At 67.1% G+C, this 112,984-nt stretch carries 118 protein-coding genes, 3 tRNA genes and 2 pseudogenes (1 of these 123 only partly in view); 93 read left to right on the forward strand and 30 right to left on the reverse strand.

Annotated features, from left to right (window positions below; translation table 11 throughout):
* The first annotated feature begins 25 nt into the window (after nt 1-25).
* From K3U93_RS03995 to rplA, 13 genes are all read left to right on the forward strand, one after another.
* Complete coding sequence (locus K3U93_RS03995) at nt 26-235, forward strand: type II toxin-antitoxin system VapB family antitoxin (protein WP_071513553.1); 210 nt, start codon at nt 26-28, stop codon at nt 233-235.
* 108 nt (nt 236-343) lie between these two features.
* A tRNA-Thr gene (locus tag K3U93_RS04000) sits at nt 344-416 on the forward strand.
* Between the two features lie 36 nt (nt 417-452).
* Nucleotides 453-526 (forward strand) — tRNA-Met (locus K3U93_RS04005).
* 131 nt (nt 527-657) lie between these two features.
* Nucleotides 658-1,359 (forward strand): NUMOD4 motif-containing HNH endonuclease, encoded by a 702-nt coding sequence (locus K3U93_RS04010; RefSeq protein ID WP_083562784.1) that lies wholly within the window; start codon nt 658-660, stop codon nt 1,357-1,359.
* A 108-nt stretch (nt 1,360-1,467) separates the two neighbouring features.
* Nucleotides 1,468-1,635: a 50S ribosomal protein L33 gene (gene rpmG, locus K3U93_RS04015; protein WP_003898538.1), complete on the forward strand. Its 168-nt coding sequence runs from the start codon at nt 1,468-1,470 to the stop codon at nt 1,633-1,635.
* Between the two features lie 76 nt (nt 1,636-1,711).
* Nucleotides 1,712-2,164 (forward strand): (3R)-hydroxyacyl-ACP dehydratase subunit HadA, encoded by a 453-nt coding sequence (gene hadA, locus K3U93_RS04020; RefSeq protein ID WP_420915399.1) that lies wholly within the window; start codon nt 1,712-1,714, stop codon nt 2,162-2,164.
* Nucleotides 2,151-2,579 (forward strand): (3R)-hydroxyacyl-ACP dehydratase subunit HadB, encoded by a 429-nt coding sequence (gene hadB / locus K3U93_RS04025; protein WP_071513556.1) that lies wholly within the window; start codon nt 2,151-2,153, stop codon nt 2,577-2,579. The genes hadA and hadB overlap by 14 nt, the downstream gene beginning before the upstream one ends.
* A 14-nt stretch (nt 2,580-2,593) precedes the next feature.
* Nucleotides 2,594-3,094 carry a (3R)-hydroxyacyl-ACP dehydratase subunit HadC gene (gene hadC / locus K3U93_RS04030; RefSeq protein WP_071513557.1) on the forward strand — a complete coding sequence of 167 codons (501 nt, stop codon included), beginning with the start codon at nt 2,594-2,596 and terminating at the stop codon, nt 3,092-3,094.
* A 154-nt stretch (nt 3,095-3,248) separates the two neighbouring features.
* A tRNA-Trp gene (locus K3U93_RS04035) sits at nt 3,249-3,321 on the forward strand.
* Between the two features lie 98 nt (nt 3,322-3,419).
* Entirely contained in the window at nt 3,420-3,893 is a 474-nt protein-coding gene (secE, locus tag K3U93_RS04040; RefSeq protein ID WP_083009317.1) for a preprotein translocase subunit SecE, read from the forward strand.
* A gap of 32 nt (nt 3,894-3,925) precedes the next feature.
* Nucleotides 3,926-4,672: a transcription termination/antitermination protein NusG gene (gene nusG, locus K3U93_RS04045; protein WP_083009319.1), complete on the forward strand. Its 747-nt coding sequence runs from the start codon at nt 3,926-3,928 to the stop codon at nt 4,670-4,672.
* 37 nt (nt 4,673-4,709) lie between these two features.
* Nucleotides 4,710-5,138 carry a 50S ribosomal protein L11 gene (gene rplK / locus K3U93_RS04050; RefSeq protein ID WP_071513560.1) on the forward strand — a complete coding sequence of 143 codons (429 nt, stop codon included), beginning with the start codon at nt 4,710-4,712 and terminating at the stop codon, nt 5,136-5,138.
* An 81-nt stretch (nt 5,139-5,219) separates the two neighbouring features.
* The gene (rplA, locus tag K3U93_RS04055) at nt 5,220-5,927 is read left to right on the forward strand and encodes a 50S ribosomal protein L1 (protein WP_071513561.1); all 708 of its coding nucleotides are present in this window, start codon (nt 5,220-5,222) and stop codon (nt 5,925-5,927) included.
* Nucleotides 5,928-6,005: 78 nt separating this feature from the next.
* On the opposite strand, the gene K3U93_RS04060 is transcribed toward rplA, so the two are convergent.
* The 9 genes from K3U93_RS04060 to K3U93_RS04100 form a co-directional block, all read right to left on the reverse strand.
* Nucleotides 6,006-7,223 carry an RNA polymerase sigma factor gene (locus K3U93_RS04060; RefSeq protein WP_083009322.1) on the reverse strand — a complete coding sequence of 406 codons (1,218 nt, stop codon included), beginning with the start codon at nt 7,221-7,223 and terminating at the stop codon, nt 6,006-6,008.
* Nucleotides 7,224-7,226: 3 nt separating this feature from the next.
* On the reverse strand, nt 7,227-7,925 hold the full coding sequence (locus K3U93_RS04065; RefSeq protein WP_083009325.1) for a YciI family protein: 699 nt from the start codon (nt 7,923-7,925) through the stop codon (nt 7,227-7,229).
* Between the two features lie 92 nt (nt 7,926-8,017).
* Nucleotides 8,018-8,914 (reverse strand): hydroxymycolate synthase MmaA4, encoded by an 897-nt coding sequence (gene mmaA4 / locus K3U93_RS04070; protein WP_083009516.1) that lies wholly within the window; start codon nt 8,912-8,914, stop codon nt 8,018-8,020.
* A gap of 88 nt (nt 8,915-9,002) precedes the next feature.
* Nucleotides 9,003-9,884 (reverse strand): methoxy mycolic acid synthase MmaA3, encoded by an 882-nt coding sequence (gene mmaA3, locus K3U93_RS04075; protein WP_083009327.1) that lies wholly within the window; start codon nt 9,882-9,884, stop codon nt 9,003-9,005.
* Between the two features lie 94 nt (nt 9,885-9,978).
* Nucleotides 9,979-10,842 carry a cyclopropane mycolic acid synthase MmaA2 gene (mmaA2, locus tag K3U93_RS04080; protein ID WP_083009330.1) on the reverse strand — a complete coding sequence of 288 codons (864 nt, stop codon included), beginning with the start codon at nt 10,840-10,842 and terminating at the stop codon, nt 9,979-9,981.
* A 13-nt stretch (nt 10,843-10,855) separates the two neighbouring features.
* The gene (mmaA1, locus tag K3U93_RS04085) at nt 10,856-11,716 is read right to left on the reverse strand and encodes a mycolic acid methyltransferase MmaA1 (protein WP_083009333.1); all 861 of its coding nucleotides are present in this window, start codon (nt 11,714-11,716) and stop codon (nt 10,856-10,858) included.
* Nucleotides 11,717-11,803: 87 nt separating this feature from the next.
* Entirely contained in the window at nt 11,804-12,715 is a 912-nt protein-coding gene (locus tag K3U93_RS04090) for an alpha/beta fold hydrolase (RefSeq protein ID WP_083009335.1), read from the reverse strand.
* A complete protein-coding gene (locus K3U93_RS04095) occupies nt 12,715-14,061 on the reverse strand; it encodes an ABC1 kinase family protein (RefSeq protein WP_083009338.1) in 1,347 nt (448 codons plus the stop codon). The genes K3U93_RS04090 and K3U93_RS04095 overlap by 1 nt, the downstream gene beginning before the upstream one ends.
* Before the next feature lie 171 nt (nt 14,062-14,232).
* Nucleotides 14,233-14,805 (reverse strand): DinB family protein, encoded by a 573-nt coding sequence (locus tag K3U93_RS04100; RefSeq protein WP_083009518.1) that lies wholly within the window; start codon nt 14,803-14,805, stop codon nt 14,233-14,235.
* Between the two features lie 141 nt (nt 14,806-14,946).
* Here K3U93_RS04100 and K3U93_RS04105 point away from each other — a divergent pair, with 141 nt between their 5' ends.
* The 4 genes from K3U93_RS04105 (at nt 14,947) to K3U93_RS04120 (ending at nt 22,869) form a co-directional block, all read left to right on the forward strand.
* Nucleotides 14,947-19,110, forward strand: a complete 4,164-nt coding sequence (locus K3U93_RS04105; RefSeq protein WP_083009344.1) for a glycoside hydrolase family 38 N-terminal domain-containing protein — start codon at nt 14,947-14,949, stop codon at nt 19,108-19,110.
* On the forward strand, nt 19,107-19,724 hold the full coding sequence (locus K3U93_RS04110) for a DUF7158 domain-containing protein (protein WP_083009346.1): 618 nt from the start codon (nt 19,107-19,109) through the stop codon (nt 19,722-19,724). Before K3U93_RS04105 ends, K3U93_RS04110 begins: the two co-directional genes overlap by 4 nt.
* Nucleotides 19,725-19,729: 5 nt before the next feature.
* Complete coding sequence (locus K3U93_RS04115; RefSeq protein ID WP_083009349.1) at nt 19,730-20,647, forward strand: ROK family protein; 918 nt, start codon at nt 19,730-19,732, stop codon at nt 20,645-20,647.
* A 1,037-nt stretch (nt 20,648-21,684) separates the two neighbouring features.
* A complete protein-coding gene (locus tag K3U93_RS04120) occupies nt 21,685-22,869 on the forward strand; it encodes a hypothetical protein (protein ID WP_220688581.1) in 1,185 nt (394 codons plus the stop codon).
* Nucleotides 22,870-23,344: 475 nt separating this feature from the next.
* Here the strand turns inward: K3U93_RS04120 and K3U93_RS04125 are convergent, their stop codons facing one another.
* Complete coding sequence (locus tag K3U93_RS04125; RefSeq protein ID WP_083009355.1) at nt 23,345-23,704, reverse strand: winged helix-turn-helix transcriptional regulator; 360 nt, start codon at nt 23,702-23,704, stop codon at nt 23,345-23,347.
* An 82-nt stretch (nt 23,705-23,786) separates the two neighbouring features.
* On the opposite strand from K3U93_RS04125, the gene K3U93_RS04130 reads away from it, so the two are divergent.
* The 3 genes from K3U93_RS04130 (at nt 23,787) to rplL (ending at nt 25,468) form a co-directional block, all read left to right on the forward strand.
* Nucleotides 23,787-24,227: an anthrone oxygenase family protein gene (locus K3U93_RS04130; protein ID WP_083009357.1), complete on the forward strand. Its 441-nt coding sequence runs from the start codon at nt 23,787-23,789 to the stop codon at nt 24,225-24,227.
* Nucleotides 24,228-24,479: 252 nt separating this feature from the next.
* Nucleotides 24,480-25,046: a 50S ribosomal protein L10 gene (gene rplJ / locus K3U93_RS04135; RefSeq protein ID WP_083009360.1), complete on the forward strand. Its 567-nt coding sequence runs from the start codon at nt 24,480-24,482 to the stop codon at nt 25,044-25,046.
* 29 nt (nt 25,047-25,075) lie between these two features.
* The gene (gene rplL / locus K3U93_RS04140) at nt 25,076-25,468 is read left to right on the forward strand and encodes a 50S ribosomal protein L7/L12 (RefSeq protein ID WP_071509438.1); all 393 of its coding nucleotides are present in this window, start codon (nt 25,076-25,078) and stop codon (nt 25,466-25,468) included.
* Between the two features lie 57 nt (nt 25,469-25,525).
* Here the strand turns inward: rplL and K3U93_RS04145 are convergent, their stop codons facing one another.
* On the reverse strand, nt 25,526-26,212 hold the full coding sequence (locus tag K3U93_RS04145) for a TetR/AcrR family transcriptional regulator (protein WP_083009521.1): 687 nt from the start codon (nt 26,210-26,212) through the stop codon (nt 25,526-25,528).
* A gap of 71 nt (nt 26,213-26,283) precedes the next feature.
* On the opposite strand from K3U93_RS04145, the gene K3U93_RS04150 reads away from it, so the two are divergent.
* The 9 genes from K3U93_RS04150 (at nt 26,284) to K3U93_RS04190 (ending at nt 42,095) form a co-directional block, all read left to right on the forward strand.
* Nucleotides 26,284-27,765: a carotenoid oxygenase family protein gene (locus K3U93_RS04150; protein WP_083009363.1), complete on the forward strand. Its 1,482-nt coding sequence runs from the start codon at nt 26,284-26,286 to the stop codon at nt 27,763-27,765.
* A gap of 170 nt (nt 27,766-27,935) precedes the next feature.
* On the forward strand, nt 27,936-28,946 hold the full coding sequence (locus tag K3U93_RS04155) for an ABC transporter ATP-binding protein (RefSeq protein ID WP_071509436.1): 1,011 nt from the start codon (nt 27,936-27,938) through the stop codon (nt 28,944-28,946).
* A gap of 433 nt (nt 28,947-29,379) precedes the next feature.
* Nucleotides 29,380-32,928 (forward strand): DNA-directed RNA polymerase subunit beta, encoded by a 3,549-nt coding sequence (rpoB, locus tag K3U93_RS04160; protein WP_139796758.1) that lies wholly within the window; start codon nt 29,380-29,382, stop codon nt 32,926-32,928.
* Nucleotides 32,929-32,987: 59 nt separating this feature from the next.
* Nucleotides 32,988-36,938, forward strand: coding sequence for a DNA-directed RNA polymerase subunit beta' (locus K3U93_RS04165; protein WP_071509434.1), 3,951 nt, complete (start codon nt 32,988-32,990; stop codon nt 36,936-36,938).
* A gap of 257 nt (nt 36,939-37,195) precedes the next feature.
* Complete coding sequence (locus tag K3U93_RS04170; RefSeq protein ID WP_071509433.1) at nt 37,196-37,951, forward strand: deoxyribonuclease IV; 756 nt, start codon at nt 37,196-37,198, stop codon at nt 37,949-37,951.
* Nucleotides 37,952-38,010: 59 nt separating this feature from the next.
* A complete protein-coding gene (locus K3U93_RS04175; RefSeq protein ID WP_083009369.1) occupies nt 38,011-39,648 on the forward strand; it encodes an acyl-CoA dehydrogenase family protein in 1,638 nt (545 codons plus the stop codon).
* 8 nt (nt 39,649-39,656) lie between these two features.
* Entirely contained in the window at nt 39,657-40,604 is a 948-nt protein-coding gene (locus K3U93_RS04180) for a crotonase/enoyl-CoA hydratase family protein (RefSeq protein WP_083009372.1), read from the forward strand.
* A gap of 4 nt (nt 40,605-40,608) precedes the next feature.
* On the forward strand, nt 40,609-41,331 hold the full coding sequence (locus tag K3U93_RS04185; protein WP_071509430.1) for a PaaX family transcriptional regulator C-terminal domain-containing protein: 723 nt from the start codon (nt 40,609-40,611) through the stop codon (nt 41,329-41,331).
* Complete coding sequence (locus tag K3U93_RS04190) at nt 41,328-42,095, forward strand: crotonase/enoyl-CoA hydratase family protein (RefSeq protein ID WP_083009375.1); 768 nt, start codon at nt 41,328-41,330, stop codon at nt 42,093-42,095. Before K3U93_RS04185 ends, K3U93_RS04190 begins: the two co-directional genes overlap by 4 nt.
* 9 nt (nt 42,096-42,104) lie before the next feature.
* Here the strand turns inward: K3U93_RS04190 and K3U93_RS04195 are convergent, their stop codons facing one another.
* Together K3U93_RS04195 and K3U93_RS04200 are read right to left on the reverse strand one after the other, a co-directional pair.
* Entirely contained in the window at nt 42,105-42,584 is a 480-nt protein-coding gene (locus K3U93_RS04195) for a DUF3060 domain-containing protein (protein ID WP_083009523.1), read from the reverse strand.
* Entirely contained in the window at nt 42,584-42,961 is a 378-nt protein-coding gene (locus K3U93_RS04200; protein WP_071509428.1) for a DUF3060 domain-containing protein, read from the reverse strand. The genes K3U93_RS04195 and K3U93_RS04200 overlap by 1 nt, the downstream gene beginning before the upstream one ends.
* A gap of 201 nt (nt 42,962-43,162) precedes the next feature.
* Between K3U93_RS04200 and K3U93_RS04205 the strand changes: the two genes are divergently transcribed.
* The 8 genes from K3U93_RS04205 to K3U93_RS04240 all read left to right on the forward strand — a co-directional run bounded on the left by K3U93_RS04205 (nt 43,163) and on the right by K3U93_RS04240 (nt 51,182).
* Nucleotides 43,163-43,816 carry a TetR/AcrR family transcriptional regulator gene (locus K3U93_RS04205; protein WP_071509427.1) on the forward strand — a complete coding sequence of 218 codons (654 nt, stop codon included), beginning with the start codon at nt 43,163-43,165 and terminating at the stop codon, nt 43,814-43,816.
* A 246-nt stretch (nt 43,817-44,062) separates the two neighbouring features.
* A complete protein-coding gene (gene rpsL, locus K3U93_RS04210; RefSeq protein WP_003879423.1) occupies nt 44,063-44,437 on the forward strand; it encodes a 30S ribosomal protein S12 in 375 nt (124 codons plus the stop codon).
* The gene (gene rpsG / locus K3U93_RS04215) at nt 44,437-44,907 is read left to right on the forward strand and encodes a 30S ribosomal protein S7 (RefSeq protein WP_066934795.1); all 471 of its coding nucleotides are present in this window, start codon (nt 44,437-44,439) and stop codon (nt 44,905-44,907) included. Before rpsL ends, rpsG begins: the two co-directional genes overlap by 1 nt.
* A gap of 80 nt (nt 44,908-44,987) precedes the next feature.
* On the forward strand, nt 44,988-47,093 hold the full coding sequence (gene fusA, locus K3U93_RS04220) for an elongation factor G (RefSeq protein ID WP_071509426.1): 2,106 nt from the start codon (nt 44,988-44,990) through the stop codon (nt 47,091-47,093).
* A 109-nt stretch (nt 47,094-47,202) separates the two neighbouring features.
* Complete coding sequence (gene tuf, locus K3U93_RS04225) at nt 47,203-48,393, forward strand: elongation factor Tu (protein ID WP_071509425.1); 1,191 nt, start codon at nt 47,203-47,205, stop codon at nt 48,391-48,393.
* A 65-nt stretch (nt 48,394-48,458) separates the two neighbouring features.
* Complete coding sequence (locus K3U93_RS04230) at nt 48,459-49,286, forward strand: mycofactocin-coupled SDR family oxidoreductase (RefSeq protein WP_071509424.1); 828 nt, start codon at nt 48,459-48,461, stop codon at nt 49,284-49,286.
* Nucleotides 49,287-49,311: 25 nt separating this feature from the next.
* On the forward strand, nt 49,312-50,493 hold the full coding sequence (locus tag K3U93_RS04235; protein WP_083009378.1) for an NAD(P)/FAD-dependent oxidoreductase: 1,182 nt from the start codon (nt 49,312-49,314) through the stop codon (nt 50,491-50,493).
* A gap of 11 nt (nt 50,494-50,504) precedes the next feature.
* Complete coding sequence (locus tag K3U93_RS04240) at nt 50,505-51,182, forward strand: pyridoxine/pyridoxamine 5'-phosphate oxidase (protein ID WP_083009381.1); 678 nt, start codon at nt 50,505-50,507, stop codon at nt 51,180-51,182.
* A gap of 62 nt (nt 51,183-51,244) precedes the next feature.
* On the opposite strand, the gene K3U93_RS04245 is transcribed toward K3U93_RS04240, so the two are convergent.
* Together K3U93_RS04245 and mftR are read right to left on the reverse strand one after the other, a co-directional pair.
* Nucleotides 51,245-52,267 (reverse strand): DUF2332 domain-containing protein, encoded by a 1,023-nt coding sequence (locus K3U93_RS04245; protein WP_083009526.1) that lies wholly within the window; start codon nt 52,265-52,267, stop codon nt 51,245-51,247.
* Nucleotides 52,268-52,293: 26 nt separating this feature from the next.
* Nucleotides 52,294-52,890, reverse strand: coding sequence for a mycofactocin system transcriptional regulator MftR (gene mftR, locus K3U93_RS04250; protein ID WP_176219885.1), 597 nt, complete (start codon nt 52,888-52,890; stop codon nt 52,294-52,296).
* A gap of 91 nt (nt 52,891-52,981) precedes the next feature.
* On the opposite strand from mftR, the gene mftA reads away from it, so the two are divergent.
* From mftA to K3U93_RS04275, 5 genes are all read left to right on the forward strand, one after another.
* Nucleotides 52,982-53,071, forward strand: a complete 90-nt coding sequence (gene mftA / locus K3U93_RS04255) for a mycofactocin precursor MftA (RefSeq protein WP_083009384.1) — start codon at nt 52,982-52,984, stop codon at nt 53,069-53,071.
* Complete coding sequence (mftB, locus tag K3U93_RS04260) at nt 53,056-53,379, forward strand: mycofactocin biosynthesis chaperone MftB (protein WP_217808398.1); 324 nt, start codon at nt 53,056-53,058, stop codon at nt 53,377-53,379. The genes mftA and mftB overlap by 16 nt, the downstream gene beginning before the upstream one ends.
* Nucleotides 53,376-54,560, forward strand: a complete 1,185-nt coding sequence (gene mftC, locus K3U93_RS04265; RefSeq protein ID WP_083009390.1) for a mycofactocin radical SAM maturase — start codon at nt 53,376-53,378, stop codon at nt 54,558-54,560. Before mftB ends, mftC begins: the two co-directional genes overlap by 4 nt.
* Before the next feature lie 2 nt (nt 54,561-54,562).
* The gene (mftD, locus tag K3U93_RS04270) at nt 54,563-55,729 is read left to right on the forward strand and encodes a pre-mycofactocin synthase MftD (protein ID WP_071509418.1); all 1,167 of its coding nucleotides are present in this window, start codon (nt 54,563-54,565) and stop codon (nt 55,727-55,729) included.
* A 386-nt stretch (nt 55,730-56,115) separates the two neighbouring features.
* Complete coding sequence (locus tag K3U93_RS04275) at nt 56,116-57,771, forward strand: transposase (protein ID WP_139796759.1); 1,656 nt, start codon at nt 56,116-56,118, stop codon at nt 57,769-57,771.
* On the opposite strand, the gene K3U93_RS04280 is transcribed toward K3U93_RS04275, so the two are convergent.
* Nucleotides 57,743-59,074, reverse strand: a complete 1,332-nt coding sequence (locus tag K3U93_RS04280; RefSeq protein WP_176219879.1) for an HNH endonuclease signature motif containing protein — start codon at nt 59,072-59,074, stop codon at nt 57,743-57,745. The genes K3U93_RS04275 and K3U93_RS04280 overlap by 29 nt on opposite strands.
* Nucleotides 59,075-59,314: 240 nt before the next feature.
* Between K3U93_RS04280 and mftE the strand changes: the two genes are divergently transcribed.
* The 3 genes from mftE to mftG are packed head-to-tail and all read left to right on the forward strand — an operon-like array spanning nt 59,315 to nt 62,909.
* Entirely contained in the window at nt 59,315-60,046 is a 732-nt protein-coding gene (gene mftE / locus K3U93_RS04285) for a mycofactocin biosynthesis peptidyl-dipeptidase MftE (protein ID WP_071511632.1), read from the forward strand.
* Entirely contained in the window at nt 60,043-61,455 is a 1,413-nt protein-coding gene (mftF, locus tag K3U93_RS04290; protein ID WP_071511633.1) for a mycofactocin biosynthesis glycosyltransferase MftF, read from the forward strand. Before mftE ends, mftF begins: the two co-directional genes overlap by 4 nt.
* A gap of 8 nt (nt 61,456-61,463) precedes the next feature.
* Nucleotides 61,464-62,909 (forward strand): mycofactocin dehydrogenase MftG, encoded by a 1,446-nt coding sequence (gene mftG, locus K3U93_RS04295; RefSeq protein ID WP_071511634.1) that lies wholly within the window; start codon nt 61,464-61,466, stop codon nt 62,907-62,909.
* Here the strand turns inward: mftG and K3U93_RS25345 are convergent.
* Complete coding sequence (locus tag K3U93_RS25345; RefSeq protein WP_071511635.1) at nt 62,906-63,787, reverse strand: PE family protein; 882 nt, start codon at nt 63,785-63,787, stop codon at nt 62,906-62,908. The genes mftG and K3U93_RS25345 overlap by 4 nt on opposite strands.
* A 277-nt stretch (nt 63,788-64,064) precedes the next feature.
* Between K3U93_RS25345 and K3U93_RS04305 the strand changes: the two genes are divergently transcribed.
* A complete protein-coding gene (locus K3U93_RS04305) occupies nt 64,065-64,304 on the forward strand; it encodes an Hsp20 family protein (protein ID WP_139796760.1) in 240 nt (79 codons plus the stop codon).
* On the opposite strand, the gene K3U93_RS04310 is transcribed toward K3U93_RS04305, so the two are convergent.
* On the reverse strand, nt 64,295-65,890 hold the full coding sequence (locus K3U93_RS04310) for an MFS transporter (RefSeq protein ID WP_071511637.1): 1,596 nt from the start codon (nt 65,888-65,890) through the stop codon (nt 64,295-64,297). The two genes, K3U93_RS04305 and K3U93_RS04310, sit on opposite strands and share 10 nt — an antisense overlap.
* 145 nt (nt 65,891-66,035) lie before the next feature.
* On the opposite strand from K3U93_RS04310, the gene K3U93_RS04315 reads away from it, so the two are divergent.
* The 33 genes and pseudogenes from K3U93_RS04315 to rplO all read left to right on the forward strand — a co-directional run bounded on the left by K3U93_RS04315 (nt 66,036) and on the right by rplO (nt 87,385).
* Entirely contained in the window at nt 66,036-66,632 is a 597-nt protein-coding gene (locus K3U93_RS04315) for a TetR/AcrR family transcriptional regulator (protein ID WP_254893542.1), read from the forward strand.
* A 371-nt stretch (nt 66,633-67,003) separates the two neighbouring features.
* Entirely contained in the window at nt 67,004-67,375 is a 372-nt protein-coding gene (locus K3U93_RS04320) for a hypothetical protein (RefSeq protein ID WP_139796761.1), read from the forward strand.
* On the forward strand, nt 67,354-67,629 hold the full coding sequence (locus K3U93_RS04325; protein WP_071511640.1) for a hypothetical protein: 276 nt from the start codon (nt 67,354-67,356) through the stop codon (nt 67,627-67,629). The genes K3U93_RS04320 and K3U93_RS04325 overlap by 22 nt, the downstream gene beginning before the upstream one ends.
* A gap of 9 nt (nt 67,630-67,638) precedes the next feature.
* On the forward strand, nt 67,639-67,791 hold the full coding sequence (locus tag K3U93_RS04330) for a hypothetical protein (RefSeq protein ID WP_176219880.1): 153 nt from the start codon (nt 67,639-67,641) through the stop codon (nt 67,789-67,791).
* Nucleotides 67,792-68,432: 641 nt separating this feature from the next.
* Entirely contained in the window at nt 68,433-69,605 is a 1,173-nt protein-coding gene (locus tag K3U93_RS04335) for a hypothetical protein (RefSeq protein WP_071511641.1), read from the forward strand.
* A gap of 843 nt (nt 69,606-70,448) precedes the next feature.
* A pseudogene (locus tag K3U93_RS25585) lies at nt 70,449-70,958 on the forward strand (PE family protein); the annotation flags it as partial.
* A 64-nt stretch (nt 70,959-71,022) separates the two neighbouring features.
* Nucleotides 71,023-71,259: a hypothetical protein gene (locus tag K3U93_RS04345; protein WP_083009402.1), complete on the forward strand. Its 237-nt coding sequence runs from the start codon at nt 71,023-71,025 to the stop codon at nt 71,257-71,259.
* 298 nt (nt 71,260-71,557) lie between these two features.
* Complete coding sequence (locus tag K3U93_RS04350; protein WP_220688620.1) at nt 71,558-71,704, forward strand: hypothetical protein; 147 nt, start codon at nt 71,558-71,560, stop codon at nt 71,702-71,704.
* Nucleotides 71,705-72,274: 570 nt separating this feature from the next.
* On the forward strand, nt 72,275-72,580 hold the full coding sequence (gene rpsJ / locus K3U93_RS04355) for a 30S ribosomal protein S10 (RefSeq protein WP_003873519.1): 306 nt from the start codon (nt 72,275-72,277) through the stop codon (nt 72,578-72,580).
* A 14-nt stretch (nt 72,581-72,594) separates the two neighbouring features.
* Complete coding sequence (gene rplC / locus K3U93_RS04360; RefSeq protein WP_071511644.1) at nt 72,595-73,248, forward strand: 50S ribosomal protein L3; 654 nt, start codon at nt 72,595-72,597, stop codon at nt 73,246-73,248.
* Nucleotides 73,248-73,913, forward strand: a complete 666-nt coding sequence (gene rplD, locus K3U93_RS04365) for a 50S ribosomal protein L4 (RefSeq protein ID WP_071511645.1) — start codon at nt 73,248-73,250, stop codon at nt 73,911-73,913. The genes rplC and rplD overlap by 1 nt, the downstream gene beginning before the upstream one ends.
* The gene (rplW, locus tag K3U93_RS04370) at nt 73,913-74,215 is read left to right on the forward strand and encodes a 50S ribosomal protein L23 (protein ID WP_071511646.1); all 303 of its coding nucleotides are present in this window, start codon (nt 73,913-73,915) and stop codon (nt 74,213-74,215) included. Before rplD ends, rplW begins: the two co-directional genes overlap by 1 nt.
* Before the next feature lie 29 nt (nt 74,216-74,244).
* A complete protein-coding gene (rplB, locus tag K3U93_RS04375; protein ID WP_071511647.1) occupies nt 74,245-75,087 on the forward strand; it encodes a 50S ribosomal protein L2 in 843 nt (280 codons plus the stop codon).
* A gap of 66 nt (nt 75,088-75,153) precedes the next feature.
* Entirely contained in the window at nt 75,154-75,435 is a 282-nt protein-coding gene (gene rpsS / locus K3U93_RS04380) for a 30S ribosomal protein S19 (protein ID WP_025738376.1), read from the forward strand.
* A complete protein-coding gene (gene rplV, locus K3U93_RS04385) occupies nt 75,432-75,989 on the forward strand; it encodes a 50S ribosomal protein L22 (RefSeq protein ID WP_071511648.1) in 558 nt (185 codons plus the stop codon). Before rpsS ends, rplV begins: the two co-directional genes overlap by 4 nt.
* Entirely contained in the window at nt 75,989-76,828 is an 840-nt protein-coding gene (gene rpsC / locus K3U93_RS04390; RefSeq protein WP_071511649.1) for a 30S ribosomal protein S3, read from the forward strand. Before rplV ends, rpsC begins: the two co-directional genes overlap by 1 nt.
* Before the next feature lie 3 nt (nt 76,829-76,831).
* Nucleotides 76,832-77,248 (forward strand): 50S ribosomal protein L16, encoded by a 417-nt coding sequence (gene rplP, locus K3U93_RS04395; protein WP_071511650.1) that lies wholly within the window; start codon nt 76,832-76,834, stop codon nt 77,246-77,248.
* A complete protein-coding gene (rpmC, locus tag K3U93_RS04400) occupies nt 77,248-77,484 on the forward strand; it encodes a 50S ribosomal protein L29 (protein WP_071511651.1) in 237 nt (78 codons plus the stop codon). Before rplP ends, rpmC begins: the two co-directional genes overlap by 1 nt.
* Entirely contained in the window at nt 77,481-77,837 is a 357-nt protein-coding gene (gene rpsQ, locus K3U93_RS04405) for a 30S ribosomal protein S17 (protein WP_139796764.1), read from the forward strand. Before rpmC ends, rpsQ begins: the two co-directional genes overlap by 4 nt.
* 156 nt (nt 77,838-77,993) lie before the next feature.
* The gene (locus tag K3U93_RS04410; RefSeq protein WP_071511653.1) at nt 77,994-80,354 is read left to right on the forward strand and encodes an arylsulfatase; all 2,361 of its coding nucleotides are present in this window, start codon (nt 77,994-77,996) and stop codon (nt 80,352-80,354) included.
* Between the two features lie 162 nt (nt 80,355-80,516).
* Nucleotides 80,517-81,440, forward strand: coding sequence for a DUF4436 domain-containing protein (locus tag K3U93_RS04415; protein ID WP_071511654.1), 924 nt, complete (start codon nt 80,517-80,519; stop codon nt 81,438-81,440).
* A gap of 34 nt (nt 81,441-81,474) precedes the next feature.
* Nucleotides 81,475-82,359: a formylglycine-generating enzyme family protein gene (locus K3U93_RS04420; RefSeq protein ID WP_071511758.1), complete on the forward strand. Its 885-nt coding sequence runs from the start codon at nt 81,475-81,477 to the stop codon at nt 82,357-82,359.
* 94 nt (nt 82,360-82,453) lie between these two features.
* The gene (locus tag K3U93_RS04425; RefSeq protein WP_071511655.1) at nt 82,454-83,002 is read left to right on the forward strand and encodes a DinB family protein; all 549 of its coding nucleotides are present in this window, start codon (nt 82,454-82,456) and stop codon (nt 83,000-83,002) included.
* A 224-nt stretch (nt 83,003-83,226) separates the two neighbouring features.
* Entirely contained in the window at nt 83,227-83,595 is a 369-nt protein-coding gene (rplN, locus tag K3U93_RS04430) for a 50S ribosomal protein L14 (RefSeq protein ID WP_003403649.1), read from the forward strand.
* Nucleotides 83,596-83,913, forward strand: a complete 318-nt coding sequence (gene rplX, locus K3U93_RS04435; protein WP_071511656.1) for a 50S ribosomal protein L24 — start codon at nt 83,596-83,598, stop codon at nt 83,911-83,913.
* 1 nt (nt 83,914) lies between these two features.
* Complete coding sequence (gene rplE / locus K3U93_RS04440) at nt 83,915-84,487, forward strand: 50S ribosomal protein L5 (protein ID WP_071511657.1); 573 nt, start codon at nt 83,915-83,917, stop codon at nt 84,485-84,487.
* 4 nt (nt 84,488-84,491) lie between these two features.
* A complete protein-coding gene (locus tag K3U93_RS04445) occupies nt 84,492-84,677 on the forward strand; it encodes a type Z 30S ribosomal protein S14 (RefSeq protein ID WP_071511658.1) in 186 nt (61 codons plus the stop codon).
* 19 nt (nt 84,678-84,696) lie between these two features.
* A complete protein-coding gene (gene rpsH, locus K3U93_RS04450) occupies nt 84,697-85,095 on the forward strand; it encodes a 30S ribosomal protein S8 (RefSeq protein ID WP_069399182.1) in 399 nt (132 codons plus the stop codon).
* A 12-nt stretch (nt 85,096-85,107) separates the two neighbouring features.
* Entirely contained in the window at nt 85,108-85,647 is a 540-nt protein-coding gene (gene rplF / locus K3U93_RS04455; protein WP_071511659.1) for a 50S ribosomal protein L6, read from the forward strand.
* A gap of 41 nt (nt 85,648-85,688) precedes the next feature.
* A complete protein-coding gene (gene rplR, locus K3U93_RS04460) occupies nt 85,689-86,057 on the forward strand; it encodes a 50S ribosomal protein L18 (protein WP_139796774.1) in 369 nt (122 codons plus the stop codon).
* A gap of 22 nt (nt 86,058-86,079) precedes the next feature.
* Complete coding sequence (gene rpsE / locus K3U93_RS04465) at nt 86,080-86,748, forward strand: 30S ribosomal protein S5 (protein WP_071511661.1); 669 nt, start codon at nt 86,080-86,082, stop codon at nt 86,746-86,748.
* Nucleotides 86,745-86,948, forward strand: a complete 204-nt coding sequence (rpmD, locus tag K3U93_RS04470) for a 50S ribosomal protein L30 (RefSeq protein ID WP_071511662.1) — start codon at nt 86,745-86,747, stop codon at nt 86,946-86,948. Before rpsE ends, rpmD begins: the two co-directional genes overlap by 4 nt.
* The gene (gene rplO / locus K3U93_RS04475; protein ID WP_071511663.1) at nt 86,945-87,385 is read left to right on the forward strand and encodes a 50S ribosomal protein L15; all 441 of its coding nucleotides are present in this window, start codon (nt 86,945-86,947) and stop codon (nt 87,383-87,385) included. The genes rpmD and rplO overlap by 4 nt, the downstream gene beginning before the upstream one ends.
* 89 nt (nt 87,386-87,474) lie before the next feature.
* On the opposite strand, the gene K3U93_RS04480 is transcribed toward rplO, so the two are convergent.
* Nucleotides 87,475-88,401 carry an LLM class flavin-dependent oxidoreductase gene (locus tag K3U93_RS04480; protein WP_071511664.1) on the reverse strand — a complete coding sequence of 309 codons (927 nt, stop codon included), beginning with the start codon at nt 88,399-88,401 and terminating at the stop codon, nt 87,475-87,477.
* Between the two features lie 33 nt (nt 88,402-88,434).
* Here K3U93_RS04480 and sppA point away from each other — a divergent pair, with 33 nt between their 5' ends.
* The gene (gene sppA, locus K3U93_RS04485) at nt 88,435-90,225 is read left to right on the forward strand and encodes a signal peptide peptidase SppA (RefSeq protein WP_071511665.1); all 1,791 of its coding nucleotides are present in this window, start codon (nt 88,435-88,437) and stop codon (nt 90,223-90,225) included.
* On the opposite strand, the gene K3U93_RS04490 is transcribed toward sppA, so the two are convergent.
* The 4 genes from K3U93_RS04490 to K3U93_RS04505 all read right to left on the reverse strand — a co-directional run bounded on the left by K3U93_RS04490 (nt 90,222) and on the right by K3U93_RS04505 (nt 93,835).
* Complete coding sequence (locus K3U93_RS04490; protein ID WP_071511666.1) at nt 90,222-91,136, reverse strand: class I SAM-dependent methyltransferase; 915 nt, start codon at nt 91,134-91,136, stop codon at nt 90,222-90,224. The two genes, sppA and K3U93_RS04490, sit on opposite strands and share 4 nt — an antisense overlap.
* Nucleotides 91,137-91,143: 7 nt before the next feature.
* Entirely contained in the window at nt 91,144-92,052 is a 909-nt protein-coding gene (locus K3U93_RS04495; protein ID WP_071511667.1) for a class I SAM-dependent methyltransferase, read from the reverse strand.
* A complete protein-coding gene (locus K3U93_RS04500; RefSeq protein ID WP_071511668.1) occupies nt 92,045-92,989 on the reverse strand; it encodes a class I SAM-dependent methyltransferase in 945 nt (314 codons plus the stop codon). The genes K3U93_RS04495 and K3U93_RS04500 overlap by 8 nt, the downstream gene beginning before the upstream one ends.
* Nucleotides 92,990-93,196: 207 nt before the next feature.
* Nucleotides 93,197-93,835 carry a class I SAM-dependent methyltransferase gene (locus K3U93_RS04505; protein ID WP_420915400.1) on the reverse strand — a complete coding sequence of 213 codons (639 nt, stop codon included), beginning with the start codon at nt 93,833-93,835 and terminating at the stop codon, nt 93,197-93,199.
* A 75-nt stretch (nt 93,836-93,910) separates the two neighbouring features.
* Between K3U93_RS04505 and K3U93_RS04510 the strand changes: the two genes are divergently transcribed.
* The gene (locus K3U93_RS04510) at nt 93,911-94,762 is read left to right on the forward strand and encodes a helix-turn-helix transcriptional regulator (protein ID WP_071511669.1); all 852 of its coding nucleotides are present in this window, start codon (nt 93,911-93,913) and stop codon (nt 94,760-94,762) included.
* On the opposite strand, the gene K3U93_RS04515 is transcribed toward K3U93_RS04510, so the two are convergent.
* Nucleotides 94,701-95,360 (reverse strand): TetR/AcrR family transcriptional regulator, encoded by a 660-nt coding sequence (locus K3U93_RS04515; RefSeq protein ID WP_071511670.1) that lies wholly within the window; start codon nt 95,358-95,360, stop codon nt 94,701-94,703. The genes K3U93_RS04510 and K3U93_RS04515 overlap by 62 nt on opposite strands.
* A gap of 101 nt (nt 95,361-95,461) precedes the next feature.
* On the opposite strand from K3U93_RS04515, the gene K3U93_RS04520 reads away from it, so the two are divergent.
* Entirely contained in the window at nt 95,462-96,304 is an 843-nt protein-coding gene (locus K3U93_RS04520) for an SDR family NAD(P)-dependent oxidoreductase (protein WP_071511671.1), read from the forward strand.
* A 25-nt stretch (nt 96,305-96,329) separates the two neighbouring features.
* On the opposite strand, the gene K3U93_RS04525 is transcribed toward K3U93_RS04520, so the two are convergent.
* Both K3U93_RS04525 and K3U93_RS04530 read right to left on the reverse strand, forming a co-directional pair.
* The gene (locus K3U93_RS04525) at nt 96,330-96,983 is read right to left on the reverse strand and encodes an L-fuculose-phosphate aldolase (RefSeq protein WP_071511672.1); all 654 of its coding nucleotides are present in this window, start codon (nt 96,981-96,983) and stop codon (nt 96,330-96,332) included.
* Nucleotides 96,980-97,969, reverse strand: coding sequence for an NAD(P)-dependent oxidoreductase (locus K3U93_RS04530; protein ID WP_071511673.1), 990 nt, complete (start codon nt 97,967-97,969; stop codon nt 96,980-96,982). The genes K3U93_RS04525 and K3U93_RS04530 overlap by 4 nt, the downstream gene beginning before the upstream one ends.
* 30 nt (nt 97,970-97,999) lie before the next feature.
* Here K3U93_RS04530 and K3U93_RS04535 point away from each other — a divergent pair, with 30 nt between their 5' ends.
* A complete protein-coding gene (locus K3U93_RS04535; RefSeq protein WP_071511674.1) occupies nt 98,000-99,379 on the forward strand; it encodes a xylulokinase in 1,380 nt (459 codons plus the stop codon).
* Nucleotides 99,380-99,388: 9 nt separating this feature from the next.
* Entirely contained in the window at nt 99,389-100,054 is a 666-nt protein-coding gene (locus tag K3U93_RS04540) for a GNAT family N-acetyltransferase (RefSeq protein WP_071511675.1), read from the forward strand.
* Nucleotides 100,055-100,057: 3 nt separating this feature from the next.
* Here K3U93_RS04540 and K3U93_RS04545 read toward each other — a convergent pair whose 3' ends face one another.
* The gene (locus K3U93_RS04545; protein WP_071511676.1) at nt 100,058-100,978 is read right to left on the reverse strand and encodes a class I SAM-dependent methyltransferase; all 921 of its coding nucleotides are present in this window, start codon (nt 100,976-100,978) and stop codon (nt 100,058-100,060) included.
* Nucleotides 100,979-100,986: 8 nt separating this feature from the next.
* Nucleotides 100,987-101,916: a class I SAM-dependent methyltransferase gene (locus tag K3U93_RS04550; RefSeq protein WP_071511677.1), complete on the reverse strand. Its 930-nt coding sequence runs from the start codon at nt 101,914-101,916 to the stop codon at nt 100,987-100,989.
* Between the two features lie 233 nt (nt 101,917-102,149).
* Between K3U93_RS04550 and secY the strand changes: the two genes are divergently transcribed.
* The 5 genes and pseudogenes from secY to K3U93_RS04575 all read left to right on the forward strand — a co-directional run bounded on the left by secY (nt 102,150) and on the right by K3U93_RS04575 (nt 106,250).
* A complete protein-coding gene (gene secY / locus K3U93_RS04555) occupies nt 102,150-103,475 on the forward strand; it encodes a preprotein translocase subunit SecY (protein WP_071511678.1) in 1,326 nt (441 codons plus the stop codon).
* Nucleotides 103,472-104,023, forward strand: a pseudogene (locus K3U93_RS04560) (adenylate kinase); the annotation flags it as partial. The gene secY and the pseudogene K3U93_RS04560, both read left to right, overlap by 4 nt.
* A gap of 65 nt (nt 104,024-104,088) precedes the next feature.
* Nucleotides 104,089-104,889 (forward strand): type I methionyl aminopeptidase, encoded by an 801-nt coding sequence (gene map / locus K3U93_RS04565; RefSeq protein ID WP_071511680.1) that lies wholly within the window; start codon nt 104,089-104,091, stop codon nt 104,887-104,889.
* Between the two features lie 55 nt (nt 104,890-104,944).
* Complete coding sequence (locus K3U93_RS04570) at nt 104,945-105,490, forward strand: sigma-70 family RNA polymerase sigma factor (RefSeq protein WP_083009405.1); 546 nt, start codon at nt 104,945-104,947, stop codon at nt 105,488-105,490.
* A 40-nt stretch (nt 105,491-105,530) separates the two neighbouring features.
* Nucleotides 105,531-106,250: an anti-sigma factor family protein gene (locus K3U93_RS04575; protein ID WP_139796775.1), complete on the forward strand. Its 720-nt coding sequence runs from the start codon at nt 105,531-105,533 to the stop codon at nt 106,248-106,250.
* 21 nt (nt 106,251-106,271) lie between these two features.
* Here the strand turns inward: K3U93_RS04575 and K3U93_RS04580 are convergent, their stop codons facing one another.
* Nucleotides 106,272-107,612 carry an FAD-binding oxidoreductase gene (locus K3U93_RS04580; protein ID WP_071511683.1) on the reverse strand — a complete coding sequence of 447 codons (1,341 nt, stop codon included), beginning with the start codon at nt 107,610-107,612 and terminating at the stop codon, nt 106,272-106,274.
* A 38-nt stretch (nt 107,613-107,650) separates the two neighbouring features.
* Entirely contained in the window at nt 107,651-108,817 is a 1,167-nt protein-coding gene (locus tag K3U93_RS04585; RefSeq protein ID WP_230981578.1) for a flavin-containing monooxygenase, read from the reverse strand.
* 279 nt (nt 108,818-109,096) lie between these two features.
* Here K3U93_RS04585 and K3U93_RS04590 point away from each other — a divergent pair, with 279 nt between their 5' ends.
* The 4 genes in view from K3U93_RS04590 to K3U93_RS04605 are tightly spaced (at most 7 nt apart) and all read left to right on the forward strand, a layout consistent with a single transcriptional unit that may run on beyond the window.
* Nucleotides 109,097-110,845 (forward strand): thiamine pyrophosphate-binding protein, encoded by a 1,749-nt coding sequence (locus tag K3U93_RS04590; protein WP_071511685.1) that lies wholly within the window; start codon nt 109,097-109,099, stop codon nt 110,843-110,845.
* Nucleotides 110,826-111,461: an SRPBCC family protein gene (locus K3U93_RS04595; protein WP_071511686.1), complete on the forward strand. Its 636-nt coding sequence runs from the start codon at nt 110,826-110,828 to the stop codon at nt 111,459-111,461. The genes K3U93_RS04590 and K3U93_RS04595 overlap by 20 nt, the downstream gene beginning before the upstream one ends.
* 7 nt (nt 111,462-111,468) lie before the next feature.
* A complete protein-coding gene (locus K3U93_RS04600; RefSeq protein WP_071511687.1) occupies nt 111,469-112,482 on the forward strand; it encodes a 3-oxoacyl-ACP synthase III family protein in 1,014 nt (337 codons plus the stop codon).
* On the forward strand, nt 112,482-112,984 hold the 5' end (the start) of the coding sequence (locus K3U93_RS04605; protein WP_071511760.1) for a pyridoxal phosphate-dependent aminotransferase. The gene runs 559 nt beyond the window's last position; the window shows 503 of its 1,062 coding nt (coding positions 1-503); its start codon is at nt 112,482-112,484; its stop codon lies off the right edge, out of view. Before K3U93_RS04600 ends, K3U93_RS04605 begins: the two co-directional genes overlap by 1 nt.

Below are 112,984 nucleotides of genomic sequence, written 5' to 3' on the forward strand. Positions count from 1 at the left end.
TATGCGCAGTGGGTATTGTTGGCACATGAAGAAGAGGGTCGAGATCGAAATCGACGACGACCTGGTCCAAGAGGCGATACGTCGATTCCATCTGGCTGACACGCGCGAAGCCGTCCATCTCGCGTTGCGGACCTTGCTCGGCGCGGCGGGCGCGGGCGATGAGCAGGGCGACGAATACGACGAGTTCAGCGACCTCAACGCGTGGCAACCTCGCCGCAGCGGCGACAAGGGCTGATCCTTCCCGCCACCGCGCGCGGACCTCGTCGGTGGTTTGGTGACGTTACGCGCCAGGCTGTACCCTCTGTTAGGCCCGCGGCGGCACTGGCCGCCGCTTGGGTGAATGGCCCCCTTAGCTCAGTCGGTAGAGCGTTTCCATGGTAAGGAAAAGGTCAACGGTTCGATTCCGTTAGGGGGCTCGGCGGACGCCGAGCAAGCTAGCGGCGCATACCAGAGGCGATGTAGCTCAGTCGGTTAGAGCGAACGACTCATAATCGTTAGGTCGCCGGTTCGAGTCCGGCCATCGCTACTTCAGAGGCGTTTTTTTGAGCCGGTACGGCGTCCGGCCAGCGTTTATTCAGCGAAAATGACACGTACAACACGGGCCCGTACGGGCCGGCCTAGCGAACCCCGGGTGCTTGCATGTTGAAATAGTTGGCAGTGGAAAATGGCTGGCATGGTGAACACTCGCAAGTCGCGGCGGGGCTCGGTCGGACTATCGACTCGGCGGCGGCGATGACGGAAGAGCCAGTGATAACTGAAGAGACAGCGACGACCGAAGAATCGGTGACAACCGAGGAATGGCGTACCATCGCCGGATTCCCGAGCTACGAGGTTTCGAACCTTGGGCGGGTGCGTACCAAGCCTCACATCAAGGTGCGTAAGAACAACAGCCCGTTTCCGGTCGCCGGGCGAATAAGGAAGCTCCAGCTCAACGAGAACGGCTACCTCATCGTTCATGTTCAAGACGAGGCGGCTCGAAAGCGGGCGCTGCGGGTCAACGTCATCGTCGCGGAGGCGTTCATCGGTCCGCGACCGGCCGGCATGCACGTCTGTCACAACAACGGCATCGCCACCGACAACCGCGCCGAGAACCTTCGCTATGACACGTTGTCCAACAACCAGCTCGACACCGTGCGGCACGGGACGCACTTCAACGCCAGCAAGACGCATTGCAAACGCAACCACCCGCTGACACCGGAAAACGTCTACGTCAACCCCACGACCGGCGGCAGACGCTGCCTTCAGTGCGTGAAAGAGCGGAACCAACCATGGTTGAAAGCGGACGCCGAACCCGGTAGCGGAATCGTGACACACGAGCCCCCTGCCCCCAGACGCGGCCGCAATAGGCGGAAGCGATGAGGTTTGCTGGGCCGCGTTAGTTCATAATCGTTAGGTCGCCGGCTCGAGCCCGGCCATCGCTACGACACAACAACGCGACGTTTGAGAGAGATTTGAGAGAGAACCGTCATGGCTTCCAGTACCGACGTGCGGCCGAAGATCACCCTCGCATGCGAGGTGTGCAAGCACCGCAACTACATCACCAAGAAGAACCGCCGGAACGACCCGGACCGCTTGGAGCTGAAGAAGTTCTGCCCGAATTGCGGCAAGCACCAGGCGCACCGCGAGACACGCTAGCGTCGACCTGCAAGCGTTGATTCGGATCGACTAGGTAGGTTCTACAGCCGTGCCGTTGACCACAAGCATCATCGGGATGCACTACCGATATCCCGACCACTATGAGGTTGAGCGGGAGAAGATCCGCGAGTACGCGATAGCCGTGCAAAACGACGACACCCCCTTCTTCGAGGAGGACGCGGCGGCCGAGCTCGGCTACAAGGGGTTGCTGGCCCCGTTGACGTTCATCTGTGTGTTCGGCTACAAGGCGCAATCGGCGTTCTTCAAGCACGCCAACATCGCGGTCACGGACCAGCAGATCGTCCAGGTCGACCAAGTGCTGAAATTCCAGAAGCCGATCGTGGCGGGCGACAGGCTCTACTGCGACGTGTACGTGGACTCGGTGCGTGAGGCGCACGCCACCCAGATCATCGTGACCAAGAACATCATCACCAACGAAGCCGGTGAGATTGTCCAGGAGACCTACACGACCCTGGCGGGCCGTGCCGCCGAGGATGGAGAAGAGGGATTTACTGATGGCACTGCGTGAGTTCAGTTCGGTGAAGGTGGGTGACCGGCTTCCGGAGAAGACCTACCCGCTGACCCGCCAGGATCTGGTGAACTATGCGGGAGTCTCCGGCGACCTGAACCCGATCCATTGGGACGATGAGATCGCCAAAGTCGTCGGGCTGGACACCGCGATCGCCCACGGCATGCTGACCATGGGGCTGGGTGGCGGCTACGTCACGTCGTGGGTCGGCGACCCGGGCGCGGTCACCGAGTACAACGTGCGGTTCACCGCCGTGGTGCCGGTGCCCAACGACGGCAAGGGCGCCGAGCTCGTCTTCAGCGGCCGGGTGAAGTCGCTCGATCCGGAGAGCAAGTCGGTGACCATCGCGCTTACGGCCACCGCCGGGGGCAAGAAGATCTTCGGGCGGGCCATCGCGTCGGCGAAGCTGGCGTAGACGGGCGTAGGTTTATGGCGCTCAAGACCGACATCCGCGGGATGGTCTGGCGGTATCCCGACTACTTCGTCGTGGGCCGCGAGCAGCTTCGTCAGTTTGCGCAAGCTATCAAGTGCGAGGATCCGGCCTGCTACGACGAGGACGCGGCCGCCGAACTCGGTTATGACAACATCGTTGCGCCGATGACGTTCGTGTCGATACTTGCGAAACTTGTCCAGACGGACTTCTTCCGGAATGTCGACATTGGCATGGAGACCATGCAGATCGTCCAGGTCGACCAGCGGTTCGTCTTCTACAAGCCGATACTGGCCGGCGACAAGCTGTGGGCCAGGATGCACATCCACTCGGTGGACGAGCGTTTCGGCGCCGACATCGTCGTCACCAAGAACATCTGCACCAACGACGACGGCGAGGTGGTGATCGAGGCCTACACCACCCTGATGGGCCATCAGGGTGATGACTCCATCCAACTCAGATGGGACAAGGAATCCGGACAGGTCGTCAGAACGTCGTAATTGGTATCGGATTTCCTGCGCTTGAGTGGAATCGAGTACACTCGAATCTCGGGGTTTTCCCAGCATCAGCGCGCTTTCCGCGAGTCGAACGAGCGGGGGCGCGCGTGTCATGTGAGCCCCGGCAGGTAAGCACAGGCTGGCCTGCCAACCGCGAAGGGGCGTAGCTCAACTGGCAGAGCAGCGGTCTCCAAAACCGCAGGTTGCAGGTTCAAGTCCTGTCGCCCCTGCTGAAGACGACCATGGGTATGTGCCATGGTGGACACTGGAAGATGTGGCCACCACAGTGGGACGGCTCGCGGGACACTAGCAAACAAAGGAGCATGCGGTGAGCGACGAAGGCGACGTTGCCAACGACGCCGCAAGCGACGGCGGCGACACCGAGGACGGCCGCGGGAGCGGCGGTCGGACGGCCGTGGTGACAGTGACGCGGCCGCAACGCCCGACCGGCAAGCGGTCGCGGCAGCGAGTGGCCGATGCCGACGAAGACGTCGACGTAGAGTCGCCGGACGAGGTCGAGGCCGCCGAGAAAGACGTCAAGAAAGACAAGGCCAAGAAGCGCCGGACCGGCAAGAAGGCCAAGAAATCGAGGAAATCCGGGGACCGTTCGGTCAATCCCGTCGTCTTCGTCTACACGTACCTCAAGCAGGTCGTTACGGAGATGCGGAAGGTGATCTGGCCGAACCGCAAACAGATGCTCACCTACACCTCGGTGGTGCTGGCGTTCCTGGCCTTTATGGTGGCGCTGGTCGGCCTCGCGGATTTCGGCCTGGCCAAGCTGGTGCTGTTGGTGTTCGGCTGAGCATTGCAGAGCGATAGAGAGGACTGAAAACCGTGACTACCTTCGACGGTGAAACGTCCGCGGGTGAGGCGGTCGACGTGCACGAGGTCGCCGAGTCCCCTGAGATCTCAGAGACCATCTCAGAGACCGCAGCGCACGCGGAGCCGGTTGAGGAGGTCGACCCGGCCGCCGCGCTCAAGGCGGAGCTGCGCAGCAAGCCCGGCGACTGGTACGTCGTCCACTCCTACGCGGGATACGAGAACAAGGTGAAAGCCAACCTGGAAACCCGCGTGCAAAACTTGGACGTCGGCGACTACATCTTCCAGGTGGAAGTGCCCACCGAAGAGGTCACCGAGATCAAGAACGGCCAGCGCAAGCAGGTCAACCGTAAGGTGTTGCCCGGCTACATCCTGGTGCGCATGGATTTGACCGACGACTCGTGGGCCGCGGTGCGCAACACGCCGGGGGTTACCGGGTTCGTCGGCGCGACGTCGCGCCCGTCGGCCCTGACGCTCGACGACGTGGTGAAGTTCCTGCTGCCGCGTGCGGCCACGAAGAAGGCCGCCAAGGGTGCGGCCAGCACGGCCGCCGTCACCGAGGCGGGCGGGCTGGAACGTCCGGCCGTCGAGATCGACTACGAGGTCGGCGAATCGGTGACCGTCATGGACGGACCGTTCGCCACGTTGCCGGCCACCATCAACGAGGTCAACGCCGAACAGCAGAAGCTCAAGGTGCTGGTGTCGATCTTCGGCCGCGAAACCCCGGTGGAACTGACCTTTAGCCAAGTTTCCAAGATCTAAACCCCTCTAAACCCCTGGGAAGGAACGTCAACATCTCATGGCCCCGAAGAAGAAGGTCGTCGGGCTGATCAAGCTGCAGATCGTGGCGGGACAGGCCAACCCTGCTCCGCCGGTGGGACCCGCGCTTGGCCAGCACGGCGTCAACATCATGGAGTTCTGCAAGGCGTACAACGCCGCCACGGAGAACCAGCGCGGCCAGGTCATCCCGGTGGAGATCACGGTCTACGAGGACCGCAGCTTCACCTTCGCGCTCAAGACGCCGCCCGCCGCCAAGCTGTTGCTCAAGGCGGCCGGCGTGGGCAAGGGCTCGGCGGAGCCGCACAAGACCAAGGTCGCCAAGGTCAGCTGGGATCAGGTGCGCGAGATCGCCGAGACCAAGAAGTCCGACCTTAACGCCAACGACATCGACGCCGCCGCGAAGATCATCGCCGGCACCGCCCGATCGATGGGCATCACCGTCGAATAGGTCTGCATAGCCCGCTATCCGTGGGAGGGCCAGCTTCGGCCCGCTTCCTAACCACGACCCAACACCGGATTGGATGAACCAATGAGCAAGAACAGCAAGGCATACCGCGCCGCCGCCGAGAAGGTGGACCGCGTCAACCTGTACACCCCGCTGCAGGCGGCCAAGCTCGCCAAGGAGACGTCGTCGACCAAGCAGGACGCAACCGTCGAGGTGGCGATCCGGCTCGGCGTCGACCCGCGCAAGGCGGACCAGATGGTCCGCGGCACGGTCAACCTGCCGCACGGCACCGGCAAGACGGCCCGGGTCGCGGTGTTCGCCGTCGGCGACAAAGCCGATGCTGCCGTCGCCGCGGGAGCTGACGTGGTCGGCAGCGACGACCTGATCGAGAAGATCCAGGGCGGCTGGCTGGAATTCGACGCCGCGATCGCGACCCCCGACCAGATGGCCAAGGTCGGTCGCATCGCCCGCGTGCTGGGTCCGCGCGGCCTGATGCCCAACCCCAAGACCGGCACCGTCACCCCCGACGTCGCCAAGGCCGTCGCCGACATCAAGGGCGGCAAGATCAACTTCCGCGTCGACAAGCAGGCCAACCTGCACTTCGTCATCGGCAAGGCGTCCTTCGACGAGAAGAACCTGGCCGAGAACTACGGCGCCGCGCTTGACGAGGTGCTGCGGCTCAAGCCGTCGTCGTCGAAGGGCCGCTACCTGAAGAAGATCACCGTGTCGACCACCACCGGCCCGGGCATTCCGGTCGACCCGTCGGTCACCCGCAACTTCGCCGAGGCCTGATTTTCCCTGCGCGAGCAGACATAGAGTCGCACAGATATCGCTTCGGCGATGCGATTCTGTGTCTGGTGGCGGGAATGGCTACCCGCCGCATTCGGCGATGCGCCGCCGCAAGAAGTCACGGCCCGGCTCGGAACCGTTGGACTCCAACGCCATTCGGTACCACGCGACGGCCTCGGTGGGCCGTCCCGCGCGCCGCAGCAGATCGGCGCGCACCGTCGCGACGAGGTTCGAGCGGGCCAGCCGGGGATCGTGCGCCACCTCCTCCAGCGCGGCCAGGCCGGCGTCCGGGCCGTCGCGGAAACCGAGCGCCAGCGCGCGGTTGGCCCGCACCACCGGCGAGTCGGTCAGCTGCAGCAGTCGGTCGTAGGCCGCGCAGATGGTGAGCCAGTCGGTCTGGTCCCAGGCGGGTGCCGTGGCGTGCAGCGCGGCAATCACCGCCTGCGGCAGGTACGGGCCCGTCGAACCCTCGGCCCGGCGTAGCCGGTCCAGCCCGCGGGCGATGCGGCCGCGGTCCCACCGGCGGCGATCCTGCTCCTCGAGCGGCACCAGCGCCCCGGCGTCGTCCACCCGCGTCGCCCGCCGCGAATCGTGCAGCAGCACAAGGGCGGCCAGGGCCTGCGCCTCCGGCTCGTGCGGCATCAGCGCGCACAGCTCCTGCGCCAGCCGGACGCCCTCGTCGCACAGCTCGTCACGAATCGCCGACGGGCCCGCCGTCGACCAATATCCCTCGGTGAACACCGAGTAGATGCAGCCGAGCACGTGTGGCGTGCGCTCGGGCAATAGCCCCGCGGGCGGCACCCGCAGCGGGATGTTGGCATGGCGAACCTTGTTCTTGGCGCGCGTGATTCGCTGGCCGACCGCGGTCTCGGTCTGCAGCAGCGCACGGGCGATCTCGGCGACGGTCAACCCGGACACCAACCGCAACGTGAGCGCCAGCTGCGACTGCCGGTCCAGCGCCGGATGCGCGCAGGTGAACATCATCCGCAGCTCGTCGTCGCGCACCTGATGCGGGTCGGTGCGATCGGTACGTGCCCGGATGTCGTCCATTACGGCCGCCAATTCCTTTGCGGGACGCGCAGATTCGCGGCGTAGACGGTCACGGGCGCGGTTGCGGGCGACGGTCACCAACCATCCGCCGGGACGGTCCGGCACACCGTCGTCGGGCCAGGTGCGCAGCGCCTCGGCGCAGGCTTCCTGGACGGCGTCCTCGGCGACCGTGAGGTCACCCGACCACCGCGCCAGCGCGGCCACGGCCGGGCCCCATTCCCGCCGAAAGACGCCGTCCAGGTCGGCCATGTTCTACAGGCCGGAGGCTCCCGCCAGCTGGCGCAGCTGCACGGCCGAGGCGGGGATCATCGCGGCCAGTTTGACCGCTTCGTCGCGGTCGGCGGCGGCCAGCACGTAGAAGCCGGTCGCGATCTCGGCTCCCTCCACGTAGGGCCCGTCGGTCAACAGCGCCTGGCCGTCGCGGACCCGCACCGTGGTCGCCGTCGTCGACTCGTGCAAGGCGGCGCCGCCGACAATGTGATCGCCTGCGCCAGCAGCGAATTCGCCGTGCCGCGCCGCTTCCGCCAGCCACTCCGGCGTGCCGGGCGCGGACGCGGATGCCGGTGGCTCCAGCAACAGCGCCAACCACTGGCCGCCGGCGCGCGACCACTCGGGATCGAACACGTGGTAGGTCGGCCGAACTTCGATCGCGCCGTGGCGGGCGGCGGGAATGTCACGGGCCAGCGCCAGCGCCTCGTCGAGGTTGTCGGCCTCGAACACGTAGTAGCCGCAAGCCACCTCGGCCGCCTCGGCGAACGGGCCGTCGGTGATTACCGGCGCGTCGGGACCCTCGGTGATGCGCACGCCCGTCGCCGTCGGCAACAGCGCGTCACCGGCGCGGATGGCCGGCGCGGCCTTGGCGTGGAAACTTTGATAGGCCGCCATTTCCGCGGCCCTCTCTTCGGGGGTCCAGTCGCGCTCCTGGCTGATCAACAGAGCGAAATACTGCATGTTCGTCACCTCCGGTAGTGAGCGAAGCCCTGCGCTCCACTCTCTACCCATTCGACGAAGGCCGCAGCCCCAATCCGACACCCGCCGAGAAATTAGGCGGCAGCGCCCGGCTTGAGGTAGGTCACCAGGCTGCAGTCGAGCATCTCGTCGGCGAAGTAGTGCTCGCAGCCACGCAGATACTTCATGTACCGGTTGTAGACCTCTTCGGAGGTGACCTCGATGGCCTTGTCCTTGTTGGACTCCAGCGTGTCGCCCCAGATCCGCAGCGTCTTGATGTAGTGGGGCCGCAGCGAAAGGGGTTCGGGCACAACGAAACCGGCCTTCTCACCGTGTTCGACCATCATTTCCGTGGACGGCAGGCGGCCGCCGGGAAATATTTCGGTGATGATGAACTTGATGAAGCGCGCCGTCTCGAAGCTCAGCTTCTTGCCGCGGGCGGCCATGTCGAACGGGTGATAGCCGACGCTGCTTTGGACGGTCATCCGGCCGTCGTCGGGCATGATGTCGAAACACCGCTTGAAGAAGTCGTCGTAGTTCTCGTGCCCGAAGTGCTCGAAGGCCTCGATCGACACGATCCGGTCGACGGGCTCGTCGAAATCCTCCCAGCCGTGCAGCCGCACCTCACGCGAGCGGTCGGTGTCCAGCGCCCCCAGCACCTGCTCGCAGCGGGCGTGCTGGTTCTTGGACAGCGTCAGGCCGACGACGTTGACGTCGTACTTTTCGACGGCGCGCTTCATGGTGGTGCCCCAGCCGCAGCCGATGTCGAGCAGCGTCATGCCCGGCCTGAGGTCCAGCTTGTCCAGGTTGAGATCGATCTTGGCGTACTGGGCCTCTTCCAGCGTGAGATCCGGCGGCTCGAAGTACGCGCAGCTATAGGTCCGGGTCGGGTCCTGGAACAGGGCGAAGAAGTCGTCGGAGACGTCGTAGTGCGCCTGAATGTCTTCGAAACGCGTCCGCGTCTTCGTCGGGCCAGTCGGTTGCTCAGCCATTGTCGTCTTGTTCTCCTGGATGAAGTTCACTGCCGGAAACGCACGCGCGCCGTCGTGGGGGTTACCTGACGTGCAACGATACCCAAGTTCACTTTTTCAACGTGAACTGGTTGCAGTCGATGTAGCCCATGCGGAATGCCTTGGCGCAGCCGGTCAGATACCTCATGTATCGCTCGTAGACCTCTTCGGACTGGATCGCGATGGCCTCGCCCCGGTGTGCCTGAAGGGCCTCGGCCCAGAAGTCGAGGGTCTTGGCGAAGTCCGGTTGCAGCGACTGGATGCGGGCCACCGTGAATCCCACCTTCGTCGAGTGATCCTCGACTTTCTCGATCATCGGCAGCCGGCCGCCGGGGAAGATGTCGGTCACGATGAACCTGATGAACTTGGCCATCTCCATCGTCAACGGTATGCCCCGCTCCACGACCTGCTTCACATGCAGCCCCGTGATCGCGTGTAGCAGCATCACACCGTCCGCGGGCATGACCTCGTAGGCGAACTTGAAGAAGTCGTCGTAGCGGTGAAAGCCGAAGTGCTCCAAGGCTTCAATGATGACGATCCGATCGACCGGTTCGCCGAAGTCTGCCCAGTCGCGCAGCAGCACTCGTCGCAACCGGTTGCTGTCGATATCGCCGAGCAGTTGCCGGCAGTAAGCATGCTGGTTCTTCGACAGGGTCAGCCCGACGACGTTCACGTCGTACTTCTCGACGGCGCGTTTCATCACCGAGCCCCACCCGCAGCCGATGTCGAGCAGGGTCATGCCCGGCCTTAGCCCCAGCTTGCCCAGCGTCAGGTCGAGCTTGGCGAGCTGCGCTTCGTGCAGGGTCATGCCCTCGCGCGGGAAGTACGCGCAGCTGTACGTGCGAGTCGGATCCTGAAACAGCGCGAAAAACTCGTTCGACAGATCGTAGTGCGCCTGGACATTGTCTAAATCAGACCGCCTGCGCGTGGCCCCCACACGATTTTCAAACATGTGCCCTCCCGATTGGACACCTTCAAAAGGTGGCCATCTCCGGCACCCTACACCGGACGGGGCACATCCCTGGCGGCTGTGACGGGCGCTTCCGCTATTTCTCCAGGGTGAACTGGTTGACGTCGATATAGCCGATCCGAAATGCGTTGGCGCAGCCGGTCAAATACTTGACGTAGCGCTCGTAGACCTCTTCGGACTGGATGGCGACGGCCTCGTCCCTGTGCGCCTGCAGGGCCTCCGCCCACAGGTCGAGGGTCCTGGCGTAATGCGGCTGCAGCGACTGCCGGCGGGTCAATCGGAAGCCCGCCTTCGACGAGCGCTCCTGGACCATCTCGATCGACGGCAGCCGGCCGCCCGGAAAGATTTCGGTGACGATGAACTTGATGAAGCGGGCCATCTCGAACGTCAAAGGTATGCCGCGCTCGACGCACTGCGGTCCCGTCAACCCGGTGATCGTGTGCAGCAGCAGCACGCCCGCGTCGGGCAGCGCGTTGTGGGCCATCGTGAAGAAGTCGTCGTAGCGGTCGTGGCCGAAGTGCTCGAACGCGCCGATCGACACGATCCGGTCGACGGGCTCGTCGAACTGTTCCCAGCCGGCCAGCAGCACTCGCCTGCCGCAGGGGCTATCCATGTCGTTGAACGACTTCCGCACGTGGACGGCCTGGTTCTTCGACAACGTCAGGCCGACGACGTTCACGCCGTACTTTTCGATCGCCCGGCGCATGGTGGCGCCCCAGCCGCAGCCCACGTCGAGCAGCGTCATGCCGGGCTGCAGGCCCAATTTGCCCAGCGCCAGGTCGATCTTGGCGAGCTGCGCCTCTTCCAGCGTCATGTCGTCGCGCTCGAAGTAGGCGCAGCTGTAGGTCTGGGTGGGGTCCAGGAACAGGCGGAAGAAGTCGTCGGACAGGTCGTAGTGCGCCTGCACGTCGTCGAAGTGCGGCGTCAGATCCTTGGCCATGACGCTATGTGCCTTACTTCGCGAGAGTGAATTGGCCCACGTTGATGAGCCCCCTACGGAAGCGCTCCGCGCATCCGGTCAGGTAGCGCATGAAGTTGTCGTACACCTGCTCGGACTGCAGCTCGATGGCGCGTTCCCGGTTAGCCTCCAGGTTGGCCGCCCACGCGTCCAGGGTTTTTGCGTAATGCGGCTGCAGCAGTTGCGTTTGCTCCAGGGAGAGTCCCGCGTTTTTTGCGTTGTCGACGATGTCGGGCTCGGAAGGAAGTTCGCCGCCCGGGAAAATCGACTCGCGCAGGAATTTGAGGAACCGCAGGTCGCTCATCGTCAGCGCGATGCCCTGCTCGTGCAACCACCGACGGTCATAGGTGAACAGGCTGTGCAACAGCATCCGGCCATCGTCGGGGAGGATGTCGTAGGAGCGTTCGAAGAACGCGCCATACCGCTCCTTGTGGAACGCGTCGAACGCCTCGAAGGAAACGATCCGGTCGACGGGCTCGTCAAACTCTTCCCAGCCCTGCAGCCGTGCCTCGGCGTGCCGCGTCGTCGGGATGGCCGCCAGCCGAGACTTGCTGCGCTCGTAGTGGTTTCGGCTCAACGTGATGCCGATGACATTGACGTCGTACTTCTCGACGGCGCGGACCAGCGCCCCGCCCCAGCCGCACCCGACGTCGAGCAACGTCATCCCGGGCTCGAGTTTCAGCTTGTCCAGCGCCAGGTCCAACTTGGCCAGCTGCGCCTCTTCCAGCGTCATGTCGTCGCGCTCGAAGTAGGCGCAGGTATAGACCCAGGTGCGGTCGAGGAAGAGCCCAAAAAAATCGTCCGAAATGTCGTACGTGGCTTGCGAGTCTTCGTAATACGGTCTCAGCTTGGCCATCACCAGACAACCTCCCTGTGCCAAAGGTACAACCCTGTGAGTCCTTCCGTAAATTGACGGGAGCTTAAAAACCGCCCGATCCCGGCTTCAGCGGGCCTCGGCGAAGTTGCTGGTTAGCACGCTGATCAGCCGGTCCCAAAGTTGCTGGGGCAGGTCGTGGCCCATGCCGTCGAACAAGACTAACCTAGCGCCGCCGATGGCGCGCGCGACCGCGCGACCGCCGAAAGGCCGGGCCAGCTTGTCGGCTCGGCCGTGGATCACCACGGTCGGTGCGACGGTCCGCCGGTTGTAGGCAAGCAGGCTACCGCTGGCCAGGACCGCGCCGAAGTGCCGGGCGACGCCCCAGGGGTAGTAGCTGCGGTCGTAGTTCTCGGCGGCGTCGGCGCGGATTTGCTCCTCGGTCATGCGGTAACGCGGGCTGCCGGTGACCTTGGTGACGCGCACCACGTTGTCGACGATCACTTCGCGGGGCGAGCCCGGCGGCGGGCCTTTGAGGATTGCTAGCAGGGCGCGCGGCGCCGGCGGCGGCAGGAAGCGACGATTGTTGCTGGAGAAGATGACCGCCAGCGACGTCGTCCGCTCGGCGAACCGGGCCGCGAAGATCTGGGCGATCATGCCTCCCATCGACGCCCCGACGATGTGGGCGCGCTGGATGCCCAGGTGGTCCAGCAGGGCGGCGGCGTCGTCGGCCATGTCTTCCAGCGTGTAGGGGGCCTCGCCGCGTAGGCCGAACCAGAACCGGAGCAGCCGCGGGACCAGCGGCCGGCCGGACGGGGGCGGCTCGGTCTTGCCGGAGAGGCCGACGTCGCGATTGTCGTATCGGATGACCCTGAGGCCCCGACCGACCAGCCTCTCGCAGAAGGCGGTCCGCCACAGCAGCAGCTGCGCGCCCAGCCCCATGATCAGCAGCACGGGCGGGTCGTCGGCGGCACCCATGTCCTCGTAGTAGAGCTTTAGGTCGCCGGAGCCTATTTCCGCAAAGCCGGCGCGGATCTCCATCACACTTCTATGTCGGTCTGGTGCTCGCGGCTGACCTCGACCATGAAATTGGCAAAGTACCCGGTCAGCTGCGGGTCGGACATCATCTGCCACTTCGGTGCCAGCAGCTTCATGTACCGCTCGACGTAGAGGAACTGCTTGCCGATCAGCACCAGCTCGCGGGGCAGCTTGACGTCGTAGGCGTCGGCCAGCGCCGAGAGCTGCCGCCCGATGTCGGCATACGACATGTCACCCAGCGTCTGCATGGTCAGCGGGGTGGCGAAGCGCTCCAGGTCCTTGGCGGCCTGGGCCTCCGGCTTCATGGTGCCGACGGCGCCCATCAGCACGACGATTTTGCCGGCCGCGGCGTGGTCCTTTTTCACCAGCAGCGCGTACACCAGCTCGCGCAGCAGCCAGCGGGTGCGCGGGTCGATGCGGCCCATGATCCCGAAGTCGAAGAACACGATGCGACCTTGTTCGTCGACGTAGAGGTTGCCGGCGTGCAGGTCGCCGTGGAACAGCCCGTGCCGCAGGCCGCCCTCGAACACGCTGAACAGCAGCGCCTTCACCAGCTCGGTGCCGTCGAACCCGGCCTTGCGGATGGCGGCGACGTCGTCGATCCGGATGCCCTGCACCCGCTCCATCGTCAGCACCCGCTCGGTGGTGAAGTCCCAGTGCACCTGCGGCACCCGGATGTTGCGGCCCAGCGGGGAGGCGTGCAGGTGGGAAATCCAGGCGTCCATCGACTGCGCCTCGAGCCGGAAGTCCAGTTCCTCGGCGAGGTTGTCGGAAAAGTCGGCGACGACGTCCTGTGCTGACAGCCGGCGGCCCAGCTTGGCCAGCTCGACGGCCTGGGCGAAGCGCTTGAGGATCTGCAGGTCGGCGGCGACGCGGCGCCGGATGCCCGGGCGCTGGATCTTGACGACGACCTCCTCGCCGCTGTGCAGGGTCGCGTAGTGCACCTGCGCGATGGACGCCGACGCGAACGGTTCTTCCTCGAAGGTGGCGAACAGCTCCGAGGGCTGGCCGCCGAGCTCCTCGGCGAAGAGGTTGTGGACTTCCTTGGTGTCGGCGGGCGGGACCCGGTCGAGCAGGCCGCGGAATTCGCGGGACAGCGACTCGCCGAACGCGCCGGGGCTGGACGCGATGATCTGTCCGAACTTGACGTACGTCGGTCCCAGGTCGGCGAAGGTCTGGGGGAGCTGCTTGATCACTTTCTGCTGCAAGGGCCCCTTGGCCGGGAGCTTGGTGACGACGCGGGCGGCGGTGCGCGTGACTTGCCAGCCGGTGGACGCTATCCGGATCGCTTCGACGGGCAGCGGCACCCGGTCAAGCTTGGCCACCTCGCGGTGTTTGGTGGAGCTCATCTGTGCAGTCTGCCAAATCGGCGCTGTCGAGTCCCAATTCCTGCGGGGCCGCCGGGGCGCGACCAACTGGCGCCGAGCGTGTTCTCAGGGCGAGATTTCGGCCGATTTCTCGCCCTGAGAACACGCTCGGCGAGGCGCAACGGCGAAGTTCTCGCTCGCTCTACCAGCCCGCTACCCGGGAGACCAGGGCTTGACCCACCCGTCGATCGCCCAGCCCTCCAGCGCGGCGATCAGCTCGTACATGGTGGCGCCGTCGAGGGATTCCCGGATGATGTCGGCGTGCCCGGCGTGGCGGGCCAGCTCGTTGATCACGTGCAGGACCACCCAGCGCACCGACCACGCCCCCTGGTTTTTGGGGAACCAGGGGATGTCCCGCGGAACCGGCACCTCGGCGTTGAGGTCCGCCGTTTCCACCAGCCACAGCGACTCCGCGTTCTGGGCTTCCAATCCCCGCAGCAGCCCGGCCAGCGTCTCGTCGGGCCGCATCACGTGCTGGTCGGCGAAGTCCTTGGCAATCTCCTCGAACGGCCGGGGGTCTTTCGGGGGCGCGTCCGGCGCGGCGGCCACTCGTGCCATCCAGCTGCGTTGCACCCCGGTGGCGTGCTTGACCAACCCGCCGATCGACAGCGCGCTGACCGTGGGTGTCGAGCGGGCCTGTTCGTCGGTGAGGCCGTAGGAGACGGCGAAATACGCGCTTTGGTGAAATGCCAGGAACTCGCGCAGGGCGCTGCGTTCGTCGGCCACGGGCGGGGCGAGGGCGGGCATGGCTCATGGTACTTCTCACGAGTCACACTGGCCGCATCAGCATCGTCAAGCGGGGGTGGGGTGAACCGGGACAACCTCGACCCGATGCCGGGTTGGCTTTGCCCGCCGTAAGGTGCAGGGATGCAGGTGGTTTCGGTGGAGTCGACGGAGCTTTTCGTCGGGCCGCCGGACGCGCCGCTGCAGCTGGCGCGCGTCACCGTTTCCCGTTGCACCGAGCCGGCGCCGGTCCGCATCGACGGCGACGGCCTGAGTGGCCAGGCGGCCGTGAGCGTCGGCCAAGAGGTCGTCGAGGTTCCAGTCGCCGTGCACCGTCCCGTCGTCGGCGAGCGGCGAAACGCGTGGGTGCACGCTGCCGGAGCCATCGTGCGCTTCGAGTTCACCGTGGCCGAGCCCGGGTGGACCATGTTCATGGTCAGCCACTTTCACTACGACCCGGTGTGGTGGAACACGCAGGGCGCCTACACCAGCCAGTGGCGGGAGAACCCGCCGGGGCGGGCCCGGCAGGCCAACGGCTTCGAACTGGTGCGCGCGCATCTGGAAATGGCTCGCCGCGAGCCCGAGTACAAGTTCGTGCTGGCCGAAGTGGACTACCTCAAGCCGTACTGGGACACCCACCCCGAGGACCGTGCCGACCTGCGCCGGTTCATCGCGCAGGGTCGCGTCGAGATCATGGGCGGTACCTATAACGAACCCAACACCAACCTCACCAGCCCGGAGACAACGATCCGAAACCTGGTGCACGGCATCGGCTTTCAGCGTCACGTGCTGGGTGCCGACCCGGCCACCGCGTGGCAGCTGGACGTGTTCGGGCACGATCCGCAATTTCCCGGGCTGGCCGCCGACGCCGGCCTGACGTCGAGTTCGTGGGCCCGCGGCCCGCACCACCAGTGGGGCCCCGCCCAGGGCGGGGTGGACCGCATGCAGTTTTGCAGCGAGTTCGAGTGGATCGCGCCGTCGGGCCGCGGGCTGCTGACCCACTACATGCCCGCGCACTATTCGGCCGGCTGGTGGATGGACTCCTCGACCTCGCTGGCCGAGGCCGAGGACGCCACCTACGCGCTGTTCGACCAGCTCAAGACGGTCGCGCTGACCCGCAACGTGCTGCTGCCCGTGGGCACCGACTACACCCCGCCGAACAAGTGGGTCACCGCCATCCACCGCGACTGGGCCGCCCGCTACACCTGGCCGCGGTTCGTGTGCGCGCTGCCGCGGGAGTTCTTCGCGGCGGTGCGCGCCGAACTGGCGCGGGGCGGGCGGGTGCCGTCACCGCAGACCCGCGACATGAACCCGATCTACACCGGCAAGGACGTCTCCTACATCGACACCAAGCAGGCCAACCGGGCCGCCGAGAACGCCGTGCTGGAGGCCGAGCGCTTCGCCGTGTTCGCCGCGCTGCTGGCCGGCGCCGACTACCCGCAGGCCGCCCTGGCCAAGGCGTGGGTGCAGCTGGCCTACGGCGCGCACCACGACGCCATCACCGGCTCGGAGTCCGACCAGGTCTACCTCGACCTGCTGACCGGTTGGCGCGACGCGTGGGAGCTGGGCCGCGCGGCCCGGGACAACTCGCTGGCGCTGCTGTCCGGCGCGATCGACTCGCCAGCCCAGGCCGTCGTGGTGTGGAACCCGCTGGCGCACCCCCGCACCGACGTCGTCACCGTTCGGCTCGACCCGCCGCTCGGCGCGGGGGTGCGCGTGCTTGACGCCGACGGCGTCGAGCTGCCCGCGCACGTCGAGCACGACGGGCGGTCGGTCACCTGGCTGGCGCGCGACGTGCCGTCGCTGGGCTGGCGCGCCTACCGGCTGGCCCCGGCCGACACGCCGACGGGCTGGGAACCGGTGCCCGGGTCGCAGATCGCCAACGAGCACTACCGGCTGGAGGTCGACCCGGCCCGCGGTGGGGGAGTCGCGTCGTTGGTCCAAGACGGTCGTCAGCTGATCGCCGACGGCCGGGTCGGCAACGAGCTCGCCGTCTACGAGGAATACCCGTCGCACCCGACGCAGGGGGAGGGCCCGTGGCACCTGCTGCCCAAGGGCCCGGTGGTGTGCTCGTCCGAATCCCGCGCCCGGGTGCGGGCCTACCACGGCCCGCTCGGTCAGCGGCTGGTCGTGACCGGCCGGATCGGCACCCTGCTGCGCTACACCCAAACCCTGACACTGTGGAACGGCGTGGCGCGGGTGGACTGCCGCACCACCATCGACGAATTCACCGGGCAGGACCGCCTGGTGCGGCTGCGCTGGCCGTGCCCCGTCCCGGGCGCCATGCCCGTCAGCGAGGTGGGCGACGCCGTCATCGGGCGGGGCTTCGCGTTGCTGCATGACGGCGCCGAATCCGTGGACACCGCGCAGCACCCGTGGACGCTGGACAACCCGGCCTTCGGCTGGTTTGGCCTGTCCTCGGCGGTGCGGGTCCGCGTCGGCAACGACGTCCGGGCGGTATCGGTGGCCGAGGTGGTGCCGCCGGCCGAGGCGGCGTCCGGACCGCTGGCCCGCGAGCTGATGGTCGCGCTGGTCCGCGCCGGCGTCACGGCCACTTGCAGCGGCGCCGACAAGCCGCGCTACGGCCACCTCGACGTCGACTCCAACCTGCCCGACATGCGGATCGCGCTGGGCGGGCCCGCCCGCAACGCCTTCACCAAAGTCGTTCTCGCCGAGACGGATTCGGTGTATGCCGCCGAACTCGACCGCCAGCTGTCGGAGACGGGCCGGGCCAGGGTCTGGGTGCCCGCCGCGACACCGTTGGCGGCCGCCTGGGTGCCCGGCGCCGACCTGCGTCCGCCACGGGCGCTGCCGGTGCTGGTGATCGACGGCCGCGACGAGGAAACCCTGGCCGCCGCGATCGCATCGGTGGTCGACGACCTGGGGGACGCCGAGATCGTGGTCGCTCAGGAGGCGCCGCCGGGTGCGGAGCGCTTCGAGGCCCGCACCGTCGCGCTGCTCAACCGCGGCGTGCCGAGCTTCGCCGTCGACACCGACGGCACCCTGCACACCGCGCTGATGCGGTCCTGCACCGGCTGGCCGTCCGGCACCTGGATCGACGACCTGCGCCGCACCGTGCCCGACGGCTCCAACTTCCAACTCCAGCACTGGACACACGCCTTCGATTACGCGCTGGCAAGCGGGGACGGCGACTGGCGGCACGCCGAAATCCCCACCCGCAGCGCGCAGTTCTCCCACCCGCTGCTCGCCGTCCGCCCAAAACAACGACGCGGCAAGCTGCCGCCAGCCGGGTCGCTGCTGCGCGTGGAGCCCGCCGGCGTCGTACAGGTGGCGGCCCTCAAGGCCGCCGGCAACCCGCTGGCGGCGGGCAGCGCCGCGCCGGTCGACCCGGGCGCGGTGGCCCTGCGGTTGGTGGAGACGGCCGGGACGGGCGCCCGCGTTGCCATCGGCTCGGAGCTGGGCAAGGTGGGCGGGCTCGAACTTGCCGACCTGCTGGAAAGGCCGCACGGGCCCACGAGATCGGTCGATCTGCACGGCTATCAGGTGACCACCGTGCTGGCTCGGCTCGAAATGCCCAGTGTGCTAAGCGGTTTCGCCGAGCTGGCCCCCAACGCCGAGGCCGCGCAACCGCTCTACGCGCGCTATTGGCTGCACAACCGCGGACCCGCGCCGCTCGGGGGGCTGCCGGCCGTCGCGCACCTGCACCCGCAGCGGGTGACCGCCGCGGCGGGCGGCGAGGTGGTGTTGCGCCTCACCGCGGCCAGCGACTGCAGCGACGCCGCGCTGGACGGCGCGGTGCAACTGGTGTGCCCCGACGCCTGGTCGGCCACGCCCGCCGAGCTGCCGTTCACGCTGTGCAGCGGCGATCATCGAGAGGCCGACGTGGTCGTGTCGATCCCGCCCCGCACGCGACCCGGGCTCTACCCGGTCCGCGCCCAGCTCCGCATCACCGGGGATGACGTCCCGGCGGCCTGGCGCCAGGTGGTCGAGGACGTGTGCGTCGTCCAGGTCGGCGCGCGCCGCCGGGCCGAGCTGGTCCACCTCGTCGACGGTCCGGCCGACGTCGAGCTGGCCGCGGGCGAGACGGCCCGGCTGACCGTCACGGTCGGCAGCCACGCCCGGGCCGACCTGGCGCTGGAGGCGCACCTGATCAGCCCCTGGGGCACGTGGGAGTGGATCGGCCCCGCCGCGGTGGGCGCGGTCCTGCCCGCCCGCGGCACGGTCGAGCTCGGCTTCGACGTGAGGCCACCGGCGTGGCAGGACCCCGGCCAGTGGTGGGCCCTGGTCCGGGTGGGCTGCGCCGGCCGGCTCCTCTACTCACCGGCGGCGAAAGTGACCGTGACATGAGCGCCCGGCCGGTGGCGACCGTTGCCGGCTCCCCGGTCGCCGTCGATGAGGTCGACGCGGCCGAGGCGCGGCTGCGCGACGGTCCGGGCTCGGCCGCGCTGCCGGCATCCGGCACCGGCGAGGGACGGCAGCTGCGGCGCTGGCTCACCCAACTGGTCGTGACCGAGCGAGTCGTCGCCGCCGAGGCGGCCGCACGCGGACTGACCGGGCGGGACGCGCCGACCGAGGCCGAGCTGCTGCCCGACGTGACGGCGCGGCTGGAGATCGGCAGCGTCGCCGCGGCCGTGCTGGCGAATCCGCTGGCGCGGGCGCTGTTCGCCGACGTCACCGCGGCCGTTCGGGTCAGCGACGGCGAGGTGGCCGATTACCACGCCCGCAACCCGCTGCGGTTCGCCGCGCCCCGCCCGGGCCCGCACGGCTGGCGGGTGCCTCCGCTCGCCGGCCCGTCGTTGGCAGACGTGCGGGCGGCGGTCGCCGAGCATCTGCGGGGCGCCGCTCGCCGGCGCGCCTTCCGGGTGTGGCTGGACTCGCGCCGGGCCGAGCTGGTCCGGCTCGCCCCCGGCTACGAGCATCCGGGCGACCCGCGCCAACCCGACAACACCCATCGGCACTGATCGCCATGCTCACCCTGTGCCTGGACATCGGCGGCACCAAAATCGCCGCCGGCCTCGCCGACGCCGGCGGCGCGCTGGTGCACACCGTGATCCAGCCGACGCCGACCGGCGTCGGGGCCGAGGAGGTCTGGGCCGCGGTCGCCGCGGCGATCGCCGACGCACTGCGCGCGGCCGACGGCGCGGTCGCCGCGGTGGGCATAGCTTCGGCCGGTCCCATCGACCTGCACACCGGAACCGTCAGCCCGATCAATATCCCTTCCTGGCAGGGTTTCCCGCTGCGCGACAGGGTCGCGGCCACGATTCCCGGGGTGCCGGGCGTGCCCGTACGGCTCGGCGGCGACGGCGTGTGCATGGCGCTGGGCGAACACTGGCGCGGCGCCGGCCGCGGCGCGCGCTTTCTGCTCGGCATGGTCGTGTCCACCGGCGTGGGCGGCGGATTGGTGCTCGACGGCCACCCCTACACCGGGCGCACCGGCAACGCCGGTCACGTCGGTCACGTGGTGGTCGAGCAGGGCGGCCTGCCCTGTTCGTGCGGCGGCCGCGGCTGCGTCGAGACCGTCGCGGCCGGCCCGTCGCTGGTGCGCTGGGCGCGGGCCAACGGCTGGTCCGCCCCGCCCGGCGCCGGCGCCAGGGACCTGGCGGCCGCGGCGACGGCCGGGGACCCGGTGGCGCTGCGCGCGTTCCGCAGGGGCGCCACCGCGCTCGCGGCGATGATCGCCTCGGTGGCCGCGGTGTGCGACCTGGACCTCGTCGTCCTCGGCGGCGGCGTCGCCAATTCCGGACCCCTGCTCTTCGATCCCTTGCGCGCGGCGCTGGCCGATTACGCCGGCCTGGCCTTCCTGGCCGGCCTGCGTGTGGTGCCCGCCGAGCTCGGCGGCCAGGCCGGGTTGGTGGGCGCGGCCAGGCTGGCTGCGGGTAGTTAGCTAACTACTCCAGCGAACGTCGATATCTCCATATAAGCCTAGGTAGATGCCTGCATCCAGCGGCCACTGGCTAATGAAAAAGATGAGGTGAACCTGTTTCAGGCGTTACCGGCAGGTGGTTTCAGACCGAACCAGGAGGGCGCTAGCGAGGGCTAGTCGCGGTACTTACGAAGAACTTTGGCCCGCGGGACTTTCGAGAGGGTTGGGGTGATCGCTTCTGGAACGTGTGGCTCCGCAATCGTCCTGGAGTCCAAAAACTCCTCGTAGCTGTGCTGTATAGGGGTTCGGAGCGAACTCTATCCGCCGCTGTGATAGTTCAATATGAAAGTACCTGTCGGTAGCGCACCGACCTGCATTCATCCCGGCACTTAAGGTAACTGTCGCCGCAACAATGCAATTGTTAGCCAGGGCGTACAGAACGCTCGTGTTTTTGCTGAGAGATAGTATTTCACCGCCGACACCGACGTGGCCAGGCCGTGCTCGTCACCGAGGCGCTGTGGCCTGTAGCGGCACGCAGCGCACGATGACATCGCGATACACCTCGTTCTCCGACCATGTGATCTGCGGCAGCCAGGTGTCGACTAGTGGTGAAAACCCATCCCGTGCCCACTGCGGCTCCACCTACCGTTATCTCCTCGTGCCGTAGCGATAACGGACAAGCCGCACGACTGTTTTCGCCGTCAGCTTGCATCATCCTGCTGTGGTGCTGCTCGGTGAAACCCATCGGCATGTTGAGGGAAAGTGAATTGTCTGGTTGTGGGCGGATCGAGACGCTCACAACATGACTTTGTCGACGCCCGGTAGCGACGCTGTATTGCACTCTTGCTGACTAATTCGGATGCTGCCCATAAATGATTTTGGCCGGCCGTCAATGTGCTCTGAGCCGACCATAGTTTTCCGTGCACTTAGCACGGGTTTTGCTGCACGTATATATCGCCACAGTTAATTTCCTATTTTATTGCCATAATCCGCTCAATATATTTCGTAAGTACATTCAATTCGTCCAATTCGTCGTTATCCAGAGTCGTACAAAGGAGATGGTCGTGGATCTCGCAGCCCGCCCCCACATCACTGCTGGAGTCGCCCTGGCCAGCGCGGCAGTCATCGCAGCCGGTCCGATGGCCCAGCACCTGCCCGACCTTCACGTGGGTCAACAACTACGCCAGGTGAGCATGTCAAACATTCAGCTCACCGACGCCGCTGACAGCATGTTGGACCTGTTTTCCGGTGTGGAAAACGAACTCGCCTCACTCGCGAGCGGCGCAAGCGCGGGCGCCGTTCCTGCGGCCGCGCTCACCGACTTCATCAACCCCGCCGCACTGCCCCTGCCCCTCGCGACGTGGGTTAACACTTTTCAGACAGCGGGCACCAACCTGCAGGCAGCTTTCAATACCTTCCAGGAACTTCCGTTCCCGACCCTGCAGCAGATCGCCGCCAACTGGGCCTCCTACGGCGACCTGTACGTCAAAACATGGCAAACTGCAGCGCAGGCCGCCGTTACCTTCTACACCGGGACTAAGTCGACCAACTTCTGGCCGCTCCTAAACACGGCATTTACCGACTTCGGGTCAGGCAACATCAGTGGCGCGATAAGCCAGTTGTTCGATGCCTTCTATCAGGATCCGATCCTCCAGATCGCGACGCCTTTGGAAAACATTGTGAAGATACCCGCCTACTTCACCCAGAATCTGGCCAACGCGACCAACTATCTGACGACGACCGGCTTGACCACGGGTGTTGGCGCTGTGGTTGAAGGACTCCCACTCGAAGCCTCGCTGGCGCTCGAAAAGAGTCTTCAGGCTGCGTCCAGCGCCTGGGCCGGTGGGGATCCAGTCGGGGCGATCAGCAACCTGCTCAACACCCCTGGCGCAGTGGCAAACGGGTTCCTCAACGGCCCTACCGGGACGCAGGGCTTGCTCGGCCTCTGGCTCCACACCGACTTGTTGACGAAGTTGGCCCCGGGTCTGGCGAAATCGATCGTGGCTCCCAATGCGGTGAATATCGCGACGGGCGGAAGTTTGCAGGGCGCGCTGCAGGGTTTTGTGACCCAGTTGACCAATGGTTGGCCATCTTTGAGCAACGCCGTCAGCGGCGTTAGCACGGGATTGACCACACTATTGCAAAACGTTTCGTCGCAAATGCCGTCGCTATTGGCCAGCTTCGGCGCAACGTTCGCAAGCAATATCGGGTTGTTGATTTCCAACCTGCTCAAGTTGCTCTGAGTCCGGTGCAGGTCTCCGATGCGAGCCGGTGACCGGCCAACGGCAATCGGCCCCCTTCGTACGAAGGGGGCCGATTCGTGGACGCCCAGTATGAGCATTCGCTTGAAGGTGTGAGTCCTCTGGAGGAGAAGGTGATTTCACTCCTAATCAAGGGCAACGGGCTAATCGCCAGCGTGATAGCACATACGACATCAAATTTCAGACAGCATCATTGCCCCACGTTGTGCGCGCTGCTCGACGCCGACCGGGGGTGTGGACGAAATCGACAATCAACCCCTAACCCTCGACCGACTTACAAACCAGTGAGAGCCTGCCCGTGCCCGTTGCGGGCCCATCAGCTTCCTCGGCCAACGGGCTGGTTTGCATGCCGCACGCCTGCACAACGCGGGCGTGCTGACACTGGTCGGCGGCATCGGTGCGGCCCGGCTCAACCCGCGAGCACCCGCCGACTGGCCCGGAGGAATCGAGAGTCCACCTAGTTACTACCAGCGCTCAATCGCGTGTTAGAGGCGTTGCGCTGCATGTGTTTTCGCCCCCAATCGCACAAACTCGCCAGCACCGGAGCCAGCGTCGTGCCGTATTCGGAAATCGAATAGTGCACGCAGGGCGGCACCGTCCGGGCGTCGTGGCGTTCGATGATCCCGGCGTCGACCAGCTCGTGCAGGTGACGGATGAGCATCCGCTCGGTGATGCCGGGAATGCTGCGCCTCAGCTCGGCGGTCCGCATCGGCCCGTCGCTCAGCCGCCACAGGATCGTGCCCTTCCAACGGCCGTCGATCACCGACAGCGCGGCGTCAATCGGGCAGTCGCCGACCTCCGTTTTTGACACGCCCATTCGCAGCTCCCGGCCCCGTGCATATGCTGACTAATTTGTCAGTACCTTGATTTTTGTCAGCATAGCAGCCAGGGTCGTTGCCATGGACCGCATGATTGATGCCCTTGCGATTGTGATCACCGGCTCGATGGTGGGTGCGGAGTTCGCGGTCGCCGCGTTCGCCAATCCGGTGCTGGCCCGGCTTCCCGACGACTCCTTCCGCGCGGCGCGCGGCGACGCCGGCCGGCTGCTGGGCAAGGTGATGCCGTTCTGGTACGCCGCCGCGCTGCTGCTGTTGGTGGCGGCCACCATCGCCGCGTCCGGAGCCGCCCGCTGTTGGCTGTTGGGCATCGCGGCGGGACTGATGGCCGGCGTGATGCTGCTGAGCGTGACGGTGCTGGTGCCGATCAACAATCGCATCGTGGCATGCCCGGCCGGCGGTGAGCCTTCCCGCCGGCTCGTGGCCCGGTGGGATCGTCTGCATTGGCTGCGGGTGGGGATCTTGGCGGTGCTCTTTGCCATATTGACCGTCGCGGCCACCTAGCTTGGAACCGTTTTGGCTGACGGCGGCCGGTCAGGCTATGGTGGCTACCGATCCACCGAAGACCGTCGGTCACCGAGCAATCGGTTGAAGGTCCGGGAACATCCCGGCGGCCCACGCAGGAGGACGAGGCATCATCGCCGGCGTGCGCCGGCGGATCTTTACGCCCCGGCCGCTTCCTGCGCCGGGGCGTTCGTCGTTCCCCGGTGAATCGCAGACGACACGTCGCATGGCTTTCACTTTCAGGAGGTATGCATGGCCAGGGCTGACAAGGCCACCGCCGTTGCAGACATCGCGGAGCAGTTCAAGGAATCGACCGCCACCGTGATCACCGAATACCGCGGCTTGACGGTGGCGAACTTGGCCGAGCTGCGCCGTTCCCTCGGCGGATCGGCCACCTACGCGGTGGCCAAGAACACCCTCATCAAGCGCGCGGCCTCCGACGCCGGGATCGAGGGCCTTGACGAGCTGTTCGTCGGCCCGACGGCCATCGCATTCGTCACCGGTGAGCCGGTCGACGCCGCCAAGGCCATCAAGACCTTTGCCAAGGACAACAAGGCGCTGGTCATCAAGGGCGGCTACATGGACGGCCACCCGCTGACGGTCGCCGAGGTCGAGCGCATCGCGGACCTGGAGTCGCGCGAGGTGCTGCTGGCCAAACTGGCCGGCGCCATGAAGGGCAACCTCGCCAAGGCGGCCGGACTGTTCAACGCGCCCGCCTCGCAGGTCGCCCGCCTGGTGGCCGCGCTGCAGGAAAAGAAAGCCGCCGAGGGGCCAGCCGCCACGGAGGCGCCCACCGAGACCCCGGCTGAAGCCGAGTAACCCAACCACAAACCAGGAGGACCCACACCATGGCAAAAATGTCTACCGACGACCTGCTCGACGCCTTCAAGGAAATGACCCTGTTGGAGCTCTCGGACTTCGTCAAGAAGTTCGAGGAGACCTTCGAGGTCACCGCGGCCGCCCCGGTCGCCGTCGCTGCTGCCGGCCCCGCCGCCGGTGGCGCGCCCGCCGAGGCCGCCGAGGAGCAGTCGGAGTTCGACGTCATCCTCGAGGCCGCCGGCGACAAGAAGATCGGCGTCATCAAGGTGGTCCGCGAGATCGTCTCCGGCCTCGGCCTCAAGGAGGCCAAGGACCTGGTCGACGGCGCGCCCAAGCCGCTGCTGGAGAAGGTCGCCAAGGAGGCCGCCGAGGAGGCCAAGGGCAAGCTCGAGGCCGCCGGCGCCACCGTCACCGTCAAGTAGCCAACAGCGAAACCCCCGGGACCGCCATCCGGCTCTGGTCCCGGGGGTTTCGTACGCTCAGCGGCCGCCGCCTGCCGACCGCAGCGACCGTGCCACCCGCTCCGGTGAATCCCCCAGGGCGACAAGCAGTTTCAAAGTCATCGAACCCAGCACCGGCGCGATCGCCGTTCCGTCGTCGCCGTAATACCCGGCCAGTTCGAGCATCACGAACCCGTGCGTCAAAGCCCAGAACTGGGCCGCCGTGGCCACTATTGCCGCGTCGTCGTCCGGCGAACACACCGTGATCCGGCCCGCCAGCGTCGATCGGTGCACCGGGCGCACCACGTTGGCGAAGCTGGGATAGTGCTGCTCGATCTCGGCGACCGTGAGCGTCAACACGTTGCGCACCGGTGCGTTGATGCCGTGCGCGCTGGTGCTGCCGAACATCAGCCGGTACATGTGCGGGCGTTCGATGGCGTAGCGCCGGTAGGCCGCGCCGACGACGAACAGGTCGGCGACCGGGTCATCGGTCTGCGGCACCGTCAGCGCGGCGTCGAACTGCCGCAAGCCCTCCTCGGCGACCTCGGCGATAAGCCCCCGCATCCCGCCGAAATGGGTGTACACCGCCATCGTGGAGGTGCCGGCGGCGGCGGCCACCCTGCGGGTCTGCAGCGCATCCGGCCCGTGCTCGTCGAGCAGGCCGACGGCGGCGTGCAGCATCTCGTCACGAACATCGCGAACGCTGGGTTGAGTCTCCGAAGTCATCGTTGCCATCTTCTCATTGGCGGCGTACCGTCCATATAACGCTGAAATATCAATGTTATAGGAGTTCAGAAGTGACTTCCGTGCAAACCGCCCCATCCCGGAACCCGTATCTCGACGGCTTCCTGGCGCCGGTGGGCGCCGAAGTGACCGCGACCGACCTGAAGGTCACCGGGCGCATCCCGGAGCGCCTCGACGGGCGCTATCTGCGCAACGGGCCCAACCCCGCCGAGGAGGTCGACCCGGCCACCTATCACTGGTTCAGCGGTGACGGCATGGTGCACGGGGTCGCGCTGCGCGACGGGAAGGCCCGCTGGTACCGCAACCGCTGGGTGCGCAGCCTGTCGGTGTGCGCCGCCCTCGACGAGCCGGCACCAACCCGGCTCAACCCGCGGGCGGGCATGCTTTCGCTGGGAGCCAACACCAACGTGTTGACGCACGCCGGACGCACCCTGGCGCTGGTCGAGGGCGGTATCGCCAACTACGAGTTGACCGACGAGCTGGACACCATCGGCACGTGCGACTTCGACGGCACCCTGACCGGCGGCTACACCGCTCATCCGCACCGCGACCCGCGCACCGGCGAATTGCACGCCGTGTCTTACTCGTTCGCCCGCGGGCGCACGGTGCAGTACTCGGTGATCGACACCCAGGGACGGGCCCGCCGGACCGTCGACATCGAGGTGTCGGGGTCGCCGATGATGCACGACTTCTCGCTGACCGACAAATATGTGGTGATCTACGACCTGCCGGTGACGTTCGACCCGGTGCAGGTGCTGCCGGCGAAGATGCCGCGCTGGCTGAGCCTGCCGGCCCGGCTGGTGATGCAGTCGCTGGTCGGACGCGTCCGGGTACCGAGCCCGGTCACCGCGATGATGAACCGCAACCCCAAGCACTCCGACCGGATGCCGTACGCCTGGAACCCCGGCTACCCGGCGCGCATCGGGGTCATGCCCCGCGAAGGCGGAAACCGGGACGTGCGCTGGTTCGACATCGAACCCTGCTACGTCTACCACCCGCTCAACGCCTACTCCGAGATGCGTGACGGGGCCGAGGTTTTGGTGCTCGACGTGGTGCGCTACTCGCGGATGTTCGACCGCGACCGGCGCGGCCCCGGCGACAGCCCGCCCACGCTGGACCGCTGGACCATCAACCTCGCGACCGGCGCGGTGAGCACCGAATGCCGCGACGACCGCCCACAGGAATTCCCGCGGATCAACGAGGATCTGCTAGGTGGCCGGCACCGGTTCGGCTACACCGTTGGTGCGCAGTTTTCGGGCGCCGCGTCCGCGCTGTACAAGCACGACTACGGGCAGGGATCCAGCACGGTCGCCCCGCTTGAGCCCGACGTTTTGATCGGTGAGATGTCTTTTGTGCCCAACCCGGCGGCCCGTGCCGAAGACGACGGTATCCTGATGGGCTACGGCTACCACCGCGGCCGCGACGAAGGCCAACTGCTGTTGCTGGATGCCGCCACACTCGAGCCGATGGCCACCGTGCACCTGCCGCAGCGGGTGCCGATGGGCTTCCACGGCAACTGGGCGCCCACTGGCTAACACGCACGTCGAATAGCGGCGACCAGCGGCGACCCCGCGGCGTCTCGGGACGGGCAATTTTCCCGGCTGTCCTGAACAACGCTGATGCCTGGCCCCAACCGTGCGCTACAGTGACTCATGCCACAGAAAAGGGCAGGTGGCGGGGACGAGCGTCGACGGAAGGATTCCCCATGGGCGTCGCTATCGAGGTGAAGGGACTAACGAAGTCCTTCGGTTCCTCGAGAATTTGGGAAGACGTGACGTTGGACGTCCCCGCCGGGGAGGTGAGCGTCCTACTGGGGCCGTCGGGTACCGGCAAATCGGTGTTCCTGAAGTCGCTCATCGGTCTGCTGCGCCCGGAACGCGGCTCGATCGTCATCGACGGGACCGACATCATCGAATGCTCGGCGAAGGAGCTGTACGAGATCCGCACGCTGTTCGGCGTGCTGTTCCAGGACGGCGCGCTGTTCGGCTCGATGAACCTCTACGACAACACCGCGTTCCCGCTGCGCGAGCACACCAAGAAGAAGGAAAGCGAGATCCGTGACATCGTCATGGAGAAGCTGACCATGGTCGGCCTTGGCGGGGACGAGAAGAAGTTCCCCGGCGAGATCTCCGGCGGTATGCGCAAGCGCGCGGGCCTGGCCCGCGCCCTGGTCCTCGACCCTCAGATCATCCTCTGCGACGAGCCCGACTCGGGTCTGGACCCGGTCCGCACCGCCTACCTGAGCCAGCTGATCATGGACATCAACGCCCAGATCGACGCCACCATCCTGATCGTGACGCACAACATCAACATCGCCCGCACCGTGCCGGACAACATGGGCATGTTGTTCCGTCGCAAGCTGGTCATGTTCGGCCCCCGCGAGGTGTTGCTGACCAGCGACGAGCCGGTGGTGCGGCAGTTCCTCAACGGCCGCCGCATCGGGCCGATCGGCATGTCCGAGGAGAAGGACGAGGCCACCATGGCCGAAGAGCAGGCCGCACTCGATGCGGGTCAGCACGCGGGCGGTGTGGAGGAAATCGAGGGAGTGCCCCCGCAGATCGTCGCGTCGCCGGGGATGCCAGAGCGTAAGGCCGTCGCCAGGCGCCAGGCGCGGGTGCGGGAAATGCTGCACACGCTGCCGAAGCAGGCCCAGGTCGCGATCCTGGACGACCTCGAGGGCACCCACAAGTTCCGGGCGCACGAGTTTGGCGACTGACGCGCCACCCCGGCCAACCCCGCGAGAAGCCGTGACCCGAAAATTTTGCGATAACTTGGCGCAACTTGCCGCCCCGCCCTCTTGACGGCAGGGCGTAAACGGGTCAATCTGTTGGGCAGCATGTGTCTGCTCTATTCGGGGAACGTCGAGATCGCCAGCCAGCGCCGATCCCGCCGGGCAGGTAGTTGAGGAATGCGCGGTCCTGCGCTATTGTTGGACGTTGCGCTGGCTACCTCCTGCCCACCTCACCCGCCACTTGACACCGTGGTCTTAGCCTGAGCCCCTTCTGCGGCCGAAGCTATTTAGTTGCGCGTGAGATCCGGACAGATCGTTCGCCGGCCTAACCGACAAGATTATTGCGGCGAACAGGGCCCGCTGGGCAGCGCCCTTTTAGGGTTCCCGTGAGTCGCACGAGGTGCTGGAAGGATGCATCTTGGCAGATTCCCGCCAGAGCAAGACGGACACTACTCCTCCCCAGGGTCGCCCAAAAAGTTCCACTAACAACTCCGTGCCCGGAGCACCGAAACGAGTTTCTTTCGCCAAACTCCGCGAACCGCTTGAGGTTCCGGGGCTGCTTGACGTGCAGACCGACTCGTTCGAGTGGTTGATCGGCTCGCCGCGCTGGCGCGAGGCCGCCATAGCCCGCGGCGAGGGCAAAGGGGGGGCCAAGCCGGTAGGTGGCCTGGAAGAGGTGCTCTACGAGCTGTCGCCCATCGAGGACTTCTCCGGTTCGATGTCGCTGTCTTTCTCCGATCCCCGCTTCGACGAGGTCAAGGCGCCGGTCGACGAGTGCAAAGACAAGGACATGACCTACGCGGCCCCGCTGTTCGTCACGGCCGAGTTCATCAACAACAACACCGGCGAGATCAAGAGCCAGACGGTGTTCATGGGTGACTTCCCGATGATGACCGAGAAGGGCACCTTCATCATCAACGGGACCGAGCGCGTCGTCGTCAGCCAGCTGGTGCGCTCGCCCGGTGTGTACTTCGACGAGACCATCGACAAGTCGACCGAGAAGACGCTGCACAGCGTCAAGGTGATCCCGAGCCGCGGCGCGTGGCTGGAGTTCGACGTCGACAAGCGCGACACCGTGGGCGTGCGCATCGACCGCAAGCGCCGCCAGCCGGTCACCGTGCTGCTCAAGGCGCTGGGTTGGACCAACGAGCGGATCACCGAGCGGTTCGGCTTCTCCGAGATCATGATGTCGACGCTGGAGAAGGACAACACCGCCGGCACCGACGAGGCGCTGCTGGACATCTACCGCAAGCTGCGTCCGGGCGAGCCGCCGACCAAGGAGTCCGCGCAGACCCTGCTGGAGAACCTGTTCTTCAAGGAGAAGCGCTACGACCTGGCCAGGGTTGGCCGTTACAAGGTCAACAAGAAGCTCGGGCTGCCGGCGGCCGAGTCGGCCGTACCCGCCTCGACCACGCTGACCGAAGCGGATGTCGTCGCCACCATCGAGTACCTGGTGCGCCTGCACGAGGGCCAGGCAACGATGACGGTTCCCGGCGGCGTCGAGGTGCCGGTGGAGACCGACGACATCGACCACTTCGGCAACCGCCGGCTGCGCACGGTCGGGGAGCTGATCCAGAACCAGATCCGCGTCGGCATGTCGCGGATGGAGCGCGTCGTCCGGGAGCGGATGACCACCCAGGACGTCGAGGCGATCACGCCGCAGACGCTGATCAACATCCGGCCGGTGGTCGCCGCGATCAAGGAGTTCTTCGGCACCAGCCAGCTGTCGCAGTTCATGGACCAGAACAACCCGCTGTCGGGGCTGACCCACAAGCGCCGGCTGTCGGCGCTGGGCCCGGGTGGTCTGTCGCGTGAGCGTGCCGGCTTGGAGGTCCGTGACGTGCACCCGTCGCACTACGGCCGGATGTGCCCGATCGAGACCCCGGAGGGTCCGAACATCGGCCTGATCGGTTCGCTGTCGGTGTACGCGCGGGTCAATCCGTTCGGGTTCATCGAGACGCCTTATCGGAAGGTTGTGGACGGTGTCGTTACTGACGAGATCGTCTACCTGACCGCCGACGAGGAGGACCGCCACGTCGTGGCGCAGGCCAACTCGCCGACCAGACCCAACGAGGCCGGTGCCGAGGTTTTCGAAGAGGGGCGTGTCCTGGTTCGCCGCAAGGCGGGCGAGGTGGAGTACGTGCCCAGCTCCGAGGTGGACTACATGGACGTCTCGCCGCGGCAGATGGTGTCCGTGGCCACCGCCATGATTCCGTTCCTCGAGCACGACGACGCCAACCGTGCCCTGATGGGCGCCAACATGCAGCGCCAGGCGGTTCCGCTGGTGCGCAGCGAGGCGCCGCTGGTGGGCACCGGCATGGAGCTGCGCGCGGCGATCGACGCCGGCGACGTCGTCGTCGCCAACAAGCCCGGGGTGATCGAGGAGGTGTCCGCCGACTACATCACCGTGATGGCCGACGACGGCACCCGGCATACCTACCGGATGCGCAAGTTCGCCCGCTCCAACCACGGCACCTGCGCAAACCAGTCCCCGATCGTGGACGCGGGCGACCGGGTGGAGGCCGGCCAGGTGATCGCCGACGGTCCGTGCACCCAGAACGGTGAGATGGCGCTGGGCAAGAACCTGCTCGTGGCGATCATGCCGTGGGAAGGCCACAACTACGAGGACGCGATCATCCTGTCCAACCGCCTCGTCGAAGAAGATGTGCTGACCTCGATCCACATCGAGGAGCATGAGATCGACGCCCGCGACACCAAGCTGGGCGCCGAGGAGATCACCCGGGACATCCCGAACGTCTCTGACGAGGTGCTGGCCGACCTGGACGAGCGTGGCATCGTGCGCATCGGCGCCGAGGTTCGCGACGGCGACATCCTGGTCGGCAAGGTCACCCCGAAGGGCGAGACCGAGCTGACGCCGGAGGAGCGGCTGCTGCGGGCGATCTTCGGCGAGAAGGCCCGCGAGGTCCGCGACACCTCGTTGAAGGTGCCGCACGGCGAGTCCGGCAAGGTGATCGGCATCCGGGTGTTCTCCCGCGAGGACGACGACGAGCTGCCGGCCGGGGTCAACGAGCTGGTCCGCGTCTACGTGGCCCAGAAGCGCAAGATCTCCGACGGCGACAAGCTGGCCGGCCGGCACGGCAACAAGGGCGTCATCGGCAAGATCCTGCCGGCCGAGGACATGCCGTTCCTGCCGGACGGCACGCCGGTGGACATCATCCTGAACACCCACGGTGTGCCGCGACGGATGAACATCGGCCAGATCCTGGAGACCCACCTCGGCTGGGTGGCCAAGTCCGGGTGGAAGGTCGACGTGGCGGGCGGGACTCCGGACTGGGCCGCCAACCTGCCCGAAGACCTGTTGCACGCCGAGCCCGACGCCATCGTGTCGACGCCGGTGTTCGACGGCGCCAAGGAAGAAGAGCTGCAGGGCCTGCTGTCCTCGACGCTGCCGAACCGCGACGGTGAGGTGCTGGTGGACGGCGACGGCAAGGCGGTGCTGTTCGACGGGCGCAGCGGTGAGCCGTTCCCGTACCCGGTGACCGTCGGCTACATGTACATCATGAAGCTGCACCACCTGGTGGACGACAAGATCCACGCCCGCTCCACCGGCCCGTACTCGATGATCACCCAGCAGCCGCTGGGCGGTAAGGCGCAGTTCGGTGGCCAGCGCTTCGGTGAGATGGAGTGCTGGGCCATGCAGGCCTACGGCGCCGCGTACACGCTGCAGGAGCTCTTGACCATCAAGTCCGACGACACGGTCGGGCGGGTCAAGGTCTACGAGGCGATCGTCAAGGGCGAGAACATCCCGGAGCCGGGCATCCCCGAGTCGTTCAAGGTGCTGCTCAAGGAGCTGCAGTCGCTGTGTCTCAACGTCGAGGTGCTGTCGTCCGACGGTGCGGCGATCGAGCTGCGCGAAGGCGAGGACGAGGACCTGGAGCGGGCCGCGGCAAACCTGGGAATCAACTTGTCCCGCAACGAATCCGCGTCCGTTGAGGACCTGGCTTAGCGGCAACGTTGCGCCAGCGTCTTATTGGTAACTAAACCCGCAAGGGGAAAGGGAGTTACGTGCTCGACGTCAACTTCTTCGATGAACTCCGCATCGGCCTGGCCACCGCGGAGGACATCCGGCAATGGTCTTACGGCGAGGTCAAGAAGCCGGAGACGATCAACTACCGCACGCTGAAGCCGGAGAAGGACGGCCTGTTCTGCGAGAAGATCTTCGGACCGACTCGGGACTGGGAGTGCTACTGCGGCAAGTACAAGCGCGTCCGCTTCAAGGGCATCATCTGTGAGCGGTGCGGCGTCGAGGTGACCCGCGCCAAGGTGCGCCGCGAGCGGATGGGACACATCGAGCTGGCCGCCCCGGTCACGCACATCTGGTACTTCAAGGGTGTGCCGTCGCGCCTGGGATACCTGCTGGACCTGGCCCCGAAGGACCTCGAGAAGATCATCTACTTCGCCGCGTACGTGATCACCTCGGTCGACAACGAGATGCGGCACAACGAGCTGTCGACGCTCGAGGCCGAAATGATGGTGGAGCGCAAGGGCGTTGAGGACCAGCGCGACACCGAACTGGAGGCCCGTGCGCAGAAGCTGGAGGCCGACCTGGCCGAGCTGGAGGCGGAGGGCGCCAAGGCCGATGCCCGGCGCAAGGTTCGTGACGGCGGCGAGCGGGAGATGCGCCAGATCCGCGACCGCGCGCAGCGTGAGCTGGACCGGCTGGAGGACATCTGGAGCACCTTCACCAAGCTGGCCCCCAAGCAGCTCATCGTCGACGAGAACCTCTACCGCGAGCTGGTCGACCGTTACGGCGAGTACTTCACCGGTGCCATGGGCGCGGAGTCGATCCAGAAGCTGATCGAGAACTTCGACATCGACGCCGAGGCCGAGTCGCTGCGCGAGGTCATCCGAAGCGGCAAGGGGCAGAAGAAGCTTCGCGCGCTCAAGCGGCTCAAGGTGGTCGCCGCCTTCCAGCAGTCGGGCAACTCGCCGATGGGCATGGTGCTCGACGCCGTGCCGGTGATCCCGCCGGAATTGCGCCCGATGGTGCAGCTCGACGGCGGCCGGTTCGCCACCAGCGACCTCAACGACCTGTACCGCCGGGTGATCAACCGCAACAACCGGTTGAAGAGGTTAATTGACCTCGGAGCTCCTGAAATCATTGTCAACAACGAGAAGCGGATGCTGCAGGAGTCCGTGGACGCGCTGTTCGACAACGGCCGCCGCGGGCGCCCGGTCACCGGGCCCGGCAACCGTCCGCTGAAGTCGCTGAGCGACCTGCTCAAGGGCAAGCAGGGCCGGTTCCGGCAGAACCTGCTCGGCAAGCGCGTCGACTACTCGGGCCGCAGCGTTATCGTGGTCGGCCCGCAGCTCAAGCTGCACCAGTGCGGCCTGCCCAAGCTGATGGCGCTGGAGCTGTTCAAGCCGTTCGTGATGAAGCGGCTCGTCGACCTCAACCACGCGCAGAACATCAAGAGCGCCAAGCGCATGGTGGAGCGCCAGCGTCCCCAGGTGTGGGACGTGCTGGAAGAGGTCATCGCCGAGCATCCGGTGCTATTGAACAGGGCACCGACGCTCCACAGATTGGGCATCCAGGCCTTCGAGCCAATGCTGGTGGAGGGCAAGGCCATTCAGCTGCACCCGCTGGTGTGTGAGGCGTTCAACGCCGACTTCGACGGCGATCAGATGGCGGTGCACCTGCCGCTCTCGGCCGAGGCGCAGGCCGAGGCCCGCATCCTGATGCTGTCTTCCAACAACATCCTGTCGCCGGCGTCCGGTCGCCCGCTGGCCATGCCGCGACTGGACATGGTGACCGGGCTGTACTACCTGACCACCGAGATCGAGGGCGACACGGGCGAATACCAGCCGGCCGCCGACGACCGTCCGGAAACGGGTGTGTACTCCTCGCCGGCCGAGGCCATCATGGCCGCCGACCGCGGTGTTTTGAGCGTGCGGGCCAAGATCAAGGTGCGGTTGACCCAGCTGCGTCCGCCGGCCGAGATTGAGGCCGAGCTGTTCGGCACCAATGGCTGGCAGCCGGGGGACGCGTGGATGGCCGAGACCACGCTGGGCCGGGTGTTGTTCAACGAGCTGCTGCCGCTGGGCTATCCGTTCGTGAACAAGCAGATGCACAAGAAGGTGCAGGCCGCCATCATCAACGACCTGGCCGAGCGCTACCCGATGATCGTGGTCGCGCAGACCGTCGACAAGCTCAAGGACGCCGGCTTCTACTGGGCGACCCGCAGCGGTGTCACGGTCTCGATGGCCGACGTGCTGGTTCCGCCGCGCAAGAAGGAGATCCTCGACCGCTACGAGGAGCGGGCCGACAAGGTCGAAAAGCAGTTCCAGCGTGGCGCTTTGAACCACGAGGAGCGCAACGAGGCGCTGGTGGAGATCTGGAAGGAAGCCACCGACGAGGTCGGTCAGGCGCTGCGGGAGCACTACCCCAGCGACAACCCGATCATCACGATCGTCGACTCGGGTGCCACGGGTAACTTCACCCAGACCCGGACGCTGGCGGGCATGAAGGGTCTGGTGACCAACCCGAAGGGTGAGTTCATCCCGCGTCCGGTCAAGTCGTCGTTCCGCGAGGGCCTGACCGTGCTGGAGTACTTCATCAACACCCACGGGGCTCGAAAGGGCTTGGCGGACACCGCGTTGCGTACCGCCGACTCCGGGTATCTGACCCGGCGTCTGGTGGACGTTTCGCAGGACGTCATCGTTCGCGAGCACGACTGCCAGACCGAGCGTGGCATCGTTGTCGAGCTGGCCGAGCGCGCGGCCGACGGCACGCTGATCCGCGACCCGTACATCGAAACCTCGGCGTACGCGCGGACTTTGGGCGCCGACGCGGTCGACGAGGCGGGCAACGTCGTCGTCGCGCGCGGTGAGGACCTGGGTGACCCGTCGATCGACGCCCTGTTGGCGGCGGGCATCACGCAGGTCAAGGTGCGCTCGGTGCTGACCTGTACCACCGGCACGGGCGTGTGCGCGACCTGCTACGGGCGCTCCATGGCCACCGGCAAGCTGGTCGACATCGGCGAGGCCGTCGGCATCGTGGCCGCCCAGTCCATCGGTGAGCCCGGCACGCAGCTGACCATGCGGACCTTCCACCAGGGTGGTGTCGGTGAGGACATCACCGGCGGTCTGCCGCGGGTGCAGGAGCTGTTCGAGGCCCGCGTCCCGCGCGGCAAGGCGCCCATCGCCGACGTCACCGGGCGGGTCCGTCTCGAGGAGGGCGAGCGCTTCTACAAGATCACCATCGTTCCCGACGACGGGGGCGAGGAGGTCGTGTACGACAAGCTCTCCAAGCGGCAGCGGCTCCGCGTGTTCAAGCACGAGGACGGCTCCGAGGGGGTGCTGTCCGACGGCGACCACGTCGAGGTGGGCCAGCAGCTGATGGAAGGCTCGGCCGACCCGCACGAGGTGCTGCGCGTGCAGGGCCCCCGCGAGGTGCAGATCCACCTGGTCCGCGAGGTCCAGGAGGTCTACCGCGCCCAGGGTGTGTCGATCCACGACAAGCACATCGAGGTGATCGTTCGCCAGATGCTGCGCCGAGTCACCATCATCGACTCGGGCGCGACGGAGTTCCTGCCCGGCTCGCTGATCGAGCGTGCGGGATTCGAGTCGGAGAACCGCCGGGTGGTGGCCGAGGGCGGCGAGCCCGCCGCCGGTCGTCCGGTGCTGATGGGTATCACGAAGGCGTCGCTGGCCACCGACTCGTGGCTCTCGGCGGCGTCGTTCCAGGAGACCACGCGGGTGCTGACCGATGCGGCGATCAACTGCCGCAGCGACAAGCTCAACGGTCTGAAGGAGAACGTGATCATCGGCAAGCTGATCCCGGCCGGCACCGGGATCAACCGCTACCGCAACATCCAGGTGCAACCCACCGAGGAGGCCCGCGCCGCGGCGTACACGATCCCGTCCTACGAGGATCACTACTACAGCCCGGACTTCGGCCAGGCCACCGGGGCCGCGGTCCCGCTGGACGACTACGGCTACAGCGACTACCGCTAAGTAGCGCGAGCAGCCCCGGGTTTTCACCCGGGGCTGTTTCGTGCGCGTCGAGCGTCACGCTGGCGTGGCCGCCGATTTCCAGGGTCGCGCTAGCGTGACGCTCGACGCCGACCCACGCCATGCTCACAGTGGGTTTCCGCGCAGTAGTCACCACTCGATCCGCGAAAACGCTAGCGCCGGCGATAGCGGATTCGAAAGTCGCCTATTGGTCCGGGCGCGCCGCCACATGCGTCGGCACCCTCACTACACTGGCCACCGTGCTCATCGGTTCGCACGTCCGCAACGACGATCCCCTGGCCGCCGCCCAAGCCGACGGCGCCGACGTGGTGCAGTTCTTCCTCGGCAACCCGCAGAGCTGGAAGAAGCCCAAGCCGCGTGACGACGCCGAGACACTGAAGGCATCGACCATCCCGCTGTACGTCCACGCGCCGTATCTGATCAATGTGGCCTCGGCCAACAACCGCATCCGCATCCCGTCGCGCAAGATCCTGCAGGACACCTGCGACGCGGCGTCCGCCATCAACGCCACGGCGGTGATCGTGCACGGCGGCCACGCCGACGACAACGACATGGAGGCCGGCTTCGAGCGGTGGGTCAAGGCGCTGGACTACCTGAACACAGACGTGCAGGTCTATCTGGAGAACACCGCGGGCGGCGACCATGCGATGGCCCGCCACTTCGACACCATCGGCAGGCTCTGGGATCGCATCGGCGACACCGGGATTGGCTTCTGTTTGGACACTTGCCACACATGGGCGGCGGGTGAGGCGCTGGTGGATGCCGTGGATCGCATCAAGGCCATCACGGGTCGCGTCGACCTGGTGCACTGCAACGACTCCAAGGACGAGGCGGGCTCGGGTAGGGACCGCCACGCCAACCTGGGCAGCGGCCAGATCGATACCGAGCTGCTGGTGGCGGCGGTCAAGGCCGCCGATGCGCCGGTCATCTGCGAAACCGCCGACGAGGGCCGCAAGGACGACATCGCGTTCCTGCGGGAGAAGACCAGCGGCTGAGGCCCCACACTGGCATTACACCTCTTGTTCGGTTGTCGAAAAAGTGTAACATCGACACCATGTCAGATACGCATGTCGTCACCAACCAGGTTCCGCCCCTGGAGAACTACAACCCCGCGACCTCCGCGGTGCTCGTCGAGGCGCTGATCCGCGAGGGCGGTCAGTGGGGCTTGGATGAGGTGAATGAGGTGGGGGCGCTTTCTGCCAGCCGCGACGCGCAGCGGTGGGGCGAGCTCGCCGACCGCAACCGACCCATCCTGCACACCCACGACCGCCACGGGCACCGCGTCGATGAGGTGGAGTACGACCCGGCCTACCACGAGCTGATGCGCGCCGCCATCGGCCACGGCATGCACGCCGCACCATGGGCCGATCCAAGGCCGGGCGCGCACGTGGTGCGGGCCGCCAAGACCTCGGTGTGGACGGTGGAGCCGGGCCACATGTGCCCGATCTCGATGACATACGCCGTCGTCCCGGCGCTGCGCCACAACCCCGAACTGGCAAAGGTTTACGAGCCGTTGCTGACCAGCCGCACCTACGACCCGGAGCTCAGGCCGGCCACCACGAAGGCCGGCATCACCGCGGGCATGTCGATGACCGAGAAACAGGGCGGTTCCGACGTGCGCGCCGGCACCACCCAGGCAACCCCCAACGGCCCCAACGCTGATGGCAGCTACAGCCTGACCGGTCACAAGTGGTTCACCTCGGCGCCGATGTGCGACATCTTCCTGGTGCTGGCGCAGGCGCCGGGCGGGCTGTCGTGCTTCCTGCTACCGCGGGTGCTGCCCGACGGCACCCGCAACCGGATGTTCCTGCAGCGGCTCAAGGACAAGCTCGGCAACCACGCCAACGCCTCCAGCGAGGTCGAATACGACGGCGCCATCGCGTGGTTGGTCGGCGAGGAGGGCCGCGGCGTGCCGACCATCATCGAGATGGTCAACCTCACCCGGCTGGACTGCACCCTGGGCAGTGCGACCAGCATGCGTACCGGCCTGACCCGCGCCATCCACCACGCCCAGCATCGAAAGGCGTTCGGCGCCTACCTGATTGACCAGCCACTGATGCGCAACGTGCTGGCCGACCTGGCCGTGGAGGCCGAGGCCGCCACGATGGTCGCGATGCGGATGGCCGGCGCCACCGACAACGCGGTGCGCGGAGACCAGCAAGAAGCGCTGCTGCGCCGCATCGGCCTGGCGGCCAGCAAGTACTGGGTGTGCAAGCGCGCCACCCCGCACGCCGCCGAGGCGCTGGAGTGCCTGGGCGGCAACGGCTATGTCGAGGATTCCGGCATGCCGCGGCTGTACCGGGAGGCGCCGCTGATGGGCATCTGGGAGGGCTCGGGCAACGTCAGTGCGCTGGACACGCTGCGGGCCATGGCAACTCGCCCCGAATGCGTCGAGGTGTTGTTCGCCGAACTCGCCGAGAGCGCGGGCCAGGATCCGCGGCTGGGCGTCCACGTCGAGCGGCTGCGGCAAGACCTGACCGACCTGGACACCATCCAATACCGCGCCCGCAAGGTCGCCGAGGATATCGCCCTGGCGCTGCAGGGCTCGCTGCTGGTGCGCCACGGGCATCCCGCCGTCGCCGAGGCATTCCTGACCACCCGGCTCGACGGCCGGTGGGGTGGGGCGTTCGGCACCATGCCGGCCGGACTGGACTTGGCGCCCATCTTGGAGCGGGCCCTGGTAAAGGGCTGAGCCGCAACATGACTCACGCGATCAGGCCGGTCGACTTCGATAACCTGAAAACGATGACCTACGAGGTCACCGATCGGGTTGCGCGGATCACCTTCAACCGGCCGGAGAAGGGCAACGCGATCGTCGCCGACACCCCGCTGGAGCTCTCGGCGCTCGTGGAGCGCGCCGACCTCGATCCCGATGTGCACGTCATCCTGGTGTCGGGGCGCGGCGAGGGCTTCTGCGCGGGTTTCGACCTCTCCGCCTACGCCGATCGCACCGGCCCGGCCGGCGACGCGGATCTTAAAGGTGCCTACCGGGGCACCGTGCTGGACGGCAAGACGCAGGCCGTCAACCACCTGCCGAACCAGCCATGGGACCCGATGATCGACTACCAGATGATGAGCCGGTTCGTGCGCGGGTTCTCCAGCCTGATGCACGCCGACAAGCCGACGGTGGTCAAGATCCACGGCTACTGCGTGGCCGGCGGCGCCGACATCGCGCTGCACGCCGACCAGGTGATCGCCGCCGCCGACGCTAAGATCGGCTACCCGCCTACGCGGGTGTGGGGCGTCCCGGCGGCCGGCCTGTGGGCGCACCGGCTCGGCGACCAGCGCGCCAAACGCCTGCTGCTTACCGGCGATTGCATCACCGGAAAGCAGGCCGCCGAGTGGGGCCTGGCGGTCGAGGCCCCGGACCCGAAGGACCTCGACGAGCGCACCGAGCGGCTCGTGCAGCGGATCGCCGCGGTGCCGGTCAACCAGCTGATCATGGTCAAGCTCGCGCTCAATTCCGCTCTGCTGCAACAGGGTATAGCCACCAGCAGGATGGTCGGCACCGTGTTCGACGGCGTCGCCCGGCACACGCCCGAGGGGCACGCGTTCGTCGCCGACGCCGTCGAGCACGGCTTCCGCGAAGCGGTCAAGCACCGCGACGAGCCGTTCGGCGACTACGGCCGCAAGGCGTCACGGGGGTAAGCGCATGCCGAACATGACGGCCCGGTCGGTGGTGCTCAGCGTGCTGCTTGGCGCCCATCCGGCGTGGGCGAGCGCCAGCGAATTGATCAGGCTGACAGCAGATTTCGGCATCAAGGAGACGACGTTGCGGGTCGTGCTGACCCGCATGGTCGGCGCCGGCGACCTGGTCCGCTCCGCCGACGGCTACCGGCTCTCGGATCGCCTGCTGGCCCGCCAGCGCCGTCAGGACGAGGCCATCGACCCACGGGTCCGGGCCTGGCGCGGGGACTGGCTCGTGCTGATCGTCACCAGCGTGGGCACCGACGCCCGCACCCGGGCCACGCTGCGAACTACCATGCACGACAAGCGATTCGGTGAACTGCGCGAAGGGGTGTGGATGCGGCCCGACAACCTCGACCTCGACCTGGGCCCCGATGTCGCGGCCCGCGTGCGGGTGCTCAGGGCGCGCGACGACGCGCCGGATCAGCTGGCCGGCGAGCTGTGGGACCTGCCCGCGTGGGCGGAAACCGGCCAGCGGCTGCTCGACGAGATGGCCCAGGCGACAGACATTCCCGGTCGGTTTGTGGTGGCCGCGGGGATGGTGCGCCATCTGCTCACCGACCCGATGCTGCCCGACGAGCTGTTGCCCGCCGACTGGCCCGGCGCCCGGCTGCGCCGGGCTTACCACGACTTCGCCACTGAGCTGATGGAACAACGCGAACCAACCCGACTGGTGGAGGCGACATGAGCGATCCGGTGCGCATAGAGCGCAATGGCCCGGTGACCACGGTGATCATCAACCGGCCCGCGGCGCGCAATGCCGTCAACGGCCCGACGGCCGCGGCGCTGTACGCTGCGTTCGAGGAGTTCGACCGCGACGACGGCGCCTCGGTGGCCGTGCTGTGGGGCGATGGCGGAACCTTTTGTGCGGGAGCCGATTTGAAGGCCTTCGGCACACCCGAGGCCAACGCCGTGCACCGGACGGGCCCCGGCCCGATGGGTCCGACGCGGATGGTGCTGTCCAAACCGGTGATCGCCGCGGTCAGCGGCCACGCCGTCGCCGGGGGTCTCGAACTGGCCATCTGGTGTGACCTGCGGGTGGCCGAAGAAGACGCCGTGTTCGGGGTGTTCTGCCGGCGCTGGGGGGTGCCACTGATCGACGGCGGGACCGTGCGGCTGCCCCGGCTGATCGGGCACAGCCGCGCGATGGACCTGATTCTCACCGGCCGCGCCGTAAAGGCCGACGAAGCGCTAACGATCGGGTTGGCCAACCGGGTCGTGCCCAAGGGCCAAGCGCGAAGGGCGGCCGAGGAACTGGCGGCTCAGCTCGCGGCGCTGCCCCAGCAGTGCCTGCGGTCGGATCGGCTGTCGGCGCTACGTCAGTGGGGGACAACGGAATCCGATGCGCTCGATCTCGAGTTCGCCAGCATTTCCCGGGTCGCCGCCGAGGCGGTGGCAGGGGCCGGGCGGTTCGCCGCGGGCGCGGGCCGTCACGGCGCGCCGGCGAGTTAGTCGGTCCCGTCAGCTGCCCTTGTTGATGGTGTTGCCCGAGCCGAGGTTGTCGACCTTGGGATCACCGTCCTTGTAGGTGATGGTGTTGTCGAGCCCCACCACGCTGATGCGCGTGTTGACCTTGTCGAGGGTGATCTTGTTGTTGGCGCCACCGATCGTCACCGTCGCGCAGGTGCCGGTGACGGTGAGCGTGTTGTTCGAGCCGCCGACGTTCAGCGACTTGCCGTCGGCGCAATCGAGGGTGGCGGTGGTCCCCATCGACCCGTAGTTCAGCGTGTTGCCGATCTCGACCGACGCGGTGGTGCTTGCGCCGCTCGTGCTCGTCGGTGCGGCCGCGCCGCTCGTCGTCGCGGTGGTGCTCTTTGTCGTCGCGGTGGTGCCCCCGGGCGGGTTGGCCGTCGAACTGCACCCCGCCAGCACCAGCGCCGCCACGGCCGGCGCCAGGGCGAGCGCGGCCAGCCTGGGCGAGTCAGTCGGGTGGGCGCGCATCATCCCGGTACCTGCTGCAGCCGGTTGGTCATGCCCAGCTCGCGGCCGCGGTCCCAAATGAACGGCGCACCGTTGTGGTAGAACACCGTCTCGTCCCAGCCGTAGGCGGTGATGTCGTGCGTGATCGAGTCGGCGACCACGGTGTTGGACGAGCCCATTACCGTCACGGCCCAGCAGTTCCCCAACGCGGTGATCCTATTGCTCGTGCCATTGACGACCAGCGTGGCATCGTTGCAGTCCAGCGTCTGTTCGAGGCCCTGCCCGGTGACGTGGGTGTCGCCGTTCTTGGCGTGTGCGGCCGGCGCCGGGGCCGCCACAGAGGCCGCGACGGCGATGGCACACGTAGCCAGCGATCCAGCGACGGTTGTCCAGTTCACTGCGGGCCCCCTTCGAGACGGGTGAATCTGCTCGAATGAGACTACGTGCATTTGCCCGCTCGATGGCAGAGTTATTTGCATTTCTGGGTCCCAGCGCCGGGCTGGTTTCACGGCCGCCGTCAACTAGAGTCATTAGTTAGCCGCTGCGTCCACCGCGAAACGGCGGTGACCCACCCGATCCTCAGTCGAAGGGCGATCCCCATGGCAGCTCCGGAACGGTCGTCGGCGGCTGGGCGCCAGCGCCCGGGGAAATCGGCCTCCCGCCCGGCCAAACTGAGCCGCGAGGGCATCGTGGAGGGCGCGCTGGCCTTCCTGGACCGGGAGGGCTGGGACTCGCTGACCATCAACGCGTTGGCCACGCAGCTGGGGACCAAGGGACCGTCGCTGTACAACCACGTGGACAGCCTGGAGGACCTGCGCCGCGCGGTGCGGATCAGGGTCATCGACGACATCATCACGATGCTGAACAGGGTGGGGGAGGGCCGCGCCCGCGATGACGCCGTGCTGGTCATGGCCGGCGCCTACCGCAGCTACGCCCATCACCACCCCGGCCGGTACTCGGCGTTCACCCGGATGCCGCTGGACGGTGACGACCCGGAGTACACGGCGGCCACCAGGGGTGCGGCCGCCCCGGTGATCGCCGTGCTGTCCTCCTACGGTCTCGGTGGTGACGAGGCGTTCTACGCGGCGCTGGAATTCTGGTCCGCACTGCACGGTTTTGTGCTGCTGGAAATGACCGGCGTGATGGACGACATCGACACCGACGCGCTGTTCTCCGACATGGTGCTGCGGCTGGCTCGGGGTTTGGAGAGCCTGGAGAGGCGCACCGCCCAGCACGGTGCCGCACAGAAGTAGGAGACCGGCCGCCGCTTTGACCTGCGAGACCGGCGACGGGTATCGTGGTAGCTCGTGCCTGGCGGCTTACGGCGCCTGACGTAAGGAAGTGGATGCCGGGCGAATTCGCATGTCCACGATGCACGGATGGCTCCGGTGCTCGGCGCATGCGACACGCCAGGCCGCGGGGGAGTGCTTGAACCCCGAGAAGGGGCATAACCGCAGTACAGAGACTTGACATATAACGCCAACACAGAAAGCCGGTAGATGCCAACCATTCAGCAGCTGGTCCGCAAGGGTCGTCGGGACAAGATCGGCAAGGTCAAGACCGCGGCCCTGAAGGGCAGCCCGCAGCGCCGTGGCGTATGCACCCGCGTGTACACCACCACGCCGAAGAAGCCGAACTCGGCGCTTCGGAAGGTCGCGCGCGTGAAGCTGACGAGCCAGGTCGAGGTCACGGCCTACATTCCCGGCGAGGGCCACAACCTGCAGGAGCACTCGATGGTGCTGGTGCGTGGCGGCCGGGTCAAGGACCTGCCCGGCGTGCGGTACAAGATCATCCGCGGTTCGCTCGACACCCAGGGCGTCAAGAACCGCAAGCAGGCTCGCAGCCGTTACGGCGCCAAGAAGGAGAAGAGCTGATGCCGCGCAAGGGGCCCGCGCCCAAGCGTCCGTTGGTCAATGACCCCGTGTACGGGTCGCAGCTGGTGACCCAGCTGGTGAACAAGGTTTTGCTCAAGGGGAAGAAATCGTTGGCCGAGCGCATTGTTTATGGTGCGCTCGAACAAGCCCGCGACAAGACCGGGACCGATCCGGTGATCACCCTCAAGCGCGCCCTCGACAACGTCAAGCCGGCCCTGGAGGTCCGCAGCCGCCGCGTCGGCGGTGCGACCTATCAGGTGCCCGTCGAGGTGCGTCCGGACCGGTCCACGACGCTGGCGCTGCGCTGGCTTGTCAGCTTTTCGCGGCAACGCCGGGAAAAGACCATGATCGAGCGGCTGGCAAACGAGATCCTGGATGCCAGCAACGGCCTCGGGGCCTCCGTCAAACGGCGTGAGGACACCCACAAGATGGCCGAGGCCAACCGCGCCTTTGCACATTATCGCTGGTAGGCGCGCACCGGCGCCAATTGGCAGAGTGGCCGGGCGCAACTGACAGCGAACCAAGCAACCGAAAGAGTGGGAAGACTTCTGTGGCACAGAAGGACGTGCTGACCGACCTGAGCAAGGTCCGAAACTTCGGCATCATGGCACACATCGATGCCGGTAAAACCACGACTACCGAGCGGATCCTGTACTACACGGGCATCAACTACAAGATCGGTGAGGTCCACGACGGCGCCGCCACCATGGACTGGATGGAGCAGGAGCAGGAACGCGGGATCACCATCACCTCCGCGGCCACCACGACGTTCTGGAAGGGCAACCAGCTCAACATCATCGACACGCCGGGACACGTGGATTTCACCGTCGAGGTGGAGCGCAACCTGCGCGTGCTCGACGGGGCCGTCGCCGTGTTCGACGGCAAGGAGGGCGTCGAACCGCAGTCCGAGCAGGTCTGGCGGCAGGCCGACAAGTACGACGTCCCCCGCATCTGCTTCGTCAACAAGATGGACAAGGTCGGCGCCGACTTCTACTTCTCGGTCCGCACCATGGAGGAGCGGCTCGGGGCCAACGCCGTGCCGATCCAGCTGCCCATCGGCTCCGAGTCCGACTTCGAGGGCGTCATCGACCTGGTGGAGATGAACGCCAAGGTGTGGCGCGGCGAGACCAAGCTGGGCGAGACCTACGACACCGTGGAAATACCCAGCGATCTCGTCGAACTCGCCGAGGAGTACCGCACCAAGCTGCTGGAGATCGTCGCGGAGACCGATGAGGAACTGCTGGAGAAGTACCTCGGCGGCGAAGAGCTCACCGTCGAGGAGATCAAGGGCGCGATCCGCAAGCTGACGATCTCCTCCGAGATCTACCCGGTGCTGTGCGGCAGCGCGTTCAAGAACAAGGGCGTGCAGCCGATGCTCGACGCCGTGGTGGACTACCTGCCGTCGCCGCTGGACGTTCCGCCGGCGGTCGGGCACGTGCCCGGCAAGGAGGACGAGGAGGTGGTGCGCCACGCGACCACCGACGAGCCCTTCTCGGCGCTGGCCTTCAAGATCGCCACGCACCCGTTCTTCGGCAAGCTCACCTACATCCGGGTGTACTCCGGCAAGGTCGACTCGGGCGCTCAGGTTATCAACGCCACCAAGGGCAAGAAGGAGCGGCTGGGCAAGCTGTTCCAGATGCACTCCAACAAGGAGAACCCGGTGGAGACGGCATCGGCGGGCCACATCTACGCGGTGATCGGCCTCAAGGACACCACCACCGGCGACACCCTGAGCGACCCCAACCACCAGATCGTGCTGGAGTCGATGACGTTCCCGGACCCGGTCATCGAGGTGGCCATCGAGCCCAAGACGAAGAGCGACCAGGAGAAGCTGAGCCTGTCGATCCAGAAGCTGGCCGAGGAGGACCCGACCTTCAAGGTGCACCTGGACTCCGAGACGGGTCAGACCGTGATCGGCGGCATGGGCGAGCTGCACCTGGACATCCTGGTGGACCGCATGCGCCGCGAATTCAAGGTCGAGGCCAATGTCGGCAAGCCGCAGGTGGCGTACAAGGAGACGATCCGCCGCAAGGTGGAGCACGTCGAGTACACCCACAAGAAGCAGACCGGCGGCTCGGGTCAGTTCGCAAAGGTCATCATTGCGCTCGAGCCGTTCACCGGCGAGGACGGCGCGACCTACGAGTTCGAGAACAAGGTCACCGGTGGGCGGGTGCCCCGCGAGTACATCCCGTCGGTGGACGCGGGTGCGCAGGACGCCATGCAGTACGGCGTGCTGGCCGGCTACCCGCTGGTCAACCTCAAGGTCACGCTGGAAGACGGCGCGTTCCACGAGGTGGACTCGTCCGAAATGGCATTCAAGATCGCCGGCTCCCACGTGCTGAAAAAGGCCGCCGCCCAAGCACAGCCGGTGATCCTGGAACCGATCATGGCCGTCGAGGTCACCACGCCCGAGGACTACATGGGCGACGTGATCGGCGACCTGAACTCCCGCCGTGGCCAGATTCAGGCCATGGAGGAGCGGGCGGGTGCGCGCGTCGTGAAGGCGCACGTGCCGCTGTCGGAGATGTTCGGCTACGTCGGCGACCTGCGGTCCAAGACCCAAGGCCGGGCGAACTACTCCATGGTGTTCGACTCGTACGCCGAAGTGCCGGTGAACGTGTCGAAGGAGATCATCGCGAAGGCGACGGGTCAGTAAAGATCTGTTCGTGGAGTAACCTTGCCGGGTCACGGAATGCCTTGGGCGCGGCACAACTGAAAACATCAACACTGCTTAACAAAGCACCAACAAGTCGGAGGACACAAAAGTGGCGAAGGCGAAGTTCCAGCGGACCAAGCCCCACGTCAACATCGGGACCATCGGTCACGTTGACCACGGCAAGACCACACTGACCGCGGCTATCACCAAGGTCCTGCACGATAAGTTTCCTGACCTCAACGAGTCGAAGGCGTTCGACCAGATCGACAACGCGCCCGAGGAGCGTCAGCGCGGTATCACGATCAACATCGCGCACGTGGAGTACCAGACCGACAAGCGTCACTACGCGCACGTCGACGCCCCTGGTCACGCCGACTACATCAAGAACATGATCACCGGCGCGGCCCAGATGGACGGCGCGATCCTGGTGGTGGCGGCGACCGACGGCCCCATGCCGCAGACCCGTGAGCACGTGCTGCTGGCCCGTCAGGTCGGCGTGCCCTACATCCTGGTCGCGCTGAACAAGGCCGACGCCGTGGACGACGAGGAGCTGCTCGAGCTCGTCGAGCTGGAGGTCCGCGAGCTGCTGGCCGCCCAGGAGTTCGACGAGGACGCCCCCGTCGTGCGGGTTTCGGCGCTCAAGGCGCTCGAGGGCGACGCGAAATGGGTCGCGTCCGTCGAGGAGCTGATGAACGCGGTCGACGAGTCGATCCCGGACCCGGTCCGCGACACCGACAAGCCGTTCCTGATGCCCGTCGAGGACGTCTTCACGATCACCGGCCGCGGCACCGTGGTCACCGGTCGTGTGGAGCGCGGCGTCATCAACGTGAACGAGGAAGTCGAGATCGTCGGCATCAAGCCGACCAGCACCAAGACGACCGTCACCGGTGTGGAGATGTTCCGCAAGCTGCTCGACCAGGGGCAGGCCGGCGACAACGTCGGGCTGTTGCTGCGCGGTGTCAAGCGCGAGGACGTCGAGCGCGGCCAGGTCGTCACCAAGCCCGGCACCACCACGCCGCACACCGAGTTCGAGGGCCAGGTCTACATCCTGTCCAAGGACGAGGGCGGCCGGCACACGCCGTTCTTCAACAACTACCGTCCGCAGTTCTACTTCCGCACCACCGACGTGACCGGTGTGGTGACGCTGCCGGAGGGCACCGAGATGGTGATGCCCGGTGACAACACCAACATCTCGGTGAAGCTGATCCAGCCCGTCGCCATGGACGAGGGTCTGCGGTTCGCGATCCGCGAGGGCGGCCGCACCGTCGGCGCCGGCCGGGTCACCAAGATCATCAAGTAGGTCGAGCCGGATTCAGTCACGGAGGCGACTTAGAACACGTTTCAGTTCCGCTGTAGCCTGTCTGGGTGGCTGCACAAGGTGGATCACTGCAAGGACGGGTGGCGTTCGTGACCGGCGCCGCCCGTGCCCAGGGGCGGTCGCACGCGGTGCGGCTTGCCCGCGAAGGCGCCGACGTCATCGCGCTGGATATCTGCGCGCCGGCGTCCGACACCCTGACCTACACGCCGGCCACCCCCGAGGATCTCAACGAGACCGTCCGCCTGGTCGAGGCCGAGGGCCGCAAGATACTGGCCCGCGAAACCGACATCCGTGACGACGCCGCGCTGCGGCAACTGGTGGCCGACGGCGTCGAACAATTCGGCCGGCTCGACATCCTGGTGGCCAACGCCGGGGTGTTGGGCTGGGGCCGGGTGTGGGAGCTCACCGACGAGCAGTGGGACACGGTGATTGGGGTCAACCTGACCGGCACCTGGCGCACCCTGCGCGCCACCATTCCCGCGATGATCGAGGCCGGCAACGGCGGTTCCATCGTGGTCGTCAGCTCGTCGGCGGGCCTGAAGGCCACCCCGGGCAACGGCCACTATGCGGCCAGCAAGCAGGGACTTACCGCGCTGACCAACACGCTCGCGATCGAGCTCGGCGAATACGACATCCGCGTCAACTCCATCCACCCCTACTCGGTCGACACCCCGATGATCGAGCCGGAGGCGATGATGCAGATATTCGCCAAGCATCCCCGTTTTGTGCACAGCTTCCCGCCAATGCCGTTGCAGTACAAGGGGTTCATGACACCCGATGAGGTGTCCGACGTCGTGGTCTGGTTGGCTGGCGACGGCTCGGGCACTCTGTCGGGCACGCAGATTCCCGTGGATAAGGGTGCCCTAAAGTACTGACGGGTCGTCATGCTATGAACTCCACGTGAGCAACAACGGGATCGTGATCGTGGGTGGCGGCCTTGCCGCCGCACGGACCGCCGAACAGCTGCGTCGATCGGAATACGCCGGTCGCATCACGATCGTCAGCGACGAGGCGCACCTGCCCTACGACCGCCCGCCGCTGTCCAAGGAGGTGCTGCGCAAGGAGGTCGACGACGTGGCCCTCAAACCGCGCGGGTGGTACGACGAGAAGGACATCACCCTGCGACTGGGTTCGGCCGCCACCCGTGTCGACACCGCCGGGCGGACGGTGACCCTCGACGACGGAACCGTGCTCGGCTACGACCAGCTCGTCATCGCGACAGGGCTGGTGCCGCGGCGCATTCCGGCGTTCCCGGATCTCGAGGGCATTCGGGTGCTGCGCTCGTTCGACGAGAGTCTGGCGCTGCGCGAGCACGCGTCGGCCGCACGGCGCGCGGTCGTCATCGGCGCCGGTTTTATCGGTTGCGAGGTGGCGGCCAGCCTGCGCGGCCTGGGCGTGGACGTCGTGCTGGTCGAGCCGCAGCCGACCCCGCTGGCATCGGTGCTCGGCGAGCGGATCGGCGAGCTGGTGGCGCGGCTGCACCGCGCCGAAGGCGTCGACGTCCGCCTGGGTGTCAGCGTGGCTGAGGTGCGCGGCGAAGGGCGCGTCGACACCGTGGTGCTCACCGACGGCACGGAGCTGACGGCCGACCTGGTCGTCGTCGGCATCGGATCGCGGCCGGCCACCGCATGGCTGGACGGCAGCGGCGTCGATATCGACAGTGTCGATAGTGGCGTCGTCTGCGACGAAGCGGGGCGCACCAGCGCGCCGAACGTGTGGGCGGTGGGCGACGTCGCCTCCTGGCGTGATTCGACGGGACACCAAGCGCGCGTGGAACATTGGAGCAACGTCGCCGACCAGGCCCGCGTCATGGTGCCCGCGATGCTCGGGCAGGACGCGCCCCCGGCCGTCGTCGTCCCCTATTTCTGGAGCGACCAATACGACGTCAAGATCCAGTGCCTGGGCGAGCCGGAGGCCACCGACATCGTGCACCTGGTCGAGGACGACGGCCGCAAGTTCCTGGCCTATTACGAGCGCGACGGGGTGCTGGTCGGCGTGGTCGGCGGCGGGGTGCCCGGCAAGGTGATGAGGGTTCGCGCGAAAATCGCCGCGGCCACGCCCATTTCGGAGATCTTGGGCTGACCGGCCGCCGCATGCCCGAGAACTCGTGGTCCGATGACGACGGCGGACGTTCGTACCTGCGGGCGCTGCCGGTGTTGGCGGGCCTGAGCCCGGAGTTCGACGCCGACGCGGTTCCCGGCGATCCGGTTCGTCTGTTTGCGGCCTGGCTGCAGCAGGCGGTGAAGGCGGGCGTGCCCGAACCGCACGCCATGACCCTGTCGACGGTGGACGCGCAGGGCATGCCGCGGGCGCGGGTATTGATCCTCAAAGCCGCCGACGAGCGCGGCTGGCACTTTGCGGTCAGCTCGGTGAGCCAGAAGGGCCGTGACTTGGCCGCGAACCCGGCCGCGGCGTTGACCTTCTACTGGCCCGCGTTGGTCCGCCAGGTGCGGATCGTGGGCGCCGTCGTCGGTGACGGTGTCCAGGCGAGTGCCGACGATTTTCGGGCGCGGTCGCTGGGGTCGCGCGCGATGGCGTTGACGCTGCGCCAAAGTCAGCCGCTGTGCGACGACGCAGAACTCGACGCGGAGATCGACAAGGCCCACCGCAAGCTGGACGACGACCCCGGCCTGGTTCCAGACGAATGGGTGTCCTATGCCGTGTGGCCCAGCGAAGTGGAGTTCTGGCAAGGTTCCCCGGATCGCCGTCACCGGCGGCTGAGTTATCAGCGCGCCGGGGACGGGTGGGAGCGAACCCTGTTGTGGCCCTAGCTCGGCGCGCCCTGATCGTCGCCGTGGCGGGGCGAACTCCGACGGGGTTGTCGCAAGAATCTCTACTGCCAGTTCACCGGTGCGCCGTGCGGATGGCATTCGCCCAGGATCTCCCGCTCGCCACCCGGCCAGCGACGAGCCCGCACCAAGAACCTGATCGGCGCGCCGGGCCCGTCACGCGCGGGCTCCAAAGTGAGGTGGGCGAACGACGACCGGGCATCGGCCCGCGCGCCCAGCGCGTCAATCCCGGCACGGGCCGCCGCGCTTTCCTCGTCGGACAGGTACTGCCAGGTGATCGAATGCCACAGCACGGTCAACGCGCCGCCGGCCAGCGTCAGACCGGCGATCGCGTCGGCCGCCGTCCGGCGCTCCAGTCGCGCCGGGACCTCGCGGGCGACCGCGATGGCGCCGCGCAGCCGGTCCAGCCGGGCGCCCTGATCGGGCCAGACGTAGCTCAACACGGTCATTTCCCCGTCGGCGCCGGAGACGTCGATGGGCGCGATGTCGTACCCGTGCCGCTCGACGATCCGGACCGCGCCGTCCGGCGGCAGCCGACCGTGCCACGCGTCCTCGATGGTCACCGGCGAGTCGACCGGTCCCCACCGTCCGCCGCTGTAGCGGTAGTGGTAATGGTCCGCGCGCATGTTCAGCCCCGCGCTCGATCCAATCTCGAAAAGCCTTATCGGCAAACCGAGTTCGTGGTTGATGCGCAACAATCCGCCGATCAGCGCGGCGGATCGGCCCACCTCGTTGGTCTGCGGGGGCTGATCGAGGGATGCGCGCAGCGAGTCGCCGTGGTGGGCCGCGGCGCGCAGGATTTCCGGCCAGGCGTCCTCGGCGTCCCAGGTGCCCCCGGTGCTGGGATACCAGCGGCGCAATTCCGGTGCCCGGCCGTCGAGCACCAACCGGTGCAGGCCGCCGAGCAGCCGGAGCGGCACCGCGTGGCGCGACGGGTCGTCTTCGTGGCCGGACAAGGTGGTCGCGAAGACGCCGCCCGCTTCGACGTTGTTGGCCACCAGCTCGAACAGCTCGCCGTACATCGCGGAGCCGGAGGCGGCGCAGAACCGCCCCTGCGACCGCAGCATGTGCAGCAGGTGCCCGGTGCCCGCGTTCACGGGTCCAGCCCGTCCAGCCCGGCGCCGACGACGTCGAACGCATTGCCGAGTGCCTCGGGCAGCGTGACGGATTCGTCGCTGAGCCAGTGCTCGTAGGCGCTCAATGCGACTCCCAGCATGGTCCAGGCGACGGTCTGGGGCAGCGGGTCGGTCGTTTTGACGCTCAATCGGTGGGCCACGAAGCCCGCCATCACCTCGCGCCAGCCGGCATACATCGTCATCGAATAAGCTTGCAGCTCAGCGGTTTCCAAGATAACCCGCATTCGTTGGCGGTGCCGCACCGTCTCGCACTCGTCGAAGGTGTTGAACGCCAGCAGCGCCACGCGCAGGGCCTCACCCATCCGAACCTTCGGGTCGACGCGGTCGAGCAGCTCCTGCAGGTGCGCGAGGTGGGCGTCGAAATCACCCCAGAGGATGGCGTTCTTGGACGCGTAATAACGAAAGAGCGTGCGGCGGGCGATGCCGGCCGCCTGCGCGACGTCGTCGACGCTCACCTCGGCGAATCCCCGGGCGGTGAACAACTCGAGGGCTACGTCGGTGATGTGCTCCGGCGTCGTCGAGCGGCGCCGGCCCACCCGCGACTGCGGCATCATCGGACCCCGCCCTTCCATTTCGGCACTCGATGCCATATTCTTGCCACGGCTGTGACCCGTTGTCGAGCCCCTATGGCGAAAGGTAATCCACGTGGACCACGAAACCGAGACCGAGACCGACCTCGTCACCGAGATCCTGGTCGAAGAGGTGTCCATCGACGGCATGTGCGGGGTCTACTGACCGTGACCGCGCCCGCGCCGGCCGAGTCGGGGCTCTTCGATCCCGATCGCGGCTGGCGGTTGCACCCACAGGTGGCGGTCCGGCCCGAGCCGTTCGGCGCACTGCTGTATCACTTCGGCACCCGCAAGCTGTCCTTCCTGAAGAACCGGACCATTCTCACGGTGGTGCGGACGCTGGCCGACCATCCCGATCTGCGGTCCGCCTGTCGCGCCGCCGGCGTGGACGACTCCGGGCAGGGGCCCTATCTGCACGCGCTGGGTGTCCTAGCCGACTCCAACATGCTGGTGCCTCAGGAGGGCGAGAGATGACCGCCGCAATAGCGCGCACACCGCGGCTCATCGAGCAGTTCGAGCGCGGGCTCGACGCGCCGATCTGTCTGACGTGGGAGCTGACGTACGCGTGCAACCTGGCCTGCGTGCACTGCCTTTCGTCGTCGGGCAAACGCGACCCTCGAGAGCTGTCCACCCGCCAATGCATGGACATCATCGACGAGCTGGAACGCATGCAGGTGTTCTACGTCAACATCGGCGGCGGGGAACCCACTGTGCGCCCGGACTTTTGGGAGCTGGTCGACTACGCCACCGCCCACCACGTCGGCGTGAAGTTCTCCACCAACGGGGTCCGGATCACGCCGGAGGTCGCCGCGCGGTTGGCGGCCAGCGACTACGTCGATGTCCAGATCTCGCTGGACGGCGCCACCGCCGAGGTCAACGACGCCGTCCGTGGCGTTGGGTCATTCGCCATGGCGGTACGGGCGCTGGAGAACCTGGCCGCGGCCGGCTTCGCTGACGCCAAGATCTCCGTGGTAGTCACCCGCCACAATGTCGGCCAGCTCGACGAATTCGCCGCGTTGGCAAGCCGTTACGGCGCCACCCTGCGGATCACCCGGCTGCGCCCCTCGGGGCGCGGCGCCGACGTGTGGGACGATCTGCACCCCACCGCCGCCCAGCAGGTCCAGCTCTACGACTGGCTGGTCGCCAAGGGGGAGCGGGTGCTCACCGGTGACTCCTTCTTCCACCTGGCACCGCTCGGCTCCTCCGGCGCGCTGGCCGGCCTGAACATGTGCGGGGCCGGCCGGGTGGTGTGCCTGATCGACCCCGTGGGCGACGTGTACGCCTGCCCGTTCGCCATCCACGACCGCTTCCTGGCCGGAAACATCTTGTCCGACAGCGGTTTTGACAACGTCTGGAAGAACGCCCCGCTGTTTCGCCAGCTGCGCGAGCCGCAGTCCGCGGGCGCCTGCGGCAGCTGCGGACACTACGACAGCTGCCGGGGCGGCTGCATGGCGGCCAAGTTCTTCACCGGCCTGCCGATCGACGGCCCGGACCCCGAATGCGTGCAAGGGCACGGGGCGTCGGCGCTGGCCCGCGATCGCGAGACGCCGCGGCCCCGCGTCGACCACTCCCACGGCACGCGGGCCCGCCAGCCCGTGCCGCTCACCCTGAGCATGCGGCCGCCCGCGCGCCTGTGCAACGAAAGCCCGGTGTAGTCATGGCCGAGTGGTTCGAGACGGTCGCCATCGCGCAGCAACGCGCCAAGCGGAGGCTGCCAAAATCGGTCTATTCGTCGTTGATTTCGGCGAGCGAAAAGGGAATCACCGTCGCCGACAATGTCGAGGCATTCGGCGAACTCGGTTTTGCGCCCCACGTCATCGGCGCCCAGGAAAAGCGCGATTTGTCGACCACCATTATGGGACAGGATATTTCGCTGCCGGTGGTGATTTCGCCGACCGGCGTCCAGGCGGTCGACCCGGACGGCGAGGTGGCCGTCGCGCGGGCCGCGGCGGCGCGGGGAACGGCGATGGGGCTGTCGTCCTTCGCCAGCAAGCCGATCGAAGAGGTCATCGCCGCGAACCCCAAGCTCTTCTTCCAGGTGTACTGGCTCGGCGGGCGCGACGCGATCGCCGAGCGGGTGGAACGGGCCCGTCAGGCCGGCGCGGTCGGCTTGATCGTCACCACCGACTGGACGTTCTCCCACGGCCGGGACTGGGGCAGCCCCACGATCCCCGAGGCGATGAACCTGCGGACCATCCTGCGGCTGTCCCCGGAGGCGGTCGTGCGGCCGCGGTGGTTGTGGAAGTTCGGCAAGACGCTGCGGCCCCCGGAGCTGCGGGTGCCGAACCAGGGCCGGCGCGGCGAGCCCGGGCCGCCGTTCTTCGCCGCATACGGGGAGTGGATGGGCACGCCGCCGCCCACCTGGGAAGACATCGCCTGGCTGCGCGAGCTGTGGGGTGGGCCGTTCATGCTCAAGGGCGTGATGCGCATCGACGACGCGAAAAGGGCTGTGGACGCCGGTGTTTCGGCGATATCGGTGTCCAACCACGGCGGCAACAACCTGGATGGCACGCCGGCGTCGATTCGCGCCCTGCCCGCGGTGGCCGCGGCGGTCGGCGGTCAGGTCGAGGTGTTGCTGGACGGCGGCATCCGGCGCGGCAGCGACGTCGTCAAGGCGGTGGCGCTGGGCGCGCGCGCGGTGATGATCGGCCGCGCGTACCTGTGGGGGCTGGCCGCGGCCGGCCAAGCCGGTGTCGAAAACGTCCTCGACATTCTGCGCGGGGGCATCGACTCGGCGCTGATGGGTCTGGGACACTCGTCGGTTCACGACCTCAGCCCGGACGACATCCTGGTGCCCGCCGGGTTCACTCGGGCGATGGGATGATCGCGCTGGTTCTTGTTGCGCTCGGTCATGATTCGGTGCAGCCGGTCGGTGGGCCTTGGCCGTTTGCGTTGGGGCATCATCGCGCCGCGGTCGGCGTGGCCCACGTCGGCACCACGCCGCGGCGGCAGCGCGGTGGTGGGCAGGCTCAGGGCAGGTATGAGTAGCCTGCTCCCCGGCACGGTGCGGTAAGTGTGGCCGGATGGCGAGGTCCATATCACCGTGCCATCGGGCAGTTGCTCGTCGCGCCAACCGCCGGGGCCGGACCAAAATGTCTTGAGCAGGTGGTGTTTTCGGCAAAGGCGAGGGTGTCGCACGAATCCGTGGTGTGGATTGACGGTCTTCGTGTCGTTTGGTGTGAAAGACGCTGCTGAGTGCGATGATTCGAGGTGTCTGTGAATGTGCGCGCGGGCGATGTCGATCAGTTGATGATGATGCCGCCGTCGGTGCGGGAATGGTTGCCTGAGGATCACCTGGTGTTCTTCGTGCTTGACGTGGTCGCCGAGCTGGATCTGAGCGCGTTCTATGCGGCGTATCGGGGCGATGGCAAGGGCGGATCGGTGTATGACCCGGCGATGATGCTGTCGGTACTGCTGTATGCGTACTGCACCGGGGAGCGGTCCTCGCGCCGGATCGAGCGACGGCTGGTCGAGGATGTGGCGGTGCGGGTGGCCGCCGCTAATCAGCAGCCTGACCACGCCACGCTGGCCCGGTTCCGTCGCCGCCACCAAGATGCGATCGCAGGATTGTTCGGGCAGGTTCTCGGTCTGTGTGTTACGGCGGGCCTGGTTGATGCGGGGGTAGTCGCGATCGACGGCACGAAGATCGCCGCGAACGCCTCGTTTTTCGCCAATCGCGACCATGCCGCCCTCTGCGCCGAACTCGGCGAATCCTCAGCGCAGAACTCCGCCGGTGCGGCCCGTCGAGTCGCCGAACGCGTCCTGGCCGAAGCCGAGCAGGTCGATGCGGCCCAGGATGACGAATGCGGGCGTGACGGGGGCGGGCGGCTGCCGGCCGGGTGGGCCGGTGGCCGGGATCGGCGGGCCCGCATCCGGGCTGCCCTCGAGGAACTGGAGTCGCAAAAGGCACACGATTTTCAGACCCGGATGGCCGAGCGGGCCCGCAAGGAGGCCGAGGTGGGCCGCAAACTGACCGGGCCGAAGCCAAGCGCGGAGGCGGCGCGGCGAGCGCGGCCGCGGCGGGCGAACACCACCGATCCGCATTCGCGGATCATTCCGCACGCCTCGAAAGGGGTGCTGCAGGGCTACAACGCGCAAGCGGCCGCGACGACCGAGCACATCGTGCTGGCCGCCGAGGTCGCCGCCACCACCAACGATCAACCCCACTTCGTGCCGATGACCACCGCGGTGACCGACAACCTCGCCGGGGCGGGGTATCGCGGTGGTGCGGGCACGTTCGTGGCCGACGCGGGCTACTGGACCGCCGCGAACGGCACAGCCGACGTCGGCGCCAACGTGTTGATCGCGACACGAAAGTCCGCGTGGCGCAAGGCAGACAAGCCCGACGACGACAAATTGGCAGTCCTGGCCAGGGTGAACCGCGGTGAGTTGTCCCAACGTCAAGCGGGTGCGATTCTCGGCGTCTCGTACACGTGGGTGCGCGACATGACCAAGCGGTACTTCGGACGTGACGGTCAACGCATCACCCGCAGCGCCGAACCCGAACCTCACGAGTGGATACCGGTCATCGAACGCGTCGCCGCCGGCGAGCTCTCTCTGCGTGCCGCCAGTGATCAGCTCACCGTCTCCGTCGCGCGTGTCAAGACCATGCTCGCACACGTCCGTGGCGATATCACCGACCCCACCGTGGCCCGAAAAGCCATGGACGACAAGCTCGCTCAACCGGACAACGCCATGCTCTACCGCAAACGCAGCGTCAGCATCGAACCGGTCTTCGGCAACATCAAAGCCAACCTCGGATTCCGCAGATTCACCCTCCGCGGCCTTGCGGGAGCACACAGCGAGTGGCGCATGATCTGCACAGTGCACAACCTGCTCAAGCTCCAGCAAGCAATACCCACCTGACCCAAGGCGACCAGAGCCGACCCGCCAGCGACACGAACCATCGCCACTGCCACAGCACCACGGATTCGTGCGACACCCTCAGGCATTTCAGGTTAGAGGCATGTGTTGGGCCACCGAGGCCAAACGGGATGGTGTGGTCGATGTCGGACACGTCGGCGGGTCGATCGCAGCCCGGAAACCGGCATGTCATGTCCCGGCAGCGGACGAAGTCCGCGAGTGCCGCCGAGGGCCGATAACGGGGTTCGGGTGGACTGTCGCCGGGATGGATCAGCGGCCGCAGCTCGACGGCGCCGCGTGCGGCCAGGTCGGCCAGGACTTGCGTGGGGACGACCGGCCCGCCCAGCACCAGGGCCGGGTTAGGGGCCGGGCGTGTGGGCGGGCGGCCGGGCCGGTCGGTGGGCCGCGGGCCGGTGGCCTCGCGAATGAGCTCGGCGAACCGCTCGGGGTCGTGCACGATCTCGCGCCCGCCATCTTCGGGCCGTTCACCGTGCAGGTCGGTGGTGCTGGCGGCGTCAAGAGCGGCCGCCTCGGCTACTACATGCACCACAACCGATGCCGCCGTGGGGGTTTGACCAGCGGGGCAATCGGATCGGCCGCAGGCGCAGGCCAGCGCCGTGTGTCCGGCGGCCAGCGCTCCGAGCGCGTCGGCGCGACGTTGATCGACGGTGCGTGGATCGTCGTCACAAACGGTGTGTGCCAGCGCGGTGAGCCGGCGGTCCAGCAGCGTGGCATCGGTGGAGTACACCTCACCCGACAGCGAGGCGATGCCACCACGCTGTTCGACATCGACGTAGCGGGAGCGGACGACGGACTCGGTGCGCCGGCGGGCGGCCGGATCATGACGCTCGACCAGCGCGTCGATGGCCTGTTCGGTCTTGTGGAGCGAGAGCGGGCCCCAGGTCTGGAGGGATTCGGCCAGTTCGGCGTCGATCGCGGCCATGGCATCAGGCTCGAGCGCCAGCAGGGTGCGGGCGACGATCATGCTGACGGTACGGTAGTTGATCGCCCCGGTGGCGAACAGGGCCGCCACCTTGGGCAGCCGCTCGTGCAGGCAGATCGCGTTGTGCAGCTGCGCGCCGGCCGCCGCGGCGGTGATGCCTTGTGCCGCCGCGACTTCGGCGGCCACCGCTTCCCACGGGTCAATTCGCCACAGCTCGCGGCCCTGACCGTTCTCGACGGGGACCTGGCGGCGTTCGTAGAGCTCAGAGATCGCCGCCAGCCGACGCGCGCACGCCTGGTTCTCGGCGCGGGCCGAGTCGGCTATGGTCGCCACCACCGCGGCGTCATCAAGGTCTTCGAACACGTTTTCGATACTAACGGCTTTCGGGTGGCGGAACACGCCCCGAGGAGGAACCGGCGAGGAAGCTGTGGATGGAATGGGCTTTGTGGATAAGTCGTCACCGGTGCCGCGTCACGGCGCGAAAGCCGTCCGAAAAGTTTGGTACGCGCGTGGCAACCGTGACGGACGAGCCGCATTTCGACCGATCGATGAACAAGCCAGAAAAAAATTTACTTTGAAGGGTCAACAATTGGTGCACGCCAGGTGAATTCGTCCTACCATCAGCCAGTGCCCGTACTCGGCGAATTAGGAACGGCGACATCGAGCCAGCTATCAAGCATCTCGCCGTCGATAATGATCCCGCTGGGGTCGACCGAACAGCACGGGCCGCACCTGCCGTTGGACACCGACACCCGGATCGCGATCGCGGTCGCCCGCGGGGCGAGGGCCCGCCTCGAGCAAGACTGGTTGGTGGCGCCGGCCATCGCCTACGGCGCCAGCGGCGAGCACCAAGACTTCGCCGGGACGATCTCCATTGGCACCGATGCCCTGACGCTGCTCCTGGTGGAGTACGGCAGGTCGGCGGCCTGCTGGGCCCGGCGCCTGGTCTTCGTCAACGGCCACGGCGGCAACGTCGGCGCCTTGAGCGGCGCGGTGCACAGACTGCGTGCCGAGGGCCGCGATGCCGGATGGTGCCCCTGTGTCGCCGCCGGCGGCGACGCCCACGCGGGCCATACCGAAACCTCCGTGTTGCTACATATCTCGCCGACCGATGTGCGCACCGATCGGTGGCTCACCGGTAACCGGGCACCATTGCCCGAATTGCTCCCGTCGATGCGCCGCGGCGGAGTCGCGGCGGTCAGCCCGGTGGGGGTGTTGGGGGACCCCACCACCGCTACCGCCGCGGAGGGCAAGCGTATCTTCTCGGAGATGGTCGACGAGTGCGTCCGTCGAGTCGCCCGGTGGTCGCCCGGGCCCGACGGGATGCTGACATGAGCCAGCCCCGGCTGCCGGACGGGTTCGCCGTCCAGGTCGACCGCCGCGTGCGGGTACTCGGCGACGGTTCGGCCCTGCTGGGCGGCTCGCCGACGCGCCTGCTGAAGCTGGCTCCCGCCGCCCAGGGCATGCTGTCCGACGGCCGGCTGAAGGTTCGCGACGACGTCAGTGCGCAGCTGGCCCGCACCCTGCTGGACGCCACGGTGGCCCACCCCCGGCCCGCGGGTGGCCCGTCGCACCGCGACGTGACCGTGGTAATTCCGGTGCGGGACAACGTTTCCGGTGCGCGACACCTGGTGAGCTCGCTGCGCGGCTTGCGCGTCGTCGTGGTGGACGACGGTTCGTTCCCCCCCGTCAAGCCGGAAGACTTCGTCGGCGCGCACTGCGATGTCGAAGTGCTACGCCACTCCTACAGCAAGGGCCCGGCGGCGGCACGCAACACCGGGCTGGCCACCTGCACGACCGACTTCGTCGCGTTCTTGGACTCCGACGTCACGCCGCGCCGGGGCTGGCTGGAAGCCTTGCTCGGTCACTTCTGCGATCCCACCGTCGCCCTGGTGGCCCCGCGCATCGTCGGTTTGTCGCACAGCGAGAACGTGGTGGCGCGCTATGAGGCGGTGCACTCGTCACTGGACCTCGGGGAGCGGGAGGCGCCGGTGTTGCCGCACAGCACGGTGTCCTACGTTCCCAGCGCGGCGATCATCTGTCGCTGCTCGGCCATCCGCGGCGTCGGCGGGTTCGACGAGACGATGCAGTCCGGGGAGGACGTCGACCTGTGCTGGCGGCTCATCGAGGCGGGCGCCCGGCTGCGCTACGAGCCAATCGCGCTCGTCGCCCACGATCACCGCACCGAGTTGCGGGACTGGCTGGCGCGCAAGGCATTTTATGGTGGGTCGGCGGCTCCGCTGTCCGTGCGCCATCCGGACAAGACGGCGCCGGTGGTGGTCTCCGGGTGGGCGCTGATGGCCTGGATTCTCATGGCGCTGGGAACGAGCCTGAGTCAGATCGCGTCGATCGTCGTGGCCCTGCTGACGGGTCGGCGGGTCGCGAAGGCCATGCGCAGCGCCGAGACCTCGCTCGCCGATGTTGTCGTGATCGCGACCCGCGGTTTGGGGGCGGCGGCGCTGCAGCTGGCGTCGGCCCTGTGCCGGCACTATTGGCCGCTGGCATTGCTCGCGGCCAGCCTGTCGCGTCGCTGTAGGCGGGTGGTGCTGGTCGCGGCCGTCATGGACGGCGTGGTGGACTGGCTTCGCCGCCGGGATGCCATCGGCGACGATGCCGAACCGATCGGGCTGCTGACCTACCTGGTGCTCAAGCGCGTCGACGACCTCGCCTACGGCCTGGGGCTGTGGCGGGGCGTAGTGCGCGAACGCAACCTGCGCGCGCTCAAACCGCAAATTCGCAGCTAGCCGCCGCCTTGACCACGGCCGTCCCGCACAGCGATGTGCTGATCGTCGGCGCCGGCAGTGCCGGATCGGTTGTCGCCGAACGTCTTTCCGCCGATCCCGGCCGCACCGTGACCGTCCTCGAGGCCGGTCCCGCGCTCGCCGACCCGGGATTGCTGGCTTTGACCGCCAATGGGCTGCAACTGCCGATAGGCGCCGGCAGCCCGCTGGTCCAGCGTTATCGGACGCGGCTCACCGATCACCCCGTTCGCGAGTCGCCGATTGTGCGCGGGACGACCGTCGGCGGTTCGGGTGCGGTCAACGGCGGTTACTTCTGCCGCGCATTGCCGCGCGATTTCGATCGCGCCGCGCTGCCCGGCTGGGCCTGGTCCGACGTCCTGGACAGTTTCCGTGCCATCGAAACCGACCTGGATTTCGACGGCCCCGCCCATGGCGATAGCGGCCCCATCCCGGTTCGTCGAACGCGCGACATGACCGGCGCCACCGAACGGTTCGTCGCCGCCGCCGAGCGCGCCGGGTTCGAATGGATTGCCGACCTCAACGATTGTGGGCCCGAGCCGATTTCGGGAATAGGCGCCGTCCCGCTCAACATCGTCGACGGGGTACGCACCGGATCCGGTGCGGGCTATCTGATTCCGTCCCTGGAGCGACCGAACCTGACGTTGCTGGCGCGGACGCGGGCGGTGCGATTGCGTTTTGCCGGTGCCGCCGCGGTGGGAGTCGACGCGATCGGGCCGGACGGCCCGATGACCCTTGCCGCTGGCCGAATCGTGTTGTGTGCCGGGGCGATTGCGTCGGCGCATCTGCTGATGCTGTCCGGCGTCGGAGACGAGGCGATGTTGCGGGCCGTCGACGTGCCGGTGGCGGTGCCGCTACCCGTCGGAACCTCTTGCAGCGACCACCCCGAATGGGTGTTCCCGACCGATTGGTCGGTGGCACCTGGCCGGCCTGTGCTGGAGGTCGTGCTCACTACCGCTGACGACCTCGAGATAAGGCCGTATACAGGCGGATTCGTTGCGATGACCGGTGACGGCACCGCGGGCCATCCCGACTGGCCGCACATCGGCGTGGCGCTCATGCGGCCCCGGGCACGCGGGCGCATCACGCTGGTCTCGCCGGACCCGGGCGTGCCGCCGCGGATCGAGCACCGCTACGACAGCGAGCCCGACGACGTCGCGGCGCTGCGTCAGGGCAGTGAACTGGCCCGCGAATTGGCCGGGGCGGCAACATCTGTCGGGCCGCCGGTGTGGTCGACGTCGCAACACCTTTGTGGTAGCGCCCCGATGGGCGCCGACGGTGACCCCCGCGCCGTCGTCGATCATCGTTGTCGGGTCCGCGGCATCGAAAACCTGTGGGTGATCGACGGCTCCGTCCTGCCCGCGATCACCAGCCGTGGACCGCACGCGACCATCGTGATGCTCGGGCACCGCGCGTCCGAATTCGTTGCAGCGAATTAGGCTGTGTAGGGCGGTATTTCGACCTGCCCCACGGTCGCCACCGGCTGCTCCCTGGGAGCTCCCGCCGACGCTGCCGTGGCCGGCGAGTAGGGCGGTGTCGCCGGAGAATAGTTTGCCGTTGCCGCCGGCACCGCCGATACCGGCGTGGCGGCGGGCAGCGGCGTTGCGGTTGCCGTTTCCGCGGAGAATTCCGGCGTTTCGGCCTGCACTGCCGCCGCCGGCGCGCTGGCCGCTGCCGGCGTCTCCGGCGCCACCGTTGCCGGAGAATAAGCCGGCGTCGCCGCCTGCATCGCCGCTACCGGCGCGCTGGCCGGCGCCAGCGCCGCGGACCCCACCGGCGCCGCCGCCACCGGTGTGCTGGCCGGTGCTAGCGCCGCGGGGGCCGCCGGTGCGGGCGAAATCGCCGTCGCCAGGGGTGTGGCCGCCGCGGCCGGCGCCGAACCACCCGCCAGCCCCGCCGTCGCCGCCGGCACCGCGGCTGCCGCCGAACTCGCCGACGCCGCGCTGCCAACCACCGGTTGCGCGTTCGCCAGCGCCTGGCTGGGCGCAGTGGACCCGCTCAGTACGCTCTGGCCGGCGGTTTGCAGGGGCGTGGCGTTGGCCGCCTCGGTGAGGGCATATTGCCCCGCGCCGGCCGTCATCAGCTGGACGAACTGGGTATGAAACGCCTGTGCCGCGGCGCTGAGTGCCTGGTAGGCCTGAGCGTGCGCGTCGAACAATGCGGCAATGCCCGCCGATACCTCGTCAGCACCCGCGGGCACCACGCTTGACACCGGGCCCGACGCCGCGGAGTTGGCGGAGTTGATCGTGGATCCGATGTTCGCCAAATCCGTAGCGGCGGCTGCCACGTACTCCGGCGCTGCGATCAGGTATGACATTCCGCTCCCCCGGCTAGCCTTAACATCGCCCGCCTCCCCATGACGAACTCCGCTCAAGCGGATGGTATCGCCCACCCCGGGTGCACCGAAGCGTTTTCGCCCGACTGCGCCGATGAATTTCCACCGTGTCGCACAGCGCACGCACATCTGCCGCAGCACTTGCGTTCCGATGCCGTCCGCGGGTGCTGCCAGCCATTATCGACCGCCAAACCGAGGCCACGTCGACCCGCGGTTCAGGAAATATACGCCGGCCGCCATAGGTTATCTGTGACGAAAAATGAAGAACCGGTTCAGAATTCACGTAGAACGCACCGCCATGTACTGGGTGATGGCCGAACGCTCGCACGGTGTGTTCACCCGTCAGCTGTACCTGGGCAAGAATCTGGACCTTGACCGCATCTATGCAGACTACACCGACGAGGTGTCTCCCGCTGAACGCCCTAAACGACTGGACAGAGTCAACCAAAGCGCTGATGTCGCAGGCGATTTCGCCCGAGTCGGTCCGGGTCAAGCGTAACCGCTCGGTCTCCGGCCCGAGACAATCCGGCGTACCGGGCGTAGCTGTTTGCCGTCACGCCCGGGAGCCCACAGCCCGATCAGGATCGCGGCGACCGCGACAATCACCGCCATCACCGTCGTCGAAGCGTGCATGGCCGTCAGGAACGCCGCTTTGCTGACCTCGGCCAGCTGGGTGCCCTGCGGACCGAGCTTGCCGGCCACCTCCACCGCCTTGGCCAGCGAGTCGGTTGCCTGGCCGCGCACCGGTGCGGGAAAGGCCGCCAATCTCGGCGCCAGCTCGTGGGAATAGCGTCCGGCCAGTATCGAGCCGGCCACGGCGATTCCCAACGCCCCGCCCATCTCTCGCGAGGTGTCGTTCACCGCGGACGCGACGCCCTGCTTTTCGTCAGGAACCGCGCCCATGATCGCCGACGTCGTTGGCGCGGTGCAGAATCCGATGCCCGTGCTGAGTATCAGGGTGGGCCACGCCAGATCGAGAAAGGTCGAATGCAGGTCGAGTAGGCCCATGCAGACAAAGCCGACCGCCATCAGCGCCGTGCCCAGGAATAGCACCAGCCGCAGGCCCAGCTTTGGTACGTACCAAAATGACAGCGCCGAGAAAATCCCCAGCGGCACCATGAACGGGCCGAACGCTATCGCCGTCATCAGCGGGGAGTAGCCCATGATCTGCTGCACGTACTGCATGCCCAGGTAGAAGAAGCCGAAGGTCGCGCCGAACAGAACGACGATCGTCGTCACCCCGGTGGCAAAACCGGGGTCGCCGAACAGTCGCACGTCCAGAAGTGGGTAGCTCCGCCGGAATTCGACGACGCCGAACACCGCGGCGAGGATCGCTCCCGCGGCGAGTCCGCCCCAGACCGCGGGATCGCTCCATCCGCGGTCGGGCGCTTCCAGGATCGCCGCCACCGCGATCGCGACGGCCGCGCCGATCAGCACCGCACCCAGCGCATCGATTCGGGGTGCGTCGTTGGCGCGCGACGATGTGACGGTGCAGGCCATGGCGAAGATCGCCAGCCCGGCGACGCCCAGTGACCAGAAGATCGCGTGCCAGTCCCAAAAGCGAAGCAGCAGGCCGGAACCGAGCATGCCCAGGACCCCGCCGGAGCCGGCCGTACCGGCCCAGATGCCGACGGCCTTGAGGCGGTCTTCTTTCGCGTGGGCCACGGTCAGCAGCGACAGCGTCGCGGGCATCACAAACGCTGCGCCGACACCGGCCACCGCCCGGCCCACGATGATCTGTAATGGGCTGTGCAATATCGCCGGTGCGGCCGAGCCGAGCGCGAAGACCACCAAACCGATGAGCAGCGCACCCCGCCTGCCATAGCGGTCGCCGATCGCCCCGGCGGGTAATAGCAAGCACGCCAGCGCCACCGTGTATCCGTCGACGATCCAGGTCAGTTGCGACTGTGTCGCCGACGTGGCGACCGCGAGGTCGCCCAGCGCGGTGTTCAATGCCGTCATCGAGGCGACGACCAGCGCGACGCCCATGCAGGCGACGGCCAGGGTCCAGTTTCGGGCTCGGGGGCTACCGTCGACGCTCGTCGCGTCACTACGCTGATCTGGCCGGACCAGGGTTTCGACCATATGACGCGCCTCCTTTTCGGCGGCGTACAGAGTTTTGAGACTAATAGTCTTGTAGGTAGACCGATAGTCTCGCTTCAAAACAGAGAGGTGGCTCACAATTACCGGCGCGAGTACCGATCCCCGTCCAGCGCGGTCGCGGGCCCGTTTGCTCGAAGCCGCCGCCGCGCTGCTGCGTTCTGGGGGTCCCAGCGCGGTGACCGTCGATGCGGTCACTCGAAGCGCCAATGTAGCCAGGGCCACCCTGTATCGCCACTTCCCGAGCGGAAACGATTTGCTGGCAGCGGCATTCAACAGCCTTATACCGCCGTCGCCGATGCCGCCGGCGCAGGGTTCACTGCGGGATCGGCTTACCGCCTTGGTGCTGGCCCAGGCCGAAGTCGTGGCCCAAGCCCCTGCCGTCATGACGGCCATGTCCTGGCTGGCTCTGGGGCGCGACCTGGAAGGGTTGCCAGAGCCTCGTCACACCAGCGCCTCGATCACCACGTTGCGTGAGCGCATCGCCCAGCAGTACGCGGCGCCGTTCGACGCGTTGTTCGATAGCCCGGAGGCCGCCGAGTTGGGTGAGGTCGACCGATCCCGCGCCATCGCGCTGCTGATCGGCCCGCTGGTGCTCGGGCGCCTGTCCACGTTGCCGGATTTCGACTACCAGGAATGTGCGCGCGCGGCCGTCGACGGGTTTTTGCATGTTCAGCGCGCGCAGCAGAGGGCTAGCGCGGCGAGTATCGAATCGGCAGGTGCTTGAGGCCCGCGGGTGGCGGGCAACTCCGAATCACCGGTCGGCTCAATGGGTTTAAGCCCGGGTGGTAACGGCGCTCAGGTGGTGGCACCCGGAGTTCGGAGGGAGGGTTTGCAGGTTGCCCTGCAAGGGTATGGCAAATATGTGCTAAGCGCTGCACTCGGGTAGTTTTGGCTTGAACTAAAATTCGGTGGGGAGGTTAACTCCAGGCTGAAAAAATTCCTTCAAACTAAGGTTACTTGACACAGCTAAGTTTGCTAAATGCCAGGTCCCAGCGACTAAATTCTACTGCTCGGTCCAAAGCCGCCCGAAATCGAAGTTCGTCTCAGCTACGTTCTGACCATCGCATCCGAATACCAGATTTTAAGAAGATGGTCGTGGACCTCGCAGCCCGCTCCCACATCACCGCCGCAGCCGCCCTGGCCAGCGCCGCTGTCCTCGCCGCCGGCCCCATGGCCCAACACCTACCCGACCTCCACCTGACCCAACAGCTCTCCCGGGTGAGCGTCGCCAATATCAACCTCACCGACACCGCCAGCGCGCTGGACCTATTTTCCGGCGTGGAGAGTCAGCTCGCATCGCTCGCCAACGGAGCCAGTGCGGCCGCGGTGTCCGCCAGCCTCGCCGACAATCTGGTCGTCCAGACGTGGTCTAACACTTTCGCGAACGCGGCCGATCTGCTCGACGTGGTGCGCGCCGAGCCGCGCGAACTTGATACGGGGGTGCCGTGCCCGCACAGGCGTGGGTGACGTTGATCGTGGGCGGCTTGGCCGCGATCGGTGTCATTGTCACGTGGCAGCAGAAGAATCGCGCGGATCGGCGCAGCGAGTGGTGGCGGCGCACCACGTGGGCTTTCGAGCGCACGTTCAGCGCCGATGATGCACAAGCCGAGTTGGGCTGGAAACTGCTGGACACACTGGTCGGATCTACACTGGCGACCAAGGATGATTCCGACATCGTGCAGATGATCGCCGAGCACGCGGTCTTGGGCGCGGCTGGATAGGAGGCGAGCGTGGCGACGACGCAGAATACGCCGGTGGCCGGCAAGGCGCCGGTGCGTAGCCTCGCCGTGCGCAAGGCCGCCGCCAAGGCCGCCGTGAGCGCCAGCAAGAAAACCGGCCGTCCGGTCGATCCGCGGGTGAAGAAGCTCGCTGAATCGCCGTGAGCGGTGACTGCCGGCATTCGAATTCCCCTTGAGGACGGGATCCTCCGGTGCTGCGTCTCCACATGTCATTGCAGCAGTCGACGGCGTGCCGGGGTCCAGATAGCCCAGCTTCCTTCCGCTTTGGCGGGTGTGACGATCATCGCTGGAAGTCATTAGATGTGTCGCGGCGGCCCGGCTGTCGATAGTGCCTGGTGGGCATCGATCGTCTCACGCTTCGGGCAGCTATCTACGAGCGCTCGGCATCGATAGGGGTTCGGCGAACGTAGCGGGCGCGGGGGAACGGATTGTGTCGACCAAAGCTCGCAGCTCCGAACAGGTCGGAGTAGCCAGTTACGAAATAGTCGGCGTCTCATGCGCCGCTTCGGCGTAGCCGTCGGACGGAGAGCTCCCGAATCCCAGCAGAGTAGGGCAAACAAAGCTTGCCGGTTGTCCGCCGGTAGTTTCGCCTTGAACTAAAATTCGGGGGGGGGGTTAACTCCAGGCTAAAAAAAATTTTTTAAGCTGAGGTTACTTCACTCAGCTAAGTTTGCGGAATGCCAGCTCCCAGCGACCAAATTCCACCGTCCAGCCCAAAGCCGCACGAAATCGAGGTTTGTCTCAGCTACGTTCTGCTGACCCGCATTCGACAACCGACAAAGGAGATGGTCGTGGACCTCGCAGCCCGCCCCTACATCAGCGCAAGTGTCGCCTTGGTCGGCGCCGCTGTCATCGCCGCGGGACCGATGACCCAGCACTTACCCGGCTTTCATGTCGCCCAACATTTACTCCCGGGGAGCGAGCTCGCCATCGACCTCGCCGCCGCCGAGGACAGCATTATGGACCTATTCTCCGGTGTGCCGAGCGGCGTCATGGGCGGGGCCGGGACAATCGATCTGCCGACCGACCTGCTGGGCGAGGCGCTTAACCCCGCCGGCGCGACAGGCGCCGCCAGCGACATCGTCAACCCGATCCAGACATGGATCGATACCTTCTCGCAGGCGGGCACCAATCTCTCGACGATCGCCAACGCCTGGCTCGCCGACCCTTTCCCGATCTTGCAGCAGGTCGGCGCCAATTTGCAGTCTTACGGCGAGATCTACACCTCGTCATTCCACACTGCCGCGAATATATTGTTTCAATACGTTTTTGGGGCTCAGGCGTACGGATTTCAGTATGACCTCGCGCAGGCGCTCCACGACATCTCGATTGGTGAGATCAGTCAAGGGATGCAGGGCTTTGTTAGTACGATGAACGCACTAATCGAGGTCCCCGGGCCATCACTTTTCCCCATCCTGGCTATCCCGGGCGACATGACCCAAAACCTCACAAATTCCCTGAACTCGGTGCTGGGGAATGAGCTAGTCCTCAACAACGTCCTTGCCAACATCCTCAATGTCGTAAACAACCCACTGTACGCGTTGGGCGACAGCCTCCAAGCGGTCTACGACGGGACGACGAGCGGCGACCCACTGGCGGCGCTAAGCAACCTCGTCAACATTCCCGGCGCCATGACGAATGCCCTCGTCAACGGCTATGAGGGCGCCTTCACTAGCCCGGGGCTTCTGAGCACCGACCTTTTCCCATATGGCAATTTTGGTGCACTTTGGACCGCTTTAATTTATCTTCCCCAGGTCATCGCTACTGGGCTAGGGGCTGATGCCGGAGCGAATGGTGCGGCCGCCGCAACGAATAGTCTGGCCGAACTTGGCTTCGGTAATCTTGGCAGCCTGGGCGATCTCGGCGGCACGTTCGCTTCATCGATGCTGACTGACGTTGCTGGAATACTGTCCGCCGATCTGGGAACAATGGCGCTCAACATCCTTTCGATGTTCTAAACCTCATTCCACGTCTGCCAACACGGCAAAACAACAATCGCAAACAAAAAGTGGATTCCTCTCAGGTGAGTTTTTGTTCATCGTCAGAGTTGTCATGACCAGGAAGGCACATAGATGAAACGCAAGCAGCGCAGCACGAGGCAGGATCACCAGTCGCGCGATACGACGGCGCGCCGTCTCGGCCTGGGCACGGCCGCCGGCGCTGTTCTGACTGTCGCGATGACCCCGATCGCCGCCGCGCCTCCCGCCCACGCCGGTGTGCTCGACATGATCATCGACCCCATCGTCGGCCCCGTGATGGGGGCCGTCAGCCAGGGCGCCCTGGAGGGCGTCAGTGCGGCCACCGCGGCCGCCCTTGAGGGCATTAATGCGGGCTCGATTGCTATCGATGGTCTTACTGCGGGGGCCGCCGCTTTCGAAGGCATCCATACGGCCGCTCTTGAGGGCATCAATAGCGGGATTGGTTCCAGCGCTGCGGCGTTCGACGGCATTAATGTGAGCACCGCCGCCCTGGACGTCAGCGGCATGGGCGCGTCTGCGGCCGCGGTTCTGAATGACCCTGCCGCTGCGTCGAACCAATTCATCTACGGCGCGTACGAAGCGTTCTATAACACGATTCACCTGGCCGGCGAGTCATGGATTGGCAGTCCGATCGGTCAGCAAGTCGATGGGGCGGTCAACGCGCCGTTTGTCGACCTGTTCGGGCGCGATCTGATCGGCAATGGCGTCAACTACTACACCGGCGCCAACACCACGTTGTTCGGTAGTTTCGGGTACTCCGGCAACCTCGGCGATGGCGGCTTCCTGTTCGGTGATGGTGGCGCTGGAGCGGCCGGCACTGCCGCTCACACAGCCGGTTGGGCCGGCGGCTCGGCGGGGATGATCGGCAACGGCGGCACGGGCGGAATCGGTGCGGCCAGCGCCACATCCGTGGGTGGTGCTGGCGGCCTCGGCGGCACCGGGGGCTGGCTGTTCGGTGACGGCGGCGCCGGCGGCATGGGCGGCGTCGGCGGCGCGGGCATCGCTGTCGGTGAGCCCGGTGGCCACGGCGGCAATGGCGGCTTCGGTGGCTGGCTGTTCGGCAACGGCGGCACCGGCGGTCAAGGCGGCCAGGGCGGTGATGGCACAGGTACGTTGTCTGGTCGAGGCGGTGCCGGCGGCGCGGGCGGTACTGGCGGTATAAGCGGGATGCTGATCGGTAACGGCGGCAGCGGCGGTGCCGGCGGTGATGGCGGCGTCGGCACTACCGGCGGTGCTGGTGGTAGAGGCGGCACTTTCGGTATCGGCGGGCTCTTCGGGCAATCCGGCACGATCGGCGCCAACGGCGAGGCCGGCAGCACGCCGGACGACTGATGTCCAAGTAGGCGATTGACGCCTTTGCTGTGATCGATCCCCGTGCCCCGCATCTGCGACACGCATGGTTGACGGCGCCGTCGTCAACGATCGCGATCGCAGCGACGCCATGCGATTCCGGGTGAACTTGCGATCAGCTGCTGGCATTGCGGCGGCCGAATCCACCGCATCCCTCAAGCCCTCACTGCTGCAGAACCTTCCGTCGCTGGTGTCGAATCTTCCGTCGATCTTGAGCAGCTTTGGCGCAGTGGTGGCATCCCAGGCGGGGTTGCTGATTTCCAACCTCCTGAAGCTGCTCTGAGTCCGGCGGCGGTCACCGATGCTGCGAGCCGGTGACCACCAACGGCGATGGCCCCCTTCTTTTCCAAGGAGGGGGCCATCGTTATCGGTGTGCCCTTTTGGCTAGGCGTGCATTCGCATACCGCAACCATCGACCGGTCCGTTTTCCCTACCAAGAACGCTGGCCGAACAGACCTACCCGCTGACGGTCGACTTTGTGGCCAACAGGGAGCCGAGTTGCGAGTTGACCTTCGAGCAGCCCAAAGCGTGTTCGGTGATGGTGGCACAGAAGCGGCCGGCACTGCCGCTCATACAGCCGGTTGGGCCGGCGGCTCGGCGGTGATGGCGGCGTCGGCACTACCGGCGGTGCTGGTGGTAGAGGCGGCACTTTCGGTATCGGCGGGCTCTTCGGGCAATCCGGCACGGTCGGCGCCAACGGCGAGGCCGGCAGCACGCCGGACGACTGATGTCCAAGTAGGCGATTGACGCCTTTGCTGTGATCGATGCCCGTGCCCCGCATCTGCGACACGCATGGTTGACGGCGCCGTCGTCAACGAGCGCGATCGCAGCGACGCCATGCGATTCCGGGTGAACTTGCGATCAGCTGCTGGCATTGCGGCGGCCGAATCCACCGCATCCCTCAAGCCCTCAAGATGATCCCTGACTAGGGCGTTAACGGGTCGGTGAATCCGAGGGTCGGCGGTTTGCCCGAGATTTGGCCTTAATTTTGTTCAGGCCACGATCTGAGGCATACTGTTCGGGTTGCCTTGCGCCAGGTTTGCGCCTGGCCAGGCATACGACCAGCGCCAAACGGGCGCGTCCGGTCCCATCCTTGGAGCGCGACCAATTTCGGCCGCGAACGAGGCTGCGTAAGGGTGACACACCCGACCGCGGGGACCGGTGGACCACGACAGGTAAACAGCGGCGCAGTATCCGGCGCGACGCTCGAACGGCCCCAGTTGGGCCGGGCGAGTTGGCGCGCCGGGGGCACCAGGTTCCGGACACGGACCATTAAGTGGAGTGAGGGTAGGAGAAGCGTGGCGGGACAGAAGATCCGCATCAGGCTTAAGGCCTACGACCATGAGGCCATCGACGCATCGGCGCGTAAGATCGTCGAGACCGTCGTTCGCACGGGTGCCAGCGTCGTAGGTCCGGTGCCGCTGCCGACCGAGAAGAACGTGTATTGCGTCATCCGCTCTCCGCATAAGTACAAGGACTCGCGGGAGCACTTCGAAATGCGGACGCACAAGCGGTTGATCGACATCCTCGATCCCACGCCGAAGACCGTCGACGCACTCATGCGCATCGACCTTCCGGCCAGCGTCGACGTCAACATCCAGTAGGAGATTCCAGAGCAATGGCGCGAAAGGGCATTCTCGGTACCAAGCTGGGCATGACGCAGGTATTCGACGAAAACAACAGGGTCGTCCCGGTGACGGTGGTCAAGGCCGGGCCGAACGTGGTGACCCGCATCCGCACGCCGGAGCGCGACGGCTACAGCGCCGTGCAGCTGGCATACGGTGAGATCAGTCCGCGCAAGGTCAACAAGCCGGTGACCGGTCAGTACACCGCCGCGGGCGTCAACCCGCGCCGGTACCTGGCCGAACTGCGCCTGGACAACCCGGACGCGGCTGCCGAGTACGAGGTCGGCCAGGAGCTGACGGCCGAGATCTTCGCCGATGCCACCTACGTCGACGTGACCGGTACCTCCAAGGGCAAGGGCTTCGCCGGCACCATGAAGCGGCACGGTTTCCGCGGTCAGGGCGCCAGCCACGGCGCCCAGGCGGTGCACCGCCGTCCGGGTTCCATCGGTGGCTGCGCCACCCCGGCGCGGGTCTTCAAGGGCACCCGGATGGCCGGCCGCATGGGCAACGACCGGGTGACCGTGCAGAACCTGTTGGTGCACAAGGTCGATACCGAGAACGGCGTGCTGCTGATCAAGGGCGCGATCCCCGGCCGCACCGGTGGACTCGTGATGGTGCGCAGTGCGATCAAACGAGGTGAGAAGTGATGGCTGCCGAGAAGGCACTGAAAATTGAGGTGAAGACGCCCGACGGCAAGGTCGACGGCTCCATCGAGCTGCCGGCCGAATTGTTCGACGCCCCCGCCAATATCGCGCTGATGCACCAGGTGGTCACCGCGCAACGGGCGGCGGCCCGCCAGGGCACGCACTCGACCAAGACGCGTGGCGACGTCAGCGGCGGTGGCCGCAAACCTTACCGCCAGAAGGGAACCGGACGCGCCCGGCAGGGTTCGACGCGCGCGCCGCAGTTCACCGGCGGTGGCGTCGTGCACGGCCCCAAGCCGCGCGACTACAGCCAGCGCACGCCCAAGAAGATGATCGCCGCGGCGTTGCGCGGGGCGCTATCCGACCGGGCGCGCAACGGGCGCATCCACGCGGTCACCGAGCTGGTCGCGGGCCAGACGCCGTCGACCAAGAGCGCCAAGGCATTTCTGGGCACCTTGACGGATCGCAAGCAGGTGCTGGTGGTCATCGGCCGCAGCGACGAGACGGGCGTGAAAAGCGTGCGCAACCTGCCCGGCGTGCACGTCCTGACGCCCGACCAGCTCAACACCTATGATGTGCTGCGCTCCGACGACGTGGTGTTTTCCGTCGAGGCGCTCAATGCCTATATAGCCGCAAATACCGCTTCCCACGAGGAGGTTTCGGCCTGATGGCGACCGTTACCGATCCCCGTGACATCATCCTGGCGCCGGTCATCTCCGAGAAGTCCTACGCGCTGCTCGACGACAACGTGTACACCTTTGTGGTGCACCCCGATTCGAACAAGACGCAGATCAAGATCGCCGTCGAGAAGATCTTTTCCGTCAAGGTCGCATCGGTGAACACCGCGAATCGGCAGGGCAAGCGCAAGCGCACCCGGACCGGATTCGGTAAGCGCAAGAGCACCAAGCGCGCCATCGTCACCCTGGCGCCGGGCAGCAAGCCGATCGACCTGTTCGGAGCGCCGGCCTAGCCGAGCGCGAGAGAAAGACCTGAGTAGACATGGCAATTCGCAAGTACAAGCCCACGACGCCCGGTCGTCGCGGCGCCAGCGTGTCCGATTTCGCCGAGATCACCCGTTCGGAGCCGGAAAAGTCGTTGGTGCGCCCGCTGCACGGTCATGGTGGACGCAATGCGCACGGCCGGATCACCACCCGTCACAAGGGCGGCGGCCACAAGCGGGCCTACCGGGTGATCGACTTCCGCCGCAACGACAAGGACGGCGTCAACGCGAAGGTCGCGCACATCGAGTACGACCCGAACCGCACCGCCAACATCGCGCTGCTCCACTTCCTAGACGGGGAGAAGCGCTACATCATTGCCCCGCAAGGACTTTCGCAGGGCGATGTGGTGGAGTCGGGCGCCAACGCCGACATCAAGCCGGGCAACAACCTGCCGCTGCGCAACATCCCCGCCGGCACCCTGGTCCACGCGGTGGAGCTGCGGCCGGGCGGTGGTGCCAAGCTGGCCCGCTCGGCCGGGTCGAGCATCCAGCTGTTGGGCAAGGAGGGCGCCTACGCGTCGCTGCGCATGCCCAGCGGCGAGATCCGCCGCGTCGACGTGCGCTGCCGCGCAACCGTCGGCGAGGTGGGCAACGCCGAGCAGGCAAACATCAACTGGGGCAAGGCCGGTCGCATGCGGTGGAAGGGCAAGCGCCCGTCGGTCCGCGGTGTGGTCATGAACCCGGTGGATCACCCGCACGGCGGTGGTGAGGGTAAGACCTCGGGTGGGCGGCACCCAGTCAGCCCGTGGGGCAAGCCCGAGGGCCGCACCCGCCATCCCAACAAGGCCAGTAACAAGCTCATCGTCCGGCGCCGGCGCACCGGCAAGAAGCACTCGCGGTAGCCCGGCGACGATGCAAAGCGCAGCGATGAGGAGAAGCCGGGCAATGGGACTTAGGAGCAGCCACAGATGCCACGCAGCCTGAAGAAGGGTCCGTTCGTCGACGACCACCTGCTCAAGAAGGTCGACGTACAGAACGAGAAGAACAGCAAGCAGGTCATCAAGACCTGGTCGCGTCGGTCGACGATCATTCCGGACTTCATCGGCCACACCTTTGCCGTGCACGACGGGCGCAAGCACGTCCCGGTGTTCGTCACCGAGGCCATGGTGGGCCACAAGCTCGGCGAGTTCGCGCCGACGCGCACCTTCAAGGGGCACATCAAGGACGATCGGAAGGCCAAGCGCCGATGACCACAACTGAGTTTCCGTCGGCGTTCCCATCGGCAACAGCCAAGGCCCGGTTCGTGCGGGTGTCGCCGAGAAAGGCTCGCCGCGTGATCGATCTGGTGCGTGGCAGGTCCGTTGCCGACGCGCTCGACATCCTGCGCTGGGCGCCGCAGGCCGCCAGCGAGCCCGTCGCCAAGGTGATCGCCAGCGCCGCGGCCAACGCGCAGAACAACAACGGCCTGGACCCGTCGACCCTGGTGGTCGCCACGGTCTACGCCGACGAGGGCCCGACCGCCAAGCGGATCCGCCCGCGCGCCCAGGGCCGCGCGTTCCGGATCCGCAGGCGCACCAGCCACATCACGGTCGTGGTGGAAAGCCGGCCGGCCAAGGACGAGCGGTCGGCGAAGTCGGCGAGGGCCCGTCGCGCCGAGGCCAGCAAGGCCGCGGCGAAGGCTGGACCCGGTTCCCCGAAATCCGCTGCGGCCAAGAAGGCGCCCGCCAAGAAGGCGCCGGCCAAATCCGCGGAAGCCGGCACGGCACCTGCTGAGACTTCGGAAGCGAAGGGAGGCTCAGACTAGTGGGCCAGAAGATCAATCCGCACGGCTTTCGGCTGGGCATCACCACGGACTGGAAGTCTCGCTGGTACGCCGACAAGCAGTACGCCGAGTACGTCAAGGAAGACGTCGCGATCCGTCGGCTGCTGTCCACCGGGCTGGAGCGCGCGGGTATCGCCGACGTGGAGATCGAGCGCACCCGCGACCGGGTCCGCGTGGACATCCACACCGCCCGTCCCGGGATCGTCATCGGCCGCCGCGGCACCGAGGCCGACCGGATTCGTGCCGACCTGGAAAAGCTGACCGGCAAGCAGGTCCAGCTCAACATTCTCGAGGTCAAAAACCCCGAGGCGCAAGCGCAATTGGTCGCCCAGGGGGTGGCCGAGCAGCTGAGCAACCGGGTGGCGTTCCGCCGCGCGATGCGCAAGGCCATCCAGTCGGCGATGCGTCAACCCAACGTCAAGGGCATCCGGGTGCAGTGCTCCGGCCGCCTCGGCGGCGCCGAGATGAGCCGCTCGGAGTTCTACCGCGAGGGCCGCGTCCCGCTGCACACCCTGCGCGCCGACATCGACTATGGCCTCTACGAGGCCAAGACCACCTTCGGCCGGATCGGCGTGAAGGTGTGGATCTACAAGGGCGACATCGTCGGCGGCAAGCGCGAATTGGCCGCCGCCGCGCCGGCGGGCGCCGACCGTCCGCGCCGCGAGCGGCCGTCGGGCACCCGTCCGCGGCGCAGCGGCGCGTCGGGAACCACGGCCACCAGCACCGAGGCTGGGCGGGCCGCGGGCGGTGAGGAAAGTTTAGCGACGGCGGCAGAGGGTGGCGCCGCGCCCGCCGTCGAACCGCAGAGCACGGAGAGCTGAATCATGTTGATTCCCCGCAAGGTTAAGCACCGCAAGCAGCACCATCCCCGCCAGCGCGGCATCGCCAGCGGTGGCACGGAGGTGAACTTCGGCGACTATGGCATCCAGGCGCTCGAGCACGCCTACGTCACCAACCGGCAGATCGAGTCGGCTCGTATCGCCATCAACCGGCACATCAAGCGTGGCGGCAAGGTGTGGATCAATGTCTTCCCGGACCGCCCGCTGACCAAGAAGCCCGCCGAAACCCGGATGGGTTCGGGTAAGGGCTCCCCGGAGTGGTGGGTGGTCAACGTCAAGCCGGGCCGGGTGCTGTTCGAGCTCAGCTACCCCAACGAATCGGTGGCCCGGGCGGCGCTCACCCGCGCGATCCACAAGTTGCCGATCAAGGCACGCATCGTGACCCGAGAGGATCAGTTCTGATGGCAGTGGGAGTTTCGCCTGGCGAACTGCGTGAGCTCACCGACGAGGAGCTGATCGAGCGCCTGCGCGAATCCAAGGAGGAGCTGTTCAACCTGCGCTTCCAGATGGCGACCGGACAGCTCAACAACAACCGCCGGCTCCGCATGGTGCGTCGGGAAATCGCGCGCGTCTACACCGTGCTGCGTGAACGCGAACTGGGCCTGGCGACCGGGCCCGACGGAAACAAGGAATCGTGATGGCAGAAGCCAAGACCGCATCGAAGGCGGCGCCCAAGGCCGCTCCCAAGGATGCCGCGTCAAAAGACAAGGGCCCCAAGAACACTCCGCGCGTTCCCAAGGAGCGCGGCCGGCGCAAGGTGCGTATCGGTTATGTGGTGAGCGACAAAATGGAAAAGACCATCGTGGTCGAGCTGGAAGACCGCATGCGTCACCCGCTGTACGGCAAGATCATTCGCACCACCAAGAAAGTCAAGGCGCACGACGAGAACAGCACCGCCGGCATCGGCGACCGCGTCTCGCTGATGGAGACTCGTCCGCTGTCGGCGACCAAACGCTGGCGGTTGGTCGAGATCTTGGAGAAGGCCAAGTAGAGGCGAAGTAACGGCCAGGTGGCCTGCCAGTAGCCTCAAACAGTAAAAATCGCCCGGAACCAGGAGGTTTCGGGCGATTTTGCTGTTTGGCCTGACCGCGGGTGTAATCTGCACGCGACGTTCGGCTGGACGTCCACGACGAGATGAAGGCTGACGATGGCGGCAGAATCGACGGAATTTCAGGGCACGATCGAGCTCGACATTCGCGACTCGGAGCCGGACTGGGGCCCATACGCCGCACCGACCGCGCCGGAGAACGCACCGAACGTCCTCTACCTCGTCTGGGACGACACCGGCATCGCCACCTGGGACTGCTTCGGCGGCCTGGTCGAGATGCCCGCCATGACCCGGATCGCCGAGCGCGGCGTGCGATTGTCGCAGTTTCACACCACCGCACTGTGCTCACCGACCAGGGCATCCTTGCTGACCGGTCGCAACGCCACCACCGTCGGCATGGCCACCATCGAGGAATTCACCGACGGGTTCCCGAACTGCAACGGACGGATCCCGGCCGACACCGCGCTGATCTCCGAGGTGCTCGCCGAATCCGGTTACAACACTTACTGTGTCGGCAAGTGGCACCTGACACCACTCGAAGAGGCCAATCTGGCGTCGACAAAACGGCATTGGCCAACCTCGCGCGGCTTCGAGCGCTTCTACGGCTTCATGGGCGGCGAGACCGACCAGTGGTATCCCGACCTGGTGTACGACAACCACCCGGTAAACCCGCCGGGCACACCGGAAGACGGCTACCACCTTTCGAAGGACATCGCCGACAAGACAATCGAATTCATTCGCGACGCCAAGGTGATCGCGCCGGACAAACCATGGTTCAGCTATGTGTGCCCCGGCGCCGGCCACGCGCCGCATCACGTCTTCAAGGAGTGGGCGGACAAATATGCGGGCCGGTTCGACATGGGTTACGAGCGTTACCGCGAGATCGTGTTGGAAAAGCAGAAGTCGCTGGGGATCGTCCCGCCGGACACCGAGCTGTCGCCCGTCAACCCGTATGCGGACGTCACGGGACCGCAGGGCGAGCCCTGGCCGCTGCTGGACACGGTGCGGCCCTGGGACTCGCTGGGCGACGAAGAGAAGAAGCTGTTTAGCCGGATGGCCGAGGTATTCGCCGGCTTCCTGAGCTACACCGACGCCCAGATCGGCCGCATCCTGGATTATCTCGAGGAATCCGGTCAGCTGGACAACACCATCATCGTGGTGATCTCTGACAACGGCGCCAGCGGTGAGGGCGGGCCCAACGGATCGGTGAACGAAGGCAAGTTCTTCAACGGCTACATCGACACCGTCGAAGAGAGCATGAAGCTGTTCAACCAGCTCGGCGGGCCGGAGACCTACAACCATTACCCGATCGGCTGGGCGATGGCCTTCAACACGCCCTACAAGCTCTACAAGCGCTATGCCTCCCACGAGGGCGGTATCGCCGACACGGCAATCATCGCGTGGTCCAACGGAATTGCGGCCCACGGCGAGGTCCGCGACAACTACGTCAATGTCTGCGACATCACGCCGACCGTCTACGACCTGCTGGGCATTACCCCACCGGAAACCGTCAAGGGCATCCCGCAGAAACCGCTGGACGGCGTGAGTTTCAAAGCGGCCCTTGAAGATCCGAACGCCGACACCGGCAAGCACACCCAGTTCTACACCATGCTGGGCACCCGCGGGATCTGGCATGAGGGCTGGTTCGCCAACACCATCCATGCGGCCACACCGGCCGGCTGGTCGCACTTCGAGGCCGACCGCTGGGAGCTTTACCACATCGAGGCCGACCGCAGCCAATGCCACGACCTGGCCGCCGAACACCCCGACAAACTCGAGGAACTCAAGGCGCTGTGGTTCGCCGAGGCGGCCAAATACAACGGTCTGCCGCTGTCGGACCTGAACATCGTGGAAACGATGATGCGCTCGAGGCCCTACTTGGTCGGCGAACGACCCAGCTACGTCTACTATCCCGACTGCGCCGACGTCGGCGTCGGCGCCGCCGCCGAGATCCGCGGCCGGTCGTTCTCGGTGCTGGCCGACGTGACCGTCGATACCACCGGCGCCGAAGGTGTGTTGTTCAAGCAGGGCGGCGCCCACGGCGGGCACGTGCTGTTCATCCAGGACGGACGCCTGAACTACGTCTACAACTTCCTCGGTGAGCGCCAGCAGCTGGTTTCCTCGTCCGGGCCGGCGCCGTTGGGCAGACACGTGTTCGGCGTTACCTATTCGCGGACGGGCACGGTGGAGAACAGCCACACGCCGCTCGGTGACCTCACGCTGTTCGTCGACGACGAGGCGGTCGGCACGCTGGTAGACGTGCTGACACACCCCGGAACGTTCGGGTTGGCGGGGGCGGGCATCACCGTCGGGCGCAACGGCGGTTCGGGAGTATCGAACCGCTACAAGGCGCCGTTCACGTTCACCGGCGGCACCATCGCCGAGGTCACCGTCGACTTTTCGGGCAGGCCTTACGAGGACGTGGAAAAAGAACTCGCGCTTGCATTTTCGCGTGACTGAACTGCCGGCGCGCCCGGTGTGCGGGTTCCGGGCGTGGCCGGCACGCGCGAACGCAAGGATCGTCCTTGTGGTCATCGCGTGAAAAGCCGTCCTCTCAAGGCGATCCGCTGCTAGCATCTGACCACCCAGCTACCGCAGGGCTTCTGTACTGGAGGATGACCAATGACTACTGAGGCTCCGCCGCCGGCGCCGCCCGGGGAGCGAGGGCGGCAAATCGCGGTCGCTTTCGCGATTCTCGTGGCCATCATCGTTGTCTACGTCCTATCCCTGATCGCCGTGCACCTGTTGGCCAAGTCGGCACCTCCGCTGCCCGCGGTGGACCTGAGCAAGGTCGAGGCCGAGGACAGCGTCGTGCAGGTGCGTCTGGAGAAGCTGGATACCGTCGCAAACCGCTTGACCGTGAATGTTCTTGTCTATCCGAAAGATTCGCTGTACGACAAGAACCTCGGGGTGCTCACCACCGACGCGGCCGTGCGGCTGTATCCGGAGAACGACCTGGGCGACCTGCAGTACCCGGTCGGTAAGGCGCCGGCGCAAGTCAGCACCACCATCGAGGCGCACGGCGATCCCGGTAACTGGCCGTTCGACGCGTACAAGACGGAGGTGATCGCGGCCGACGTGTTCACCGGTACCGGCCAAAGCCGGGAAAAGACAGCCGCCCGTGTCGAAGTGACCGGGAAGCTGGACGGCTGGGACGCGACCGCCACCCGCGTGCATGACCCCGAGGATTCCAGCCCGGATGTCCAGGACGACGTGATCATCACCCTGCACAGATCCAAGGGCCCGCTGATCTTCGACTTTGGAATCTGCCTGGTTCTCATCGCCCTGCCCGCGCTGGCATTATGGGTGGCCATTCCCATGGCCTTGGGCAAGACCTCGTTCTTGCCACCGTTCATCACGTGGTATGCCGCGATGCTGTTCGCCATCGTCCCGCTGCGCAACATCCTGCCGGGCAGCCCACCATTCGGTTCGTGGATCGACCAAGCCATCGTGCTGTGGGTGTTGATCGGCCTGGTCGCCGCGATGACCCTGTTCCTGGTCGCATGGTGGCGAAACCGGGATCGAAAGCAGCCGAAGAAGGCCTGATACCGGGCCGCGCGGGTCGTCATACCCTGAAGTGGTGCTTACCGAGTTGGTCGACCTGCCGGGTGGATCGTTCCGCATGGGTTCGACGAGCTTTTACCCGGAAGAGGCGCCGATCCATACCGTGACCGTGGGTCCGTTCGCGGTAGAGCGGCACCCGGTGACCAATGCGCAGTTCGCCGAATTCGTCGCCGCCACAGGCTATGTGACGGTCGCCGAGCAACCGATCGACCCGGCGCTGTACCCCGGCGCGGATCCCGAAGACCTGTGTCCGGGCGCTATGGTCTTCCGCCCGACGCCGGGCCCGGTCGATCTGCGTGACTGGCGGCAATGGTGGGACTGGGCGCCCGGCGCGAGCTGGCGTCATCCGTTCGGGCTGGACAGCGAGGTCGCGGACCGCGCCGATCACCCCGTCGTGCAGGTGGCATACCCCGACGCCGCGGCCTACGCGCGCTGGGCCGGGCGGCGGCTGCCGACCGAGGCCGAGTGGGAGTATGCGGCCCGCGCCGGAAGCACCACCACCTACTCGTGGGGCGACGAGGCGGCCCCCGACGGTCAACTGATGGCCAACACCTGGCAGGGCAAGTTCCCCTACCGCAACGACGGCGCGCTCGGCTGGGTGGGAACGTCGCCCGTGGGCACCTTTCCGGCCAACGGGTTCGGACTGGTCGACATGATCGGCAACGTCTGGGAGTGGACCGCCACCGAGTTTTCCGCGCACCACCGGCTCGATCGGCCGCCGAAAGCCTGTTGCACCCCAGCGGGTCCCGCCGATCCGAGCGTCAGCCAGACGTTGAAGGGCGGTTCGCACCTGTGCGCGCCGGAGTATTGCCACCGCTACCGGCCGGCCGCGCGGTCACCGCAATCGCAGGACACCGCGACGACCCACATCGGGTTTCGGTGCGTGGTCGGCCTGGCATAGCCCCGAGCGTGCGCAGTTGTACGTCATTGCCGGCGTGTCGGTGTACAGACACGCACGCTCGCGGAAAAGGCCAAGCCCGGCGGAAAATATTCACATGCCCGCATCGGATCGCGGCGAGCGACTCCCGCCGCTGGCCGCCGAAGATCACGCCTGCGATGTGTGCGCGTTGGTTTACCCGCAGATTCGGATCGACGACGCGGTCAACGTCATCGCCGGGCTGCCGGGCGCCGTCCGGGAGGCGGTCAGCGCAATCCCGCCCGGGATGCGCAGGGCACGGCCTGGCCCGGACGTGTGGTCGGTGAGCGAGTACGTCTGCCACCTGCGCGACGTCTACGTCACCTTCACCATCCGGCTGCACCGCATCCGCACCGAGCACCGGCCCGCCCTGGAGCCGATGTTCAACGATTTGCGGGCTCGCCGTTTCCGGTACAACGACTGCGACCTCGCCGCCACGCTCGACGAGCTGGCGGCGGCTGCGGCGGGTTTCCGCGATGAAGTCGCGCGCACGGGGGAACGCGACTGGGATCGCGTGGGTACCCGTTTGCCGGGCGAGCAGCGCACCGCGCGCTGGGTGGTACGTCAGGCGATGCACGAAGGCATCCACCACCTCGGCGACATCCGGAGAATCGGTGAAGCGCTGTGACCGTGCGACCGGAATTTGGCTCTGAGCTGCTTGTCCCCTAGACTCTAGGGGTTGCCTTGGGCAGACCTCGGTCGGTGCGCGTAAGCATATCGGCCCCGCGTGCCCTTCGGTGACGACCGCTTTGCAAGACCACGCACGTCAGGTTTTTTGGTGGGCATTGATTTTGGAGGTTCACCAAGCCGGTTCCTCCTGCCGTGCACACGTGAACCAGGTCAGGAGATCGAGTGATTCAGCAGGAATCGCGGCTGAAGGTCGCCGATAACACCGGCGCCAAGGAGATCTTGTGCATCCGGGTGCTCGGCGGTTCGTCGCGACGCTACGCCGGCATCGGTGACGTCATCGTCGCCACCGTCAAGGACGCCATTCCCGGCGGCAACGTCAAGCGGGGCGACGTCGTCAAGGCCGTCGTGGTGCGCACCGTCAAGGAGCGCAGGCGTCCCGACGGCAGCTACATCAAGTTTGACGAGAACGCCGCGGTGATCATCAAGCCCGATAACGATCCTCGCGGCACGCGCATTTTCGGGCCGGTCGGCCGCGAACTGCGCGAGAAGCGGTTCATGAAGATCATCTCGCTGGCCCCGGAGGTGTTGTAGATGAAGGTGCACAAGGGCGACACCGTCCTGGTCATCGCCGGCAAAGACAAAGGGGCCAAGGGCAAGGTCTTGCAGGCTTACCCGGACCGTAACCGGGTGCTGGTCGAGGGCGTCAACCGGATCAAGAAGCACACCGCGATTTCGACCAACCAGCGCGGAGCCAAGTCGGGTGGGATCGTCACCCAGGAAGCCCCGATCCACGTCTCCAACGTGATGGTGGTCGACTCGGACGGCAAGCCCACCCGAATCGGCTACCGGTTAGACGAGGAGACCGGCAAGCGGGTCCGCGTCTCCAAGCGCAACGGCAAGGACATCTAGCATGACCACAACAGAGGACAGTGTGAAGGTGCGGCCGCGCTTGAAAGAGCGCTACCGCAACGAGATTCGGGACGCGTTGCACAAGCAGTTCGGCTACCGCAACGTCATGCAGATCCCGACCGTGACGAAGGTCGTCGTCAACATGGGAGTCGGCGAGGCAGCCCGCGACGCCAAGCTGATCAACGGCGCGGTCAACGACCTGGCGCTGATCACCGGGCAACGGCCCGACATCCGCCGGGCGCGGAAGTCCATAGCGCAGTTCAAATTGCGCGAGGGCATGCCGATCGGTGCCCGGGTCACCTTGCGCGGAGACCGAATGTGGGAATTCCTCGACCGCCTCACGTCGATCGCGCTGCCCCGTATCCGCGACTTCCGCGGGCTTTCGCCCAAGCAGTTCGACGGTTCCGGCAACTACACCTTCGGACTGGCCGAACAATCGGTGTTCCACGAGATCGACGTGGACAAGATCGACCGCGTCCGCGGCATGGACATCAACGTCGTCACCTCGGCGACGACCGACGACGAGGGACGAGCGCTGTTGCGGGCCCTCGGCTTTCCGTTCAAGGAGAACTGACTAGATGGCTAAGAAGGCACTGGTTAACAAGGCGGCACGGAAGCCCCGCTTCGCGGTGCGCGCCTACACCCGCTGCAGCAAGTGCGGACGCCCGCGGGCGGTCTACCGCAAGTTCGGGCTGTGCAGGATCTGCCTGCGCGAGATGGCGCACGCGGGGGAGCTGCCCGGCGTGCAGAAGAGCAGCTGGTGACGGGCGCAGGGATAAAACCATGACGATGACGGACCCGATCGCGGACTTCTTGACCCGTCTGCGCAACGCCAATTCGGCGTATCACGACGAGGTGACCTTGCCGCACTCCAAGCTCAAGGCCAACATCGCCCAGATCCTCAAGAGCGAGGGCTACATCAGCGACTTCCGGACCGAAGACGCCCGGGTCGGCAAGTCGCTGGTCGTCCAGCTCAAGTACGGGCCCAGCCGGGAGCGCAGCATCGCCGGTTTGCGCCGGGTGTCCAAGCCGGGGTTGCGGGTGTACGCGAAATCCACCAACCTGCCGCGGGTGCTCGGCGGCCTGGGCGTGGCGATCATCTCGACGTCGTCGGGCCTGCTGACCGACCGTCAGGCAGCTAGACAGGGCGTGGGCGGCGAAGTCCTCGCATATGTCTGGTGAAAGGGGGCAACCATGTCGCGCATTGGTAAGCAGCCGATTCCGGTTCCCGCCGGAGTCGACGTAACGATCGACGGGCAGAACGTCTCGGTGAAGGGGCCCAAGGGTACCTTGGATTTGACTGTCGCCGAGCCGATTACGGTGGCGCGCAGCGAAGACGGTGCGATCGTCGTCGCCCGTCCCGACGACGAGCGGCGCAGCCGCTCGCTGCACGGGCTGTCGCGCACCCTGGTGTCCAATCTGGTCACCGGTGTGACGCAGGGTTACACCACCAAGATGGAGATCTTCGGCGTCGGCTACCGCGTGCAGCTCAAGGGCTCCAACCTCGAGTTCGCCCTGGGCTACAGCCATCCCGTGGTAATCGAGGCCCCCGAGGGCATCACGTTCGCGGTCCAGTCGCCAACGAAGTTCACGATCTCCGGGATCGACAAACAGAAGGTCGGCCAGGTCTCGGCGAACATCCGCCGCCTGCGTCGTCCCGACCCCTATAAGGGCAAGGGCGTGCGCTACGAGGGCGAGCAGATCCGCCGCAAGGTCGGAAAGACGGGTAAGTAGTCATGGCGCAATCACAGACTGACACCGCCGCGCGAAAGCCATTGGGGCAGAGCGTGTCCGCCGCGCGGCGGATCTCTCGGCTGCGCAGGCACGCGCGGCTGCGCAAGAAGATCTCGGGCACCGCGGCGCGCCCACGGCTGGTGGTGCACCGGTCCGCGCGGCACATTCACGTGCAACTGGTCAACGACGAAAGCGGCACCACGCTGGCGGCCGCGTCGTCGATCGAGGCCGACGTGCGCGGCCTGGAGGGCGACAAGAAGGCGCACAGCGTGCGGGTGGGCCAGTTGATCGCCGAGCGTGCCAAGGCCGCCGGCATCGACAGCGCGGTGTTCGACCGCGGCGGATACACCTACGGCGGGCGGATCGCGGCGCTGGCCGACGCCGCACGCGAGAACGGATTGAATTTCTGATGACAACTGGAAGGACCGCATAATGGCGGAACAGCCAGCGGGCGCCTCGGACGGCCGCGATACCCGCGGTGACCGGGAGGGTCGGGGCCGGCGCGACGGCGGCCGCGGCCGCGACCGAGACGGCGAGAAGAGCAACTACCTGGAACGGGTCGTCGCCATCAACCGCGTCTCCAAGGTGGTCAAGGGTGGCCGCCGATTCAGCTTCACCGCTTTGGTCATCGTGGGTGACGGCAACGGCATGGTCGGCGTCGGCTACGGCAAGGCCAAGGAGGTGCCGGCCGCCATCGCCAAGGGCGTCGAGGAGGCGCGCAAGGGCTTCTTCCGGGTTCCGTTGATCGGCGGCACCATCACGCATCCGGTGCAGGGCGAGGCGGCCGCCGGCGTGGTGCTGTTGCGCCCCGCCAGCCCGGGTACCGGTGTGATCGCCGGTGGCGCGGCGCGTGCGGTGCTGGAATGCGCTGGGGTGCACGACATCCTGGCCAAGTCGCTGGGCAGCGACAACGCGATCAACGTGGTGCACGCCACCGTCGCCGCGCTCAAGCTGCTGCAGCGTCCCGAGGAGGTGGCCGCGCGCCGCGGGCTGCCGATCGAGGACGTCGCCCCGGCCGGGATGCTCAAGGCGCGACGGGAAAGCGACGCGCTGGCCAGTGCGGCGGCACGAGAGGCACAGACTTCGGGGGCGCAACCATGAGCACTCAGCTCAAGATCACCCAGGTGCGCAGCACGATCGGGGCACGCTGGAAGCAGCGTGAGAGCCTTCGCACCCTGGGCCTGCGGCGGATTCGCCATTCGGTGATCCGCGAGGACAACCCCCAGACCCGCGGGCTGATCGCGGTGGTGAGCCACCTGGTCGAGGTGGAGCCGGCCGAAACCGGAGGGAAGAGCCAGTGACGATCAAGCTGCACGATCTACGGCCCGCGCCCGGGTCGAAAACCGCCCGCACGCGGGTCGGCCGGGGTGACGGTTCCAAGGGCAAGACCGCGGGCCGGGGCACCAAGGGCACCAAGGCGCGCAAGAACGTGCCGGTGACCTTCGAGGGCGGGCAGATGCCGATCCACATGCGGCTGCCCAAGCTCAAGGGATTCCGGAATCGGTTCCGCACCGAATACGAGATCGTCAACGTCGGCGACATCAACCGGCTGTTCCCCCAGGGCGGCGCCATCGGGATCGACGACCTGGTGGCCAAGGGCGCGGTGCGCAAGAACTCTCTGGTCAAGGTCCTCGGCGACGGCGACCTGACCGTCAAGGCCGACGTGTCCGCGCACAAGTTCAGCGGCAGCGCCCGCGAGAAGATCACCGCCGCGGGCGGCTCGGCGACCGAACTCTAGTACCGCGAGCAGACGCAGAATCGCACGCCGCTGCGCGGATTCGTGCGATTCTGCGTCTGCTCGCCGGGGGGGAGAGGGGCCTCGCGGCACTACGCGAGCCGCGGAATCACCTCTGCGGCAAGGCGTTCCATCTGCTCGCGGTTCTCGGCGACGCTACCGCCGACGGGGTTGAGCAGCAGCATCTCGGCGCCGGCGTCGATCACCCCATGTAGCCCGCGCGCGACGTCGTCGGGTGTGCCCGACACCGGAACCGAGTCGAGGCCGGGCATCGCGCCGTAAATGCGCCGCAGCCCGGCGAGCACACGCTCGCGGGCCCGCGCCGCGTCGTCGTCGACCATCAAGTAGACCCGCTTGCCAATGGTGAAGCGCGCGGGGTCTTTCCGCTGTTCCTCCAGTTCACGGCGCACCACGGTGACGGCCCCGGCAAACGCCTCTGTGGTCGACGAGCCCGCACCCAAAAACGAATCACCGTGGCGCACCGCCCTGGCCAGCGCCTTGGGGGCGAGGCCACCGAACCAGATCGGCGGACGCGGCCGCTGCACCGGCTTGGGCTGGATGGGAAGGTCGTCGACGTCGCGGAACCGGCCGTGAAACGTCACCCTGGGCTCGTCGGACCAGGCCGCCTTCATCAGCTCCAGGCCCTCGGTGAAATACGAGATGTACGTGGCCTTTTCGACGCCGAAGGCGGCGAATCGGCGGGAGCCGCCGCCGGAGCCGACACCGATGTCCAGGCGGCCGTGGCTGAGCCGGTCGACGGCGGTCGCGGCCGAGGCCAGCTGCAGCGGATCGTGCAACGACGTCACCAGCACGGCGACCCCCAGGCGCAGCCGCTCGGTGCAGGCCGCGCAGTAGGCCAGCAGCTCCAGCGGCGCCAGCAGCGGTGCCTCCCCGATGGTCTGCTCGAGCACCCAGCCGCCCTCGAACCCGAGCTCCTCGGCGCGCGTGAGATATGAGCGCAGGCCGGGGGCGTCGAAACCCTCAGCGTCGAGTTGGGGGATGGCGATCGAGAACCTCACGCCACCACCGTACGGTAGGTACGCTGGGCGGATATGTTCGCCTTTCTGCCCTCGATTCCCGGCCTGTTAAACAGGGTTGACGACGTTCGCGCCCTGGCCACCCGGGTCGACACCGCCCGCCACCACGGCGTCCCCAACGGTTGCGTGCTCGAGTTCGACCTGCGCTCGGTGCCGCCGGAGACGACCGGGTTTGACCCGCTGGCGCTTATCACCGGGGCCGGCCGGCCGATGGCGCTGCGCGACGCCGTCGCCGCGATCCACCGCGCCGCCGAGGACCCCCGGGTCGCCGGGCTGATCGCCCGCGTGCAGCTTGCGGCGGCGCCGCCGGCGGCGGTCCAGGAGCTGCGGGAAGCGATCGCGGCGTTCAGCGCCGTCAAGCCGTCACTGGCCTGGGCCGAAAACTATCCGGGCACCCTGTCCTACTACCTGGCCTCGGCGTTCGGTGAGGTGTGGATGCAGCCCTCGGGAAGCGTCGGGCTGGTCGGCTTCGCCAGCAACGCCACGTTCCTGCGCGACGCGCTCGACAAGGCGGGGATCGAAGCGCAATTCGTCGCGCGCGGCGAATACAAGTCGGCGGCAAACCTTTTCACCGAAGATGGCTTCACCGACGCCCACCGCGAGGCCGTCACCCGGATGCTGGAAAGCCTGCAAGAACAGGTGTGGCAGGCCGTCGCCGAATCACGCAAGATCGATTCCGCTGCGCTCGACGCGCTGGCCGACCGGGCCCCGCTCCTGCGCGACGACGCGGCGGCCTCGGGTCTGGTCGACCGGATCGGCTTCCGCGACGAAGCCTATGCCCGCATGGCCGAACTGGTTGGAGTGAAAGACGTTTCGGACGAGGACGATCGTCCGCCTCGGCTGTACCTGGCGCGTTACGCCGGCGCGGCCCGGTCGTGGCTGGCCCCGCCCGTGCCGCCGGTTCCCGGCCGCCGGATCAAGCCGACGGTCGCCGTGGTGACCGTCGACGGCGCGATCGTCAACGGGCGTGGCGGGCCCCACTTTCTGCCGCTGGGGACTTCCACCGCCGGGGGTGACACCATCGCGGCGGCGCTGCGGGAGGCCGCCGCCGACGATTCGGTGTCCGCGATTGTGTTGCGGGTGGACAGCCCCGGCGGCTCGGTCACGGCGTCGGAAACCATTTGGCGCGAAGTGAAAAGGGCCCGCGAGCGCGGCAAGCCGGTGGTGGCGTCGATGGGTGCCGTCGCCGCCTCCGGCGGCTACTACGTCGCGGTGAGCGCCGACGCGATCGTGGCCAATCCGGGCACGATCACCGGCTCGATCGGTGTGATCACCGGCAAGCTGATCGTTCGCGAGCTGAAGGGCCGCCTGGGTGTCGGGTCGGATACCGTGCGTACCAACGCCAATGCCGACGCCTGGTCGGTCGACGCGCCGTTCACGCCCGAGCAGCGGGCGCATCGGGAGGCCGAGGCGGACCTGTTCTACACCGACTTCGTCGAACGCGTCGCCGAGGGCCGCAACCTGAGCGCCGATGCGGTGAATCGCGTTGCGCGGGGGCGGGTCTGGACCGGCGCCGACGCCCTCGAGCGCGGCCTGGTCGACGAACTCGGCGGGTTCCGGACCGCCGTGCGCCGGGCCAAGGTCCTGGCCGGGCTGGACGAGGACGCCGAGGTCCGCATCGTCGGCTATCCGGGTTCCTCGCTGCTGGACATGGTGCGGCCCCGAGCCTCGTCGCAGCCGGCCGCCGCGTCGCTGCCGGATGCGTTGGGGGCGCTGCTCGGCCGGTCGATCGCCACGATCCTGGACAACGCCGAGCAGACGTTGAGCGGCGCGACCGCGCTGTGGCTGGGGGAGTCGCGGCTCTAACCGGTGAGGCTGCCGCCGATGAAGATGATTTCGCCGAGCGGGTCGTCGTGCTCCGGGGCGGGCACTTCGATGTCGTGGCGCTCGAACAGTTCCGTTCGGGTCACCCCCTCGACATCCCATCCCTTGGTGCCGAGATAGTCGACGACGTGGTTGCGCTCGCCGGCATAGACCAGCGAGGCCATGTCGATGTCCACGCCGTGGTCGCGGAACGAACCGGACATCTCCCGCACCCGCTCGGCGTCGAAATCCACGATGCCGGGCACGAATTCGGTGGCGATCGTGCTGCCCGGGGCGCTGAGCGCGGTGATGTTGTCGAACAGCCGGTCCTGGGCCTCGGGTGGCAGGTAGATCAGCAGGCCTTCCGCCAACCATGCGGTCGGTGCCGCCGTGTCCAGTCCGGCCGCCTTCAGCGCGGCCGGCCAGTCCCCGCGCAGATCGATCGCGATGGCGCGCCGGGGTGCGGTAGGTTCGGCGCCGATGCCGGCCAGCGTGGTCGTCTTGAACTCGATCACCCGCGGCTGGTCGATCTCGTAGACGACCGTGCCGTGCGGCCACGGCAACCGGTAGGCGCGCGAGTCCAACCCGGACGCGAGGATCACCGCCTGCCTGATGCCCGCCCTCGTCGCGGCCAGGAAGTAATCGTCGAAGTACTTGGTGCGCACCGCCATTCCGTCGATCATCGCCTGCATGCGCACCGACGACGCGTTCTCGATCTCGTCGAGATCGAGAACGCCGTCCATCATCTTGGTGAAGAAATCCACGCCCACCGCGCGCACCAGCGGTTCGGCGAATGGATCGTCGATCAAACCGCGAGGGTCCTTCGTCGCCATCGCGCGCCCGGCCGCGACCATCGTCGCGGTCGCGCCCACGCTGGACGCCAGGTCCCAGTCGTCGTCGTGAGCGCGTGGCATGCCCGGACTATCCGAGTGTCGCGGCGACATAGCTCATTTCGCCGAAGGTCGCCGCCATCTCGTCCTCGGGAAACTCGAAGCCGCTGCGCGCGTAGAGTTCCTTGGCGGGATGGGCCGTCACCCGCCAGCCGTGGGTGGTCAGGTAGTCGACGACGACGCTGCGCTCGCCCCGATAGAACAGGTCGGCCGCGTTGAGGTCGAAACCGAAGCGTTGCCACCGCTCGCTGATGCGCTGCAGGCGCTCATCGGAAAACGCGTTCGGATCGGGCACGTGTTCGGTGGCCAGCCGGCTGCCCGGCGCGCTGAGCGCGGTGATGTTGTCGAACAATCGGTCCTGGGCCTCGGGCGGCAGGTAGGGCAGCAGCCCTTCCGCGCTCCACGCGGTCGGCCGCGTGACGTCAAAACCGCCGTCGGCCAACGCCGCCGGCCAGTCGTCGCGCAGGTCGATGCCGATCGCACGGCGGTCGGCGGTGGGGGAGGCGCCGAGGCCGGACAGTGTGTTGGTCTTGAACGCGATGACTTGCGGCTGGTCGATCTCGTAGACCACCGTGCCGGCGGGCCACCGCAGTCGGTAGGCCCTGGTGTCGAGGCCGGACGCCAGTATCACCGCCTGCCGCACACCGTCGTTGGTCGCGCCGGTGAAGAAGTCGTCGAAAAACCTGGTCCGTACCGTGATCTGCTCGGCCCGCGTTTTGCGGTTGAACAGTGGGTCGTCCTCGAAATCGATCTCCCCGTCGACGATGCGCACGAAGGGGTCCAATCCCACGGCGCGGACCAGCGGATCGGCAAACGGGTCGTCGAGTAGCGCATCGGGTCCCTGCGACGCCACGGCGCGGGACGCCGCGACCATGGTGGCCGTCGCCCCCACGCTGGATGCCGGTCCCCAGCTGTCACCGTCGCTGCGTCCCTTACTCATGCGTGCCGCTCACATAGAGCAGGTCGCCCATGCGCATGTCGTCGTCCTCAATCGGCGGAAGGCCGTTGGCGGAGAACAGGTCTCGGATGCTGATGCCGTTCATGGCCCAGCCGCGGTCGTCCAGATAGGGGGCCGCCTCATTGCGCTCACCGAAGTAGACGAGGCCCGCCATGTCGAGGTCGAAGCCGTGCGCGCGCCAGCGCTCGGAAATGCGCTGCATGCGCTCCCTCATCCTGTCCTCGTCGCCGGGCTGCGGGTTGGGCGCGCTCTCGGTGGCGAACCGGCTGCCCGGGGCGCTGAGCTCGGTGATGGTGTCCAGCAGGCGATCCTGCGCCTCCGGCGGCAGGTAGCCGAGGAGGCCCTCGGCGCTCCACGCGGTCGGCCGGGCCGGGTCGAATCCGGCGGCGCGCAACGCGGCGGGCCAGTCGTCGCGCAGGTCGACGGGCACCACCCGCCGCTCGGCGGTGGGCGCGGCGCCCAGCTCGGCCAGCGTGCGGGTCTTGAACTCGATGACCTGCGGCTGGTCGACCTCGTACACCACGGTGCCGGCCGGCCAGGCCAGCCGGTACGCGCGGGAATCCAGGCCCGACGCCAGGATCACGACCTGCTTGATGCCCGCCCGCGTCGCGCCCAGAAAGAACTCGTCGAAGAACTTGGTGCGCACCGCCATGTTGTCGGCCATGCGGGACATCGCCCCGGCGGACCCCGCGGCGCCGTCGTGCACGTCGTTCAGGTCGGCCGGGTTGACCTCGCCGGTCGCCAGCCGGGTGAGGAGGTCGACGCCGACGGCCCGGACCAGCGGCTCGGCGAACGGGTCGTCGATCAGCGGGCGGTCGGCGCGGGTCGCCACGGCGCGGGCCGCGGCCACCATGGTCGCGGTCACGCCGACGCTGGAGGCCAGGTCCCAGGTGTCGCCCTCATACCTGGTGGAAGTCATGTTTTCCCCTGTTCGGATCTAGTCAGTCTAATATTTAGACAATATAACAAGCTTTTACCACTGTACGCTTCCCCCGTTTCCCGGCAACCTTGATTGATGGCGCGTGAACGGGTGCTCTACCGGGACCTGGCCGCCGCCGGCCGGGTGGACCCGCGGCCCCATGCTGACCCACACGTTCGCGCTCGAACAGCGACCGCCGTCAGGGCGTTAGGCGGGGCGGGTCGCGCGATAGTAGTTCAATCGCCCGAGAATGCGGTGCGGCGTCGATGCGACCTCGGTGCAGTCGAACCCGGCCGCGCGCAGCAGTCGTGGAATCGCGTCGCCGAGGTTGCCGGCCGCGTGGTGGCTGCGCCTGATGAGCCGCGCCATCAGGCCGTGGTTGGCGGTCATGTCGCCGCCGATGTCGACCAGGTGCAGCCTGCCGCCGGGGCGAAGGACCCGGAAGACCTCGGCCGCCGCAGCGGGTTTCGCGTCTTCGCCGATATGGTGCAGCATCATCGACGACAGCACCCGGTCGAATTCGCCGTCGGCGTAGGGGAGTTGTTGCGCGTAGCCCTGTTCGAAGCGGATGCTGTCCGCCTTTCGCTTCGCCCGGTCAAGCGCCCGCGGGTCGGGATCGCATCCGATCACCTCCAGGTGGGGAAAGGCGCGCTTGGCCGTAACGGTGACATTCCCTGTGCCGCAGCCAATTTCGAGTAAACGGTGGCAGTCGGCGAGCTCGGCCTGCGCGATCAGGGTGTCGTGGACCTTCTTCATGCCGAGCAGGCGTGACATCAGGTCGTACGTGGGGAGCAGCGCGTCGTGGCCGGCGGCGGGCAGGTAATCATGTGGATGATGTTTCGTCACGCAATCCATGGTGAACCGCTGCATTCGCGAAGAATTGGGTGATCCTCGGTGAAACTTGGACTATCTTTGGCGGTTATGACGCGACCGACTCGATTGGTTCGGCAGCGCGCGGGGGTGCCGATCTATGAATACCGGACCGACCCGGACACGCCCCCGGTGTCGGTGGTGCGTTCTGGCCCCGAGGATTTCGTCGAACGCGGTCGCCACATCCACGACTTTCCGGCTCTTTGGTACCTGCCGGCGGCCGGGCTGGTCTACGTGGCGGCCGCGGGTCGGGTGCTCGACCCCGGGCGGCTCGAAGATCGCGACGCCGGCGTCGCGGTGTTCTTCGACCCGGCCGCGCTGGGCGAGGACGCGCGATCGCCGTGGCCGGCCTGGCGGGCGCACCCGCTGCTGTTTCCGTTCCTGCACGGCCACGCCGGCGGAATCCTGCGACTGGAGGTACACGCGGCGCGACGGTCGGCGTGGGACGCCGCGATCCGGTCGATCGAAGCCGAACTGCTCGCGCGGCAGGACGGCTATCGCCAGGCGGCGCTGGCGCATCTGACGCTGCTGCTGATCGATCTCGCGCGGCTGGCGGGTCCGGTGGTCGACGAACTGCGGCGCGCCGGCGAACCGCTGTTGGCCGAGGTGTTCGAGGTGATCGACCGGCGTCACCCCGAGTCGTTGTCGCTGCGCGACGTGGCCGGCGAACTCGGCGTGACCCCGGGGCACCTGACCACCGTGGTGCGGCGCCGCACCGGGCGCACCGTCGGCGAGTGGATCACCGAACGCCGCATGGCCGCCGCCCGCGCGTTGCTGGCCGAAACGGACCTACCCGTCGCAGAGGTGGCCCGACGGGTCGGGGTGTCCGATCCCGGCTACTTCAGCCGGCTGTTCGGCCGCGCGCACGACGCCTCGCCCCGCCAGTGGCGCGGCGCGCACTAGTCGGCAGGCTCTGCACGCCGTGGATTGCTATATCGATGGCGCTTTCGACCGCGGCGCGCAGCTGTTCGGAGGTGCCGCCGTCTTGCAGACAAACGAGCGCCGCGGCGATCGCCGCCCCCATGACCGACCCGATGACGGCGGCAGCGGACGCCGGGTCGAGCGCGTCGGAATAGGCGCCGTGCAGAGCCCGGGCCAATTGAGTTTCGGCCAGGAAGTAGCGATGCAACGTAGCCGCCTGGACGGCGGGCACCGACAGGATCATCGGCAGCCGCACCGCGGCCAGGCCGCCGTCGACCTCCTCGGTGAGGGCATCGGCCAGCATGTGCCGCATCGCCGACGCGAGGAGGTCGGCCATCCGATCACCGGGTGCGCCCTGCTCGATGAGAGCCACCGCGGCGTCGATCCGGCGGGAGAGGTGGGGAAAAAGGACCTCGTCCTTGCTCTCGAAGTAATTGAAGAATGTCTTTGTGGAAACGCCGGCGGCAGAGGCGATTTCGGCCACGGTGGTCTGCTCGTAGCCCTTCTCCCCGAACAGTCGCATGGCCGCGCTGATCAACTCCTGCCTGGTCTGCTTCCGTTTACGTTCGCGCAGGCCCATCTCGTTTGCCGTGGCCGCTCCTTCCGGTTTGGTTACATTCGATGTAATATTACGCCGAATGTAACCAAGTCGGAGGTGACTCGCCGGAAGGGGCCGAGGTCATGCGGCGGTGCGAGAACTTTGAGAACACCGTGGCGATCGTCACCGGCGGCGGAATGGGTCTGGGCGAGGCGCTGTGTGAGGAACTCGGGCGTCGGGGCGCCACGGTGGTCGTCGCCGACCTCGACGGCGACGCCGCGCGTCAGGTAGCGGGACGCCTGGGGCAGGCCGGCGCGCGGGCGGCTGCCGTGGCGGTCGACGTGGCCGACGAAACCGGGGTGGCGCGGTTGGTCGAGGACACCGTTGCCGAATACGGACGCCTGGACTACATGATCAACAATGCCGGCATCGCGATCGGCGGGGACTCTCGCGACCTTTCGATACAGCAGTGGCGTCGCGTGCTCGAGGTGAACCTGCTGGGGGTGGTGTACGGAACGGTGCACGCCTATCGGTTGATGGCGCGCCAGGGCCATGGGCACGTCGTCAATATTTCGTCGCTCAGTGGGCTGGTTCCCCAGCCAGGCAATGCCGCGTACTGCACGAGCAAGCATGGGATCGTTGGGCTTTCACTATCGCTGCGGGCCGAGGGGGCGGACCTTGGCGTGAAGGTAAGCGCGGCATGTCCGGGCGACATGAAGACGAAGATCTACGACAACATGGTCGTGGTCAACATGCCGCGCGAGCGGGTAGCGACGTTGAGTCGGCGCACCCACTATCTGATGCCGCAGATGAGCGCCCAGGCCGCCGCTCGCGCGATCCTGCGTGGGATGGAGCGCAATCGCCCGCTGATCGTGTTTCCCACTGTGGTTCAGGTCATCTGGCACCTGTACCGGCATTTTCCGGGCCTGTTCTATCGGATAAACCTCCATCGCATGAGGCTGTTCCGCGAACTCCGAGAGGGCTGACCCCCGAAGGCGGCAGCTGTCAGAGTCAGGCGTTGGCGCGCAGATAGCCATACACGCTGGCGAAGTTGCGGTTCACGTCCTCGGGGATCGGCACGGGGCCACCGAGAGCCCTTGCGCCCCAGACGATTTGGGCGGTCCGCTCGACCAGGGCGGTGACGTGCAGGACCTTGTCGGGCCGGGGCCCGACGGCCACCAGGCCATGGTTGGCGATCAGGGCGGCGGCCCGGCCCTCGAGCGCCTTGACCGCGTTGGCGCCCACCTCCGGCGTGCCGGACGCCGCGTACTCGGCGCACCGAATGTCGCCGCCGCAATACACCGCGAACTCGTCGATGCAGGCCGGAATCGGCTGGTGGGCGATGGCGAACATGGTCGCCCACACCGGATGGCTGTGGATGACGCTGCCGATGTCGTCGAACGCCTGGTAGCACGCCAGGTGCAGCTTCATCTCCGACGACGGCGATCGACCGTCCGCCGCGCGCAGCACGGCGCCGTCGGGGTCGACCAGCACGAGGTCGTCGAGCGCCATGTCGCGATAGTCGACCGACGACGGCGTGATGACGATGTTGCCGTCGGAGCGCCGCGACGAGATGTTGCCGGCGGTTCCCTCGACCAGGCCCCGGCGCAGCATGTCCTTGGCCGCGTCCAGCACCGCGGTCTCCGGGTTGATGACGGATGTCATGGGCTGAGCACCTCCGGGTTGACGATATGGGCGGGCGTGCCGCCGGACAGCAGCGCTTCCAGGTCGTCGGCCACCATCTGGGCCTGCCGGACCTCGGTGTCCCAGGTGGCGCCGCCGATGTGCGGGGTGAGGACGACGTTGGGCATGCCGACCAGCGGGTGGTCGGTGGGCAGCCATTCGCCGACGAAGTGATCCAGCCCGGCGGCGGCCACCTTGCCGGCGCGCAGCGCGTCGACAAGCGCGTCGGTGTCGTGCAGCTGGGCGCGGGCGGTGTTGAGGAAGACCACGCCGTCGCGCATGGCCGCGAACTGCCGCGCGCCGATCATCCCGACGGTGTCGTCGGTGACCGGCGCGTGCAGGGACACGACGTCGGCCTCGGCCAGCAGCTCGTCGAGCCCGTGGTGGGCCTCGTCGTGGTACGGGTCATAGGCGATGACCCGCATGCCCAGCCCGGACAGCCGCCAACGCAACGCGCGGCCGACGGCGCCCAGGCCCACCAGCCCGGCGGTGCGCCCGGCGATCTCCCAGCCGCGAAAACGCTGATACGGGATGCTGCCGTCGCGAAACGTGTTGCCGCCGCGGACATCCGCGTCGGCGGTCAGCAGGTGTCGGGTGGCCGCGAAAAGCAGCGCCACCGCCATCTCGGCGACCGCGTCGGCGTTGCGGGCGGGGGTGTTGAGCACCGGGATGCCGGCCGCGGTGGCCCCGTCGACATCGACGTTGTTGGGGTCGCCGCGGGTGGACGCGATCACGCGCAGGCCCAGGTCGAACACCGGCCCACCCACCGAGTCGCTTTCCACCACGACGACGTCGGCGCCCTCGCCAACGATCCGCTCGGCCAGCTGCTCGGCGCCGTAGATCCGCAGCGGCCGCTGCTCTAGCTCACTTATCCAAGGGTCGTACACCACGTCGGCCAGCCGCTGCAGCTTGGCGAACCCCGGCCCGCGCAGCGGCGCGGTCACCAGGGCGCGCGGTCTCGAGGTCACGAAACCCAATGCTGGCGTACGGTGACGCCCGTGTCACGTGAAGGCGTCACAATCGGCATCGACGTCGGCAGCACCGCGGTCAAAGCTGTCGCCGCCGACGCCGACGGCCGCGTGACGGCGCGGGCGCGCATTCCGCATGAGCTGCGGGTGCCGGCGCCCGATCGGCTCGAGCACGACGCCGACGAGGCGTGGCGGCGGGGTCCGTTGGCGGCCTTGAACGAGGTGTGCCAGCTGGCGCCCGGGCCCGACGTCCGGGCGGTGGCCGTCTCGGCGATGGTGCCCTCGCTGACCGCCGTCGACCCCGCCGGCAGGCCGCTTACCCCGGGGCTGCTGTATGGCGACGGCCGCGGCCGGGTGCCGGGCGCCCCGGAGCGACCGGCCCAGCCGCTGCCGGCGGTGGGCGAGGCCGCCGAGTTCCTGCGCTGGACGGCCGCCCAGGCGCCCGGCGCCGCCGGATACTGGCCGGCGCCCGCGGTGGCCAACCACGCCCTGGCGGGTGAGGCGGTGATCGACTTCGCCACCGCCGCCACGGCCTTTCCCCTGTTCGACGGGACCGGCTGGAGCCCGGCGGCGTGCGCCGGCTGCGGCGCGACCGTCGAGCAGATGCCGCGGGTGGAGACGATCGGGGCGGCGGCCGGTCGGGTGCGGGGGACCGGGGCCGTGCTGGCGATCGGCGCCATCGACGCCCTGTGCGAACAGATCGTGGCCGGCGCCGGCCGCGACGGCGACGTGCTGGTGCTGTGCGGCACCACCCTGATCGTGTGGACGACCATCGGCGAGGCCCGGCAGGTGCCCGGCCTGTGGACCATTCCGCACACCACCCCCGGCAAGATCCAGATCGGCGGGGCCAGCAACGCCGGCGGCTTGTTCCTCGGCTGGGTGGATCGCGTTGTCGCACCGGGTGATCCGATGTCGGCCGATCCGCGCCGGGTGCCGGTGTGGTCGCCCTACATTCGTGGGGAGCGCACCCCGTTCCACGACCCGGATCGGCGCGCCGTGCTCGACGCCCTGGACCTCACCCAGGACGCCGCCTCGCTGCGGCGGGCCGCCTACGAGGCGTCGGGCTTCGTCGTCCGTCAGCTCATCGAGCTGAGCGGGGCGCCGGTGTCGCGGATCGTGGCCGCGGGCGGCGGCACCCGGGTCCGGCCGTGGATGCAGGCCATCGCCGACGCCACCGGGCGGCCGGTGCAGGTGTCCGGGGTGGCCGAGGGCGCGGCCCTGGGGGCGGCGTTCCTCGGCCGCATCGCGGCCGGTCTGGAAACCTCGATCGCCGACGCCGCCCGCTGGGCCCGCACCGACCACGTCGTCGAGCCCGATCCCGCCTGGGCGGCACCCGTCCAGGACCGCTACCGGCGGTTCCTGGAGCTGGGAAACCGACGATCCAGAGCGCTACCTTCGGTCGCGTTCTAGGCTGGTCCAATGACCGACCATGACCGCAAAGCCGCCCGCCGAGAGATCGCCGACGCCCTGTTGAAAGCCCTTGAACGCCGGCACGAAATCGCCGACGCCGTGGTCGAGTCGGAGAACAAGGCGGCCGCGGTCGAGGCGATCGCCGGTTTGCTCGACACCTCCCACGTCGCCGCCGAAGCGGTAATGGGCATGTCCTTCGACCAGCTCACCGTCGATTCCCGCCGAAAGATCCTCGCCGAACTCGAGGACCTGAACAAACAGCTGAGCTTCACCCTCAAAGAGCGCCCGGCCAGCTCGGGGGAGACGCTCGAGCTGCGGCCGTTTTCCGACGAGCAGGACCGCGACATCTTCGCCGCCCGCACCCAGGACATCGGGGCCGCCGGCGACGGCTCCGGCGTGCCGGCCGGCAACCTCGACGACGAGATCCGTGCGGCGCTGCGGCGCGTCGACGACGAAGAGGCCGCGTGGTTCGTGGCCGTCGATTCCGGGCAGAAGGTCGGGATGGTGTTCGGCGAGCTGGTCCGCGGCGAGGTGGACGTGCGGATCTGGATCCACCCCGATTACCGGAAGAGGGGCTACGGCACCGCCGCGCTGCGCAAGTCGCGCTCGGAGATGGCGTGGTGCTTCCCGGCGGTGCCGTTGGTCGTCCGGGCGCCGGCGGCCAAACCGGGCTAGGCGCTACGTCAACGTCGCGGAGACGTACTTGATGTCACCGAACGCGACCATCGACGGTTGGTCGGGAAACTCAAACCCGTTGTCGGCGTAGAGTTCTGGTGTGCTGCGCACCGTCGACTGCCAGCCGCGGTCGGCAAGATAAGCCACCACGTCGTTGCGTTCGCCGGGGTAGATCAAATCCGCCCAGTTCAGGTCCAGTCCCAGGCGCCGCCAGCGCTCGCTGATCTCACGGCCCCGGTTTTCGATGCGGTCGCGGATGTTGGGCACGTAGCCGGTGCCCAGTCGGCTGCCGCCGGCGCTGAGCGCGGTGATGTTGTCGAACAGGCGGTCCTGGGCGTCCGGCGGCAGATAGGCCAGTAGCCCCTCGGCGCTCCACGCCGTCGGCCGGGTGACGTCAAATCCGTTGTCGCGCAACGCGGCCGGCCAGTCGTCACGCAGGTCGATCCCGACCGCACGGCGGTCGGCGGTCGGGGTTGCGCCAAGGTCGGCCAGGGTGCGGGTCTTGAACTCGATCACCCTGGGCTGGTCGACCTCGTAGAGGACGGTCCCGGATGGCCAAGCCAGGCGGTAGGCGCGGGTGTCGAGCCCGGAGGCCAGGATGACGGCCTGGCGGATGCCGGCCTCGGCGGCGCCGAGGAAAAACGAGTCGAAGAACCGGGTGCGGACCGCCATCCCCTCGCCGAGGCGCCGCGGGGTGAATGCGGGATCGTCGTCGGCGAGCTCGATTTCGCCGTTCATCATCCGGATGAAGGCGTCGACGCCGACGGCGTTCACCAGCGGCTCGGCGAACGGATCGTCGATGAGGGGATTGGGGCCCCTGGATGCCAGCGCGCGGCGGGCGGCCACCGCCGTGGCGGTGGCCCCCACGCTGGATGCCAGATCCCAACTGTCGCCATCAAATCGCTTGCTGTCGGTGTCGGGCATCGGGGCTCCTAGCGCAGTGTTGCGGTGACGGCGACGATGTTGCGGAACTGCGTCATCTCATCGGTGTCGGGGTCGTCGGGGAATTCCAGGCCGTAATCGCCGAACAGATCCCGCCGCTTCCGGGAGGCCACCTCCCAGCCCCGATCGGTCAGATACTTGACGACATTGCTGCGCTCGCCGTCGAAGAAGAGTCCCGAAAGGTCGATGTCGCAGCCGAATTTGGCCCACCTGTCGTTGAATTCCTGCGCGCGTTGCGTCATCGTCGGGCCGGAGTCGGGGTGATACTCGGTGGCCAGCTTGCTGCCCGGAGCGCTGAGCTCGGTGATGTTGTCGAACAGCCGGTCCTGCGCGTCGGGCGGAAGGTACATCAACAGGCCTTCGGCGCTCCACGACGTTGGCCGCGTCACGTCGAATCCGCTGCGGCGCAGCGCGGCCGGCCAGTCGTCCCGCAGGTCGATGCTGATGGTCCGCCGGTCCGCGGTCGGGGCGGCACCCAGGTTGGCCATGGCGGTGCTCTTGAACTCGACGACCTTGGGCTGGTCGACCTCGTAGACCACGCTGCCGGGCGGCCAAGCTAGCCGGTAGGCGCGGGCGTCGAGGCCGGCGGCCAGGATCACCGATTGGCGGATGCCGTCGCGGGCGGCGTTGAGGAAGAAATCGTCGAAGAAGCGGGTGCGCACCGCGATCGAATCGGTCTCCAGCGCCAGGTCCTTCTCGCTGTCTTCAGACGCCTGGGCGGCCTCGGACGGGATGGCCTCGCCGTCGACCAGGCGGCGGAAGAAGTCCAGCCCGACCGCCCGCACCAAGGGCGCCGCGAACGGGTCGTTGATGATCGGGTTGGTCCCCCCGCTGGCCAGGGCGCGGGCCGCGGCGACCATGGTGGCCGTGGCGCCGACGCTGGAGGCCAGGTCCCAGGTGTCTTGGTCAGTTCGCGTCATGGTGCTCCTATTTACTTAGCAAATGCAATGAGCCACCAGAACTCTACGCCTCGCGGCTGTCGGCTCGCTGTGTCTTTTTCGGGTCCCATAAAGGCCCTTGAACGGGGCTGCCCGCACCAGCTGTTACTCTCGTACACGGTTTGACGCGCTGTAGATAAGTCGGCCGGACGTCCTGGCCTGCGGGTGTTGGGCGCGTGACGCAGGATGAAGACCCCGGCTCCGCAGGAGGAAGAGTGCTTTCGGCTTTCATCTCGTCGCTGCGGACAGTCGACCTGAGACGGAAGATCCTCTTCACGCTGGCCATCGTCCTGCTCTACCGGGTCGGCGCCGCGCTGCCGTCACCCGGCGTGAACTACCCCAACGTGCAGCAGTGCATCAAGGAGGCCAGCGGCGGCGAGGCCGGACAGATCTACTCGCTGATCAACCTGTTCTCCGGCGGCGCGCTGCTCAAACTCACGGTGTTCGCGGTGGGGGTGATGCCCTACATCACCGCCAGCATCATCGTGCAGCTGCTGACCGTCGTCATCCCGCGGTTCGAGGAGTTACGGAAGGAAGGCCAGGCTGGGCAGGCCAAGATGACGCAGTACACGCGCTACCTGGCCATCGCGCTGGCCGTCCTGCAGGCCACCAGCATCGTGGCGCTGGCGGCCAACGGCGGGCTGCTCCAGGGCTGTTCGCTGGACATCATCGCCGACCAGAGCATCTTCACGCTGGTGGTCATCGTGCTGGTGATGACGGGCGGCGCGGCGCTGGTGATGTGGATGGGTGAGCTGATCACCGAACGCGGCATCGGCAACGGCATGTCGCTGCTGATCTTCGTCGGCATCGCGGCGCGCATTCCCTCCGAAGGCAAGACCATCCTGGACAGCCGCGGCGGGGTCATCTTCGCCGCCGTCTGCGCCGCCGCGCTGATCATCATCGTCGGTGTGGTGTTCGTCGAGCAGGGCCAGCGCCGGATCCCGGTGCAATACGCCAAGCGCATGGTGGGCCGGCGCATGTACGGCGGAACCTCGACGTATCTGCCGCTCAAGGTCAACCAGGCCGGCGTTATCCCGGTGATCTTCGCGTCGTCGCTGATCTACATTCCGCACCTGATCACCCAGCTGGTCCGCAGCGGCAGCGGCGGCGTGGGCAACGGCTGGTGGGACAAGTTCGTCGGCAAATACCTGTCCGATCCGAGCGATCCCATCTACATCAGCATCTACTTCGGGCTCATCATCTTCTTCACGTATTTCTATGTGTCGATCACGTTCAATCCCGACGAACGTGCCGACGAGATGAAGAAGTTCGGCGGGTTCATTCCCGGCATTCGCCCGGGCAAACCGACCGCCGACTACCTGCGTTATGTGCTGAGCAGGATCACGCTGCCGGGCTCGATCTACCTGGGCGCAATCTCGGTGCTGCCCAATCTGTTCCTGCAGATCGGCAATGGCGGGGCGGTGCAGAATTTGCCGTTCGGCGGGACCGCGGTTTTGATCATGATTGGCGTCGGTTTGGATACGGTCAAACAAATCGAGAGCCAGCTCATGCAGCGCAACTACGAAGGATTCCTCAAGTGAGAGTCGTTTTGCTGGGGCCACCGGGGGCAGGCAAGGGGACGCAGGCCCAGAAGCTCGCCGAGAAGCTCGGGATCCCGCAAATCTCCACCGGCGAGCTGTTCCGCAGCAACATCGAGAATGGGACCAAACTCGGCCTGGAGGCCAAGCGCTACCTGGACGCCGGTGACCTGGTGCCCTCCGAGTTGACCAACCAGCTCGTCGACGACCGGCTGAGCGGTCCGGATGCGGCCAACGGTTTCATCCTGGACGGGTACCCGCGTTCGCTCGAGCAGGCCAAAGCGCTGCACGAAATGCTCGAACGCCGCGGCACCGACATCGACGCGGTGGTGGAGTTCCGCGTCTCGCAGGAGGAATTGCTGCAGCGGCTCAAGGCGCGGGGCCGCGCCGACGACACCGACGACGTCATCCTCAACCGGATGAAGGTCTACCGCGACGAGACGGCGCCGCTGCTGGAGTACTACGGTGCCCAATTGAAAGACGAATTGAAGACCGTCGACGCCGTCGGCACGGTCGACGAAGTGTTCGCCCGCGCGCTGCGCGCGTTGGGGGCGATCGCAAGCGCGGCGGAGCCGGGCGCAGCGGGTCGCCGCCCATCAGAACTGGGCAAGTAACCGTGAGCGCGCTGGCGCGGCTGCGAAGTCGCAGGGTCGTACCACAGCGCAGCCCCGGTGAACTCGACGCGATGGCCGCGGCCGGCGCCGTCGTCGCCGCCGCCCTGCAGGCGGTCCGCACGGCCGCGGTTCCCGGGACGTCGACGCTGGGCCTCGACGAGATCGCCGAGTCTGTGATCCGCGAAGCCGGCGCGACGCCGTCGTTTTTGGGCTATCATGGTTACCCGGCGTCGATCTGCGCGTCGGTCAACGACCGTGTTGTGCACGGCATCCCGTCCGCCGCCGAGACGCTGGCGCCCGGGGACCTGGTCTCCATCGACTGCGGCGCGGTGCTGGACGGCTGGCACGGCGACGCCGCGATCACCTTCGGGGTCGGGCCGCTGGACGCGGCCGGCGAAGCGCTGCGCGATGCGACCAGGGAATCGCTGGAAGCCGGGATCGCGGCGATGATCGCCGGCAATCGGTTGACCGACGTGGCGCACGCCATCGAAATGGGTGCGCGCGCGGCCGAGGTCCGCTACGGGCGCGCCTTCGGGATCGTGGAGGGCTACGGGGGCCACGGCATCGGCCGGCACATGCACATGGATCCGTTCCTGCCCAACGAGGGCGCTCCCGGGCGGGGCCCGCTGCTGGCCCCCGGCTCCGTGTTGGCCATCGAGCCGATGCTGACGCTGGGGACCGGCAAAACGCTGGTGCTCGACGACCAATGGACCGTGACCACCGCCGACGGGTCACGCGCGGCGCATTGGGAACACACCGTCGCGGTCACCGCCGCCGGGCCGCGCATCCTCACCCTTTGTTGAGGGGCGTGAACTAAACGTCTGCTCGACTCGTGTCTGGTAGGCGGGAGGTGATCGAGTGGCTCGTGTGGCCGGTACTAGGGGTGCGTCGGGGGCTGCCGAAGCCGCCCTGATGAGGGCGCTCTACGACGAGCACGCCGCGGTTTTGTGGCGCTACGCGCTCCGGTTGACGGGGGACGCGAGCCAGGCCGAGGACGTCGTGCAAGAGACGTTGCTGCGGGCCTGGCAGCATCCGGAGGTCGTCGGCGACACCGAACGGTCGGCGCGGGCGTGGTTGTTCACCGTCGCCCGCAACATGATCATCGACGACCGCCGCAGCGCACGATTCCGCAATGTGGTGGGTTCGCTGGACGAATCGGGCGCGCCCGAGCAGTCCACGCCGGACCAGGTGAACGCGGCGCTGGACCGGCTGCTGATAGCCGAGGCAATGGCGCAATTGTCGGCCGAGCACCGTGCCGTGATCGAGCGGTCCTACTACCGTGGCTGGACCACCGCGCAGATCGCTGCAGACCTCGAGATCGCCGAAGGAACAGTGAAGTCGCGACTACACTATGCGGTGCGGGCGTTGCGGCTCACTCTGCAGGAACTTGGAGTTACCCGATGACGGGCTCCGAATGCTTGAAGGGTGACAGGAGATGAATGACATGACCACGCCGGTACGGGGTATCGGCCCCCCGGGCGACCGCTACGCGATGTGGGATGCCGCATACGTGTTGGGGTCGCTATCCGCCTCCGACCGCCGCGCATTCGAGGCGCACATGGCCGAGTGCCCGGCATGCCGGGAGGCCGTCGCCGATCTGAGCGGCGTGCCGGCCCTGCTTTCGCAGCTTGACCGCGACGAGGTGGCCGCGATCACCGAGTCCGGCCCCGGATCGGTGACGCCGGAGATGTCGCCGCGGTTACTGCCGTCGTTGCTGGCGACGGTGCGCTGGCGCCGGCGCCGCACGCGGGTGGTGACCTGGGTGGCGTCGGCCGCCGCGGCCGTGGTGCTGGGAATCGGCGTGTTCGTCGGTGTTCAGGGGTTCACGGGGACGCCCGCGCAGCAGGCGACCGCGTCCTCGCAGCCGATGGCGCAGGTCGGTACCACCTTGCTGGCCTCGACGGTGCAGCTCAGCAGCCAGCACTGGGGAACGTCGATCAACCTGAGGTGTGTCTGCCTGGCTCCGCTGAACGCCCACCATGACACCCTGGCGATGGTCGTGGTGGGCCGCGACGGCAGCCAAACCCGGCTGGCGACCTGGGTGGCGGTACCCGGCCACACCGCGACGCCCGCGGCCAGCATCTCGACGCCGGTCGACCAGATCGCCGCCGTGCAGGTGGTTTCCGCCGAAAGCGGCCAGGTTCTGCTGCAGCGTTCGCTGTAAGGATTTGGGCGGCGGCTCGGTTCAGGCGCGGCTCATCCAGCGGTGGAATCGACCATCCGGGTCGTAGATCGAGCGCACCTTGTCGAGGCGTGCCATGTTGGGGCCGGTGATAAACGTCGCCGGCCGCCGGCAGAGGTTCTCGTCGGCGAGCGAGATGCCGGTCGCCAGGTGTGACATGGCCGCCATGTTGGACCGGGCCCAATCGCGGTACCGGTGGTCGTCGGCCGGATCGTGCCACGCCGTGTAGAGCGCCAAATAGATCTCGTCCTCCAAGCCGTAGACCATATCCGCGCGGTGAGAGGCCGGCTTCCAGCCGGTGACAACCAATTGCGAGGGGTGCGGCGGCATTGTTTCGATGATTTTGCGGATGCCCGGCAGTAGTTCGTCGGCGGACGCCGACGTGAACATGTTGTCGGCGATATACCGGTGGCCCTGCGGGTAGTTGCTCATCACGGCGGTATACCAATTGGCCAAAGTTGTTGGCGCATAGGGAAGGCTAGTGATCGCCCGATCGGCCACCGGACAGCTGCCAAGGACCGCAAGAGCTTTCGCCGCGTCCCGTTCTGAATCGGCAAAAACCGGTGAGGCAATGGTGATGATCGGATCGTCTAGACCGGCTGCCGGCAAGCCGCGCGTGGTGAGGATCTGCAGCTCGACCCGGTCGTCGATCTCGGGGCTGATTGAGCGTCCCCAGCTAAACACTTCGTCGGCGACGTCGATCGGGTACATGTACAAGCATGTGCCTAGGACCGCGGGGCGTCGGTGAATCCGCAGGGTGAAGGAGGTGACTACCGCGAAGAAGCCCGGTCCCGAACCGCGAGCGGCCCAATACAAATCGGGGTGATGCTCGGGGTCGCAGTGGATTTGTTCGCCGTCGACGGTGACGACCTCCAGTCCGAGCACGCTTTCACACGCCGGTCCGACCACCTTGCTGTTCCAGCCATACCCGCCCTGTAAAAGATAGCCACCCAGACGAATGCCTTCGCAGTGGCCGGCGGGGAAGAAAAGCCCTTGCGAGTCGAGTTCGAGAGCGAATGCGCTGGCGGCCTTGCCAGGACCGACCCGGGCGATCATCCGGTCCGTGTCGATGCGGCAGTGATCGAGCTGGGCGACGTCGATCAGCAGGCCACCGTCGCGCAGGTGACTGGCCACCCAGCTGCGCCCGCCCGAACAAACCCCGACGCGATGACCGTTGGCCCGCGCATAACGGAGCGCCGCCACCACGTCGCCGGCGTCACACGCTTGGACGATCACATCGGGAAAGCGTTCCGGCACAAGGCCGTTCCACACCGTTCTCCGTCGGGCCGCTTCGTAGCCCTCCGCGCCGCGGAAGAAGGTTCTGTCGGCAGAAAGTGAAGGCACTAGAATCCCCTTTTGACTTTGCGGACCGGCTGACCTGGTTAACGGGAGCTTGCCGCCGCACGGTCACAACGGGGCGCAAAGTGCTCGCGGGAGGACCCCGTCGCCAGATAGGCCGCGACCTCACGGGCCAACGGCGAGGCGTTGCGACGGATCGCTCGCAGTGGGCCATTGGGCGGAATGCCGTATCCGATCGCGAACATCCCGTCGCCGAGGTGCGACGCGAACCCGCCGCGTGGGTTGCCCTCCCGGTCGAGGACGCCGAGATGCCCGACCAAACCGGCAAGATCGGTGCTGAAGCCGGTGGCGGCGATGACCACATCCGGCGTAACGGATGTGCCATCGGCGAGGATCACGCGGTCGGATTCGAACGCATCCACCGCCGCGACCACTTCCACGCGGCCCGCCCTTACGGCGTCGACGAGCTCGTCGGCCAGGGTGGGGATGCGGCCTCGCCGTTCCACCGTCGCCTTCAGTCCAAGGGGCGGCCGGTGGAAACCATAGACGGAAAGGTCGCCCCACAGCAGGCGGTTGAGGCACGCGATGAGTGGATCGATCGCCCGCGCGGGGATGCGCGCAAACAGCTCCAGAAAGATGTCCGAAGGGAACGGGCCCATCGCGCGCCGCACCAAGTGTGGCGGTGTGCGCACCGCCAGCCAGATCCTGCGCGCGCCGTCGTCGGCGAGCTGGACCGCGATATCGGCGGCCGAGTTGCCCGCGCCGACCACGAGGACGTCCCGGCTCCGGAAGGGCCAGGCGTTGCTGAAGTCGCCGGAGTGGACGAGCTCGCCGGCGAATCGATCTATCCCGGGCCAGGCGGGGACGATGGGTGTGCGGTACCTGCCCGTAGCCAGGACGACGGCCTGCGCCCGGATCGTGCCCGACGACGTGTCGAGTCGCCAGCCGTCCGCTGCCCGATCGACGCGGTTGACCTCACACCCAAGCCGGAGCGTGATGTCCTGGGCCCGGACATAGCTGTCGAAGTAGCGAACCATGTCTTCCTTGGTGGGCCAACGGCCGGCACGCAATGGGATCCGTTGTCCCGGAAGGTGCGACAGGAAACCGCTCGTGTTGAGTCGGAAATCGTCATAGCGCCTGCGCCAGGCGACCGCGGGCGCCGCGGCTCTCTCAAGGACGACAGGCACGATCCCGTGGCGGTGCTCGAGCTCTCGCGCGACGGCGAGACCGGACGGCCCCGCGCCGATCACGACGACGCCTCGGGCCGAGCCGTCGAGAGGCAGACGATTACCAAGACCAACCAAAGGAATCGCGCCCTCCTGTCCGATGTCCTCCCCCCAACACGGTCCAGGACCGCGTGCGGTTCATGTGGTGTCGCGGTCGCTTCGGGTCTTGTGACCGTCTTTCGGACAGCGTCCGGATGCGATGAACTCAAATCGCTCGCCGGACGTGTACCTGATGTCACGACGAGTTGGCCCAGTTGCGGCCCGAAGTGGAGAACCCACGGGCGATCAGGTTTAGGTGAACAAATGCCCAGGAAAAACCGGGTGGTGGACCACATCGTCGGCCAGCTCGCGGCCGTCGGAGTGGACTACATATTCGGCGTCGACGGTGCCAACATCGAAGACCTTTACGACGCCGCGTATTTCCGGTCAGACATCACCGCCGTACTGGCCAAGCACGAGTTCTCGGCTGCCACGATGGCCGATGGGTACAGCCGCGGCGGTACTGGCTTGGGTGTGGTCGCGGCGACGTCGGGCGGTGGCGCCCTCAACCTCGTTCCGGGGCTGGGGGAATCGCTTACCAGCCGGGTGCCGGTGTTGGCGTTGGTCGGCCAGCCGGCGACCACGATGGACGGCCGCGGCAGCTTTCAGGACACCAGCGGTTGCAACGGCTCACTGAATGCCGAGGAGCTGTTTTCTCAGGTGTCGGTGTTCTGCCGGCGGGTGCTGGCTCCCGGCGACATCGTCTCGGCGTTGTCCGCCGCGCTGGCCGCGGCCCAATCGGGTGGCCCGGCGGTGCTGTTGCTGCCCAAGGACGTTCAACAGTCCGAGATGACCGCCAACGGCTCCATCGGTGTGGGCGGTATCGAGCCGCCGCGAGCCCTCGGCGATCCGCATCCGATCGCCCGTGCGCTGCAACGGTCCGTCGGGCCGGTCACGATCATCGCCGGTGAGCAGGTGGCTCGCGATGATGCCCGCGCCGAACTGGCGTCGCTACGCGCGGTGCTGCGTGCGCGGGTGGCTTGTGTGCCCGATGCCAAGGACGTGGCCGGCACACCGGGTTTGGGATCATCGTCGGCGCTGGGGGTCACCGGTGTCATGGGTCATCCCAGTGTGGTGGACGCGGTGGCCGGCAGCGCCCTGTGTCTGGTGGTCGGTACCAGGTTGTCGGTGACCGCGCGAGCCGGCCTCGACGATGCCCTGGCGACGGTGCGCACGATCTCGCTCGGGTCCGCGCCACCGTATCTTGCCTGCACGCACGTGCACACCGACGACCTTCGGGCGTCGCTGCGGGCGCTGACCAGCGCACTGACCGGGCGGCGGCGTCCGACCGGCGTTCGGGTGCCCGATGCGGTGTTGCGCACCCAGCTCACGCCACCGGCATTCGACGGGCCGGGCATACGCTACCGCGACGCCATGAGCACGCTCGACCGGTTGTTACCCGACGGCGTGGACGTCATCGTCGACGCCGGCAACACCGGCGCGGCGGCGATCCACTATCTGCCCGTTCGGCGCAGGGGCCGGTTCTTGGTCGCCCTCGGCATGGGGGGCATGGGTTACAGCTTCGGCGCCGGCATCGGAATGGCGTTCGGGCGCACCAAGGGTCAGGCGCCAACCCGGCGCGTCGTAGTGATCGCGGGGGACGGCGCGTTCTTCATGCACGGTATGGAAGTTCACACCGCGGTCCACTACCGGCTCCCCGTGACGTTCGTGTTGTTCAACAACAATGCCCACGCCATGTGCGTGACACGCGAGCAGTTGTACTACGACGACCGGTACAGCTATAACCGCTTCGCCCCCAGCCGGCTTGGGGCCGGCCTGGCCGCGATGTTTCCCGGACTCAAATCCGTCGACGTCATCGACGTCGACGGTTTGGCCGGGGCGCTGCGCACGTCGCTCGATCTCGACGGCCCATCGGTGCTGAGTGTCGAATGCGCGGCCGACGAAATCCCGCCGTTCGCACCATTTCTGAGCGCTCCACCGGCCAAGCGTGCTGTTGACCACGAGATCCCAACCGTAGAGGAGAACCACGCTGATGTCGCTGCCAACGCTTGACGATATTCCCGGCGTGGTGCGGATCGAGACCGCGCCACTGGAAGAGACCGCCCCGATGTTCATGGCGAAGATGCGGTCGGTGTATCCGCACGACGAGATCTTCGGTCAGTACTGCACGGTCAACGAGTACGTCGACTGCCTACCCGACGAGTTGTTCGCGTATCTGGCCGACACCCGAAGCCTCGAGGAATGGACCTATACCCTGCGTGGCTTCACGCCCACCGACGAGCCCGGCCTCTGGCTCGCGTATGACCGGCTGCTTCCCGATACCAAGATCTACACCCGCACGGTGGCCAACGCCAAGGCGCGTACGGTCGACTACCACTGCGCGTGGGACCAGGGCACGCACCTGTGGATGATCTATCTGATGCGGGTCCTCGACGCGCAGGTGGTGTTCAACAAGCCGGGTTCCGTTGTGCTGTGGACGAATTGCCGTCACCCCTTCTACGACCACAATCCGTACCCCGAGACGGCCCCGGCGGAGCGCACCGGGTGGGTCGGCGACTTCTGGGACATCTTCGGTCCCGGCCACGGGGTGGAGCTGAACAACCTCAAGGCAATCGCCGAATACCGCCACCGCCATGGTCTGCCCATCACGCCGGCCTGGATGAGCTGAGGTCATCGTGAGCCAAGTCAGCCTGACCGACGTTTCCACCTACCTACCGGGCGAGCCGATCGGCGCCGACTACTACGCGCAATTCGCCGGATCCGACGAGCTGCGAGACAACATCATGTTCCGCGCGCCCCGCTTCCGCCACCATGTCGGGCCCGACGAGACCGCGATCGACATGGTCGAGCGTGCCGCGCAGGGATTGATCGAACGGCATGGGCGCGATGTCATCGACAGCGCCGACGTGCTGATCACCCACACGCAGATGCCGGACATGCCTTTCTACGGTGGGGGCGGCGCCGTCGCACACCGCTTGGGGATGCGCCCGTCCTGGGTGCTGGATCTGCACAACGGCGGATGCGCCGCATTTGTGCTGGGGCTCAACGTCGCCCGTAAGCTGCTGGTGTCGGGCGAGGGGCGCACCGCGTTGATCGCGATCGCGCAGAACGCCGCGGGGCAAGTCTTCGACCAGCCGGGAGTTCGGCGCAAGGCGCAGGCGGCGATTCCCGGTGATGGGGCCGCGGTCGGTTTGGTCACAGTGTCCGACCGGTCGCCGATCCTGGGTATCGAATGCCGCACCTACGGCGAATACGCCGGCGACATGACGCTATCCATCGATCCACCCCGCAAGTGGTGGCAGCCCGGGCCCGGGGAGGGTTGCATCGGTTTCACCGAAACCAAGATCACCAAGGTGCTTGCCCGTGGCAACCGGCAGGTTCCGGAAGTCGCACTCGCGGTCTGCGACCGAATCGGACTGGCATCCAAGGATATCGATCTGCTGGTCACCAACCAGCCCAACCGGGTGTTCCTGCGCAACTGGCGCGAAGCGCTCGAGGTGCCGCCCGAACGCCACCGGGACACCTTTGACGAGTGCGGCAACCTGTTCGGCGCCGGGATCCCGATCAACCTGGACCGTGCGATATCCGACGGTCAGGTCCAGGCCGGCGACGTGATCATGATGGCGGCCTTTGCACACGCCGGCGACTTCGCCGGCGCCGCGGCGGTGCGGTGGGGCGGGCGACGCTGATGCAATCCATGCCGAGCCCGGTCGCCGGCGAGATCTGTGACGCGCTGCCCAACGCGATCGATCCGCTTGCGTTGTCGCTCAACGAGAATCCGTTTCCACCGCTGCCGGCGGTACGGTCGGCGTTGATCCGCTCCGTTTATGCGGCCAACCGGTATCCGGAATTCTTGCCGGAGCGGCTGCGCGGCTTGATCGCCGACCATATCGGCGTGCCCGCCGACCGGGTGGTACTGGGTGCCGGCGCGACGGGTGTCGTGCTGCAAGCCCTGCAGGCATTGACCGCTCCGGGCGACACGATAGCGATGGCATCGCCGACCTTCGACGGTTATCCGATCGTCGCGCAGATGGCGCGGCTGAATTCGGTAGCCGTTCCCCTGGACGAGCGCGGGCACAACGACCTCGACGGACTTGCCGACGCCGCCGCGGATGCCCGCGTGGTAGTGGTGTGCCGGCCGCACAACCCCACCGGCACACTGGAACCCGCGGCGGCCCTTTTTCGGTTCCT

The sequence above is a fragment of the Mycobacterium malmoense genome (assembly GCF_019645855.1).
Taxonomy (GTDB): Bacteria; Actinomycetota; Actinomycetes; order Mycobacteriales; family Mycobacteriaceae; genus Mycobacterium; species Mycobacterium malmoense.

Excerpts from the sequence above, each read along its gene's own strand:
- rpsG (WP_066934795.1), top strand. The coding sequence starts at position 44,437 with ATGCCGCGCAAGGGGCCCGCGCCCAAGCGTCCGTTGGTCAATGACCCC.
- rplA (WP_071513561.1), top strand. The coding sequence starts at position 5,220 with ATGAGCAAGAACAGCAAGGCATACCGCGCCGCCGCCGAGAAGGTGGAC.
- K3U93_RS04155 (WP_071509436.1), top strand. The coding sequence starts at position 27,936 with ATGGGCGTCGCTATCGAGGTGAAGGGACTAACGAAGTCCTTCGGTTCC.
- mmaA3 (WP_083009327.1), bottom strand. The coding sequence starts at position 9,884 with ATGTTTGAAAATCGTGTGGGGGCCACGCGCAGGCGGTCTGATTTAGAC.
- rpsS (WP_025738376.1), top strand. The coding sequence starts at position 75,154 with ATGCCACGCAGCCTGAAGAAGGGTCCGTTCGTCGACGACCACCTGCTC.
- K3U93_RS04410 (WP_071511653.1), top strand. The coding sequence starts at position 77,994 with ATGGCGGCAGAATCGACGGAATTTCAGGGCACGATCGAGCTCGACATT.
- mftF (WP_071511633.1), top strand. The coding sequence starts at position 60,043 with ATGAGCCAGCCCCGGCTGCCGGACGGGTTCGCCGTCCAGGTCGACCGC.
- K3U93_RS04515 (WP_071511670.1), bottom strand. The coding sequence starts at position 95,360 with ATGGGCCTGCGCGAACGTAAACGGAAGCAGACCAGGCAGGAGTTGATC.
- hadA (WP_420915399.1), top strand. The coding sequence starts at position 1,712 with ATGCACTACCGATATCCCGACCACTATGAGGTTGAGCGGGAGAAGATC.
- rpmD (WP_071511662.1), top strand. The coding sequence starts at position 86,745 with ATGAGCACTCAGCTCAAGATCACCCAGGTGCGCAGCACGATCGGGGCA.
- K3U93_RS04060 (WP_083009322.1), bottom strand. The coding sequence starts at position 7,223 with ATGGCCGACCTGGACGGCGTCTTTCGGCGGGAATGGGGCCCGGCCGTG.
- K3U93_RS03995 (WP_071513553.1), top strand. The coding sequence starts at position 26 with ATGAAGAAGAGGGTCGAGATCGAAATCGACGACGACCTGGTCCAAGAG.
- rplE (WP_071511657.1), top strand. The coding sequence starts at position 83,915 with ATGACCACAACAGAGGACAGTGTGAAGGTGCGGCCGCGCTTGAAAGAG.
- rplF (WP_071511659.1), top strand. The coding sequence starts at position 85,108 with ATGTCGCGCATTGGTAAGCAGCCGATTCCGGTTCCCGCCGGAGTCGAC.
- hadB (WP_071513556.1), top strand. The coding sequence starts at position 2,151 with ATGGCACTGCGTGAGTTCAGTTCGGTGAAGGTGGGTGACCGGCTTCCG.
- rplP (WP_071511650.1), top strand. The coding sequence starts at position 76,832 with ATGTTGATTCCCCGCAAGGTTAAGCACCGCAAGCAGCACCATCCCCGC.
- K3U93_RS04445 (WP_071511658.1), top strand. The coding sequence starts at position 84,492 with ATGGCTAAGAAGGCACTGGTTAACAAGGCGGCACGGAAGCCCCGCTTC.
- K3U93_RS04495 (WP_071511667.1), bottom strand. The coding sequence starts at position 92,052 with ATGAGTAAGGGACGCAGCGACGGTGACAGCTGGGGACCGGCATCCAGC.
- K3U93_RS04345 (WP_083009402.1), top strand. The coding sequence starts at position 71,023 with ATGGTTGACGGCGCCGTCGTCAACGATCGCGATCGCAGCGACGCCATG.
- K3U93_RS04415 (WP_071511654.1), top strand. The coding sequence starts at position 80,517 with ATGACTACTGAGGCTCCGCCGCCGGCGCCGCCCGGGGAGCGAGGGCGG.
- mftD (WP_071509418.1), top strand. The coding sequence starts at position 54,563 with ATGGCCGAGTGGTTCGAGACGGTCGCCATCGCGCAGCAACGCGCCAAG.
- K3U93_RS04240 (WP_083009381.1), top strand. The coding sequence starts at position 50,505 with ATGCCCGAGAACTCGTGGTCCGATGACGACGGCGGACGTTCGTACCTG.
- rpsH (WP_069399182.1), top strand. The coding sequence starts at position 84,697 with ATGACGATGACGGACCCGATCGCGGACTTCTTGACCCGTCTGCGCAAC.
- K3U93_RS04595 (WP_071511686.1), top strand. The coding sequence starts at position 110,826 with ATGTCGCTGCCAACGCTTGACGATATTCCCGGCGTGGTGCGGATCGAG.
- rplW (WP_071511646.1), top strand. The coding sequence starts at position 73,913 with ATGGCGACCGTTACCGATCCCCGTGACATCATCCTGGCGCCGGTCATC.
- hadC (WP_071513557.1), top strand. The coding sequence starts at position 2,594 with ATGGCGCTCAAGACCGACATCCGCGGGATGGTCTGGCGGTATCCCGAC.
- K3U93_RS04205 (WP_071509427.1), top strand. The coding sequence starts at position 43,163 with ATGGCAGCTCCGGAACGGTCGTCGGCGGCTGGGCGCCAGCGCCCGGGG.
- K3U93_RS04175 (WP_083009369.1), top strand. The coding sequence starts at position 38,011 with ATGTCAGATACGCATGTCGTCACCAACCAGGTTCCGCCCCTGGAGAAC.
- K3U93_RS04190 (WP_083009375.1), top strand. The coding sequence starts at position 41,328 with ATGAGCGATCCGGTGCGCATAGAGCGCAATGGCCCGGTGACCACGGTG.
- rpsL (WP_003879423.1), top strand. The coding sequence starts at position 44,063 with ATGCCAACCATTCAGCAGCTGGTCCGCAAGGGTCGTCGGGACAAGATC.
- K3U93_RS04305 (WP_139796760.1), top strand. The coding sequence starts at position 64,065 with ATGAAGAACCGGTTCAGAATTCACGTAGAACGCACCGCCATGTACTGG.
- K3U93_RS04335 (WP_071511641.1), top strand. The coding sequence starts at position 68,433 with ATGGTCGTGGACCTCGCAGCCCGCCCCTACATCAGCGCAAGTGTCGCC.
- rplX (WP_071511656.1), top strand. The coding sequence starts at position 83,596 with ATGAAGGTGCACAAGGGCGACACCGTCCTGGTCATCGCCGGCAAAGAC.
- rplK (WP_071513560.1), top strand. The coding sequence starts at position 4,710 with ATGGCCCCGAAGAAGAAGGTCGTCGGGCTGATCAAGCTGCAGATCGTG.
- K3U93_RS04490 (WP_071511666.1), bottom strand. The coding sequence starts at position 91,136 with ATGCCACGCGCTCACGACGACGACTGGGACCTGGCGTCCAGCGTGGGC.
- K3U93_RS04130 (WP_083009357.1), top strand. The coding sequence starts at position 23,787 with ATGGACCGCATGATTGATGCCCTTGCGATTGTGATCACCGGCTCGATG.
- rpmG (WP_003898538.1), top strand. The coding sequence starts at position 1,468 with ATGGCTTCCAGTACCGACGTGCGGCCGAAGATCACCCTCGCATGCGAG.
- K3U93_RS04110 (WP_083009346.1), top strand. The coding sequence starts at position 19,107 with ATGAGCGCCCGGCCGGTGGCGACCGTTGCCGGCTCCCCGGTCGCCGTC.
- rpmC (WP_071511651.1), top strand. The coding sequence starts at position 77,248 with ATGGCAGTGGGAGTTTCGCCTGGCGAACTGCGTGAGCTCACCGACGAG.
- K3U93_RS04525 (WP_071511672.1), bottom strand. The coding sequence starts at position 96,983 with ATGACATCCGTCATCAACCCGGAGACCGCGGTGCTGGACGCGGCCAAG.
- K3U93_RS04090 (WP_083009335.1), bottom strand. The coding sequence starts at position 12,715 with ATGGAGATCCGCGCCGGCTTTGCGGAAATAGGCTCCGGCGACCTAAAG.
- mmaA4 (WP_083009516.1), bottom strand. The coding sequence starts at position 8,914 with ATGGCTGAGCAACCGACTGGCCCGACGAAGACGCGGACGCGTTTCGAA.
- K3U93_RS04195 (WP_083009523.1), bottom strand. The coding sequence starts at position 42,584 with ATGCGCGCCCACCCGACTGACTCGCCCAGGCTGGCCGCGCTCGCCCTG.
- K3U93_RS04510 (WP_071511669.1), top strand. The coding sequence starts at position 93,911 with ATGACGCGACCGACTCGATTGGTTCGGCAGCGCGCGGGGGTGCCGATC.
- rplB (WP_071511647.1), top strand. The coding sequence starts at position 74,245 with ATGGCAATTCGCAAGTACAAGCCCACGACGCCCGGTCGTCGCGGCGCC.
- mmaA2 (WP_083009330.1), bottom strand. The coding sequence starts at position 10,842 with ATGGCCAAGGATCTGACGCCGCACTTCGACGACGTGCAGGCGCACTAC.
- K3U93_RS04520 (WP_071511671.1), top strand. The coding sequence starts at position 95,462 with ATGCGGCGGTGCGAGAACTTTGAGAACACCGTGGCGATCGTCACCGGC.
- rplV (WP_071511648.1), top strand. The coding sequence starts at position 75,432 with ATGACCACAACTGAGTTTCCGTCGGCGTTCCCATCGGCAACAGCCAAG.
- mftC (WP_083009390.1), top strand. The coding sequence starts at position 53,376 with ATGACCGCCGCAATAGCGCGCACACCGCGGCTCATCGAGCAGTTCGAG.
- K3U93_RS04425 (WP_071511655.1), top strand. The coding sequence starts at position 82,454 with ATGCCCGCATCGGATCGCGGCGAGCGACTCCCGCCGCTGGCCGCCGAA.
- K3U93_RS04180 (WP_083009372.1), top strand. The coding sequence starts at position 39,657 with ATGACTCACGCGATCAGGCCGGTCGACTTCGATAACCTGAAAACGATG.
- sppA (WP_071511665.1), top strand. The coding sequence starts at position 88,435 with ATGTTCGCCTTTCTGCCCTCGATTCCCGGCCTGTTAAACAGGGTTGAC.
- mftR (WP_176219885.1), bottom strand. The coding sequence starts at position 52,890 with ATGATGCCGCAGTCGCGGGTGGGCCGGCGCCGCTCGACGACGCCGGAG.
- K3U93_RS04590 (WP_071511685.1), top strand. The coding sequence starts at position 109,097 with ATGCCCAGGAAAAACCGGGTGGTGGACCACATCGTCGGCCAGCTCGCG.
- mmaA1 (WP_083009333.1), bottom strand. The coding sequence starts at position 11,716 with ATGGCCAAGCTGAGACCGTATTACGAAGACTCGCAAGCCACGTACGAC.
- K3U93_RS04115 (WP_083009349.1), top strand. The coding sequence starts at position 19,730 with ATGCTCACCCTGTGCCTGGACATCGGCGGCACCAAAATCGCCGCCGGC.
- K3U93_RS04120 (WP_220688581.1), top strand. The coding sequence starts at position 21,685 with ATGGTCGTGGATCTCGCAGCCCGCCCCCACATCACTGCTGGAGTCGCC.
- K3U93_RS04105 (WP_083009344.1), top strand. The coding sequence starts at position 14,947 with ATGCAGGTGGTTTCGGTGGAGTCGACGGAGCTTTTCGTCGGGCCGCCG.
- K3U93_RS04500 (WP_071511668.1), bottom strand. The coding sequence starts at position 92,989 with ATGACTTCCACCAGGTATGAGGGCGACACCTGGGACCTGGCCTCCAGC.
- K3U93_RS04540 (WP_071511675.1), top strand. The coding sequence starts at position 99,389 with ATGACCGACCATGACCGCAAAGCCGCCCGCCGAGAGATCGCCGACGCC.
- K3U93_RS04095 (WP_083009338.1), bottom strand. The coding sequence starts at position 14,061 with ATGAGCTCCACCAAACACCGCGAGGTGGCCAAGCTTGACCGGGTGCCG.
- rplL (WP_071509438.1), top strand. The coding sequence starts at position 25,076 with ATGGCAAAAATGTCTACCGACGACCTGCTCGACGCCTTCAAGGAAATG.
- rplC (WP_071511644.1), top strand. The coding sequence starts at position 72,595 with ATGGCGCGAAAGGGCATTCTCGGTACCAAGCTGGGCATGACGCAGGTA.
- K3U93_RS04245 (WP_083009526.1), bottom strand. The coding sequence starts at position 52,267 with ATGCTGCGGTCGCAGGGGCGGTTCTGCGCCGCCTCCGGCTCCGCGATG.
- K3U93_RS04065 (WP_083009325.1), bottom strand. The coding sequence starts at position 7,925 with ATGCAGTATTTCGCTCTGTTGATCAGCCAGGAGCGCGACTGGACCCCC.
- K3U93_RS04550 (WP_071511677.1), bottom strand. The coding sequence starts at position 101,916 with ATGACGCGAACTGACCAAGACACCTGGGACCTGGCCTCCAGCGTCGGC.
- K3U93_RS04145 (WP_083009521.1), bottom strand. The coding sequence starts at position 26,212 with ATGACTTCGGAGACTCAACCCAGCGTTCGCGATGTTCGTGACGAGATG.
- rplJ (WP_083009360.1), top strand. The coding sequence starts at position 24,480 with ATGGCCAGGGCTGACAAGGCCACCGCCGTTGCAGACATCGCGGAGCAG.
- K3U93_RS04125 (WP_083009355.1), bottom strand. The coding sequence starts at position 23,704 with ATGGGCGTGTCAAAAACGGAGGTCGGCGACTGCCCGATTGACGCCGCG.
- K3U93_RS25345 (WP_071511635.1), bottom strand. The coding sequence starts at position 63,787 with ATGTCATACCTGATCGCAGCGCCGGAGTACGTGGCAGCCGCCGCTACG.
- rplD (WP_071511645.1), top strand. The coding sequence starts at position 73,248 with ATGGCTGCCGAGAAGGCACTGAAAATTGAGGTGAAGACGCCCGACGGC.
- K3U93_RS04575 (WP_139796775.1), top strand. The coding sequence starts at position 105,531 with ATGACCACGCCGGTACGGGGTATCGGCCCCCCGGGCGACCGCTACGCG.
- K3U93_RS04185 (WP_071509430.1), top strand. The coding sequence starts at position 40,609 with ATGCCGAACATGACGGCCCGGTCGGTGGTGCTCAGCGTGCTGCTTGGC.
- rpsE (WP_071511661.1), top strand. The coding sequence starts at position 86,080 with ATGGCGGAACAGCCAGCGGGCGCCTCGGACGGCCGCGATACCCGCGGT.
- K3U93_RS04545 (WP_071511676.1), bottom strand. The coding sequence starts at position 100,978 with ATGCCCGACACCGACAGCAAGCGATTTGATGGCGACAGTTGGGATCTG.
- K3U93_RS04310 (WP_071511637.1), bottom strand. The coding sequence starts at position 65,890 with ATGGTCGAAACCCTGGTCCGGCCAGATCAGCGTAGTGACGCGACGAGC.